Raw genomic sequence first — 114,455 nt, 5'->3', positions numbered from 1 at the left:
CGACGCCCGCGATGTGACCCGACTGCTCGCCGCCGAGGAGGTTGCCCGCGCCGCGGATCTCCAGGTCCTTCATGGCGACGTACATGCCCGCGCCCATCTCGGTGTGCTGGGCGATCGTGGCGAGGCGCTCGTGCGCGGTCTCGGTGAGGGGCTTCTCCGGCGGGTAGAGGAAGTACGCGTAACCGCGCTCCCGCCCACGGCCGACCCGGCCCCGCAGCTGGTGCAGCTGCGAGAGGCCGAAGTTGTCGCCGCGTTCCACGATGAGGGTGTTGGCGTTGGAGATGTCGATGCCCGACTCGACGATCGTCGTGGAGACCAGCACGTCGAACTTCTTCTCCCAGAAGTCGACGACCACCTGCTCCAGCGCCGCCTCCGACATCTGGCCGTGGGCCGTGGCGATCCGCGCCTCGGGCACGATGTGCCGCAGCCGTGCCGCCGCGCGGTCGATCGACTCCACGCGGTTGTGGATGTAGAAGACCTGGCCCTCGCGCAGCAGTTCGCGCCGGACGGCCGCGCCGATCTGCTTCTCCTCGTACGGGCCGACGAAGGTCAGCACCGGGTGCCGCTCCTCCGGCGGGGTGGTGATCGTCGACATCTCGCGGATGCCGGTCACCGCCATCTCCAGCGTCCTCGGAATGGGCGTCGCGGACATGGTCAGCACGTCCACATTGGCCCGCAGCTTCTTCAGCTGCTCCTTGTGCTCGACGCCGAAGCGCTGCTCCTCGTCGACGATGACCAGACCCAGGTCCTTGAACTTGGTCTCGGACGAGAACAGCCGGTGCGTGCCGATCACGATGTCGACCGAGCCGTCCCGCAGCCCCTCCAGCGTCGCCTTCGCGTCGGTGTCCGACTGGAAACGGGACAGGGCGCGGGTGACGACGGGGAACTGCGAGTACCGCTCGGTGAACGTGCCGAAGTGCTGCTGGACGAGAAGGGTCGTCGGGACGAGGACGGCGACCTGCTTGCCGTCCTGGACCGCCTTGAAGGCCGCCCGGACCGCGATCTCCGTCTTGCCGTAGCCGACGTCACCGCAGATCAGCCGGTCCATCGGGACCGTCTTCTCCATGTCCTCCTTGACCTCGGCGATCGTGGACAACTGGTCGGGCGTCTCGACGTACACGAACGCGTCCTCCAGCTCCCGCTGCCACGGGGTGTCCGGACCGAAGGCGTGGCCCGGGGCGGCCATCCGCGCCGAGTACAGCTTGATCAGGTCCGCGGCGATCTCCTTGACCGCCTTCTTCGCGCGCGCCTTGGTCTTCGTCCAGTCCGCGCCGCCGAGCCGGTGCAGCGTCGGTGCCTCACCGCCCACGTACTTGGTGACCTGCTCCAGCTGGTCGGTGGGGATGTACAGGCGGTCGCCGGGCTGGCCGCGCTTGGCGGGGGCGTACTCCACCAGCAGGTACTCGCGGGTCGCCCCCTGGACGGTGCGCTGCACCATCTCGACGTAGCGGCCCACGCCGTGCTGCTCGTGGACGATGTAGTCACCGGCCTCGAGGGTCAGCGGGTCGATGGTCTTGCGGCGCCGGGTCGGCATCCGCCGGCCGTCCTTGCCGGCCGCCTTCTGGCCGGTCAGGTCGGTCTCCGTGAGCACCGCCAGCCCCAGCGCCGGGTCGATGAAGCCGTAGTCGATCGAACCGCAGGCGACATGGACGACGGACGGCGAGATCTCCGCAAGGTCCGCGTCCAGACGCGCCGCGATGCCCTCGCCGCCGAGCACCTCGACCGTACGGGACGCGGGGCCGTGCGCCTCGGTCACGAACACGGTCCGCCAGCCGTCGGCCAGCCACCCCTTGGTGTCGGCGAGCGCCCGCGCCGTGTCACCGCGGTAGGCGTCCGGGGCGTGCATGCCCAGCTTGAGCGTGTCCTCCTCCTGGTCGGAGGCGTCCGCGGCGAACGGGGACACGGACCACCACATCATGCCGAGCTCGCGCGCCCGGTCCCGTACCTCCGCGATGCCCCGCAGCGACGCCGCGCCGACGTCGATCGGCGCCTCCCCTCCGCCCGCGGTCGCCGCCCATGACGCCTGGAGGAACTCCTGGCTGGTGGCGACGAGGTCCGCCGCCCGCGTACGCACCCGCTCCGGGTCGCACACCACGGCCATCGAGCCGGCGGGCAGCACGTCCAGCAGCAGCTCCATCTCGTCGACGAGGACCGGTGCCAGCGACTCCATGCCTTCGACCGCGATGCCCTCGGCGATCCTGCCGAGCAGTTCGCCCAGCTCGGGGTGGGCCTCCGCGAGGGCGGCGGCCCGCTGCCGCACCTCGTCCGTCAGCAGCAGCTCACGGCACGGCGGTGCCCACAGGCCGTGCTCCGCGACCTCCAGGGAGCGCTGGTCGGCGACCTTGAAGTAACGGATCTCCTCGACGTCGTCGCCCCAGAACTCCACCCGAAGGGGGTGCTCCTCGGTGGGCGGGAAGACGTCCAGGATGCCGCCGCGCACGGCGAACTCACCGCGCTTCTCGACCAGTTCCACCCGCGTGTAGGCGGCGGCCGCCAGCCCTGCGACGACCTCTTCGAGGTCGGCCTGCCGCCCGGTGCGCAGCGCGACGGGCTCCAGGTCGCCCAACCCCTTGACCTGCGGCTGGAGCACCGACCGTACGGGCGCGACCACGACCTGCACCGGGCCCGCGGACGGGTCGTCGGGCGACGGGTGCGCAAGGCGGCGCAGCACGGCGAGGCGTCGGCCGACGGTGTCGGAGCGGGGGGAGAGCCGCTCGTGCGGCAGCGTCTCCCACGACGGGTACTCGACGACGCCCTCGCCGGGCAGCAGCGACCGCAGCGCCGCGGCCAGGTCCTCGGCCTCCCGTCCCGTGGCGGTGACGGCCAGCACGGTGCGGCGGGCCTCGCGAGCCAGCGCCGCCACGGCGAAGGGCCGCGCGGCGGGCGGGCCGACCAGGTCGACATGCATCCGGCGGCCGTCGCCGGCCGCCCCGACCGCTTCGGCGAGCGCCGGGTCACGTACGACGGCATCGAGCAGACCGTGCAGGCTCATGAAGGGCTTCCGTCCAGGAGGAGCGAGGGGGGTGGCACCGCGATGCGCCCGGCAGGGCGGGACAACGCGAAGGACCCGACACGTCGAACGGGCCGGGGGTCTCCCAGCCTACGACGTGGGTGTGTCACTCGCGCGAGGGATCGAGGTTCCTCCGGAGAGTGAACGCGCTGGCTCCGATGCCAAGCAGGCCGGTAGGCTAAGTCCACCACTTAGTCCACTATGTGATCTGTGAGGCCGCGATGGAAGCAGCCCGGCAGTACAACGTCCACGAAGCGAAGACCCACTTCTCGAAGATCCTCGAAGCGGTCGCCACCGGCGAGGAAGTGATCATCAGCAAGTCGGGGTCGCCCGTGGCGAAAGTGATCCCCTTGTCCTCGAAGGTTCGCAGGACCGCCCGTGGCTCTCTCACCGAGCCCGTCGCTTTCCACGACGACTTCGACGACCTCTCCGACGACGAAGGTTTCGCGGAAGCCTTCGGACTCACCACGGAGTCCGAACAATGAAGATCCTCGCTGACACCCACGTCGTGGTGTGGTGGCTTCTGGACTCTCCTCAGCTGTCCGACGAGACGAAAGACCTCCTCGACACCGAGGCTCTGGCCTACGTCAGCGCCGTCACACCCTGGGAACTCGCAGTGAAGCAGGCTCTCGGAATGCTGGACGGCCCGGAGGATCTTCCCGAGCGGGCACGGGACTGCCAGCTGAAAGCCCTCCCCGTCACCGGACTGCACGGCATCCGCGCCGGACAGCTCCCTTTCCACCACCGCGACCCGTTCGACCGGATGCTCGTCGCCCAGGCCCAGACCGAGGGCCTGACGCTCGTCACCCGTGACAAGTACATCCCCCTCTACGACGTGCCGGTGCTCCAGGTCTGAGGCCCGCGCACAAGCGACGGCCCCGGGTGTCCGCCGTGGACACCCGGGGCAGTGGCTCGCCTGCGGGCGGGACCGGACCCCCGTACCGGGTCCGCCCGTGAGCGCTACTCGGTCGCGATCGCGTTCAGGACGTTCATCCGGCCCGCCCGGAACGCCGGCACCAGGGCCGCGAACAAGCCCACGAACGCCGACCCCACGAAGACGGTGATGATCGTCGGCCACGGGATCTCCAGGACGTTCAGGCCCTCCAGCGCCAGCAGCTGCTGGGCCGAGGTCCCCCAGCCCATGCCCAGACCGAGGCCGAGCAGCGCGCCGAAGAGGGCGATGACCACCGACTCCAGGCGGATCATGCGGCGCAGCTGGCGGCGCGAGAGGCCGATGGCCCGCATCAGACCGATCTCACGAGTCCGCTCGACCACCGACAGCGCGAGAGTGTTCACCACGCCCAGGATCGCGACGATGATCGCGAGAGCCAGCAGACCGTAGACGATGTTGAGCAGCTGCCCGATCTGGTCCCTCAGGTCCTGCTTGAAGTCGGTCTGGTTCTGCACCTTGTACTGCGGATACTCGGCGAGCGACTTCTTCAGCGCCGCGTACGCCTCCTTCTCCTGGCCGTCGACCGCCTTGGCGAACATGATCATGTTCTCGGGCATCTTCTCGGCGGGGACGTACCTCTCGGCGGTCGTGATGTTCATGTACATCGCGCCCTTGTCGACGTTCGAGGCGTCGGAGGTGATCGCGGCGACCTTCAGCTCGGCCGGCCGGCCGTTCGTGAAGTCGACCTTGATCGTGTCGCCGACCTTCACGCCGTGCCGGTCCGCGTAGTCGCTGCCGACGGACATCGCGTCCTTGCCGTACGCGGCCGACAGCTCGCCCGCCACCGTCTCGCGGCGCAGGTCCTGGGCGTACGTCGGGTCGGCGGCGACCAGTTGCTCGTCCTCGGGCGTGCCGTTCGGCGCGGTGATCTTCGCCTCGATGCCCTTGTACTCGGTGACGTGCTCGATACCCCGGGCCTTCTCCAGCGCCTCCTGGGCCTGCGGCACGATCGGGCGGCCGTCGTTGCCCGCGGACTGCACGATGAAATCGGCGCCCACCGACTTGTCGAGCTCCTCCGTCGCGGAGGCCACCATCGAGGAGCCGACCACCGACAGGCAGGCCACCAGGGCGAGGCCGATCATCAGCGCGGCACCGGTCGCTCCCGTACGGCGCGGGTTGCGCAGCGCGTTGCGCTCCGCCATCCGGCCGACGGGGCCGAACATCCGCAGCACCAGAGCGCTGATCACCCGCACCACACCGCCCGCCAGCAGCGGGCCGACCACGACGAAGCCGACCAGGGTCAGCACCACACCGAGGCCGAGGAACATCGACCCCTCGCTCGCCTTGTCCGCCTGCGTGGCGACCAGCAGGGCCGCCGCGCCGCCGCCGGTGAGGACGAGACCGATGCCGCCGCGGATCCAGCCGGCCCTGCCGTCGGCCGGCATGCCCGAGTCGCGCAGGGCCGCCATGGGCGAGACCTTGCTGGCGCGACGGGCGGGGACATAGGCGGCGAGAACGGTCACGACGATGCCGAGCGCCAGGCCGACGACCGGCGTCGTCCACTTCACGGTCAGGTCGTCGGTGGAGAGGTTCATACCGACGGCCGTCATCATCTTCATCAGCCCGACGGCCAGCCCCACGCCGGCGGCCACACCCGCGACCGAGCCGACGAGCCCCAGCAGCAGCGCCTCCAGGAGCACGGAGCGGTTGACCTGCTCACGGCTCGACCCGATGGCGCGCATCAGGCCGATCTCCCGCGTGCGCTGGGCGACGAGCATCGAAAAGGTGTTGACGATCAGGAAGATGCCGACGAGGAAGGCGATCCCGGCGAATCCGAGCATCGCGTACTTCATCACATCGAGGAAGGAACCGACCTCCTCACGGCCGGAGTCCGCCGCCTCCTTCGCGGTCTGCAGCGTGTACGGCTGCTCCAGCGCGGCAGCCAGGTTCTGCTTCAGCGCCTCGTCGCTGACGCCCGCGTCGGCGACGACCAGGACGTGGGTGAACAGCCCTTCCCGGCCGAGCAGTTCACGCTGGGCGGTGGCGGTGTCGTAGTAGACGACCGTCGCCCCCGGGTTGGTGACCTTGAAGGCGGCGATGCCGGAGATCTTCGCGGTGAAGTCACCGGTGACCGCGATGGTCCGCAGCTCGTCGCCCAGCTTCAGGCCGTGCTTGTCGGCCGTGTCGGCGTCGACCATGACCTCGGTGGGGCCGCGCGGGGCGTGGCCCGACGCGATCTCCATGGACTTGAGTTCGTTCTCCGTCCAGTTGGCCGCGATCGTCGGGGCGCCGGACGTGGAGCCCATGTTCTTGTTCTCGGAGTCGACGACCGTGACACTCATGCTGAACACGGCGCCCTCGGCGGACGCCGCGCCCTCGACCGTGCCGGCCTCGTCGACGAGCGACGCCGGCAGCGTCTCGGGCTTCCCCGTCCCCGGGAGTTCCTCGCCCTCCTGAGCGCCCTCGGGACTGACGGTCACGTCCGCGGACGATGTGGCGAACAGCTTGTCGAACGTGGTGTTCATGGTGTCGGTGAACACGAGCGTGCCCGACACGAAGGCCACGGACAGCAGCACCGCGACGGCCGAGAGGGCCATCCTGCCCTTGTGCGCGAGAAAGTTGCGCAGCGAGGTCCTGAACATGGTCATGACGTCCGCCCGCGCGCGTCGAAGTCCTTCATCCGGTCGAGGACGGCCTCGGCGGTGGGCCGCAGCATCTCGTCGACGATCCGCCCGTCGGCGAGATACAGGACGCGGTCCGCGTAGGAGGCGGCGACCGGGTCGTGCGTGACCATGACGATGGTCTGGCCCAGTTCGTCGACCGAGGTACGGAGGAAGCCGAGCACTTCGGCACCGGCCCGCGAGTCGAGGTTCCCGGTCGGCTCGTCACCGAAGATGATCTCCGGACGGGCGGCGAGGGCGCGTGCCACGGCCACCCGCTGCTGCTGACCGCCCGAAAGCTGGGTCGGGCGGTGCCGCAGGCGGTCCGCCAGGCCCACGGTCTCGACGACCCGGTTCAGCCATGCGGCGTCCGGCTTGCGGCCGGCGATGTCCATGGGGAGCGTGATGTTCTCCAGCGCGTTCAGCGTCGGCAGCAGGTTGAACGCCTGGAAGATGAAGCCGATCCGGTCCCGGCGCAGCCGCGTGAGCTTCTTGTCCTTCAGGCCGGTGATCTCCGTGTCGTCGAGGAAGATCTGCCCCGAGGTGACGGTGTCCAGGCCGGCCAGGCAGTGCATCAGGGTCGACTTGCCGGAGCCGGACGGCCCCATGATCGCCGTGAACTGCCCGCGGGCGATGTCCACGTCGACGTGATCGAGTGCGACGACACGCGTCTCGCCGGTGCCGTACGCCTTGACGACCTGCCGCCCCCGTGCGGCGACGGCCGTGCGCCCTCCGGTCTCCCCGGATGCGGGGGTGGTTACAGCCGTAGTCACGGTAGGTCTCCTAGCTCTGGGAATTCTGTGGACAGCGGTGCTCTGGGAATCTGTGGGAACAGCGGTCCGGAGCGGCGCTCCTGAACCAGTGCGTGTGCGTCGCCGGGGGTACGGGTCGAGTCTCGCGGCGGAGGCGGTCCGGCGCGCTGGTGCGCAGCGCAGTCCTGGTGCGGGGGTTTTCCCCACCCCCGTCCGGTGACCGCCGTTGCCGCTTGTCCGCCGGCCTCGGCTGCGGCCGTAAGTACAAGCTAAGGAACGGCACCCGGCCTTCTCGTCGTCCGCCGGGACGAGCGCCCCCTGGACACAAGTAAGGAGGAGCCCCTAGGGGACTCCGCCCGAAGGCGGACGCGCCCAGGACGAGCCTGCACCCTCCCCCTGCGTCAGGCGCAAGTGAGAAGGTGTCCCCCGCAATTGGATGCATGACGAGACGAAAGGACCGGGGAAGGCATGGGGAGTACCGGCCGCACGGAACGCCTGCCCGGCTCCGCCGCGCACCCGGCGGCTCCCCGCGGCCGGGGCCCGGTCGTCGCCGCGCTCATGCTGGGCATGGCGCTCGCCGCGCTCGACGGGACGATCGTCTCGACCGCCGTGCCCCAGATCGTCGGCGACCTCGGCGGCTTCGCCGTCTTCTCCTGGCTGTTCTCTGGCTACCTCCTCGCCGTGACCGTCACCCTCCCCGTGTACGGCAAGCTGTCCGACACCTTCGGCCGCAAGCCCGTCCTCGTAGCCGGGATCGTCCTGTTCCTGGTCGGCTCGCTGCTGTGCGCGCTCGCCTGGAACATGGCCGCGCTCATCGCCTTCCGGGTGGTGCAGGGCCTCGGCGGCGGGGCGCTCCAGGGCACGGTGCAGACCATCGCCGCCGACCTCTATCCGCTGGCCGAGCGTCCCCGGATCCAGGCGAAGCTCTCCACGGTGTGGGCGACTTCGGCGGTCGCGGGTCCCGCGGTCGGCGGGCTGCTCGCCGGGTACGCGGACTGGCGCTGGATCTTCCTCATCAACCTGCCCGTCGGCGCGGTCGCGCTCTTCCTGATCCTGCGCTACTTCACGGAACCGGCCCGCCCCGCACGCGCCACCCGGCCCCGGGTCGACTGGGCCGGCGCCCTGTGCGTCTTCGCGGCCGGTGCCCTGCTGCTCACCGCCCTCGTCCAGGGCGGCATCGCCTGGCCGTGGCTGTCGGCCCCGTCCCTGGCCCTGCTCGGCGGCAGCGCGGTCCTCGTCGCCGCCACCGTCGCCGTCGAGCGCCGCGCCGCCGAGCCGATCATCCCCGGCTGGGTCTGGCGCCGCCGCACGATCGCGGCGGTCAACCTGGCGCTGGGCGCGCTGGGCCTGCTGATAGTCGCCCCGACCGTCTTCCTGCCCACCTACGCCCAGTCCGTCCTCGGCCTCGGCCCGATCGCCGCGGGCTTCGTCCTGTCCGTGATGACCCTCAGCTGGCCGGTCAGCGCCGCCCTGTCCGACCGCGTCTACACCCGCATCGGCTTCCGGCGGTGCGCGATGCTCGGGTCCGGGTTCGCGATGCTGATCCTGCTGGCCTTCCCGCTGCTGCCCTTCCCCGGCGAACCGTGGCAGCCGGCCCTGATCATGCTGCTGCTCGGCGCGGCGCTCGGCCTCTTCCAACTGCCCCTGATCGTCGGAGTGCAGTCCACCGTCGGCTGGTCGGAGCGCGGCACCACCACCGCGTCGGTCCTCTTCTGCCGCCAGGTCGGCCAGTCCCTGGGCGCGGCCCTCTTCGGCGCCGTCGCCAACGCCGTCCTGGTCTCCCGCCTCGGCGGCGGCAGCCTCGACTCGGTCTCCCACGCCCTGGCGGACCCGGCCTCGCTGACGGCCTCCGCCGCCGACGGCCTGCGCCGCGCCGTCGACGCGGCCGTCGACCACGTCTACGTGGGCGCGGCGGCCGCGGCGGGCTTGGCCCTGCTGGTGCTGCTGTTCGTGGCACCGAAGCGCTTCCCGGTCCGGACGGACGCCGACTGACGCGCCCGCGGGTCGGCGCCGGCTCCGCCCGGCCGACACCCGCCGCCCGACCACGCTCCCCGTGCGCCCCGCTCGTGCCGACCACCACCGAAGCCGCCCACCGACAGACGGACGGACCCTTTCCCCGACAGCACGAGCAGAAGATCAGCGTCTCACGCCAACACCGATGAACTGCGGTCTCACAGTTGGACAATGCTCAATCCTGTACTCGTTTATCCTCCACCCTGGCAATCAGCGTCGGGGAGCGATCTTCAGCGGCGGGTCGAACGAGATCCAGACGTCGGGCGGCAGATCTGGCCGATGACTCACCGGCCTGCGCTCCTCAGTCCATGCGTCACCGGCAATCTCCCTTGCGACACGGCGCCAGAAGTGGACTGCTCCCACGTTGGCGTCCTGAAAAGCGATCTCCCAGGGGCCCTTGTGCCTGGCGATCACCTGCTGGACAGCCTTCAGGCCGGTTCCGGCCCTGCGTGCCCCACGAACGACGAAGAAGCTGTTCAGTACGCGCTTTGGACCGGTCAGACCCCGAACGAAGGCAAGACCGGCTGGGCGTGTGTCGACCGTCACGAGGTAGGCCGCCCAGTCGACGTCCGTGAGAGCGACGTTGGGCCGATCGGCATAGAAGGTCCCATCGGCATCAGGGAGGACTCCATCGAATTCTGACAAGTCGTGGCGGAACAGCAGCCATAGCCGCTCCATCACGGGATGGTCGGCGGCATCGGTCAAGCGCACGGAGATCTCCGGCATGGGGCTCCTCTTGATGTCCTCTTGATGCGGCCCGGGCAGTTTGATGCGGCCCGGGCAGTCTGGACCGGAGCATGAAAGGAGCCCTTCCGATGCCTTCCGGTCCGGCCGGACCTGCACCTGACCCCGGCAGCCTGCTCCAGGGGCCTGTCGTCCAGCTGGTCGAATACCGGTATCCCGGGGCTGCGGAGTCCTGGGGTACCGGTATGCAAGAGCGCGGCTCGGTCTCCGACGCACCAGCGGTGATCGGATGGCTCCGGGCGCGCGGGCGGGGAGGACAGCGGCCCCCGCCCCGGGGTTTTGCCCGACCCCCGCCCGAGTTCTTGCCCGACCCGTGGGCAGCCTGGCCCCGCATCGCGGCTGGCGTCAGTCACGAGGCCGCTTCCCCGGACGGTCTCACGTCAGGAGGTCTCGAACCGCCCGTCGGCGGCCGCGCGTATGAAGCGGCCCAGTACCTCTGGACGTGTGGCCAGAAGGACATCCGGCACCTTGCTGTCCCGGAGGCGGACGGTGCCGTCGGGGGCAACGGCGACGCAGACGCAGTTGGCCCCTTCCGCGCTGTAGGAGGACTTGTGCCAAGCAAGCTTCTGCACGGGCCCGGACCTTTCAGATCTCTTTGACGATGCGCTCGATGAACGCGCGGGACTTCTCCTCGGACAGCGCCTGGGACTCCATCCGGTCCAGCACCGATCGATAGCGCGCCAATTGAGCCTCGGCATCCAAGAAATCGCATCCGTGATCGGTGTCCAGCACCACGGTGTCGAGCTGCGGCACATTCCCGGAGGCGTAGGTGATCGGCTGCCCGGACGCGGGGAAGGACGCCTCACCGAAGGGCAGGACCAGAACCCTCACATTCTCGTGGCCAGAGGCGTCAAGCAGTGCCCTGAGCTGCTCACGAGCAACATCCGGCCCTCCGTACCCCATGCGCAGGGCCGCCTCGTGAACAAGGGCGGTGTACGGGGTCGGCCTGCCCTCGAAGAGCACGGCTTGCCGCTTGATGCGGTACGAGACCCGGTGCTCGATCTCGTACGGTCGCAGACGCGGCACGCTCTCGGCCATCACGGCGCGGGCGTGACCGGCGGTCTGGAGCAGCCCCGGCACATGGATCACCACAGCGACCCGCAAGCTGTCGGCGTGGTGCTCCATCTCGGCCAGATCGAGCAGTCCGGGTGCGAGGAGATCCGCGTACTCGTCCCACCAGCCCCTGGCCCGGCTGCCGGTCATGGCTGCGAGCGCTTCGACGTAACCCTCGTCATCGCACGCGTAGTTGTGTGCCAGCGCGCGTACGCGTTCGGCGCTCACCGCATAGCGCCCCGCTTCGATGTTGCTGATGCGGGACTGCGGTCCGCCCAGCAGCCCTGCCGCCTCGGTCGACGTGAGTCCTGCCCGTTCCCGCAGCTTCCGCAGCTCGGCACCCAGCCGCTGCTGGCGCAGGGTAAGGGACGTACGGGCCGCCATCGCACCCTCTTTCCAGGTATCACCCACACGGATGGAAATGTAAGGTCTTACCGATTTTCGATATAAGACCTTACAAGTCTCACGCTACGGTGTTGCTCACGCCACTCGGACCGCCACGCCGACAAGCCGGAAGCGCACCGCACCCGCGGCACTGCCACCGCACGGCCACGTCACCGAGAGACCGAACTCCACCTCCCCGCAGGAGACTTCCGTGGACACCGTATCCCCGCCCACCCCTTGGTCGTACGTCCTCCAGGTCCCCCACCACCCCCTCGCATCGCGCGTCGCCCGTCACACCCTCCGCACCGTGCTGGGCGGCCACGGCATGGCCCGGTTACTCGACACCGCCGAGCTGCTGACCTCCGAGCTGGTCACCAACGCGTACCGCTACTCCGACGGACCGGCGACGCTCCGTCTGCGGCACATGGACGGCGGGCGGCTCCGCATCAGCGTCTGGGACTGCAACCCGGAGATCCCCGCCCCCTTCGACCGGCCGCCGGGAACACTCCCACCCCACGCCCCGCCCTGGACCGACGGCGGTCGCGGCCTGCGGATCGTCACCCACATCGCCGTCAACTGGGGCGGCTACCCGCTCGGGGACGACCTCTTCGGCCGGAGCGGCAAGCTGCTGTGGTGCGAACTCGACGCCACGCCTGGGCGACTGCCCCAAGAAGGCGGCTCAGTCGGACAACGCCACGGTGAGATCCACCTCGACGAGCTGTCCCGGGTACCCGAGCTGCGCGACACCCAAGAGCGTGCTGGCCGTGGTGAACGCCGGACCGAGCGCTGATTCGGTGAGCCGACGCCACGCGATCCCCAGGACCTCCCGGTCGTCACTGCGCACGTAGATCACGGAACGAACCACCTGCCGCGGCTCGGCGCCCACCGCCGTCAGGGCCGCGATGGAGTTCACGACCACCTGGTCCACCTGCGCCTCAACGGATCGGGAGCCGACGAGCGAACCGCTGCGATCAAGTGGGCACTGCCCCGCCAAGTAGGCCGTACGACCGGTCTCCACCACGGTGATGTGGTGATAGCCGGGCGTCGCATGCAGTTGTTCGGGGTTGATACGAGTGATCTTCGCAGCCATGCACCCGAGTCTGACCGACGGGCCGCCGACACGCCTCACCATTTCTCCGCTTCTCCGCGGGACTCCCCCTGCCCCATTTCCCCGCGGGCACCCCCGCCCTCCCCACAGGGAGACAGGAGACCCCGACGGGGGGAAGTCGACCGGGGCTCGATCCTGCCGGCAGTCGCCGCGACGAGGAGCGCCCCGCGGCGCGGCCGAGGAGCCCCGCACAGCCCGGCCCGGGCGCCGGGCGGTTCCCGACGATCCAGGACAACAGCAACGTTTCGCCCCGGGTTACCGCCGGTCCGTTCGCTCCTGCACAGGATCGTCACCGAACTGACATACCAGTTGGTCGGGAAGGTCTTACGCCATCGCTCTACCCGTGAGTAACGTACGCGGACCACCAGCGCCACCCGCCCACCCTCGGGGCGGCAAGGAGCAAGACGATGTCGTACCACCACCAGCTCTTCCCTGATCCGCCACCGCAGCCGCACGTCCCCGGCCGGCACCGCCAGGAGCCGTCGGACCCGACGTGGGGCTTCGAACCGCAGCCCTGGGACCGTCCGCAGGCCGCGCACCACGACCAGGGCGACAGCGGGCACGACCGCGAAGTGCAAAGCCTCGGCTCGGCCTACCGCAGGCTGCGGCGCGTCTCGACGCTCACCGCCCTCGGCTACTTCGTCCTCTTCCTGCTTCTCTCCGCCTACGCCCCCGGGGCCATGACCGGCCAGGTCAGCGGCGGCCTCACGACCGGGCTGGTGCTGGGGCTCGTCCAACTGCCCGTGGCGCTCGGCGCCATCGCCGTGTACGAGCGCATCGCGCGCAGACGCGTCGACCCGCTCGCCTCCTCCGTCAGGGAGCGCATCGAGCGGACGGCCCCGTACGGCGGAGGTGCGCGCGCATGAACGGCTTCAGCTCCGACGCGCAGACCATGTCCCTCATGGCGTTCATCGCCGTCATCACCGTCACGCTGCTGCTGTGCGTGATGACCGGACCCGACCGGGACGACCTCGGCGAGTTCTACACCGGATACCGCTCTCTGTCCCCCATGCAGAGCGGGCTCGCCATCGCGGGCGACTACATCTCCGCCGGTACCGTCCTCGGCACCATCGGCATCATCGCGCTCCTCGGGTACGACGGGCTGACGCTCACCCTGAGCACCGTGCTGTCCCTGGTCCTGATGATGTTCCTGCTCGCCGAACCCCTGCGCAACGCGGGCCGGTTCACCATGGGAGACGTCTTCGGCCGCCGCGCCCACGGGCCCGCCGTACGGATCACCGCGGCCGCCGTCACACTGACCGCACTGCTGCCGCTGGTGATCTTCCAGCTGGCGGGCGCGGGCGACCTGCTCGCCGTCGTCCTCGGCTTCCACGCCGACGGGTTCAAGACCGGGGCGATCGTGTTCCTCGGACTGCTGATGATCACGTACGCGGCGATCGGCGGCATGAAGGGCACCGCGTTCATCCAGATCGTCAAGACCGTCGTGCTGCTCGGCGCGGCCGGCGCCATCGCCGCACTGATCCTCGAGCGCTTCGACTTCAGCGCGCCCGCGCTGATCGACGCCGCCCAGCAGGGCAGCGGACTGGGAGACGCCTACCTCACCCCCGGACTGCAGTTCGCCGGCGACGAACTCGACATGATCAGTACCCAGTTGACCGTCGTGCTCGGTGCGGCCGTACTGCCCCACATCACCATGCGTATGTTCACCGCCCGCAACGCGAAGGCCGTACGGCGCTCCATGTCCTGGGCCGTGTCGATCGTCGTCGTCACCTGCCTGCTGATCGCCGTGATCGGCTTCGGCGCCGCCGCTCTCGTCGGCCACAAGGAACTCGCCGCCGGCGACCCGCAGGGCAAGACCGCGTTCCTGCTGGTCAGCCAGGCCGTCATGGGTCCCGACCCGAACACCGTCGAGACGCTCCTGTTCACCGCCGTGGCCACCGCGATCTTCCTCACCCTGCTGGCGTCCGTCGCCGGTATCACCCTGGCCTGCGCCAACACCCTGGCCCACGACCTGATCGCACACGGGCTGCGCGACAACAGGCTCACCGACCGCACCGAGATGGCCATCGCCAGGAGCGCCGCCGCGGGCGTCGGCCTGACCGCCATCGCGATCGCCGCCGGCGCCCGGCACCTGAACCTCCAGGCGCTGCTGACCCTGTCCTTCTGCATCGGCGCGTCCGCCGTCGCACCCGCCCTCGTCTACACCCTCTTCTGGCGCCGCTACACCCGTACGGGACTGCTCGCCACGCTCATCGTCGGGACCGTCTCCGCGCTCGTTCTGACCGCCGGAAGCAACCTGGTCTCCGGCTCCCCCCAGTCGATCTTCCCCGACCAGGACTTCAACTGGTTCCCGTACACCACGGCCGGCCTCGTCTCCGTGCCCCTCGGCTTCCTGGCCGGCTGGCTCGCATCCATCCTGTACGACAACGACAGGGCCGTGCAGCGCCGCCACTACGAGGAGCTGGAGCCGACGATCCTCGCCGGGGCGCCGACGAGTTCCTGAGACGACGAAAGGGCGCCCGGTCCGTGATCCACGGACCGGGCGCCCTCGTCCGTGAGCACGGCGTCGAAGCCGAAGAGACCGCACGGCCGGGCCGTCGGACAGCAGCGGCACGGGGCCCGGCTTCATGAAATGCACCTCTCTCATGGACCTTTGTGTCGCACAGCGGTGAGCAGACTTTGCGCAGGTGCAAGCCGATGTGAGGTCCGCGACACAGGTGTGCCCCGGCCTGTACGGCCGGGGCACACCGCAAAGGAAACGGGCTACAGCAGGCCGTCCCACATCTGCTCGAGGAGCACCGACCACCAGCTTTCCGGCGACGACAGTGCCGCCGGGTCCAGGGCCGACAGCTGGGCCTGGAAGTCGACCGTCCAGCGGCCCGCCTGTTCCGGGTTGAGGCCCAGACGCAGCCGCCACATCCGGCCGAGCAGGGCCAGGCAGCGCACGAACTCGGGCAGGCCCGTGTTCACGAACTGCGGGGCCACGGGCCGGCCGCCCGGACCGGACTCCACCGGGACCGCGACGATGTGCGCCGTGCCGTACTGGACGCAGATCGCACGGCCGAAGTCGCTGCCGATCACCAGGTACGAACCGGCGTCCGACGCCGGCTGCACCTGACGCTGGGCGGCCAGTTCCGCCAGCGTCGGCACCACCGGCTGAGCCGGCTGCGCCCAGAAGAACGGGTTGAAGTCGCCCGGCAGACCCGCCCACACCAGGGTCGCCGCCACGATCTCCGGCACGCCCTGGCGCGACACGGCCCGCTGGTCGAACCGGCACAGACCCTGCGGCCCGAACGCCCCCGCCAGCTCCTGCGCCACGCCCTCCGGCGGGATCGGCGGCACCGGCGGCACGTGCGGCAGCGGGGCGCGCACCGGCGCCGGGCGGGCGGGCCCGTCCGCGACCTGGTGCAACTCGCCCTGATGGGCGAGGAGTTGCCGCATGCCCTGCTGACGCGACGCGTGGTCCCTGCCGTACGGGGCGATCGACGTGATCCGCGCCTGCGGCCACGTCTCCCGGATCATCCGCGCGCAGTACGCACCGGGCAGCTCGCACGACTCCAGCTCCGTGTGCAGCTCCAGCACCTGCTGCGGCGGCACGTTCATCGCGCGCAGCTCGTGCAGGATCTGCCACTCCGGATGCGGCGTGCCCGGGGCGGAGCGGCGGATCAGCTGGGCCTCGGAACCGTCGGCCGCGCGGTAGCGCAGCACCGCCTGGTAACCGGGCCCCACCGTCGGCACCCCGGTGGGCTGCTGCGGATACCCGTACGGCGGGCTACCGCCGCCCACCGGAGGCTGCGGCGCGTTCGGAACCGGGCCCGGGGCGCCGGGGGCACCGGGCGGGCCGGGAGGCTGCGGAGCCCCCGGACCCATCTGCCCGGGCCCCGCAAGCATCGTCGCCGCATGATGCACCCCACCACCCGAAGGCGGCGTCGAACCCGGAGCAGGCGGCGGACCGGGCGGACCGGGAGGCTGCGGAGCCCCCGGACCCATCTGCGCAGGCCCCGCAAGCATCGTCGCCGCATGATGCACCCCACCACCCGAAGGCGGCGTTGAACCCGGAGCAGGCGGCGGACCGGGCGGCGGCGGCGTCGAACCCGGAGGCGGCGGGCCCTCCGGGCCGAGCTGCGAGACGAGTTGGGTGGGCAGGTAGCCGCCCGCCGGAGCTCCGGGAGCACCCGGACCCGCCGGCGGAGGCGTCGCCCCGGCGCCCGGACGGGCACCCGGGGTGCCGGGAGCGCCGGGAGGCAGTGGAGGCGGTGGAGGCGTCGCCCCCGTACCACCGCGGGCGCCACGTGGCGGCAGGACCGCCTTGCTCGTCGCCGCGTCCGCGATGTCGGCCGCATCGGTGCCCGGACCGGGCGGCGCGGTCGCCCCGGACGGCGCGAAGGACGACCCCGGCTGCGACCCCGGCTCCGGCTGCGGCTCCGGCTGCGGGCTCAGGCCCGGCACGATCGCGGTCTTCGGCAGCCGGCTGCCGCCGGACATCAGTGCCGTGGGTGCGTCCGCGGACACCGGTGGCGGAGTGCGGTCGGCATCCGCCGGGACCGGCGGCGCGAACACGGTGGCCGGCAGCGGCACGGACGCGTCGTCCCCGCCCATGGAGCTGGTGTCCGTCCAGCCGGTGCCCCCGGATGACGGCGTGGCGGGCACCCCGTCCGACGCCGTCGGCTCGTGGTCGGCCGCCCCCGGGCTCGGCCACGCGGTCCCGCCCTGCGACCCGCCCGCTCCGGACGCCGCGCCGGGCTCCGGCCAGGCGGAACCGGAGGCCGAAGAGCCCGAGGACGAACCGGACGACGAGCTCGACCACGAGCCCGCGTCCGACGCGGGATCCGGCGAAGCGGACGAGGAAGAGGAGGACGACGTGGACGACGACGAAGGAGACGACAACGACGAGTAGGAAGAACTCCCCGTCGCCTGCGAGGCGTTGCCACCGATCGAACCCGACGCGTCCGGCTCACCCGCACCCGCCGACCTGTCGGCACCCGTCGGCGGAGCCGCAGCATCCGGCTCGGCCGGGCCCGACAGACCCGACGGCTGCGAGGACTTTGACGGCGAGACGGACCCCGACCCCGAAGAGGCCCCGGAAGACGACACGGACCCCGACCCCGACGGCCCCGGCGACGACGCCCGCCGGTCCGGGATCCCCAGCTTGTCCGCCGCGTCCTGGAGCCACTCCGGCGGGCTCAACAGGAACGACGTCTGATTCAGGTCCACCCGCTGCGGCGCCTCGCCGGCCGGCGCCGCCTGCGCTTCGTCCGAGACCCCGTACTCCTCCTCGTACCGGCGGATCACCTCACCCACCGGCAGCCCCGGCCACAGCGTCGCCTCACCACTGTCCCTGGCGATCACCAGCCGCTGTCGGCCGCCGTCGGAACGAGCACCCTGCTCACGGTCCTCCGCCCACGCGACGAATCCCAGATCGAACTCACGGACCCGCACCTCACGCTGCTGGTAGGCGGGCACATCGCCGTTGACCCACTCCTCGGCGCGCTCCTGTGCCTGCGCGAAAGTCACCACCGGACCATCACCCCTCGCCCGAAACGGGAACGGCACGCGCGAAGCCGCCGTCCACCATCAGATTCGCCACGGTCTCCAGCTCCGGCGGATTACCCGCGAGCCGCTGCAGAAAAGCGTCGAAGTCCTCGCCACAGGGCAGCAGCAGCCTCTCCACACGCTCCTGCACATTCCACCCGTCCTGGTCCCGGGCGTCGTCGTACGCGCAGAACCACACCGAACCGATGTCCGACCCCCGCACCTTCAGCGCGAGAATCCCGCCCTGGACGAACGCCACACCCAGATAGTCCTTGGTCAGATGGTCCCGCAGACACTTGTTCACATACACCAGGTCGTTGACCGCGGCCTCGTCCCGCACCGTGAAGAACGGCTGGTCGACCAGCAGCCCCAACTCCGCGTCCAGCGCCGCGCCGACCGGCGCCGAACCACCCGCCGCCTTCAGGAACGAGCGGTACGCACCCGGCAGCCGGTAGCCGAGGTCCTCCTCGACACCGAGCAACTGCTGCTCCGTCACCGACACGGCGCCCCTCGGCAGACCGAAGTGGGCGGGCCGCGTCTCCTGCAGCGGCCGCGTCCCCCGCTTGCCCTGATCCACGGCCGCCGTCGCCAGCCCGCCGTGGTGCCGCAGCAGCGCCTTCACCTCGACGGGTACGAGCTCCAGCCGCCGCGAACCACGCACGTGATGCCAGGTCCAGCCGTGCGGGGTCGCCACCGCCGGGATCGTCTCCCACAGGGCGTGCCCGCCCGCGGCCAGCGCCGCGTTGGCGGAGACGTAGTCCGTCAGCCGCAGCTCGTCCACCCCGAAGCCCTCCGGGGGCTCGGCGATCTCCGCCGCCGCGCGCGCGTACGGCGAGAAGTCCGGGTAGCCGGCCTCGTCCATCCGCACCCCTCTGGGATGGCGGGAGGCCCGGACCGGGTCCGGGAAGTGCACGACCTGCCCGGCGTAGGCCGCATTCGGTGGCGCCGTACCCGCGCCGGCCCCGGAGCCCATGGCTGCCCCCAGGCCCTGCCGACCTGTCGTCATGCGTTCTGCTCCCTGCTGGCTTCTGGCTGGTTCAGCACAGCCTAAGCGGTGCGGCAAGAGCCGCCCCCGGGCCTCCGGTTCCATGACGAAGAGTCACTTTGGAGTGACGCGAAGACCAGGCGCGACACCCGCGCGACACGTTTCAGCTACCCAGCTTCCTTACCGGCCACTGCATTTGGCAGGCTGTCTATCCGCACCACGGGGGAGTGCACGGGAGGGACGGCAGCACCATGCACGCAGCGCAACCAAGTACATCGGGTGATCCACGCCTCAGCTGGAGCACCGAGGAGTCCAGGCAACCGCCCGCACTCCGGCACCGCCGCGACGGAATCCTGCCCGCCGTCGCCGCCGCACTCTCCGTACGCGGCGAGACCCTCACCTGCACCGCCGGCAAGGGCGACCAGCCACCGTCCCTCCATCCGCTCGTACAGGATTTCCTCGACACCCTCACGAGCGGCCAACGGGAACGCTTCACCGGACGCTGCCCCGAGGCGATCCTGCTCTCCCGGCACCTCACCGCCGCCGAGACCGGGCGCTCCAAACGCGCCCAGCGCAAACCCCTCACCCACGGCGAGGCCCGCAGGTCGCTCAAGCACTCCAAACTCACCGCACGCCGCATCCGCGAGGACGGCGACCCGCTGCACGGCAGCTACGCCCCGCCCTGCCGGTCCTGCACCGCCATGCTCGACCACTTCGGCGTACGCCCCGTCGTCCCGACCCAGAACGGCTGACCCCCGACCGATGCCCGACCACCACCTGAGCACCACCCGGTTCCCCGTCGCCGTCGACGCCGCACTGCAGGCAGCGGGCTGGCGGCCGGGCCGCTGGGACATCAAGCAGGCCGAGCACTGGGCGGACACCCTGCGCGCCCACGTCTCCCCCGCCGGCCACCGGCACACCGTCTTCCCGGCCGCCGTCGAAGCCTGGGCCGAGTTCGGCGGGCTGACCGTCACCGCGCCCGGACCCGGACGGCAGTACGCCCCCGCCCCGCTCCGCTTCGACCCGCTCGCCGGCCTCCACCATGCCCGCACGCTCGCCGACCTCGGCAGGGCACTCGCCACCGAGATCTCCCCGCTCGGCATGGAAGGCGACCAGCAGGCCGTACTCGCCATGGACGCCGAAGGCCGCGTCTACAGCATCGACCACACCGGCGACTGGTACCTCGGCCACGACATCGACCAGGCCCTCACCACCCTGGTCACCGGCGTCCAGCCGACCCGCCTCACCGCCGGCTGACACCCGCCGCGGGCCGCCGTACCAGCGCCGCCCCACCGCTCGGGCGGACGTCACCGCACGCCCCTCGGGCGGACGTCACCGCAAGCTGGCCTCCGCCCGGTCGGGCAGCACCGCCGACACCCGGAAACCCCCGACCTCCGTCGGCCCCGACACGAACACCCCGCCGAGCGCCGTCACCCGCTCCCGCATACCCACCAGACCGTTGCCACCGCTCGGCAGCCCCGCGTCGCCCGCGCCTCCGGCCGCGTCCGGGGCGCCGTTCTCCACCTGCATCGCGACCTCGTCCGCACGGTGCGCCAGCCGCACCATCACCTTCGCGCCCGCCGCATGCTTGTGGACGTTCGTCAACGCCTCCTGCACCACCCGGTACGCCGTCTGCTCCACCTCCGGCGGGTACAGCCGGACGTCCCCCTGCACCACCAGCTCCACCACCATGCCCGCCTGCCGCGACTGCCCCACCAGCACCTCGATGTCCTCGATGCACGGCCCGTCCTCCGCGGCCGCGGCCACCGCCGCCGCGGCGGCCGCCGCACCCACCGCCGCCAACGGCGTCTCCGCCCGCGCCGGCACCCGGTCCTCACCGGACCGCAGCACCCCGAGCATCTCCCGCAGCTCCGTCAACGCCTGCCGACCCATGTCCCCCACCAGCGCCGCGTTCTTCACCGCCTTCTGCGGATCCTTCAACGCCACCGCCTGCAACGCCGCCGCATGGACCACCATCAGACTCACCCGGTGCGCCACCACGTCGTGCATCTCCCGCGCGATCCTGGTCCGCTCCTCCTGCCGCGCCCACTGCGCCCGCTGCTCCGCCCGGTCGGCCAGCAGCGACAACTCCTGCTCCAGGCTGTCCGCCCGCTCCCGCAAGCTCTCCATCAGCCGCCGCCGCGCCCCGACGTAGAGCCCCAGCAGCACCGGCGGAGCCGTCAGCCCGAGCGACATGAACACCGCCATCAGTGGCACGTACCAGGCGCTGTAGTCCGCCGCCTCCACGTCCTGCCGCACCCGGACGAACGTCACTATGAACGTCGCCGACAGGGCCATCCCCGCCAGCGTCGCCGTGATGCGCCGGGGCACGTCGGAGGCCGCGAGCGTGTACAGCCCGACGATCCCCAGCAGATAGCCCATCTCGGCCGGCGTCGTCGCGATCGACACCAGCACCACGGCGATCGGCCACCGCCGCCTCAGCGCCAGCACCGACCCGACGACCAGCCCGAACAGCACACCGAACGGCACCGGCAGGGCGGCTCTCTCCGCGAAGCCGATCCCCTCCAACGCACATTCGAAAGCGGAGACGACGCCGAGCCCCACGTCCAGCACGGCACTGCGCCGCCGCCCCCACCACAGCGGCCCCCGGGCGGTCGAACCCGTGGCCTCCTCCAGCTCCCCCGTTGTGGTCATGCATCCCAGCCTACGGGCGGGTGCGAGTCATTTTCACGGGAGCGCGGCGGCACCGGGCGGGCTCGTTTCCGGGCGGGAATGCTCCAGATCCGCTCGAACTGGTGAATCGACCAGAGTTTCGACACGGAGGTCCGCATTCCGGACGACGATCGCCAGGTGAACCGCAGCCACGGCAAATACGCCGACTTCGACGGCCTCCGCGAGCAAGCCGTCGCCCTGCGCCGTCAGGGCCTCAGCCTCCGCCAGATCCGCGACCGCCTCCGCATCGACAACAACGACCTCCTCCACCGCCTCGTGAAGGGAGAGCCGCCCCCCGAGTGGACAAAGCGACCCAACGCCAAGGACGACCTGCGGGAGAAGGCCCGCGAGCTGCGCCTCCAGGGCATGACCTACGACCAGATTCAGGTCGAGCCGGGCTGCTCCAAGAGCTCGATCTCGCTGTGGGTACGGGACCTGCCGAAGCCGGAGCGCAAGCGTTCCCGCGAGGAGTCGGCAGCGATCGCCCGGCGCGGCTGGGAGCCGATCCTTCGGCGACGTGAAGCCGAACGCGCCGAGACCAAGGCGCGGGCGTCTGCCGAGGTAGGAGCTTTGAGCGACCGCGAACTACTCCTGCTCGGAGCTGCCCTGTACTGGGCAGAGGGAGCCAAGGGCAAGCAGCACGCCCGCCGCGAGCGCGTCTCGTTCGTCAACAGCGATCCGGGGATGATCAGACTGTTCCTCGCCTGGCTCGACATGCTCGGCGTCGAGCGCGAACGCCTGACGTTTCACGTGATGATTCACGAGTCGGCCGATATCGCCTGCGCCGAGCACTACTGGGCCGATCTCGTCGGGGCTCAGGTCGGAGCGTTCGGCAAGACAACAGTGAAGCGACACAACCCGAGAACCGTCCGCAAGAACGTCGGTTCCACGTACAAGGGGTGCCTGGTGATCCATGTGCGCCGGAGCGCTGAACTCTACCGTCGCATCGAAGGCACTTGGTACGGCATAGTAGGGGCTGCCTTCGCGCCCGAGCAGAAAACTCGGACATAGGAGGCGAACCATCCCGGGTCGTCTAATGGCAGGACAAATGGTTTTGGTCCATTGAATGAGGGTTCGATTCCTTCCCCGGGAGCAGCCCACCTGGTTCGGGTCCTGACCTGCACGGTCGGGACCCGCGCTCGTTTCCGGCCCGAAACCCCCCGGTATCCTTCGGTTGTCCCACCACCCGAAGCCGAAGGGCATTCCCGTGAGCGCCATCCGCCCGGCAGCCGTCGTCGTTCTCGCAGCGGGTGAGGGCACCCGCATGAAGTCGAAGACGCCCAAGGTCCTGCACGAAATCGCCGGGCGGTCGCTCGTCGGACATGTGGTCTGTGCCGCACGTGAGCTCGGGCCCGAGCAGCTCGTGGTCGTCGTCGGGCATGCGCGGGAGCAGGTCGAGGCCCATCTCGGAGAGCAGTACGCCGGGACGCGGACCGCTTTCCAGGCCGAGCAGAACGGCACCGGGCACGCCGTGCGCATGGGGCTGGCGGAGCTCGGCGGCGGGCCGGAGGGGACCGTGGTCGTCGTGTGCGGCGACACCCCGCTGCTGTCGGGCGCGACGCTGTCCGAGCTGACACGGACGCACGCCGACGACGGCAACGCGGTGACCGTGCTGACGGCCGTGGTGCCGGACTCCACCGGGTACGGGCGGATCGTGCGGGACGAGGCGACCGGCGCGGTGACGGCGATCGTGGAGCACAAGGACGCCACCGCGGAGCAGCGCGCGATCCGTGAGATCAACTCGGGTGTGTTCGCGTTCGACGGGGCGCTGCTCGCCGACGCCCTGACGAAGGTGCGGACGGACAACAGCCAGGGCGAGGAGTACCTCACCGACGTGCTCGGCATCCTGCGCGAGGCGGGGCACCGGGTGGGTGCGGCGGTGGCCGGTGACCATCGGGAGATCCTCGGTATCAACAACCGGGTGCAGCTGGCGGAGGCCCGCAGGCTGATGAACGAACGCCTGCTGGAGCAGGCCATGATGGCCGGTGTCACGGTCGTGGATCCGGCGTCGGTGGTCGTGGACGTGACGGTGACGTTCGAGCCGGACTCGGTGGTGCACCCGGGCACGCAGCTGCTGGGTGCCACGCACCTCGCGGAGGGCGCGGAGGTGGGTCCGAACACGCGGTTGACGGACACGGTGGTACGCGCGGGCGGCCGGGTGGACAACTCGGTGGCGGAGGGTGCCACGGTGGGCGAGGGCGCGTCGGTGGGTCCGTTCGCGTATCTGCGGCCGGGCACGCGGCTGGGCGTCAAGGCCAAGGCGGGCACGTTCGTCGAGATGAAGAACTCCTCGATCGGCGAGGGAACGAAGGTTCCGCATCTGTCGTACGTGGGTGACGCGACGATCGGTCAGTACACGAACATCGGCGCGGCCAGCGTGTTCGTGAACTACGACGGGGAGTCGAAGCACCACACGACGATCGGTTCGCACTGCAAGACGGGCTCCGACAACATGTTTGTGGCTCCCGTCACCGTCGGGGACGGTGCCTACACCGCCGCCGGATCCGTGATCACGAAGGATGTGCCGGCGGGTTCGCTGGCCGTCGCGCGGGGCCAGCAGCGGAATATCGAGGGTTGGGTGGCTCGCAAGCGGCCCGGGAGCGCGGCCGCGCAGGCGGCCGCGGCGGCAACGGAACGGGTCGTCGAGGAGAACTGACCGGAAACAGGTGCGTCGAACTCGGCGTACCGTGATACGTGCACACAAATTCGGCTGGCTCGCGCCCGGGACGTTTGCGCCTTGGACCGTCGCGGCCAGAGAACACGTCTGAGGAGACAGTGCTGTGACCGGGATCAAGACGACCGGCGAGAAGAAGCTGATGCTCTTCTCCGGCCGCGCCCACCCCGAGCTGGCCGAGGAGGTTGCGCACCGGTTGGGTGTCAACCTCGTCCCGACGAAGGCTTTCGACTTCGCCAACGGCGAGATCTACGTCCGGTTCCAGGAGTCCGCGCGGGGCGCGGACTGCTTCTTGATGCAGAGCCACACGGCTCCGATCAACAAGTGGATCATGGAGCAGCTGATCATGATCGACGCGCTGAAGCGGGCTTCCGCGCGGAGCATCACCGTGATCATCCCGTCGTACGGCTACGCCCGTCAGGACAAGAAGCACCGCGGCCGTGAGCCGATCTCGGCCCGTCTGATCGCGGACATGCTGAAGACGGCGGGTGCGCACCGCATCCTCACCGTCGACCTGCACACGGATCAGATCCAGGGCTTCTTCGACGGCCCGGTGGATCATCTGTCGGCGCTGCCGGTGCTGGCCGACTACGTGGGCGCCAAGGTGGACCGCGACAAGCTGACGATCGTCTCCCCGGACGCCGGGCGTGTGCGGGTGGCGGACCGCTGGTGCGACCGGCTGGACGCGCCGCTGGCGATCGTGCACAAGCGCCGTGACAAGGACGTCGCCAACCAGGTGACGGTGCACGAGGTCGTCGGTGAGGTCGAGGGCCGGGTGTGTGTCCTGGTCGACGACATGATCGACACGGGTGGCACGATCTGCGCCGCGGCGGACGCGCTGTTCGCGCACGGTGCGGAGGATGTGATCGTGACGGCGACGCACGGCATCCTGTCGGGTCCGGCCGCGGACCGGCTGAAGAATTCGAAGGTGAGCGAGTTCGTGCTGACGAACACGCTGCCGACGCCGGGTGAGCTGGAGCTCGACAAGATCAAGGTGCTGTCGATCGCGCCGACGATCGCCCGTGCGGTGCGTGAGGTGTTCGAGGACGGTTCGGTGACGAGCCTCTTCGAGGAGCAGGCGTAACGTTCCGGACAGGGCCGCCCCGCGTCGCGCGGGGCGGCCCTTTCTTGTGTCCGGCTTGTCTCCGGTCTTGTGTCCGGCCGCGGGCTCGGGGGTGCCTTGAGCCCCGCCCTGGCGCCGGGTGATCCATTTGGGGCGGCGGGGCGCGCTGGGTACACTGTGGAAGTTGCTCGGCGAGGGAGGCCGCACCCGGTGAGGTTGCGGCGGTCCGTTATCGACGCGCTCTTCGTAGCAGGCTGTCGTGGCCGGGTGACCGCCACCGGTTTTCTGTTCCATACGAGGAGTGCACATGTCCGAGGTGAAGCTCGCCGCCGAGCGCCGTTCCGAGTTCGGCAAGGGCGCCGCCCGCCGTATCCGCCGCGCCAGCAAGGTCCCCGCCGTTCTGTACGGTCACGGTGACGACCCGGTCCACCTGACGCTGCCGGGCCACGAGCTGCTGCTCGCCCTGCGTACGCCGAACGTCCTGATCGCCCTGGAGCTCGAGGGCACGAAGTCGCTGGCCATCCCGAAGGCCGTGCAGCGCGACCCGCTGAAGGGCTTCCTGGAGCACGTCGACCTGCTGGTCGTGCAGAGCGGCGAGAAGGTCAACGTCGAGATCCCGGTGCACACCGAGGGCGACCTCGCCCCGGGTGGGTTCCTGCTCGAGCACGTGATGAACGCCCTGCCGGTCGAGGCCGAGGCCACCCACATCCCCGAGTCCGTCTCGGTCTCCATCGAGGGCCTGTCGGCCGGTGACGCGGTCCTCGCGAAGGACATCACCCTGCCGGAAGGCACCACGCTGGCCGTCGAGGACGACGCGGTCGTCCTGCAGGTGCTGTCCTCGCAGGCGGAGGAGCCGGCCGCCGAGAGCGAGGGCGAGGGCTCCGAGGCCGCACAGGTCTGAGCCGTAAGCTCTGTGTGACCGGGGTGGCGGGCTGCGGCCCGCCACCCCGTCTTTCTGTTCGGGCCGGTGACGAGGAGACGCGGCGCAGATGTCGGACGTGAATGCCCCTTGGCTGGTCGCGGGGCTCGGCAATCCGGGGCCGGGGTACGCGGCCAACCGCCACAATGTCGGTTTCATGGTGGCCGACCTGCTGGCGGAGCGGATCGGCGGTTCGTTCAAGCGTGCGCAGAAGGCGCAGGCGCAGGTGCTGGAGGGCCGGATCGGTTCTCCGGGGCCGTCGAGCCGGCGGGTGGTACTCGTGAAGCCGATGTCGTACATGAATCTGTCGGGTGGTCCCGTGACGGCGCTGCGGGATTTCTACAAGGTGCCGACGGAGAACATCGTCGCCGTCCATGACGAGTTGGACATCGACTACGGGGTGCTGCGGCTGAAGCTGGGCGGCGGAGACAACGGGCACAACGGTCTGAAGTCGATGACGAAGGCGATGGGTCCGGACTACCACCGGGTGCGGTTCGGTATCGGTCGGCCGCCGGGGCGGATGCAGGTCGCGGACTTCGTGCTGAAGGACTTCTCGTCAGCGGAGCGCAAGGAGCTGGACTACTTCGTGGACCGGGCGGCGGACGCGGTGGAGGCTCTGGTGATCGACGGTCTGGAGCGGGCGCAGGGGACGTACAACTCCTGAGGTGTGCGGGGTCGGCGGGGTGGGCGGGCCCTGAGACTCCGGTCTCCTCAAGCCGATCGGAGTTGACCGCGCGTAGCCCTATGGCCAAGGATCGCGGGCCATGAAACGGAACTCCTCCGGCCGGATACTCGTCCTCGCGCGCAACGCGGCGATGGCGCTCGTCGCTCTTCTGCTGCTGGTCGCGGGCTTCTGGTCGTCGTGGAGCACCGCGCAGCACATTCTGCTCTCCAAAGGCCGGGAGCACGGCACGCTCGCCGTCTCCCGCTGCGCGGACGACGTCTGCACCGGCGCGTACACACCGCGGGCGCCGGCACCCGACCGCGCGAAGGTGACGATCCGGGAGTCGGTCGCGGTGAAGAAGGGCGCGACGCTGGACGTCGTGCTCAAGCCGGGTACCGCCGAGGCCGTACGTACGGGGCCGGCGGGCGGGCTGTACGCCTGGGTGCCGCTGGGCGGGGCGCTGCTGCTGGCGGCCCCGGTGCTCGGCGGCGGGCTGCGGCTTACGCGGGCCGCCTGGGGTGCGGCAGGCGCGGGCGGGGCGCTGCTGCTGGCGTCGTTCCTTGTGCTGTGAGCAGCCGGGGCCTGGTGGCGATGGCGGATTGACCTGATCGTTATCAGAACTATAGGGACGAAGAGTGCCCCTCGGTGCAGATGGGGAGGAAGAGAGCTTGACCGGGCCGTGAGTTCGCAAGATGCTGAGCCGCCACCTCCCACGGCTTCCTCTTGCTCCTCCGTCCCCGAGGTCACACATGCCCATTTCCAGGAACCGTTGGGCCGTCGCCGCGCCCGCCGTGGCTTCTCTGCTGCTCGCCGCGAGTGCCGCTCCCGCGTTCGCCACTGACGGCACCTCCAGCCCTGTGCTCCGTCAGGAGCTGCCGCGTACCGCGATGGACAAGGGCGCCCCGCAGCAGGGGTTCGGCAACTGCGCCGACATCCCGGCGGACAAGGACGGCTGGCACTTCGTACTGCCCGGCAACAAGGCGCACTTCGTCAAGCTGACGGCGACCTTCGAGCCCGGTGGCACGCAGGTACTCACCTCCTTCGGCCCGCCTTCCGACATGCACGCCTACGTGGCCTCGGAGCCGGGGGCGACGCTCACCTCCGTCACCGCCGAGATCGAGGGCAGCGTCCCGAAGAACAAGTTCAACCTCTCGCACACCTGCCCGGCCGGCGAGGGCACACCGGAAAACCCCGGCGACAAGCCGGGCGAGAAGCCGGGCGAGAAGCCTGGTGACAAGCCGGACGAGAAGCCGGACGAGCAGCCGGACGAGCAGCCCGGCGACAAGCCGGACGAGAAGCCCGGTGAGGACGACGACAAGCCGGACGAGAAGCCCGGTGAGGACGACGGCAGCACGCCGTCCACCCCGGCGGAGTCGGGCGACGCCACGGAGCCGGCGGCTTCCGAGAGCCCCGCGGCAGGCGCCTCCGGCGACCTGGCGGAGACCGGCAACGGCGCGCCGGTCGGCGTGCTCGCCGCGGTCGCTGCCGCGCTCGTCGCCGGTGGCGGCTACCTGCTGGCGCGGCGCCGTACGGCCCGTCAGCACTGACGTACCGATGAACGGCGGTGCCCCCCACCTTCAGTCCGGGTGGGGGGCACCGCCGTGTCGCCGTGGGTGTCAGCCGGTGTTGCGCAGACCGGCGGCGACTCCGTTGACGGTGAGCAGCAGGGCGCGGGACAGCAGGGGGTCCGGCTCCTCGCCGCGTGCGGCCGTGTCGCGCTGGCGCTTGAGCAGTGCGACCTGGAGGTAGGAGATCGGGTCCAGGTAGGCGTCGCGGATGGCGAACGTCTGCTGCAGCACCGGGTTGGAGCCGAGCAGTTCGTCGTTGCCGGTCACCTTCAGCACCTCGCTGACGGTGAGGGCGTGCTCGGCCTCGATCGTCTCGAAGACGTGCTTCAGGTGGTCGGGCACGAGGGTGTCGACGTAGTGCCGGGCGATCCGCAGGTCCGTCTTGGCCAGCGTCATCTCGACGTTGTCCAGGAAGTTGCGGAAGAAGTGCCACCGCTCGTGCATCTCGGTCAGGACGGTGTCGAGCCCCGCTTCGCGCAGTGCCTTGAGACCGGAGCCGACACCGAACCAGCCGGGCACGATCTGACGTGACTGCGTCCACCCGAAGACCCACGGGATGGCCCGCAGCCCGTCGAGGCCCGCACCGGAGTCGGGGCGGCGGGAGGGCCGCGAGCCGAGGTGGAGCTCGGCGAGCTGGTCGACGGGGGTGGCGGCGAAGAAGTACGCGGGCAGGTCCGGGTCCTCGACGAGCCTGCGGTAGGCGGCGTGGGCGGCGTCGGAGACGGTGTCCATGGCCGCGTCCCAGCGCGCGAGCGACTCGTCGGACTGGCGCGGCGCGGTGTGCAGGGCGGATGCCTGGAGCGTGGCGGCGACCGTCAGCTCGAGGTTCTCCCTGGCCAGGGACGGGATCAGATACTTGTCGGAGATGACCTCGCCCTGCTCGGTGACCTTGATCTCGCCCTCGAGGGTCCCCCAGGGCTGGGCGAGGATCGCGTCGTGCGAGGGGCCGCCGCCCCGGCCGACGGTTCCGCCGCGGCCGTGGAAGAGCCTCAGACGGACCCCGTAGCGGTGGGCGACGTCCCGCAGTCTGCGCTGGGCGCGGTGGATCTCCCACTGGCTGGTGGTGATGCCGCCGAACTTGGAGGAGTCGGAGTAGCCGAGCATGACCTCCTGGACGTCACCGCGGAGCGAGACGAGCCGGCGGTAGGAGGGGTCGGCGAGCATGTCGTCGAGGATGACGTCGGCGGCCCTGAGCTCGTCGGTGGTCTCCAGCAGCGGCACGATGCCGATCTTGGCCCAGCCGGCGTGCAGGTCGACCAGTCCGGCCTCGCGGGCGAGGACCGCGGCGGCGAAGACGTCGTCGGCGCCCTGGCACATCGAGATGATGTACGACTCGATGACCTCGGGCCCGAACCTTTCGAAGGCTTCCTTGACGGTGTGGAAGACCCCGAGGGTCTTCTCACCGGCGGCGTCCAGCGGGGCCGGGGTCGGGGCGAGCGGGCGGCGGGAGCGGAGCTCCTTGGCGAGCAGCTTCTGCCGGTACTCGCGCGGCATGTCGGCGTACCGCCAGGACTCCTCGCCGAGCCTGTCGAAGAGCTGGCCCAGGGCGTGGTGGTGGGCGTCGGCGTGCTCGCGTACGTCCATGGTGGCGAGCTGGAGCCCGAACGCGGACAGGGTGCGGATGACCCGGTCCATCCGGCCGTCGGCGAACAGGCCGCCGCGGTGTTCGCGCAGCGAGGTCTGGATGACGGTGAGGTCGGCGATGAGCTCGGCGGTGCCGAGGTAGTCGCGGCCTTCCTCGTGCGGGGTGCCCTTGGCGAGGCGTTCGCGGGTGTTGACCAGCTTCTGGCGGATGCAGGTGGCCTTGAGCCGGTAGGGCTCCTCGGCGTTGAGGCGCTTGTAGCGGGGGCTGATCTCGGGCAGCCGCTCCAGGTCGGTCTGGAGGGAGGCGAGCAGTTGCTCGGTGGCTCCGGCGTAGCGGATGGAGTTCGACAGCAGGCCGCGGAGGTAGTCGATGACCTCGATGGCGTCGGTGATGCCGTGCTCGTGCTGGAGGATCAGCACGTCCCAGGTGACGGCCGGGGTGACGTTCGGGTTGCCGTCCCGGTCGCCGCCGATCCAGGTGCCGAAGGTGAGCGGCCTGGTGCCCGGGGGAAGCTCGACGCCGACGCGCTCGAGTTCGGCGGCGAGGTCCTCCAGGACGTCGCCGACGGCGCCGGCGTGCAGCTCGTCGAGGTAGTAGATGGCGTTGCGGGCCTCGTCGGCGGGCTCCGGGCGGACGACGCGCAGTTCGTCGGTCTGCCAGATGAGGTCGATGTGCTCGGCGAGCCGCAGGTCGTGGCGGCGCCGGTCGGCCGCGATGCCCGGGTTCTCCAGCAGCTCGGCGATGCGGCGCAGCTTGTTGAGCACGGAGCGGCGGGCCGCCTCCGTGGGGTGGGCGGTGAAAACGGGCCGTACGTTCAGGTTCTTCACGGTCTCGCGCAGGTGCTGCGGGTCCGCGTCCTTGAGCCGGTCGGCGGTACGGGCCAGCAGGCCGCCCTCGGCGGCCCGCCTCTCGCGCATCTCGTGGCCGCGGTGCACCTGCTCGGTGACGTTGGCGAGGTGGAAGTAGGTGGAGAAGGCGCGGACCAGCTTGGCCGCGGTCTCCAGGTCGGTGTCGCCCAGCAGCTCTGCTGCGGCCTCACCGTCCGTGCGTGTCAGCGCCCGGACCCGCTCGACGAGGTCGAGGAGTTCGGGGCCCTCCTGGCGGACGAGGGTCTCGCCCAGAAGATCGCCCAGTCGGCGGATGTCGGCGCGCAGTTCTGCACTGGCGGTGGGTGTCTGGTCGGCACTGCTCACAGGTGCGGCTCCTTGCAGTGTTTGAGCACGTCTGGAGGGGTACTGGAGGCTTGCGGACCGCGCTGTCCGACGCACCCAGGATAGGTGTCCGTTTCCACGGCGTTGTCCGCAGGTCTCTTGCCGTGCCGCTCGGCGCTGTCATACTTACGTCGCCGTAGGTTACGGAACCGTAGCCGGGCGCCCGTCCCCTTCTCCCGACCCCAGGGAACCCACATGACCACAAGCCCCGATCTGCTGGACGATGCCCCGAAGAGCCCTGATCCGGCCACCCCCTACGCGACCAGAAGTGGTGACCGCAAGCGGTCGATCGAGCAGATCGCCCTGCTGCTGTTCATCACGGTCCCGTTCCTGGCCCTTCTCGCGGCCGTGCCGCTGGCCTGGGGATGGGGGGTGAGCTGGCTCGACCTCGGACTGCTCGTGGCGATGTACTACATCGGCTGCCACGGCATCACGATCGGTTTCCACCGCTACTTCACGCACGGTTCCTTCAAGGCCAAGCGGCCGCTGCGCATCGCACTGGCGATCATGGGCTCCCTCGCGGTCGAGGGGCCGCTGGTGCGCTGGGTGGCCGACCATCGCAAGCACCACAAGTACTCCGACGCGGAGGGCGACCCGCACTCGCCGTGGCGGTTCGGCGAGACGGTGCCGGCACTGATGAAGGGCCTGTGGTGGGCGCACATCGGATGGATGTTCGACGAGGAGCGGACGCCGCAGCACAAGTACGCGCCGGATCTGATCAAGGACCCGGCGCTCCACCGGATCTCGCGGGACTTCATCTACTGGACGGCGCTCTCGCTGGCGATCCCGCCGCTGGTCGGCGGCCTGGTGACCATGTCGTGGTGGGGCGCGTTCACGGCGTTCTTCTGGGGCTCGCTGGTCCGCGTGGCGCTGCTGCACCATGTGACCTGGTCGATCAACTCGATCTGCCACGCCGTGGGCAAGCGCCCCTTCAAGTCGCGCGACCGCTCGGGGAACGTGTGGTGGCTGGCGGTGCTGTCGTGCGGCGAGTCGTGGCACAACCTGCACCACGCCGACCCGACGAGCGCCCGGCACGGTGTGCTGCGCGGGCAGCTCGACTCCAGCGCGCGGCTGATCCGCTGGTTCGAGATGGCCGGCTGGGCGTACGACGTGCGCTGGCCGCAGCGGTCCCGTATCGACGCACGGCGCACCGGCTCCGAGGCCGGTGAAAGCCGCGGCGAGAGTGATGCCGCGAAGGCGGCATGATTGACATCGTGGCGAGTGACGGAAGTATCGGCAGGCCGGACAAGACCGGGACGCCCGGCAGCAGGCGGGTACGCCGCGTCCGCATGACCGGCGCCGAGCGTCGCGAGCAGCTGTTGGACATCGGCCGTGCGCTGTTCGCGGAGAAGGGCTTCGAGGGCACCTCCGTCGAGGAGATCGCGGCCAAGGCGGGGGTCTCCAAGCCTGTCGTGTACGAGCACTTCGGCGGCAAGGAGGGGCTCTACGCCGTCGTCGTGGACCGCGAGATGCGCCAACTCCTCGACATGGTGACGGGGGCGCTGACCGCCGGGCATCCACGGGAGCTGCTGGAGCAGGCGGCGTTCGCCCTGCTGGACTACATCGAGACGGACACGGACGGTTTCCGCATCCTGGTGCGCGATTCGCCGGTCGCCCAGTCGACGGGCACGTTCGCGTCCCTGATCAGTGACATCGCCACCCAGGTCGAGGACATCCTGGGCATGGAGTTCAAGAACCGGGGCTTCGATCCGGGGCTCGCCCCGCTGTACGCGCAGGCGCTGGTCGGCATGGTGGCCCTGACGGGCCAGTGGTGGCTGGACGCGCGCCGCCCCCCGAAGGCGGAGGTGGCGGCCCATCTGGTGAATCTGGCCTGGCACGGGCTCGACGGCCTGGAGCAGAAGCCGCGGCTCATAGGGCACCGCAAGAACTAGCGCTCCTGCCGGTACCCGGACACGCAAGGGCGCCCCGCGGGCCGCGGGGCGCCCTTCCGTCGCCACCGGTACGCCGTCACCGTGCGGCACCACCGGTGCGGCGTCACCGTGCGGCACCACCGGTACGCCGTCACCGCGCGGCACCACCGGTACGCCGTCACGACACCTTGCGGGCGACGGCGAAGATCCGCCGGAAGGGGAACACCGTGCCGTGCGGGCCGGGCGGATACGCCTTGCGGAGCAGGTCCCGGTACTGGCCGAGAAACTCCGCCCCGGCCGCCGGGTCGTCGGCGAGCTCGGTGAGCACGGGCCGCAGGGCAGTGCCCTTGACCCATTCCAGTACCGGGTCCTCGCCGCCGAGCAGCTGGAGATAGGTGGTCTCCCAGGCGTCGGCGTCGCAGCCGAGGTCGGCGAGGCGGACGAGGTAGTCGGCGGGCTCCAGTATGTGGACGTAGCGCCGGCCGTGGTCGCCGAGGCGGCCGCGCCACCGGGGGGTCTCGCACAGCTCGCCGAGGAGGGCGTGGCTGGGCGAGGTGAAGTTGCCCGGGACCTGGAAGGCGAGGGTGCCGCCGGGGACGAGTCCGTCGATCCAGACGGCGAAGGACTCGGGGTGGTTCGGCACCCATTGCAGGGCGGCGTTGGACACGATGAGGTCGTACGGCTCGTCCGGTGTCCAGTGCGCCGCGTCGGCGGGCCGGAAGTCGAGCAGGCCACCGCCCGCGGTGGTTCCGGCGTGGTCCTTCTCGGCCTGGGCGAGCATCTCCGGTGAGAGGTCGAAGCCGGTGATGTGGGCGTCGGGCCAGCGGTCGGCGAGCAGAGCGGTGACATTCCCGGGGCCGCAGCCGAGGTCGGCGATCCGGGCGGGGCGACTGCCCGAGGGCAGCGTGGGTATACGGGCGAGCATGTCGAGGAAGGGACGGGCGCGGTGCCCGGCATGGCGGAGGTACTGCTCTGGGTCCCAGGTGGGCGCGGTGTGCATGGTCAAGTCCCCCTCGCAGGAACGTCATTGGCCGAAACGGAACGGTGCTCCGGGCCGACCATGCCCAATAGTCCAGCAGACTATATCTTGACGTCAAGAGACTTCACATCGACAGACCCTCTACACTGATCGACATGGAGGACGAGGTCGATCGACTGGTCGGAGCATGGCGCCGTGAGCGCCCGGACCTCGACGTGGAACCGCTCGAGGTGCTCAGCCGCGTCTCCAGGCTCGCCCGCCATCTCGACCGTGCCCGCCGCATCGCCTTCTCCGAGCACCAGCTCGAGCCGTGGGAGTTCGACGTGCTCACCTCGCTGCGCCGCGCCGGGGCGCCGTACCAGCTCTCCCCCGGCCAGCTCCTCACCCAGACGCTGGTCACTTCCGGCACGATGACCAACCGCATCGACCGCCTGGCCAAGAAGAACCTGGTGGAGCGGCTGCCCGACCCCAGTGACCGGCGCGGGGTCCTGGTCCGGCTGACCCCCGAGGGCCGCGACCGGGCGGACCAGGCGCTGGCCGGGCTGCTCGCGCAGGAGCGCGCGATCCTCTCCGAGCTGTCCCGCGCCCAGCGCGCGGAGCTGGCCGCGCTGCTACGCCGGCTGACCGCCCCGTTCGACAACATCCCCGGTTAGATCGGCGGGCCCCACACCCGCCCGGCGGGCCAGGGCGACGGCGGCGAGGGTGGAATGGACGCCCAGCTTCCCCAGCACGTTCTGCATATGGGTCCGAACGGTGTGCGGGGACAGGAAGAGGCGCTCGGCGACGGCTTTGCGCCCCAGGCCCGCGACCATGCAGCGCAGCACCTCCTGCTCACGCGGCGTCAGCGACTCCACCAGCCGCTCGCTCTCCGTGCGGTGCTTGCGGGCCGTCGTCATCTCCCGCAACACGCCGGTGAGCAGGGCCGGCGCCAGATGCGTCTCGTCGCGCAGCACCCCGCGCACCACCGCGAGCAGGCGCTGCAGCGAGCAGTCCTTGGCCACCCAGCCGCAGGCACCGGCCTGCAGCGCGAGAGCCGCCCGGTGGGCGTCGTCCTTCTGGGCGAGCACCACCGAGCGCACCGCGGGCTGCACCGAGCGGACGCCCGCGACCAGCGAGATGCCGTCGACCACGCCGTCCGCCACGCCGTCGGCCACCGCGCGGGCGACCGCGAAGGACGCGGGCGCGGGCACCGCGGCGGCGGCCCCCAGGTCGGCGTCGACGAGCATCACGTCGAATCTGCGGCCCTCTGCCGCGGCACGCTCGAGGCAGCGCAGCGCGGCAGGGCCGCTGCCGGCCGCGGCGACCTCGACATCGGGCTCCGCCGTGAGGGCCGCGGCGAGCGATTCGGCGAAGATCCGGTGGTCGTCGACGACCAGGACCCGGATACGGACCACAAAGCACCCCCAGTCTCGGAGGCAGACCGGCACGGGCACGCCGCCCGGGAGACGGAGGATCCAGCACCGGCCGCCGCCGTGCTGTGACTGATACCCCCGCCCCGGGCGCCGTACCCGGCTGTTTCGCCCCCTGATCAACACCGGCCCCCACCGGTGCCGAGGTTCAGCGTACGGACGCGGGGCGGCGTCGGAAGGCGATTTGCAGAACTGATCGGCCGACGTGTTCACGGTGTGGCCCCTGTGCCTGCCGGGGCGTGAGCGGCGTCTCAGGACAGGCGGCGCGCCCCCTGGGAGGGGGTCGCGGTGAAGACGCGCGGCGCCCGGAACGAGGACGCCTCGAACGCCGCCGTGACCGACTTGGTCACGGTCGGCGACGCGGACGTCTCCGTCAGCACGATCGCCGAGCCGCCGAAGCCGCCGCCCGTCATCCGCGCCCCCAGCGCGCCGGCCGCCAGCGCCGTGTCGACGACGAGGTCCAGCTCCGGGCAGGAGATCGCGAAGTCGTCCCGCAGGGAGGCGTGCCCCTCGGTCAGTACGGGGCCGATCGCCCGGACCTCGCCCGCCTCCAGATGGTCGATCACCCGCTCGACCCGGTGGTTCTCCGTCACGATGTGCCGCACCAGGGGCCGCACCCCGGGGTCGTCGATCCGGGCGAGGGCCTCGTCCAGCGCGTCGTACGGCACGTCCCGCAGCGCGTCCACGCCGAGCACCGCCGCACCCGCCTCGCAGCCCGCGCGCCGCTTGCCGTACTCGCCGTCGCTGTGGGCGTGCTTGACGCGGGTGTCGACGACGAGGAGTTCGAGGCCGTGGGCGGCCAGGTCGAAGGGGATCTGCCGCTGGGAGAGGTCACGGGTGTCCAGGTGCAGGGCGTGGCCTTCGGTGCAGCAGGCGGCGGCCGTCTGGTCCATGATCCCGGTCGGGGCGCCGACGTAGACGTTCTCCGCCCGCTGGCACAGGCGGGCCGTACGCCACCGCTCCAGCCCCAGTCCGTACAGGTCGTTGAAGGCGAGGGCGGTGACGACCTCGATCGCCGCGGACGAGGAGAGGCCGGCGCCGGTGGGCACGGTCGACTCGTAGTGGATGTCCGCGCCGCCGACCGCGTGGCCCGCGTCGCGCAGCGCCCAGACCACGCCCGCCGGGTAGTCGGTCCAGCCGCCGGGGCCACCGGGGGCGAGATCGTCGACGCGCAGTTCGACCGGGTCGCCGTCCATGTCCGCGGAGGACAGCCGCAGGACGCCGTCGTCGCGCCGGGCGACGGTCGCCACCGTGGTGTGCGGCAGCGCGAAGGGCATCACGAAACCGTCGTTGTAGTCGGTGTGTTCACCGATCAGATTCACCCTGCCGGGTGCCGCCCACACACCCTCGCCCGTGAAGCTCATGAACCGTTCTCCCTCCTGCGGGCGAATGCCCAGGCGTCCGACACGATGCCGGCCAGGTCGGCGCGGCTCGGCTTCCAGCCCAGGCGCTCCCGGGCCGTGGCCGCGGAGGCGACCAGTACGGCGGGGTCGCCGCCCCGGCGTTCCGCGACCACCTCGGGCACCGGGTGGCCGGTGACCTCACGGACCGTCTGGACGACCTCGCGCACCGAGAAGCCGTTGCCGTTGCCGAGGTTGCAGATCAGGTGCTCCCCCGCGGTCGCCGCCTCCAGCGCGAGGAGATGGGCCTCCGCCAGGTCGGCGACGTGGATGTAGTCGCGCACGCAGGTGCCGTCCGGCGTCGGGTAGTCGTCGCCGTAGACGGAGATCGACTCGCGCCGGCCGAGAGCGACCTGGAGGACCAGGGGAATGAGGTGCGACTCGGGGTCGTGGCGCTCGCCGCATTCGCCGTAGGCGCCCGCGACGTTGAAGTAGCGCAGGGAGACCGCCGCGAGCCCGTGGGCCGCCGCCTCGCCGGAGATCATGTGGTCGACGGCGAGCTTGGAGGCGCCGTAGGGGCTGGTGGGCGCGGTGGGGTCCAACTCCGTGATGGGGGTGGAGACGGGCTCGCCGTAAGTGGCCGCGGTGGAGGAGAAGACCAGCGTGCGCACACCGGCGGAGCGCATGGCGGCGAGCAGCTCCATGGTGCCGCCGACGTTGTTCGCCCAGTACTTCTCCGGCTTCGCGACCGACTCGCCGACCTGCGAGAAGGCCGCGAAGTGCAGCACCCCGTCGTACGAGGCGTCCAGCCACTCGGCGGCGTCCTGGACACGGCCCTCGACGAACTCGGCGCCCGCCGGGACTCCTTCGCGGAAACCGGTGGAGAGGTCGTCCAGGACGGTCACCCGGTGTCCGGCCTCCAGCAGATGCTGCGCCACCACACTGCCGACATATCCCGCACCGCCGGTGACCAGGTACTTGTCGCTCACTTAGCTCGCTACCTCTCGCAGTCGCCGCGCCGCGGCCTCCGGCGGCACGTCGTTGATGAACACGCTCATACCGGATTCGGAACCCGCGAGGAACTTCAGCTTGCCGGAAGTGCGGCGGATGGTGAAAAGCTCGAGATGGAGGCCGAAGGCGTCCCTGCCCTCGGCGCGGAACGGCGCCTGGTGCCAGGCGGCGATGTAGGGCGTGGGCGGTTCGCCGGGGCCGAAGATCCGGTCGAAGCGCCGGAGCAGCTCCAGATAGACCCGCGGGAACTCCGCGCGCGCCGCGTCGTCGAGCGCCCTCAGGTCCGCGACCCGCCGCCGGGGGTGGAGGTGCACCTCGTACGGCCAGTGCGCCGCGTACGGCACGAAGGCGATCCAGTGCTCGCCCTCCAGGACCACCCGCACGCCGTCCTCGCGCTCGCGGGCGACGACGTCGTCGAAGAGGTTGCGGCCGGTCTGCTCGTGGTGGGAGGCGAGGGAGCGGAGCATCAGCTCGGTGCGCGGGGTCACGAACGGGTAGCCGTAGATCTGCCCGTGCGGGTGGCCGAGGGTGACGCCTATCTCCGCGCCGCGGTTCTCGAAGCAGAAGACCTGCTCGACCTGGGGCAGTTCGGCGAGGTCCGCCGTGCGGTCCGTCCACGCGTCGAGGACCAGACCGGCCTGCTCCTCGGTGAGGTCGGCGAAGGACGCGTCGTGGCCGGAGGTGAAGCAGACGACCTCGCAGCGGCCCGCGTCGCCGGCGAGGGAGGGGAAGCGGTTCTCGAAGACGGCGACATCGTAGTCGGCGGCCGGGACTTCGCTGAGACGGCCGTCGCGCGAGGGGCAGAGGGGGCACTCGTCGGCCGGCGGGTGGTAGGTGCGGGCCTGGCGGTGCGAGGCGATCGCGACGGAGTCGCCGAGCAGCGGGTCACGCCTGATCTCGGCGGTGGTGGCGACGGTGTCGAGGGGGCGGCGGTCCACCGTGGCACGCACGGCGTCGTCACGCGAGTCGTAGTAGATCAGCTCACGGCCGTCGGCGAGGCTGATCGACGTCTTCTTCACACGGAGCTCCCTCAACCACTCCCAATCCAACAGAATCGAACACAAGAAAGCATAACTCAACAGCCCGAGTCAATGTGAGAGCCGCGGAACCGCCGCTACGCCGGACCGGCCCGCCGCGTCCGGTACGCCGCCCGGTCCAGCAGACCGGTCCGGGCGGCAAGCGCCGCCGCCTCCAGCCGGGAGCCCACTCCCAGCTTCATCAGCACGCGCTGTACATGCGTACGGGCGGTGCTCGGCGCGATCCCCATACCCACGGCGATCAGCCGGGTGTCCTCGCCCTCCGCGACCCGCACCAGCACCTCGACCTCGCGCGGCGTCAGCAGGCGCAGCAGCCGCCGACCCTCGTCGTCCGGCTGGGCGGCCGGGTTGAGCAGCTCCGCGAACGCGCCCTGCAACAGCTGCGGCGCCACAGCCGCCTCGCCCGCCCGCGCCTTCACCAGCGCCCGCTCGACCCCTTCGATGCGCTCGTCGTGCCGCACATAGCCGGACGCGCCGGCGGCGAACGCCGCGGCTATCCCGCGGGGACTCGGCACCGGGCCGAGCACCACCACCGCCACCTGCGGCCGCTCCCGCTTGATCCGTACGACCGGGTCGAACACACCCGGCTCCGCGGGCGCCGCCGTGCCCAGCAGGCACACCTCGGGCGCTCTGGCGATCACCAGCTCGGCCGCTCCGGCCGCGGGCGCCGCCGCCGCGAGCACCCGGTGCCCGCGCAGTTTCAGCGCGGAGGCGAGCGCCTCCGCGAGCAGTCTGTGGTCGTCGACCACCATGAGCCGCACGCCCATTGACCCATCCCCGTCCCGCTGGACCCGGCCCCCCGGCCCTCCCCGCTACCGTCAGTCCCGGCAAGTTACACGCTTGTTCGACGGTGCGCGCCCCTATCTCCGCAGAAGCCCCCCAGAATGCCGAATTCCTCACCAAACAGGTTCACTTGCTGTACTCATGGGGCGAACGTGCTGTACGGCGAGGGGGCGAGCGACCACGACGCGGCACGGGGACGGGGACACGACATCGGCCTGGCACGGAGAACGACACCGGCCCCGGCACGGGGACGGGGACGGGGACGGGGACACGACACCGGCACGGGGGCACGGCAACGGCCCGGCACGGGGCACGGAAACGGCCCGGCCCCTCGCCGAAGCGATGGACCGGGCCGCGGTGCGGTGTGTGCTGCCGGCGGGCTCTCAGCCCTTGGGGCCGAAGGAGATCGCCAGGTACTTCGACGAGCTGCTGCCGCTGGGATCGCTCAGGGTGTCGTCCGCGATGAACAGGCGCCCGTTCCTGAAGCGGTACTCGGAGCCGGTCTCGACGAAGCTCGTCTCCGCGTCCCGCACCGTCTTGTCGGCCGGATTCACCAGCAGGACGGTCTCCTTGAGCGTGGTGCCGTTGATGCTGACGACCTGGCCACCCTTGTCGTACGGGGGCCACTTGTAGGCGATCACGTTGCCGCCGTCCATGCGCAGCGGCAGCGAGTGGTAGCCCTCCCCGGCGTCCGCACGGCCGCTGACCGCCTTTCCGGTGGCGAGGTCGAAGGCGACGATCTCGTTGGTCCGCGAGTACGACTCACCCGTCCCCTCGTGCTCCTCCGTCGGCAGGTAGAGCCGGTCGTTGCCGACGACCACGAACTGGCACCCCTCGACACCGTCGCTGGCCGGGCACCTCGCGAGGTACTTGTCGCCCGGCGCGGCGATCCTGGCCCGCAGCTTCCCGGTCTTGCCGTCGATCGAGAAGAAGTCCGAGATGCCGAACATCCCCGTGTCACCGACGTCGGCCGCGACGACCAGCGGATCGGAGGAGACGACCCGTGCGTCCTTGACGCCCGCGGGCATCTTGTACGAGGAAAGCGGGGTGCCGTCCTCGGGGCTGAGCGCCTGGATGACGACCTGCGGGTCGTTGTACGAACCGCATTGGCGCACCGCGATGAGCGCCTTGCCGCCGCCGTAGCCGATGTCCTTGCACTGCTCGGCGTCGACGGTGGGCTTCCAGCGGACGGCGCCGTTGGCCAGGTCGAAGGCGGCGCTGCCGCCGAGGTAGCCCGCGGCCACCGTGTTGCCGCTGATGGTGACCTGGTCGAAGCGGGCCTTGCCGTCACCGCTCGAGCCGCCGGTGACGGACTTGCTCCACAGCAGCTTGCCGGTGGTCAGGTCGACGACACCGACCTCGGAGCACCGCGGATAGCCCTTGTCGCTCTTGGTCCGCTTCTTCTCCTCGAAGACGACCGCCGTCTTGTCGTCGTCCGTCACCTGTCGCGAGGCGGCACAGACCTGACCGGGCATCGGCAGGCTCCAGAGCTTCGAACCCTTGGCGACGTCGTACGCGTCGATCGAGTTCACACCCGTCTTGACGTACGCCTTGTCGGTGACCCAGGAGCCGGGCACGCCGGTCACGTCGAGGCGCGGCGGGAGCGGCAGCTGGAAGGAGACCTTGGAGGCGGGGTCGGCCGGGGCCTTCTCCGTGCCCGGGCCGTCGGGGGCGGCCTGCTCCTCGCCCTTGCCGTCCTTGTCGCCGTCCTCGCCGCCCGTGCCGTCCGAGCTGTTCTTGGCCTGGTCCTGCTTGCCGCCGTCGTCCTTGGTCGTGGAGTACCAGAAGCCCCCGCCGATGATCAGGACGATGGCGAGGCACGCGGCGACGACGATCTGCAGCTGCGTCTTGTTCAGGAACCCGCCGCCGCCCTCCGGACGGGCCGGCTGCGCCTGCATCGGCCGGGTCGGCGCACCGTAGGCCGGCTGGCCGGGTGCGCCCTGCTGCGGGTATCCGTAGGGCGCACCCGCAGGCGGGGCCTGCGGGTGCGTCTGCGGGTAGCCGTAGCCGGGCTCGGCCGGCGGCGGGTCCTGCGGGGGCGTCTGGGGGTAGCCCGGGGGCCGGCTCTGCGGTGGCGGCGGAGTGCCGTACCCGCCGGCCGGCTGCTGCGGCTGCTGCGGCTGCTCCTTCGAGAGCCCGAAGCCGCCCGGAGGCTGATCCTGCGGCTGCCCCGGCGGCTGGTTCGGCGGCGGGCCGGGAGATTGGTTCGGCGGCTGATTGGGCGGCGGGCCGGGAGGTTGGTTCGGTGGTGGCGGCGGCTGCGTCATGGCGTGGTTACCCCTGGAGAGCGGAAGGCGGGTCCTGCGGAGGCGAAGGAGGCGGTCACTGACCGAAGCCCATCATGGTCTTCTTCTCCTTCTCCTCCTTGTCGTTGGCGGCGCTCACGCGACCGCTGGCGATGAAGAACCGCCCCTCGGCGAACGCCATCTGCGGCGAGTAGAAGGAGTTCTCGATCTGCGCGGTCGAGGCCGGGTGCTGGAGCAGCGTCTTCGGCGCCCCGCCGGTCGGTTCGACGACGGCCACACCGCCGCCCGTGTCGTACGACGGCTGCATGTAGACGAGGACCTTGCCGCCCTCCATGCGCAGCGGGGTCATCTTGCGCTCACCACCCGCGGGCGCGCGCCATGCCTCCTTGCCGGAGTCGAGGTCGAAGGCGACGAGCTCGTTGGCCTTGCCGTACTCGGTCTCCGTGGCCATGTAGAAGTGCTTCGCGTCGGCGGCGACACCCGTGCAGCCCTCGAGGTTCGACCCGAAGACCACGAAGGCCCCGCCGCAGCGCGGCTGGAACTTGTCGTTCTTGCCGCCCGAGATCTGCGAACGCAGCTTGCCGTTGTCGGTCAGCGCGATGATCGACCACTTCTTCTCCGGCTTGCGCTGGGTGATGGAGACGACCAGCGGGCTGACCGAGTAGACCTTGCTGACCTCCCAGCCCTCCGGCGTGCTGTACGTCCACTGGGGCTTGCCGGTGGACGGGTCGATCTGCTGGATCTGGTGCTTGGGCTTGTCCGGGTCGGAGTCGCAGCGGGCACCGGCGATCAGCTTGGGTCCCCCGGCGAACGCGTACGGCTTGCAGCCGCTCGTGGGCTTGCCGAAGAGCTGCTTGCCACTGGCCAGGTCGAAGCCGTACGAGTTGCTGCCGCCGCCCACCGCGAGGGTCTTGCCGGAGATGGACAGGGTGTAGTCGGCGAGCGAGGCGAAGAGGCCGGAAGGCTTGGGGATCGGCTTCTTCCAGCCCGCCTTGCCCGCCTTCGTGTCGATCATCTGAAGGTCGTTGCACTTGGCCTTGTCGGTGAGACCGTCCATCACACCGACGACGATCTTGCCGTCGGCGGAGGACTGCACCGTCGCCGAGCACACCTCCGCAGGGAGCGAAACACTCCACTTCTTGCTGCCGTCGGCCACCGAGTAGCCGGCCACTTCCCGGTACATGGCCTTGACGACCGTGTCGCCGGTCACCCACGGGCCGAAGACGTCGGCGCCGCCGCGGGGCAGGTCGGTGTCGTTCTTCGTCAGGAAGAGGACCTTGGCCTCGCCGTCCTTGCGCCCGGCGTTGAGGTCGTCGTCGCCCTCGCGGCCGGTGCCCTCGCCGTCGCCCTGGTCGACGGAGGCGGAGCCGGTGGGCTTCGGGTCGTCGCTGGACTTGCTGACGCTCGGCTTGTCGTCCTTCTTGTCGTCGCCGCTCAGTGCGTACCAGGTGCCGCCGCCGACGACGAGCAGCGCCGCGGCCGACGCCGCCACGACGATCCCCGTCCTGCCCTTGAAGAAACCGCCCGCGCCACCGCCCCCGGGGGCCGGCGCGCCCGGATACTGCGGCTGCGCCGGGTAACCCCCATAGGGGCCGGGCTGGTTGTACGGGCCGGCCGGCTGGCTGTACGGCCCGGGCGCCTGGCTGTACGGGCCCGGCTGGCCCGGAGGCTGCTGGGGATAGCCGTAACCGGGCTGGGCCGGAGGCTGCTGCGGGTAGCCGTAGCCGGGGGCCGGAGGCTGCTGGGGGTCCCCGTAGCCGGGTGCTGGGGCGCCGGGGGGTGCCTCCGGCGGCGGCGTCTGCGGCGGGCCCTGCGGGGCGGGCGGCATCTGCGGCGGCTGGGCGGGCTGCTGGGGCTGCTGCGGAGTCCCCTGCTGAGGATCCTGTGGGGCTCCGAAGCCTCCCTGCGGGGGCTGGTTCGGCGGCTGCGTCATGGCGTACTACCTCATGGGTGGGAGATGCGAGTGGGAGTCTTGGGGTGTCCGGATGCCCCGGACCGCGTTCATCCGCCGGACGTCCGGTTCCGCGGCGGGCACGGCGGCTGCGGGTACCCCCGCCGGACGGCGTGCGGATACGCGGGCGGCTGCGGGACGGCGTGCGGCTGCGGGTACCCCCGCCGGACGGCGTGCGGATACGCGGGCGGCTGCGGAAGTCCCTGCCACTGGCGCTTCGGCCGTGGCGGAACGGACGGCGGCTGCCCCATCTGCGCTTCCCCCTTCGTACGGCTGCCCGGACGAACTCCCCCGCTCCTCCGGCAAGCGCATCGACCGGAAGAAGTGAATCGGACATGAACCCCGTTGTTGTACGTCAGTCGAGCGGGCCTTCTTTGTATCACCCGTGACGAACGCCCAGCGGGCTCGGTCCGCCCCTGTTCCCAAGGGAGGACCGGCCCGTGATGGGGTTGTTACGCGCTCTGCACGGCTTCTCTACGGCTCGGCCGGAGGCACCGGTCAGGCGTCCTCCGCCAGTTCCAGCCAGCGCATCTCCAACTCCTCGCGCTCGCCGACCAGTTCGCGGAGCTCGGCGTCCAGTTTGGCCACCTTCTCGAAGTCCGTTGCGTTTTCGGCGATTTGCGCGTGCAGCCTGGTCTCCTTGTCGGAGACCTTGTCGAGCTGCCGCTCGACCCGCTGCAGTTCCTTCTTCGCCGCCCGCGAGTCGGCCGCCGACTTCTCCTTGCCCGCCCCGGCCGGGGCGGGCGGCGGGGTCGCCGGTACGGCGGCTTCGACGAGCCTGGCCCTGCGCTCGAGGTACTCGTCGATACCGCGCGGCAGCATCCGCAGCGTGCCGTCGCCCAGCAGTGCGAACGTGCGGTCCGTGGTCCGCTCCAGGAAGAACCGGTCGTGCGAGATGACCACCAGCGAGCCCGGCCAGCCGTCGAGGACGTCCTCCAGCTGCGTCAGCGTCTCGATGTCGAGGTCGTTGGTGGGCTCGTCGAGGAACAGCACGTTCGGCTCGTCCATCAGCAGGCGCAGCAGTTGCAGCCGGCGCCGCTCACCACCGGACAGGTCGCCCACCGGTGTCCACTGCTTCTCCTTGCCGAAGCCGAACTGCTCGCACAGCTGGCCCGCGGTCATCTCCCGGCCCTTGCCGAGATCGACCCGGTCGCGGATCTGCTGGACCGCCTCCAGCACCCGCATCGCGGGCGGCAGTTCGGTGACGTCCTGCGACAGGTACGCGAGCCGTACGGTCCTGCCGACGACGACCCGTCCCGCCACCGGCTGCTCCTCGCCCTGGGAGAAGGCGGCGGCGGCGAGCGTACGCAGCAGCGACGTCTTGCCCGCGCCGTTGACACCGACCAGACCGATGCGGTCACCGGGGCCGACCTGCCAGGTCAGATGCTTCAACAGCACCTTGGGCCCGGCCTGGACCGTCACGTCCTCCAGGTCGAAGACCGTCTTGCCGAGACGCGCCGAGGCGAACTTCATCAGCTCGGACGTGTCGCGCGGCGGCGGCACGTCGGCGATCAGCTCGTTCGCCGCCTCGATGCGGTAGCGGGGCTTGGACGTACGGGCGGGGGCGCCGCGCCGCAGCCAGGCCAGCTCCTTGCGCATCAGGTTCTGCCGCTTGCTCTCCTCGGTCGCGGCGATGCGCTCGCGCTCGGCCCGGGCGAAGACGTAGTCGGAGTAGCCGCCCTCGTACTCGTACACGTCGCCGCGCTGCACGTCCCACATCCGGGTGCAGACCTGGTCGAGAAACCAGCGGTCGTGGGTGACGCAGACGAGGGCGGAGCGCCGCGAACGGAGGTGCTTCGCCAGCCAGGCGATGCCCTCCACGTCGAGGTGGTTGGTCGGCTCGTCGAGGACGATCAGGTCCTGCTCGGCGATCAGCAGCTTGGCCAGCGCGATACGGCGGCGCTCGCCGCCGGACAGCGGCCCGATGACGGTGTCGAGCCCCTGCGGGAAGCCGGACAGGTCCAGCCCGTCGAACAGCCCCGTCAGCACGTCGCGGATCTCGGCGTTGCCCGCCCACTCGTGGTCCGCGAGGTCGCCGATGACCTCGTGCCGGATCGTCGCCTCCGGGTCCAGCGAGTCGTGCTGCGTGAGCACACCGAGCCGCAGCCCGCCGCTCTGGGTGACCCGCCCGGTGTCGGGCTCCTCCAGCTTGGCGAGCAGCCGGACGAGGGTGGTCTTCCCGTCGCCGTTGCGGCCGACGACGCCGATACGGTCGCCCTCCGAGACGCCGAGGGAGACTCCGTCGAGCAGGGCGCGTGTTCCGTACACCTTGCTGACTGCCTCGACATTGACCAGGTTGACGGCCATTTCTCTCCTGACAGGGGGAACGATCGACCTCCCAGCCTACTTGTCAGGTACGGCTGCCCCGTCCGGCGCGTTCCACCAGCAGCCAGCCGCCGAACGCCATGGCCACGGCGGCGGGCGCGCTGACGTGCACCGCGACCAGCACCGCCGTCCTGCCTTCGAGCAGCCCGCCGAAGCCCACCATGGACAGACCGAGGACGCCGAACAGACAGAGCGCGATCCCCGCGGCGGCGACCGGCCCGGTACCGGGGACCGGGGCGGCGGCCCGCCGGGCGGGGCGTTCGAACCGCCTGAACGCGGCGACGAGCAGCGCGGTCGCCCCGGCCGCCGCGGCGACGCGCAGCGGCACCTGCGTCCACCAGGCGGCCGTCGCCGGCTCCGGCAGCGCGAGGCCGGCGGCGAGCATCACCCCGTAGACGCCCAGCATCGCGGTGAGGTGCCACAAGAACGCGGTCATGGCTATGCCGTTGGCGACCACGACACCCCGCCAGACCCGGGCCCGCCGCACGAACCGCGTGCCCGGGCCCTTCAGCAGTTCCACCGCGCCGACCAGCCACAGGCCGTGGAACAGCAGGGCGAGGGTCGGCGGCGCCATGTTCGAGACCTTCTCCCCGGGCATCCCGACCATGGAGAGCGGATACGGCCCGAAGGCGACCAGCACGGCGGCCCCGGCGAGCCCGGCCGCCGCGAGGGCGGAGGGCATCGTGATGCGCCCGTCGGCACGGAGGAAGCCCAGCTGGTGGACGGCGAGCCAGACGAAGGCGAAGTTCAGGAACTCGACGAAGGGGACACCGGCGGCGAACCTCAGCACGTCCACGGCGGCGGCCGCCGCGACGAGCCCGCCGAAGGCGCCCCACCCGAAGCGCTCGTGCAGCCTGAGCAGCGGCGGGGTGAACGCGACCATCGCGAGATAGATCCCGATGAACCACAGCGGCTGCGCCACGAGCCGCAGCGCGACACCGGTCATCCCGCCGCCGCCACCCAGCAGCTGCACGACGAGCGCGGCGGCGCCCCAGACGAGGACGAACGCCATCGTGGGCCGCAGCAGCCGCTGCAACCGGCCGCGCAGAAAGACGGAGTACACGCTCCGGTCCGGGTGCAGCCGGCGCAGCGACCGGTAGGAGAGGGCGTGCGAGAACCCGCCGACGAAGAAGAAGACGGGCATGACCTGCAGAACCCAGGTGAGCGGTTGCAGCTCCGGCACGACGGCGAGCAGGTTCCCCACGCCGTCGCCGGTGACGGCGGCCATCAGCCAGTGCCCGCCGACGACGGCCCCGAGCGACGCGACCCGCAGCAAGTCGACGTACCGGTCGCGGGTGTCCGGTGTTGCGGCGGCGAGCTCACGAGCGCTTGTTCCCATGGGGGTACGGTGCCGGGCCGCGGGGCGGGCGCGCGAGAGCGCTCGTACTCAGGTCTGCGCCTGAGTACGCGACCGGGTGGCGCCTGCGGCGGGCTTGTTCCCCTGCGTCTGGCGTAGGGGAAGGGGACGCGCCCCGCGAAGCGGGAGGCGTCAGTCCGCGAGGACCCTCGCGCCCGCCGCCGGCGCCCCCGCCACCCGCGCCGTCCGGCACGTGCCCGACGACGTCAGCGCCGACGCCACCGCCTGAGCCGCGTCCGCGTCCTTCGCGAGGAACGCCGTCGTCGGGCCCGAGCCCGAGACCAGCGAGGCGAGCGCCCCCGCTTCCGCGCCCACGGCTAGCGTGTCCGCGAGCGACGGGCGCAGGGACAGGGCCGCGGGCTGGAGGTCATTCGAGACGGCGTCCGCCAGCGCGAGGACGTCGCCCGTGCGCAGCGCGTCCAGCAGCTGCGGGGAGGCGACCGGTTCCGGCACGTTCACGCCCTCGTTGAGCCGGTCGAACTCGCCGTACACGGCGGGTGTGGACAGCCCGCCGTCCGCGACCGCGAACACCCAGGAGAAGCCTCCACCGACCTCGAGCTCGGTCAGCCGCTCGCCGCGCCCGGTGCCGAGCGCCGCTCCACCGACCAGGCTGAACGGCACGTCGGACCCCAACTGCGCGCAGAGCGACAGCAGTTCGTCCCGCGTCGACCCGAGGCCCCACAGGGTGTCGCACGCGAGCAGCGCGCCCGCGCCGTCCGCGCTGCCGCCCGCCATGCCGCCGGCGACGGGGATGTCCTTGGCGATGTGGATGTGGACGTCGGGCGCGATGCCGTGGCGGGCGGCGAGCAGTTCTGCGGCGCGGGCGGCCAGGTTCGTACGGTCCAGGGGCACCTGGTCCGCGTCCGGCCCGGCGCAGGTGATCGTCAGCGACGGGGCGGGGCGTACCGTCACCTCGTCGTAGAGGCCCACCGCCAGGAAGACGTTGGCCAGGTCGTGGAAGCCGTCGGGGCGGGCCCCGCCGACCGCGAGCCGGACGTTGACCTTGGCCGGCACCCGTACCGTGACGCTCACTGCTTCGCCTCCGCGATCCGTGCGAACTCCTCCACCGTCAGGGCCTCGCCCCGCGCCTGCGGCGACACACCGGCCGCGACCAGCGCCGCCTCTGCCGCGGCGGGCGATCCCGCCCATCCGGCGAGCGCGGCGCGCAGGGTCTTGCGCCGCTGCGCGAAGGCCGCGTCGACGACCGCGAAGACCTCGGCCTTCGTCGCGGTCGTCGCCACCGGGGCGGCCCGCCGCACCAGGGACACCAGCCCGGAGTCCACGTTCGGCGCGGGCCAGAAGACGTTGCGGCCGATCGCGCCGGCCCGCTTGACCTCGGTGTACCAGTTGGCCTTCACGGACGGCACGCCGTACACCTTGTTCCCGGGCCGCGCGGCCAGCCGGTCGGCGACCTCGGCCTGGACCATGACGAGGGTGCGCTCGATCGTCGGGAAGCGGTCGAGCATGTGCAGCAGCACCGGGACGGCGACGTTGTACGGAAGGTTCGCGACGAGTGCGGTCGGCGGCGGTCCCGGCAGCTCCCGCACGTGCATCGCGTCCGAGTGCACCAGGGAGAAGCGCGGGGCCCGTTCCGGCAGGCGCGCCGCGACCGTCGACGGCAGCGCGCCGGCGAGCACGTCGTCGATCTCGACGGCGACGACCCGGTCGGCCGCCTCCAGCAGGCCGAGGGTCAGCGAGCCGAGTCCCGGCCCGATCTCGACGACGACGTCGTCGGGCTTCACCTCGGCCGTGCGGACGATCCGGCGGACGGTGTTGGCGTCGATGACGAAGTTCTGGCCGCGCTGTTTGGTGGGGCGTACGCCCAGCGCGGCGGCCAGCTCGCGGATGTCGGCGGGGCCGAGGAGTGCGTCGGGATCAGTGGTGCTCACCGATACAGCCTACGGCCGCAGTGCGGCCACGGACTCGCCCCCCGCTGCACATAGAGCTTCTTCGCCCGGTACGTCTGCTCCTCAGCGGTGGCGTCCTGCGGGCGCCCGGTGCCGCCCAGGGAGCGCCAGGTCGCCGTGTCGAACTGGTACAGCCCGCCGTAGGTGCCGGACGGATCGACGGCGCCGGGCCGCCCGCCCGACTCGCAGGCGGCGAGCGCACCCCAGTCGAGGCCGTCCGCTCCTTCTACGGAGGAGGGCGGTCGCCGGGTGCCGACCCGCACCTGCTCGGCGACGGGGCGGCGTACGACCTCCTCGTCGATCCGCCGCGGCTTCCCGCGTACGCCGTTGACGGTCCGCAGGGCGTAGGTGACCCGGCGGACGCCCGGCTCGCCCTGCCGTACGACGACCTCGGTGCCCGCGAACAGCTCCGGGTCCCTGGTCCTGACGACGGCGAAGGGGATGGGTTCCTCCCGCGCCTTCCGCCCGTCGCTGATCCGCATGACCGTGACGGTCTGGCCGTCGCGCGGGAAGCCGGCGGCTGCCACGGACGTGGTGTCCCGGCCGCGCAGCACGATCCCCGACTCGGCGAGCGCCTGGCCCACCGTGGCGGCGTTGGTGCGGATGGTGCGTTCCCGTCCGTCGGCCATGAAGGTCACGGCCCGCTCGGTGCGCACGTCCAGGACGAGGCCGGTTGGCGGGATGCGGGTGGAGCGGGGTACGGAGAGGTACGCGCCTTCCGCGCGCACCCCGAACTCGCGCAGGGCGCCGTCCACGGTGCCGGCCGTCGTCCACACGCGGACCCGGCGGCCGTCCAGCGTGAGCGTGAGGGGCCTGGCGTGGCGGACGGTGATCTCGTCACCGTTGTCGAGCGCCGTGCCGGGGCCGGGGGTGACGAGGTCGTGCGCACCCGGGTCCAGGCCCTGCTCCTCGAGGAGTTCGCGTACGTCGTCGGCGAAGGTGTGCGTGGTTCGCGGGACACCGTCGACGGTGAGGCGGACGGCCTTGTCGTCGGCGACGAACGCGGATGTCCCGCCGGCGAGGAAGGCGACGACGAGGGCCTGCGGGAGAAGCCGGCGCAGCGCCTCCGAGCGCTCCGCGGACCGGCGGCGCCGCGCCCTGCGCCGTGCCGCCCGGGGGCCGGGACCGCCGGGCGGGTACGCGTCGTCCGGGTCCGTCACGACCGCGTCGGCGGCGTACGCGTACGCGCCGTCCGTGTCACCGTCGCGCCGACGGGTCCCGGCCGCCGCGGACGTCTGCAACGGCAGCGGGGCGGGGCCGGTCTCCGTGAGATCCAGGTACGGCAGGGTCGGCGCCTGGGCCACGGCGTGCCGGCGGCGGCACACCCCGGTGGTGTCGGCGTTCTCGCCACGGAGGTCCACGTACGGAACGGTGGGCGTGTAGGCCGCCGTGAGCCGGGTGTCGACGACGGTGGGCGGCGGCACCGTCGCCTCGTACGGCGGTGCGGGGACGTCACCGGCCGACCGCGTACCCGGGCGTCGCGCGCCGCGCGACGCCCGGTGACTGCCCTGCGAATTACTCACGCTCACGACGCTCCGTAAGGTCCGGTCAGCCAAGTGGCAACGGACAGTAGCGGAGCGGTCGTCACTCTCCAAAGCGCCACGGACACCCGGCGTGACGAACACCGGAACCGTGCTCCGATCCGGTCAGTAGCCGAACGCGCGCGCGGTATTGGCCGCGATCGCGCCTGCCAGGGCGTCCTCGTCCATGCCCTTGACCGCCGCCATGGCGCGGAGCGTGATCGGAATCAGATACGGGGCGTTGGGCCGTCCGCGGTACGGCGCCGGGGTGAGGAAGGGCGCGTCCGTCTCGACGAGTACGAGTTCCGCCGGCGCCACCGCGAGCGCGTCGCGCAGCGGCTGTGCGTTCTTGAAGGTCACATTGCCGGCGAAGGACATGAAGTAGCCCTTGGCCGCGCAGATGTCCGCCATTTCGGCGTCGCCGGAATAGCAGTGGAAAACCGTGCGCTCCGGTGCGCCTTCCTCCGTCAGGATCCGCAGCACGTCCGCGTGTGCGTCGCGATCGTGGATGACGAGTGCTTTGCCGTGCCGTTTCGCGATCTCGATATGCGCGCGGAACGAGCGTTCCTGTGCGGCGATGCCCTCGGGGCCGGTGCGGAAATGATCGAGGCCGGTTTCACCGACGGCCTTCACCTCGTCGAGCGCGGCGAGCCGGTCGATCTCGGCGAGCGCGTCGTCGAGTGCGGCGTCGCCGCCCGCGTCCCGGGCCCCCTGCCGCGACCAGCCGTCCGTGTCCCCCAGCACGATGCGCGGCGCCTCGTTGGGGTGCAGGGCGACCGCGGCGTGCACACCCGGGTGGGTGGCGGCGGTCTCCGCCGCCCAGCGGGAACCCTTGATGTCGCAGCCCACCTGGACGACGGTTTCCACACCGACCGCGGCGGCCCTCGCAAGGGCCTCCTCGACGGTGCCTTCCTGCATGTCCAGGTGGGTGTGCGAATCGGCGACCGCGACCCCGAGCGGCTCGGGCAGCGGCGGCGGGGCGGATTTCGAACTCATGGGCGCGATCCTACGGAAGTCGCGCCCGGCGGCTCATTTGCGGTGGTGGAAGAGGTGCAGCAGGTCGGAGAGGTGCCAGTGGCGGTCCTCGTGTGCGGCTTCCGCCTCGGCCCCCCGGTCCATGGTCGACCCGCCCGGGGCGGGTCCGTCCGCGGTCGAGCCGCGCCCGGGCGATCCGCGCTCCGGCGTTCCCGACGACGGCGGCGCGGACGCCGGGGAATGCCCATCCGGTGCCACCGCGTCCACCGGGGAGACGGCCGGCACCGGAGAGCCGCCGTCCCGCTCCCCCAGCCCCATCAGGTTCCGGACCGTGGACACCCGCCCGGGCCGCATGATCCTTACGACGTGCCCGCCGCAGTTGACGCAGGTCGGGCTGGACAGGGGCGACGGAACCCGCCGCCCGTCCGCCTTGTAGACGACGAAGTCCCCGCCCGCCGGGTCGGTGTGGTGCTCGATCTCGTAGGACTGCTCCCATCCGTGCCCGCAACGCATGCAGGCGAACGAATACGCCTCGTGGACCTTGGCGGTGCCTGTCGTTTCACTCATGCCGGCTCCTCTCCACCTGGGTCCAGTGGACGCCTTTTCGGGCGGGAGCGCATCAGCGCCTGTCGATTGATTGTGCGCTCTTGGGTTTTTCCATACACAAGAGGGCAGGACACGGTCTGCGCTTTGCCTTTTACGATAGACCTTTACCCTCGCCCGACGCGGAACGAGCCGCGTTCTTTGCCACCACGACCGCATCGAACACCTCGCGTTTGGGAAGCCCCGCCTCCGCGGCGACGGCCGCGATGGCCTCCTTGCGCCGTTCCCCGGCCTCCTCCCGCACCCGCACTCTGCGCACCAGTTCCTCGGCGTCCAGCTCCTCCGGTCCGGTCTCCGGCGCGCCCTCGACGACGACGGTGATCTCACCGCGTACGCCCTGGGCCGCCCAGGCCGCCAGTTCGCCGAGGCCGCCGCGCTTCACTTCCTCGTACGTCTTGGTCAGCTCCCGGCACACGGCGGCCCTGCGGTCGGGCCCGAAGACCTCGGCCATGGCGGCGAGCGTGTCGTCGAGCCGGTGGGGCGCCTCGAAGTAGACGAGGGTGCGGCGCTCGCGCTCGACTTCCCGGAGTTTGCCGAGCCGCTCGCCCGCCTTGCGCGGCAGGAAGCCCTCGAAGCAGAAGCGGTCCACCGGCAGACCGGACAGGGCGAGCGCGGTCAGCACGGCCGACGGGCCGGGCACCGCGGTGACCTTGATGTCCTGCTCCACCGCGGCGGCGACCAGCCGGTAGCCGGGGTCGGACACGGAGGGCATGCCCGCGTCGGTCACCAGCAGCACCCGGGCCCCGCCGGTCAGCGCCTCCACCAGCTCCGGAGTGCGGGCGGCCTCGTTGCCCTCGAAGTAGGAGACGATCCTCCCCGTGGTGTGCACCCCCAGCGCCTGAGTGAGCCGGCGCAGCCGCCGGGTGTCCTCGGCGGCGACGATGTCGGCGCCCTCCAACTCGGCGGCGAGCCGGGGCGGCGCGTCCGCCACATCACCGATGGGTGTCCCTGCGAGTACCAGCGTTCCTGTCACACACGCCATCCTCCCAGGGCGGGGAGCACCGATCGCACAGCCGTGTTCCTTACGATGGCGCGGTGACCAGTACCGCGCCACAGCCCCTGCGGGGCAAGGACGACGCCGATCAGCAGCCGCCCGGCCGGCAGAGGCGGCTGCGCCGCTTCGGCTACACGCCCCGGCCGGTGATCGGGCTGCGGGACCGCCTGGTGCCGCCCTACACCCGGCCGTCCCGGCAGGTGTGGCAGGTGTTCGGTATCCCGCCGCGGGCCGTGGGGCCGCTGCTGCGCGCCGCCGCGTGGGGCGGTCCGCTGCTGGTCGCCCTGGTCGCGGGGGTGCTGCGGTTCTGGAACCTGGGCCGGCCCCACGCGGTGATATTCGACGAGACGTACTACGCCAAGGACGCCTGGGCGCTGATCAACCAGGGGTACGAGGGCAGCTGGCCCAAGGACATCGACAAGTCGATCCTCGACGACCCCTCGGCCGTCGCGATCCCCACCGACCCCGGGTACGTGGTGCACCCGCCGGTCGGCAAGTGGGTCATCGGCCTCGGCGAGAAGCTGTTCGACTTCACACCCTTCGGCTGGCGGTTCATGGTCGCCGTGCTCGGCACACTGTCCGTGCTGATGCTCTGCCGTATCGGCCGCCGGCTGTTCCGCTCGACGTTCCTCGGCTGCCTCGCGGGTCTGCTGCTGGCGGTGGACGGTCTGCACTTCGTGATGAGCCGCACCGCGCTGCTCGACCTGGTGCTGATGTTCTTCGTACTGGCGGCCTTCGGGGCGCTGGTCGTCGACCGCGACCGAGCCCGTTCACGGCTCGCGGCGGCACTGCCCGTGGACGGCGAGGGCACGCTGCGGCCGGACGCGCGGGTCGCGGAGACGTTGCGCCTCGGCTGGCGGCCGTGGCGTCTGACGGCGGGCGTGATGCTGGGGCTGGCGGCCGGCACCAAGTGGAACGGCCTGTTCATCCTGGCGGCGTTCGGCCTGATGACCGTGTTGTGGGACGTGGGCTCGCGCCGCACGGCGGGCGCGGTCCGGCCGTACGCGGCCGTCCTGAAGAAGGACCTCGTCCCGGCGTTCGTCTCCACCGTCCCGGTCGCCTTCGTGACGTACATGGCCTCCTGGACCGGCTGGCTGGTCACGGACAAGGGCTACTACCGGAACTGGGCGTCCACCGGGGCCGGCAAGGACAGCAGCTGGAGCTGGCTCTTCCCCGACTGGTGGCGCAGCTTCTGGCACTACGAGAACCAGGTGTTCGACTTCCATGTGGGCCTGACCTCCGGCCACACCTACGAGTCGAACGCCTGGAGCTGGCTGGTCCTCGGCCGCCCCGTCTCGTACTACTACGAGGACCCGAAGCCCGGCGACGACGGCTGCCCCGCGGACGCCGTCGACAAGTGCGCCTCCGAGGTCCTGGCCCTCGGCACCCCGCTCCTGTGGTGGGCCGCCTGCTTCGCGATCTGCTACATCGCCTGGCGCTGGCTGTTCCGGCGCGACTGGCGGGCGGGCGCGATCCTGTGCGGCATCCTGGCGGGCTGGCTGCCCTGGCTGCACTACCAGGAGCGCACGATCTTCCTCTTCTACGCGGTCGTGTTCGTCCCGTTCCTGTGCCTGGCCGTGGCCATGATGATCGGCGCCATCCTCGGTCCGCCCGGCTCCGACGAACGCCGCCGCGCGATCGGCGCGATCGGGGCGGGTGTGCTGGTGCTGCTGATCGTCTGGAACTTCATCTACTTCTGGCCCATCTACACGGGCACCCCGATCCCGCTCGACGAGTGGCGCAACCGGATGTGGCTGGACACCTGGGTGTAGCCGTGGCCGAGGCGGGCCCGACACTTGCGGTGCCGGGCCCGCCTCGGTCGTTGTCGGTGGTAGCCGGTCGCCGTGAGTCGCCCTTCGACGGCCCACAGACGGCCCGCAGCCGAACGCGGGCGGCTGCGGGCGGCGCTGTGGGATGGTGGTCGGGTGACGTTGGACGACCTCGTCCGGCTCCGCCGGGCCCGTGACCTGATGGACCGCGACTACGCGAAGCCGCTCGACGTTCCGGCGCTGGCGCGTTTCGCGCTCATGTCGCCGGGCCACTTCTCGCGCAGCTTCCGCGCCGCGTTCGGGGAGACGCCGTACAGCTATCTGATGACGCGCCGGATCGAGCGGGCCAAGGCGCTGCTGCGGCGCGGTGACATGTCGGTGACGGACGTCTGCTTCGCGGTCGGCTGCACGTCGCTGGGGTCCTTCAGCTCGCGGTTCACCGAACTGGTCGGCGAGAGCCCGAGCTCGTACCGGGCCCGCGAGCATGACGACGGCGCGGCCGTCCCGGCCTGCATTGCGAAGATCCACACGCGACCGGTCAGGAACAAGGAAGCGGGACCGGGCCCCCGGCGCCTGGCGTGAACGCATGGACATCGAGCATTCACCGTGCTTCATCGCCGTGACGACCACGACAAGGCGCTGACCTTCTACCGGGACGTACTCGTCCTGGAGCTGCGCAACGACGTCGGGTTCGAGGGAATGCGCTGAGTGACCGTCGGGTCGCCCTCGCAGCCGGACGTGAACACCGTCCTGGAGCCGCCGGTTGCGGACCCGAACGCCTCGCAGGCCGACCGGCAGGCCATGTATCCAGGAGCAGAGGGTTCCCATGGGTGGGACGCCCCGGTGGCACCCCCGGTTCGGACCGCCGGCCGGCGCGGCTTCCGGTGGCGGCCCCGCCGGAGCCGCCACCGGGCCCCGGCGCCTCCCGGCACCGGGGCGGCATCGCGGTGCGTCCCGGTCCGATAACGACCGCAGACTCTGACACTCCTGTCACGTAAAGTTCGGAATGACTCATGCCCTTGAACATGTTCAAGGGCATGCAACTCTGGGGAGGGGGCTGCGTTCATGCGCAGTGGAGCAAAGGTCGCCATCGTCGGCGGCGTCTTCGCGGTCGTCGCGACCGGCGTCGGCTACGGGGGCTACAACCTGTACAGCGGTCTGACAGGATCCGGTGGGAGCGGTACCAGCACCAAGGCCGAGTCGACGGAGAAGAGAACCGGACCGCCGAGCGCGGACGAGATCGAGCAGACCGCCAACGACTTTCTGACCGCCTGGGCCGAGGGCAGGGGCCTCGAAGCGGCGCAGCTGACGAACAACCGGGCCGAGGCGGAACCGCTGCTGACCGGGTTCAGCCAGCAGGCCCACGTCACCGAGGCCGTCATCAAGCCCGGCCCGGCGGCGGGCGCGAACGTGCCGTTCACGGTCGAGGCGACCGTGACCTACAAGGGGGAGAGCAGGCCCTGGTCCTACGCCTCCTCGCTGACCGTGGTCCGTGGGCTGACGACGGGTAAGGCGCTGGTGGACTGGCAGCCGTCCGTGGTCCACCCGAAGCTCACGAAGGGCACGTCGCTGGTGACGTCGGAGGCGTCGGCACCGCAGATCAAGGCGGTCGACGACAACGGTGTCGAGGTGACGCGCGGGAAGTACCCCTCGCTCGGGCCGGTCCTCGACCAGCTGCGCCAGAAGTACGGCAACGACGTGGGCGGCACGCCCGGCATCGAGCTTTCGATCACCTCCGCGTCGGAGGGCGTGCCGGACCAAACTCTGCTCACGCTGACCGAGGGCAAGGCGGGCACCCTGCGCACGACCCTCGACGCGGGGGTCCAGGCCGCCGCGGAGAAGGCCGTGAAGAACTACTCCGCCGCGTCCGTCGTGGCGATCCAGCCCAGCACCGGTGAGATCAAGGCGGTCGCCAACACCAAGGCCGGCGAGTTCAACCCGGCGCTGCAGGGCGCCCAGGCGCCCGGCTCGACGATGAAGATCGTGACGGCGGCGATGATGCTGGACAAGGGTCTGGTGAGGGGGCCGAACTCGCCGGTCGAGTGCCCGTCGACGATCACCTGGGAGCGCGTCTTCCACAACCTCGACGACTTCTCGATCTCCGGGGCGACCTTCCAGCGGGCCTTCGCACGCTCCTGCAACACCACCTTCATCAAGCCGGTCAAGCCGCTCGGCACCGGCGCGGGCACCGCACTCGGTGAGACCGCCCGCACGTACTTCGGTATAGGTCTCAACTGGCAGTCGGGGGTCATCACCTTCGACGGCAAGGTGCCGGAGTCGACGGGCTCCGAGACCGCCGCCTCGTACATCGGCCAGGGCCGGATCCAGATGAACGCGCTGAATGTGGCATCCATCGCGGCGACCGCGAAGAACGGCGCCTTCAAGCAGCCTGTCATCGTCCCGCAGAGCCTGGACGATCGTGAGCTGGCCACCGCCACGCCGCTGCCCGGCAACATCGCCGCGTCGCTGCGGCAGATGATGAACGCCACCGCCACCGGCGGCACCGCCGCCGAGGCCATGGCCTCGGTCCGCGGGACCAAGGGCGCGAAGACCGGCTCGGCCGAGGTGGACGGGCAGGGCGACTCCAACAGCTGGTTCACCGGGTACGCCGACGACCTGGCCGCGGCCGCCGTCGTGCAGTCCGGCGGTCACGGCGGCGACACGGCCGGCACGACGGTCGCACAGGTGCTGAACGCACGCTGACCATTTCCCGCCCGTGACCGGTGCGCCGCAGCCTCGAAACGTGTCACAGTGCCGAACGTACCGCCCGGATCAGGGCCTGGGCACGCGGATCGGCGGTAACACCCTTGCGCATGCCGTTCGTTGTGTAGCCGAGCGCGACGCCCGACTCCGGGTCGGCGAAGCCGAGGGAGCCGCCGCGGCCGGGGTGTCCGAAGGAGCCGGGGCCGAGCAGCGGCGACGCGGGGCCGTGCAGCATGAAGCCGAGTCCGAAGCGGGTGGGCACGACCAGGACCCGGTCGGGTCCTGCGGATTCCTCCGTGCGGGCGAGGGTGAGCGTGGCCGGTGCGAGAAGACGGGGCCCGCCGTCGACCCCGCCGATGGTCGCGGCGTAGAAACGGGCGAGCGCGCGGGCCGTGGACATCCCGCCGGACGCGGGGAGTTCGGCGGCCCGGTAGGCCGGGTCGTTCTCGTCGGGGAGCGGGTGGATGGCCTCGAAGGCGCGGCGGGTCAGCGAAGCGGGGTCGCGGTACGCCTCCACCACGGCACGCTTGGGCCGCAGTGTGAGGCCGCCGCCCTCGGCGGTCGGCGGCTCCGCGATCGGCCCGAGCCGCCCCACCCGGTGGGCCTCGTCCGCGGGCAGCCCTATCCACAGGTCGAGGCCGAGGGGCCGGGCGATCTCCTCCGCGACCCAGCGGCCCAGGGTGCGGCCGGTGACACGGCGCACCAGCTCGCCGAGGAGCCAGCTGTACGTCTGCGCGTGGTAGCCGTGTTCGGTGCCGGGCTCCCACGCGAGTGCCTGCGCGGCCAGCGCGGCCGGTCCGCTGACGCCGTCCTGCGCCTCGGCCGGTGTGAGCGGACGGTCAAGCACCGGCAGGCCGGCACGGTGGGAGAGCAGGTGGCGGACGAGGACCCGCTCCTTGCCGGCCGCCTTGAACTCGGGCCAGTACGTGCCGACCGGCGCGTCCAGGTCGATCTGGCCGCGCTGGTGGAGCAGCAGGACGACGGCCGCGGCAACACCCTTGGTGGCCGAACGGACGACCTGCGCGGTGTCGAGCACCCACGGTTCGTGCCCGTCGACGTTCCGTGTGCCGGCCCACAGGTCGACCACCTTGCGCCCGTCGCGGTAGACGGCGACGGCCGCACCGCGCTCGCCGCGCTGTTCGAAGTTGCGCGCGAAGGCGTCCGCGACCGCCTCGAAGCCGTCCGCCACGGTGCCCCGGACGTCCACCACGTCTGCTCCTTCGCTGCGATCCATCCCCCCATGGTGCAACGTGGTGCGGACCTCCCCGCGCCCGGGGCGGCCGGGGGCGGTCAGCTGAGCACGATGGAGACGTCGATGTTGTCGCGGGTGGCGTTGGAGTACGGGCAGACCTGGTGGGCGGCGCCCACCAGGCGCGAGGCGAGGTCCTGGTCGACGAGCGGCAGCGAGACGTTCAGGGCGACCGCGAGGCCGTAACCTCGCGCCCTGTTGGGGCCGATGCCGACCTTTGCGGCGACGGTGGAGCCGGTGAGGTCGAGGCCGGCCCGGCGGCCGACGAGCACCAGGGCGTTGTGGAAGCAGGCGCTGTAGCCGGCGGCGAAGAGCTGTTCCGGGTTGGTGCCGCGGCCGTCGCCGCCGAGGGCGGGCGGCATGGCGACGCGTAGCTCGATCTGCCCGTCGTGACTGGTCACATAGCCGTCGCGGCCACCGTGGGCGGTGGCTTCCGCCACATACGTGATCTTGGTCGGGCGGGTGTCCACCGAGTCGTTGGTGTCGGCGGCCTGTTCGCTCATGCTGCGTCCCCGAGGTGCGTGCGCCGGCGGATCCGCGTCGCGCGGTCCGGCGCGTGGTTTCTCCGCGGAATACCGGAATGTACATCGCGCACAATGTATCGGAGGGTGGAGCCCTTTATTACTCCGGGGTAGCCTTCGCCGCCGTCACTCCCCGGTGGCCTTCGCGGCCGTGTTCCGGGGTGGCCTTCGCGGCCGTCTCCGCCAGACGGTGCAGGTCGGCGCGGAGCCGGGCGATCTCCGGCCCCTCCAGACCGGTGCTCACCAGCAGCTGCTCGGGCACCTTCCCGGCCCGTTTCCGCAGCGCCTCCCCCTCGTCCGTGAGCACCAGCCGCACCGAGCGCTCGTCGGCGGCGGAGCGCTCCCGGCGCACCAGGCCCGCCGCCTCCAACCGCTTGAGCAGGGGCGAGACCGTGCCGTAGTCCAGCCGCAGCGCCGAGCCCAGTTCCTTGACCGGGATCTCGCCGCGCTCCCACAGCACGAGCATCGTGAGGTACTGCGGATAGGTCAGGCCGAGTTCGGCGAGCAGCGGCCGGTAAGCCGCCGTGACCGCCCGCTGCGCCGCGTACAGCGCGAAGCACAGCTGATCGTCGAGCAGCAGGGACGCCGTCGCCGCCCCGCTCCGGTCCTCATGTCCGCGCTCCGTGTTCACGCGCCTATTGTCACGGACCTCGGGTCGAAGCCGAAGGGCAGCTCCAGCCGGTGCGCGCGCACCAGCTCGTCGTCGCTCAGCAGCTCCCGGGTGGTGCCGTCGGCGGCGATCACGCCGCCGCTGAGGATCACCGAACGCGGGCACAGCTCCAGGGCGTACGGCAGGTCGTGCGTGACCATCAGTACGGTGACGTCCAGCGCGCGCAGGATGTCGGCCAGTTCACGGCGCGAGGCCGGGTCCAGGTTGGACGAGGGCTCGTCGAGCACCAGGATCTCCGGCTCCATCGCGAGCACGGTCGCGACGGCGACCCGGCGGCGCTGCCCGAAGGACAGGTGGTGCGGGGGCCGGTCGGCGAAGTCGGCCATGCCGACGCGGTTCAGCGCGGTCAGCACGCGGGCCTCCAGCTCGGCGCCGCGCATCCCGGCCGACGCGGGCCCGAAGGCCACGTCCTCCCGGACCGTCGGCATGAACAGCTGGTCGTCCGGGTCCTGGAAGACGATGCCGACCCGGCGGCGGATCTCCGCGAGATCCTTGCGGCCGACCGGCAGCCCGGCCACGGCGACGGAACCGGCGCCGCCGGTCAGGATGCCGTTGAGATGCAGGACGAGCGTGGTCTTGCCGGCGCCGTTGGGGCCGAGGAGGGCGACCCGCTCACCGCGCCCGACGGTCAGGTCGACGCCGAACAGGGCCTGGTGGCCGTCGGGGTAGGCGTACGCGAGCCCGCGCACGTCGAGGGAGGGGGGCGGTGTGCGCTTCACGGCGTCGGTACCGGCAGTCATAGCGTCCATCCCAGCAGACAGACCGCGAGCGCGGTCACGGGCAGTGCGGCGGCGGACGACCACTGGGCCCGGGTGGCCCGTACCTCGTCGAGGACCGGCATGGTCCCGGTGTAGCCCCGGCTGACCATCGCGAGGTGCACCCGCTCGCCGCGCTCGTAGGAGCGGATGAACAAGGCGCCCGCCGGCTTGGCGAGCACGCTCCAGTGGCGCACACCGCGCGCCTCGAAGCCGCGCGAGCGGCGGGCGATCGACATCCGCCGCATCTCGTCGGCGACGACGTCGCCGTAGCGGATCATGAAGGAGGCGATCTGGACCAGCAACGACGGCAGCCGCAGCCGCTGCAGGCCCAGGAGCAGCGAGCGCAGCTCGGTGGTCGAGGCGAGGATCACTGAAGCGGCGACGCCGAGCGTCCCCTTGGCGAGGATGTTCCAGGCGCCCCACAGCCCGGGGACGGAGAGGGAGACCCCCAGCACCTCGGTCCGCTCACCGGGCACCACGAAGGGCATCAGCAGCGCGAACGCCACGAACGGGATCTCGATGAGCAGTCGCTTCAGCAGGAAGCCCGCCGGGATGCGCGCCACGGCCGCGACCGCGCCGAGCAGCACCGCGTACAGCCCGAATGCCCAGACGGCCTCCCGCGGGGTGGAGACGACGACCAGGACGAAGCAGAGGACGGCGATCAGCTTGCAGTGCGCGGGCAGCGCGTGCACCGCCGACTGACCGGGGCGGTAGAGCTTGTGCGCGTGTCCGGCGCCCATGTCGGCGGCCGTCCCTATCCGGCGGAGGTCTGTACGGATTCGTTCCCGGCGCCGTCGCCGCGACGGCGGCGCACCACGTAGAAGACGCCGCTGCCGACGGCCACGGTCAGGCCGACACCGATCACGCCGGCGAGGCCGCCGGAGAGCCGGTCGTCCTCGATGTCCTTGACGCCGTAGTCGGCGAGCGGGGAATCGGCAGCCCCGTGCTCCCGGACCGACGTGTCGAAGCCCTTGTCGGAGGCGACCTTCTCCAGGCCGTCGGGGCTGGCCGAGGCGTAGAAGGAGACGCATCCCGCGAGGACGAGACTGGTGACCAGACCGCCCGTCCACAGCCGGCGCGTCGAGCGGGCGGCGACCGGCGCGGGCTCCGCGGCGGGCGCGTCCACCAGCTCGCCGTCGACGCGGAGCTTGAGCGGCGCGGCCAGACCTCGGGCCCCGTACACGAGGTCGGGCCGTACGGCGACGACGGCGCCGACGGTCACCATGGTGATGAGGGCCTCGCCGATGCCGATGAGGACATGGACGCCGACCATCGCCGTGAGGACCGAGCCCACGGGGACTTCGGTGACCCCGCCGACCGCGTAGACGAGGGTGAAGGCGGCGGCCGAGGCGGGCACCGAGACCAGCGCGGCGACGAAGGACGCGCCGGTCACCGAGCGGCGGGTGCGCGGCAGCACCTTGACCAGGCCGCGGAAGAGCCCGTACGCGACGAGGACGGTGACGACGCCCATGACGGTGATGTTGACGCCGAGCGCGGTGAGGCCGCCGTCGGCGAAGAGGATGCCCTGCATCAGCAGCACGACGGCTATGCAGAGCACACCGGTGAACGGCCCGACGAGGATGGCCGCCAGCGCGCCGCCGAGCAGATGCCCGCTGGTGCCGGCCGCGACGGGGAAGTTGAGCATCTGAACGGCGAAGACGAACGCGGCCACCAGGCCGGCGAGGGGCGCCGTACGGTCGGCGCCGGGCAGTTCTGCCGGTGATCCGCCGAGCTCACGGCGGGCTCCGCGGAGACTGACGGCGACCGCTCCGGCGGCGACGACTCCGGCGGCCACCGAGACGGGCGCATTGATGAATCCGTCGGGAACATGCATGGAGAGCTCCGCTTCGGACAGACGAACAACTGCTCAATGATAGTGACCAACTGCAAACGCTTTGCAAGAGCGCATCGGTCACATATCGGAGTCGCGGACGAGAGTCACGGACGAGGCCGACAGCTGAAGACGGGGCACCCTTCCCGAAACATGGGACATTAGAGAGATAGCGGACGAGTGTGAGGAGCTTCCTATGTCGCACGCCGTCAAAGAGCAGGCAAGTGGCCGGATCGTCACCGACGCTCCTCAGCACCGGCCGGTGCGCGTCTTCCTGACCTACGACCCGGCACTGGACCCCGGAACCGTCAGCTTCGCCTTCCCCAGCGGCAGGGAGTGGATCTTCCCGCGTGAGCTCCTCGAGTCGGGGCTGCGGGCGCCGGCCCGCGACGGGGACATCGGCATCTGGCCGTGCGGCCGGGTCCAGGCCGTCATCGAGTTCCACACCTCGGACGGCGTCGCCGTCGTCCAGTTCGACGCGAAGACACTCACCCGGTTCCTCCGCCACACCTACGCGGTGGCGACCCCGGCGCTCTGAGGTTCGCGGGCCGGCCGGTGCGCCGGCGCCCGGGCGCACACAAAGGTGGCCGTGTCCGCCGGCCCCATGCCGGCGGACACGGCCACCGTCCCGCTCCGGCCCCCGTCCCCACGGTGCCGTCACGGAAGCCGGGGGTCCGCTCTCCCGGTGACGCGGCAGTACCGCGCCACCGGGGACCCCCGGGGTCTGCGGGGCCTCAGACGCGGACCAGTTCGCGGTCCTCGTCCGGGCCGCCCGGGCCCTGGGCCAGCTCCTTCTGGAGCTTCTCGCCCTCCACGTCGACGTCGGGCAGCGCCCGGTCGAGCCAGCGCGGCAGCCACCATGCCTTGTGGCCCAGCAGTGCGAGCACGGCGGGCACGATCGCCATACGGACCACGAACGCGTCGAAGAAGACGGCGATCGCGAGGCCGAAACCGATCATCTTCACCATCTGCTCGCTGGACCCGATGAAGCCGGCGAAGACGGCGATCATGATCACGGCCGCGGCGGTGACCACCCGGGCCCCGTGCCGGAAGCCGGTGACGATCGCCTCGCCGGGCCGCTCGCCGTGGACGTACGCCTCCCGCATCCGGGTGACCAGGAAGACCTCGTAGTCCATGGCGAGACCGAAGACGACACCCACCATGAAGATCGGCATCATCGACATGATCGGACCGGTCTGCTCGACTCCGAACAGCGAGCCCAGCCAGCCCCACTGGAAGACGGCCACGACCGCGCCGAGCGCCGCGACGACCGACAGCAGGAAGCCGAGCGCGGCCTTGAGCGGCACCAGGACCGACCGGAAGACCAGCATCAGCAGCAGGAAGGCGAGACCGACGACGAGCGCGAGATAGGGCAGCAGCGCGTCGTTCATCTTCTGCGAGAAGTCGATGTTCATGGCGGTGGCACCCGTGACGAGCACCTCGTCGCCGCTCCGGTCACGGATGTCGTGGACCAGGTCCTCGGTCTCGACCGAGGACGGCCGGTCCTCGGGGATCACCGTGATCATCGCGGCGTCGCCGGCCTTGTTGAGCGTCGGCGGGGTGACGGCTGCGGCGCCGTCGAGACCCTTGATCACCTCGGCCGTGCGGTCCGCGTCGCCCTTGCCGCCGTCGACGACCACCAGCAGCGGACCGTTGAACCCGGGCCCGAAGCCGTCGGACAGCAGGTCGTACGCCTTGCGTTCGGTGGTGCTCGTGGGCTTGGCGCCGTCGTCGGGCAGCCCCATCTCCAGCGAGGCCGCGGGCACGGCGATGGCACCGAGGCCCAGCACACCGGCGAGCAGCACGGTCACCGGGCGGCGCAGCACGAAGCGCGCCCAGCGGGTTCCGGCGTTCGGCTTGTCGGAGACCGCCTCGCCCTTGCGGACCTTGCGGCCGAGGACCCGCCTGCCGGCGAAGCCGAGCAGCGCCGGGATCAGCGTGAGGGCGATCAGGACGGCGATGACGACGGTGCCGGCCGCGGCGAAGCCCATCTTGGTGAGCATCGGGATGTTGACGACGGCGAGGCCGACGAGTGCGATGACGACGGTCAGACCGGCGAAGACGACCGCGGAGCCGGCGGTGCCGACGGCCCGTCCGGCCGCTTCCTCGTGCTCCCGGCCCTCCGCCAGCTCGGCCCGGTAGCGGGAGACGATGAAGAGCGCGTAGTCGATGCCGACGGCGAGGCCGATCATCATCGCGAGGGTCGAGGTGGTGGATCCGAGGTCGAGGACGTTCGCGAGCGCGGTGATCGTGGAGATGCCGATGCCGACGCCGATGATCGCGGTGAGCAGCGGCAGTCCCGCGGCGACCAGCGAACCGAAGGTGATCACCAGGACGATGCCCGCGACGACCACACCGATGACCTCGCCGACTCCCTGCTCCGGCATCGTCTGGAGGGCGTCACCGCCGATCTCGACCGTCAGCCCCGCTTCGCGCGCCTCGGTGCCGGTCCCCTTGAGCGCCTCGCGCGTCTCGTGGGTGACCTCCATCGCGTTGACCTTGTACGCGACCGAGATGTACGCGGTCGAGCCGTCTTGCGAAACGGCCTGGGCGGTGTACGGGTCGGTGACGGAGGCGATCTGGTCGGAGCCGTCCTTCAGCTCGGCGACGGCCTTCTCCACCTCGGCCTTGTTGCCCGCGTCGGTCATCTTCCCGCCCTCGGGGGCCTTGAAGACGACCCGGGCGGTGGCACCGTCGGCAGCGCCGCCGGGGAAGCGCTCCTCCAGCAGGTCGAACGCCTTCTGGGCCTCCGTCCCGGGGATGGAGAAGGACGAGGAGGTGGCGGTGGAGGCGGTGGCGGCACCGACCCCGGCTATCGCGAGCAGCGCCACCCACAGCAGGGCGACGAGACGGCGTCGCCTGAAGGCGGACCGTCCGAGTTTGTAGAGAAACGTGGCCACGAGGGCTACTCCCGTTTATGAGGATGTACAGGGCATGGGGAGCAGGCCCGACGACGAGAGCGGCGCGCGTCAGGTGCTGTGCTGTGGTGCTGCGGGGAGAGGGTGACCCGGGGAGGTCAGACGCCGAGGGCGGGGAGGACCACGGCGTCGAGATAGTCGGTGAGGAAGGCTTGGTCGGGTGTGCGGTCCTCGATCAGATGCCGGACGACGAACGCGCCGACCAGCATGTGCGGTACGTACCCCAGCGCAGGGTGGTCCGCGCCGATCTCGCCCCGGTCCACGGCCCGCCTCAGCAGCGCCTCGAGGCCGGTGATCTCCGGCTCGATCAGCAGCTCACGCAGGGCCGCGTGGAGATCCGGATGGGCGTGGATCGCCTGGGCCAGACCCCGCATCAGCGCGGAGTCCTTCTCCATCTGGCAGTCGTCGGTCCGTTCGATCATGGCGTGGAAGTCGCCGCGCAGGGTGCCGGTGTCGATGTCGCCGACCTGCACGGGCTTGCTGTGCTTGAGCGCCGTCGCGACCAGCTCGGGCTTGCTCTTCCACTGGCGGTAGAGCGTGGCCTTGCTGGAGCGCGTGCGGGCCGCCACGGCGTCCATGGTCAGGGCGTCGTAGCCGACCTCGCGGAGCAGGTCGAGCACTGCTTCGTACAGCTGCGCCTCGCGCTCCGGGGTGAGCCGGCTGCGTGTCACGACGGCCTCCCGGTCGCAGTCGATCGAACGAAACTGTTTCGTACACAACGAGGCTACCCCGGACCGTCGGCGAAACGAAACCGTTTCGCTTGTGGTCCCGGTCACGGCCGCCCCCGGCCGGATGCCGTTACGGCCGGGGGGCGGCATCCGGCCGGCCCTAGGGCGTGTTCCGAAAGTCCCACCTGGCCCGCGACGCCTGGCACGCACACTCGCCGCGTTGTCGGAGTCATCCGAGTACGTCCAGTACGAGGATGACCCTCCGCCTTGCGATTGCACGCACCAGACGCCGCGGGCCCCGCCCTGCGGGCGGACGGCGCTACTTTCGAAACACGCCCTAACGGCATCCCGCAGGAATTCACCCGGGCCCACAAGTTGCCGCACCCCCCGCGCGCGGAAAGCATTGGGGGGTGAGTGACGACGTCGCGTATCTCCGTTTCCCGCACCTGCACGACGACTTGCTGTGCTTCGCCGCCGAGGACGACCTGTGGGTCGCACCGCTGGCGCCGGAGGGGCACCGGCCGGGCCGGGCATGGCGCCTGACCGTGGACCGCACCAGAGTCGGCCACCCGCGCTTCTCCCCCGACGGCCGCCACATCGCGTACACGAACTGGCGGAGTCTCGACCCCGAGATCCATCTGGCGCCCGTCGAGGGCGGACCGGCGCGCAGACTCAGCTACTGGGGCTCCACCGACACCCGCGTCTGCGGCTGGACACCCGACGGCCAGATCCTCGCCGTCTCCTCCCACGGCCAGCCGTTCTCCTACTTCTCCTGGGCCTACAGCGTCCCGACCGACGGTTCCCCCGGCGGCCGGCTCCCCTGGGGACCGGTCTCGGACATCGCCGTCACCGACGAGTCGGAGGGCCCCTCCCAGGCCGGCGGCACCGGCTGCGAGCGGCGCACCCTTCTGCTCACCGGCAAGCCGCCGCACGAGCCCGCCGCGTGGAAGCGCTACCGCGGCGGGGCCACGGGCCGGCTGTGGCTGCACGGCGAACGGCTGCTCCCCGATCTGAACGGCCACCTCGACTGCCCGATGTTCATCCGCGGCAGCGGCTCGGAAAGATGGTCGGAGGACGACGGACGGATCGCCTTCCTCTCCGACCACGAGGGCGTCGGGAACCTCTACTCCTGCCGCCCCGACGGCACCGGCCTGCGCCGCCACACCGACCACGACGCCTTCTACGCCCGGCACGCCTCGAGCGACGGCCGCCGGGTCGTCTACCAGTGCGCGGGCGACCTGTGGATCGTCGAGGACATGACCTCGCCGGACTCGGCACCGCGCAAGCTGGAGGTACGGCTCGGCGGGCCGCGCGCCGGGCGCCGTACGTACCAGGTGCCGGCCGCCGGTAACGTGAACGCCATCTCGGTCGACGAGACCGGGCGGGCCAGCGCCGTCAACGTACGCGGCAGCCTGTACTGGCTCACCCACCGCGACGGGCCCGCCCGCACCATCGCCGACACCCCCGGCGTACGGGTGCGGCTGCCGGAGATGCTCGGCAGCGGGGGCCAGGTGGCCTACGTGACGGACGCGGACGGCGAGGACGCGATCGAGGTCGCGTACCTGCCGCGCGCGACCGGGCCGCGCGAACCGCGTCGCCTGGCTTCGGGCAGGCTGGGGCGGGTGCTGGAACTGGTCGCCGACAACGAGGGCGAACGGATCGCCGTCGCTTCGCACGACGGCCGGCTGCTGCTCGTCGACACGGCCGAGGTGACGGACACGCCTGCGGGGGCCACGATGTGGCAGGAGTCCGACGAGTCGGCGGAGCCGGCGGAGACCGAGGAGCCGGCGGAGACCGAGGACGGGGCGAAGAACGAGGACACTGCGGGGCCCACCGAGGGCGCGGCGGAGCCCACCGCGCCGTCGGACGAGGTCACCGAACTGGTCCGCTCGCCCAACGGACCCGTCCGCGACCTGTCGTTCTCACCCGACGGAAACTGGCTGACGTGGTCCCAGCCCGGCATCGGACGCTCGCTGCGGCAGATCCGGATGGCCAGGATCTCCGACCGTACGATCGTGGACGTCACCGACGGCCGTTTCGAGGACGAGAACCCGGTCTTCACGAGCGACGGCCGCTATCTCGCCTTCCTCTCCTGGCGCGGCTTCGACCCCGTCTACGACGTGCACACCGGCGATCTGTCCTTCCCGCTCGGCTGCCGCCCCTATCTGGTGCCGCTGTCCTCCGCGACACCCTCGCCGTTCGCACTCACGCCGGAAGGCCGACCGGCCGCCGGGGGTCTCGACCCGCTGGCGGAGTCGCCCGACAGCACGGTCCTCGTGGAGACGGAGGGCCTGGAGAGCCGGGTGACGCCGTTCCCGGTCGCCGCGTCCAAGTACTCGGCGCTGCACCCGGTCGCCGGCGGCGGTCTCGTCTGGCTGCGCTGGCCCATCTCCGGCGCCCTGGGCGAGACGTTCGTCAATCCGGCCGACACCTCCGGCCGGCCGACGCTGGAGCACTTCGACATCTCGAAGGCGCGCAGGACCGAACTGGTCGGCCATCTCGACTGGTTCGCGGTCAGCGGCGACGGCACCCGTCTCGTCGTCGTCGACGAAGGCGATCTCCGGGCCGTGCCCGCCACGGAGTCCGGCGACGGCGACACCACCGTCTACGTGGACATGCGCCGCATCCTGCACGAGGTGGACCCCGTCTCCGAATGGCGGCAGGCGTACGGGGAGGCCGGCCGCATCATCCGGGACTACTTCTGGGAGCCGGACATGTGCGGCATCGACTGGGACGGGGTGCTGGAGCAGTACCGTCCGCTGGTCGAACGCGTCGCCTCCCCCGACGAGTTCGCGGACCTGCTGCGCGAGGTCCTCGGCGAACTGGGCACGTCCCACGCGTACGTCACCGGGGCGCGCAGAAACGAAGGGCCGCCGCACTACCAGCGGGCCATCGGGCTGCTCGGCGCCAACCTGGTGTGCCGGGACGGGAAATGGGTGGTCAAACGCATCCTCCCGGGTGAGTCCTCCGACTCCAGGGCCCGGTCCCCGCTGGCCGGTGCGGGCATCAGGGAGGGCGCGGTCCTCACCCACGTCGACGGCCGTCCGGTCGACCCGGTGACGGGCCCCTACCCGATGCTCGCCGCGGCGGGCGGTACGACGGTCGAGCTGACGTTCCTGCCCGCGGAAGGAGAGAGCCACCGGCGCCGGGTCGCCGTCGTCCCGCTGATCGACGAGCGGCCGCTGCGCTACCAGGACTGGGTCGCCAAACGGCGGGCGGTCGTACGGGAGACGAGCGACGGCAAGTGCGGCTATCTGCACATCCCCGACATGGGCGGCTCCGGCTGGGCGCAGTTCAACCGCGATCTGCGCATGGAGGTCTCACGGCCCGCGCTCATCGTCGACGTACGCGGCAACGCGGGCGGCCACATCAGCGAACTGGTCATCGAGAAGCTCACCCGGAAGATCCTCGGCTGGGACCTGACGCGCAACGCCGAGCCGGTCTCGTACACCTCCAACGCCCCGCGCGGGCCGGTCGTCGCGATCACCGACGAGGCGACCTCGTCGGACGGGGACATGATCACGGCGGCGTTCAAGCTGCTGGGCCTCGGCCCGGTCGTGGGCACCCGGACCTGGGGCGGCGTGGTCGGCATGACGGGCCGCCACCGCCTGGGCGACGGCACGGTGATCACGGTCCCGATGAACGCGGCCTGGTTCGACGCGTACGGCTGGTCGATCGAGAACCACGGCGTCGAGCCGGATCTGGACGCCCTGCGCACCCCGCTGGACTGGGCGGAGGGGCGCCATGTGGGCCTCGACGACGCGATCCGGCTGGCGCTGGACCTGCTGAAGGCGGCGCCCGCCGCGCTGCCACCGGACTACTCCGGAGCCCCCGACCTGCGTCGCCCCCCACTGCCGCCACGCTGACCGGGCACCGCTGCCGGGGCTGGGGGCCGGACGCGGGGACTGGGAGACCGGGCGCGGGGGGTGCGGAAACTGGGACCGGGCGCGGTGCGGGCCCGGGCAGGTGCGGGCCCGGGCGCGGTGCGGGCCCGGTGGGCCGGTGCGGGCCCGGGTGCGGGGACTGGGACCGGGCCGGACGCGGCCCGGAGCGGCGCGCGGCCCGGGCGAGGCGCGGGGGCGGACCGGCTCGGGTCCGACAGCGGGGCCGGGCGCGGCCCGGGTGCCGTGAGGGGCCGGGCACCCGGTGCGGTCCGGGGACCCGGTGCGGGTCAGGGCTGGGAGGGTCTGCGCAGGCGGCGGTCCATCGCCATGGACAGCTCGGCGTCGACGACGCTCTTCGCGAGCGGGCGCAGCCTCTCCAACTGCTCGTCGGCACTGTGCTCGGACAGGACGTCGATGAACAACTCGGCGAGGGCGTCCGCGTGCGCCCGCACCCGGCGGCCCGCCTCCAGTACGGCCGCGAGCGGGACGCCCTCGCGGACCAGCGCGGCCGAGACGTCCAGCAGCCGGCGGCTGATGTGGACGATCTCGTCGCCGTCGGTCGCGAGGTAGCCCAGTTCGAGGGCGGTGGCCAGGTTCTCCGCGGTGACCTCGCCCTCGAAGTAGTCGGCGAGCGCCTCGGGGGTCAGCCGGACCGGAGTCTCCTCGGTCGGTTCGCCGAGGCCCAGGACCTCGCCGACGTCCCGGCCCGTCTCGAAGGCGGTGGCCAGGTCGGCGATGCCGTTGAGGGTGTGTCCGCGCTCCAGGAGGGCGGCGATGGTCCGCAGCCTGGCCAGGTGGTGCTCGTCGTACCAGGCGATCCTGCCCTCCCGGCGGGGCGGTGGTATCAGCCCGCGCTCCCGGTAGAAGCGCAGGGTGCGCACCGTGATCCCGGCCTCCTCGGCCAATTCCTCCATGCGGTACTCACGCGCTTCCTTCACAGCAGAAGCCTATGTTGTACCGCCGGTAACTTGTCGCGCTCCACCCCTACCGCTCGGTATGCGACTGCTCTACCCTCCCAACCATGCCAGTGATTGCTGGCAGTGTTTTCGGGTTCGGCACAGGACGTTCCAGCGGGAGGCGGCGGCATGGGCCAGCAGCAGCACGAACACGTACGGGTGGCGGTGATCGGATCCGGATTCGGCGGCCTCGGGGCAGCCGTCCGGCTGCGCCGCGAGGGGATCACCGACTTCGTCGTCCTCGAGCGCGCGGACTCGGTCGGCGGCACCTGGCGGGACAACAGCTACCCGGGTTGCGCCTGTGACGTGCCCTCACACCTGTACTCGTTCTCCTTCGCGCCCAACCCCGACTGGCCCCGGACCTTCTCCGGCCAGGAGCACATCCGCGCGTACCTGGAACATGTGACGGACACCTTCCGGCTCCGCCCGCACCTGCGCCTCGGGCACGAGGTGCTGATGATGCGCTGGGACACAGAGGAACTGCGCTGGGAGATCGAGACCTCGCAGGGAACGCTCACGGCCGATGTCGTCGTCTCCGCGACCGGGCCGCTGTCCGACCCGAAGACGCCCGACGTCCCGGGGCTCGCCGGCTTCCCCGGCAAGGTCTTCCACTCGGCGCGCTGGGACCACGACTACGACCTGACCGGCAAGCGCGTCGCGATGATCGGAACCGGCGCGTCCGCGATCCAGATCGTGCCCTCGATCCAACCGAAGGTCGCCGGCCTCACGCTCTTCCAGCGCACACCCCCGTGGGTCGTGCCGCGGATGGACCGGAAGATCTCCGGGGCCGAGCGCTGGCTGCACCGGCAACTGCCGTTCACCAGCGCCGCCCGGCGCGGACTGCTGTGGGGCATCAGGGAGCTGCAGGTCCAGGCATTCACCAAGCGGCCGAACGAGCTGGGCCTCGTCGAGCAGCTCGCCAAGGCCAACATGCGCAAGGCGATCAAGGATCCCGAGCTGCTGGCCAAGCTGACGCCCTCGTACCGCATCGGCTGCAAGCGCATCCTGCTCTCCAGCACCTACTACCCGGCGCTGGCGCAGCCCAACGTGGACGTCGTCGCCTCCGGGCTCAAGGAGGTACGCGGTTCCACACTGGTCGCGGCGGACGGTACGGAGACCGAGGCCGACGTGATCGTCTTCGGCACCGGCTTCCACGTCACCGACATGCCCATCGCCGAACGGGTCGTCGGCGCGGAGGGGATCACGCTCGCCGAGGCGTGGAAGGACGGCATGGAGTCGCTGCGCGGCGCGACCGCGGCCGGCTTCCCCAACTGGATGACGATCATCGGCCCGAACACCGGGCTCGGGAACTCCTCCATGATCCTGATGATCGAGTCGCAGCTGAACTACCTGGCCGACTACATGCGGCAGTTGAACCTCCTCGGCGAGGGCTTTGCGCTGGCCGCCCGCCCGTCCTCCGTCCACGCGTGGAACCGCCGTGTGCAGGAGCGGATGAAGCGGACGGTGTGGAACACCGGTGGCTGCACGAGCTGGTACCTGGACGCGAGCGGCCGCAACACCACCATCTGGCCCGGCACCACGACCGAGTTCCGCAGCGCGACGCGGCACGTGGACCTCGCAGAGTACGAGGTGATCAGGGCGGCCGCCCGCAGGAAGCCGGTCGGGACGGCGGCCGGCACCGAGGGACGGAAGAGTGCCAAGGGCACGAAGGGCGCGGAGGCCGTCGCATGAGCCGGCTCCTTCGCCGCGGCCACGCCGCGCCCGTCGCCGACCGCGAACTGACCGCCGTGTCCGCCGACGGATCGCGCGTCCATGTCGAGGTGCACGGCCCCGACGGGGCACCCACGGTCGTCCTGGCCCACGGCTGGACCTGCTCCACCCTCTTCTGGGCCGCGCAGATACGGGACCTGGCGGCGGACCACCGCGTCGTCGTCTACGACCAGCGCGGCCACGGCCGCACACCGGCCGGGCCCGTCGGCACCGACCGCCTCGCCGACGACCTGGAGGCCGTGCTCGCGGCCGTCCTGGCACCGGGCGAGAAGGCCGTGCTCGCCGGCCACTCCATGGGCGGCATGACGATGATGGCCGCCTCCGGCCGGGCCGGCTTCCGTGAGCACGCCGCCGCCGTACTGCTGTGCAGCACGGGCAGCGCACGCCTCGTCGACGAGTCCCTGGTGCTGCCGATGCGGGCGGGGCGGCTGCGGACCCGCCTGACGCATCTGATCCTCGGGGCCCGCGCCCCGCTCGGCCCGGTCACGCCCGTCTCCCGCCGCATCCTCAAGTACGCGACCATGGGCCCCGGTTCGGCGCCGGAACGGGTCGACGAGTGCGCCCGTATCGTCCACGCCTGCCCGCGCGCCGCGCGGGTGGCCTGGTCGCGCGTCCTCGGTGAACTCGACCTCGACCAGGGCGTGCGGGGGCTGGACGTCCCCGCGATCGTGATCGGCGGCACGGCCGACCGGCTCACGCCGTTCGCCCACGCCGAGCGGCTGGCCGACGCCCTCCCCCGGTGCCTCGAACTGGTGAAGCTCGCCGGGACGGGCCACATGACACCGGTGGAGGCCCCGGAGGCCGTCACCGCCAAGATCCGCGAGCTGGCCGGTACGTACCTGGACGTGAAGGAGGAGGCCGTATGAGCAAGGTGAGCCTGGAGGGGCAGGTCGCGGTCGTCACCGGCGCGGCGCGGGGCGTCGGCGAACTGCTGGCACGCAAACTCTCCGCGCGGGGTGCAAAGGTGGCGCTTGTCGGTCTCGAACCCGACGAGTTGAAGAAGGTCGCCGCCCGGCTGCACACCGAGGCCGACCACTGGCACGCGGACGTCACCGACCACGAGGCGATGGCGCGGGTGGCACAGGAGGTCAAGGAACGCTTCGGCAAGGTGGACATCGTCGTCGCCAACGCGGGCGTGGCGTCCGGCGGTCCGTTCCTCCACTCCGACCCGGTCTCCTGGCGGCGCGTGATCGAGGTCAATCTGATCGGAAGTGCCGTGACGGCACGGGCGTTTCTGCCCGTACTGGTGGAGAGCCGGGGCTACCTGCTCCAGATCGCGTCACTCGCCGCGATCACCCCCGCCCCCATGATGTCCGCGTACTGCGCGTCCAAGTCGGGTGTGGAGGCGTTCGCGCACAGTCTGCGGGCTGAGGTCGGCCACCGGGGCGTGCGGGTCGGCGTCGGCTATCTCTCCTGGACCGACACCGACATGGTGCGCGGCGCCGACCAGAACGACGTGATGCGGGAACTGCGGCAGCGGCTGCCGTGGCCGTCGAACCGGACGTACCCGCTGGGCCCGGCGGTGGACCGGCTCGTGGCGGGTGTCGAACGCCGCTCCGCACATGTCTACGGCCAGTGGTGGCTGCGCGGGATGCAGTCGATCCGCGGCTGCCTCCCTGCGCTCATCGGCACGGTGGGGCAGCGCGAGATGCGCCGCTTCGAGCCTCGCCTCGGCTCGGTCTCGACCGGGCTCGTGGGGGCCGGCGGGGCCGCTGACGAGGCCGTACGTACGGAGAGCCACTGAGCGTAACTGATCGAAATGCGCGCTTTGTCGGCGCGTGCCAGGCTGGTCGCAGCCCCGGGGGCATGATCGCCCCCGACCCCCCACACGCCTTAAGAGGAGTGACATTCCATGGGCATCTCGGACCAGTTCAAGGACAAGGCCAACGATCTCGCGGACCAGGCGAAGCGGAAGTCCGGCAAGGGAGACCAGTCGCAGCGCGCACGCCGCGGCAAGGAAGAGGTCTCGGAACGGATGCGGGACCGCGAGCAGCAGGGCGGCCGGTCCAAGGAGTCCATGCAGGAGCGCGGCGAGGGCGCGATGCGCGAGCGCCGCGACCGGCTCGAGGACCACGACGCCTGACGAGGCGGCGTAGGCCCTGCGGCCCTGCGGACAGGGGGCGCACCCGCACACAGCGGGTGCGTCCCTTCCGTGCGTCAAGCCACTGCCGGCGGCGTCGGTTCGCGTGCCCACCGACTTTCCCCTGTGGGCCTCAGGGGTAGTCGACACGCAAGCCCATCGAGACGGATCGCCGTACGTCCCTGAGCCATGACCCCCTACTGCGGTCAGTGTGCGGGTCGCCGCGCCATCTGGCGTGCCGAGTGCTGTGGCTTCACCTTCGAGTCCTGCAGGCGACACGTCCGGGCCGGCTGCGCGCCGCGCCCCGTGCGCATCGGCGGGGACACTGAGCCCGTCCGCTGGTGACGCCCCATCCGCTGGTGACACCCCACTGCCTCGGGCACGCCGAGCGACGGCAGGAAGAATGGCTCCGCGAGTCGGACGGCCGCTGGCTTCGGCCGGGGCCTTTTGTGTCCCAAGTCACTCACGCACGCTAGCGGTCGAAGACGACCGTGACCGGCGCATGGTCCGACCACCGCTCTTCGTGCGAGGCGGGCCGCTCCACGTACCCCTTGACGGCACGGGCAGCAAGGCCCGGCGTTGCACAAACAAGGTCGATGCGCCAGCCGGTGTCGTTGTCGAAGGCGCGACCGCGGTAGGACCACCAGCTGTACGGGCCCTCCTGGTCGGGGTGGAGGGCGCGGACCACGTCCACGTACTCGGCCTCGTCGAAGACGCGGCCGAGCCATTCCCGCTCTTCCGGCAGGAAGCCGGAGTTCTTCCTGTTGCCCTTCCAGTTCTTGAGGTCGGCCTCGCGGTGCGCGATGTTCCAGTCACCGCAGACGACGACCTCGCGGCCGTCGGCCGCCGCACGGGCCCGCAACTCCTTCAGGTAGGGCAGGAACTCGCCCATGAAGCGCATCTTCTCGTCCTGCCGCTCCGTGCCGACCTCACCGGACGGCAGGTAGAGGCTGGCGACCGTGACCCCCGGCAGGTCGGCCTCGACGTACCGGCCGCTGCCGTCGAACTCGCTCGAGCCGAAGCCGATCCGCACCGCCTCGGGTTCGCGCCGCGTGTAGAGGGAGACGCCCGCGCGGCCCTTCGCCGCGGCCGGGGCGTGCGCCGTGAACCAGCCGTCGGGGTCGCGGACCTCGGCCGGCAGCTGGTCGGCGGTGGCGCGGACCTCCTGGAGGCAGATCGCGTCGGCGGCGGTCGTCGCGAGCCACTCGACGAAGCCCTTCTTCGCGGCGGCCCGGAGACCGTTGACATTCACGGAGGTCACGGTGAGCATCCCGGCACCTTACCGGCAGACGCGATTCGCATACACGTACGCTTTCCGGCATGCATGTCAGAACTGTGGGCTTCGACCACCCGGACGCGGTGAAGCTCAACGACGAGGTCCAGCTCGAGTACGTCCGGCGCTACGGGGACGACGGTGACGCCACGCCGCTCGACCCCTCGATGTTCGTACCACCGCGTGGCCTTTATCTCATCGCCTACGACGACCAGGACCGCCCCCTGGCCACCGGCGGCTGGCGCAGGCAGGACGCGAACACGGAGGGGTACTCGGACGGCGACGCCGAACTCAAGCGCATGTACGTGATCCCCGAAGCGCGCGGCCTGGGCCTGGCCCGCCGCATCCTCGCCGCACTGGAGGACGACGCCCGGGCGGCCGGCCGGATACGCATGGTGCTGGAGACCGGTGACATGCAGCCGGAGGCACTCGCCCTCTACGCCTCGAGCGGCTACGAGCCGTGCGCCAAGTTCGGCTACTACCGGGAGTACGAAAGCAGCCGCTGTATGGCCAAGTTCTTGACGCGCCCCTGACATAATTTCGGGATTCGTGGCACCCTGCCTCACGCACGCCGATCCGCACCGCCTCACCCCCTCCCCGCCCGAGCACGTCCGCGGGCGGGCACGGCAGAAGGAGACATGCGTGAGACGCCACCGCTTTGCCGCCTCGGTCCTGACCGCCGTCGGCACCCTGCTCGCCGGGGCGCTGTCCGCCACCTCCGCGGACGCCGCCCCGCCCCCGTCCCCCGCACCCTCGTCGTTCAGTCCGCAGCAGGCGGCCGAGGGCTTCTGGACCGCCGAGCGGATGCGCGGCGCCACCCCGCTCGACCTGATCAACGTCACTCCGGGTTCCCTCCGGACGTCCGTGCCGACCGCCTCCGGAGAGGAGACGGTCATCGGCCCGACCTCCTTCCCGCAGGCCGGGGGTCCGTGGACCGGCGGCGGCGCGGTGGTGAAGACCTCCGGCCGAGTGTTCTTCACCTTCCAGGGCCGTACGGCCTCCTGCTCCGGCAACTCGGTCACCAGCGGGAACGGCAGCACGGTCATGACCGCCGGCCACTGCGTGAAGTACCAGGGCTCCTGGCACACCGACTGGGTCTTCGTCCCCGGCTACGACGACGGCCAGGCGCCGTACGGGCGGTGGAACGCGACGAAGACGTTCGCCACACAGCAGTGGGCGGCGAGCGAGAACATCAACTACGACGTCGGCGCCGCCGTCGTCGCCCCGCAGAACGGCAGGACGCTCGCCGAGACGGTCGGGGCACAGGGCCTGAAGTTCAACGGCGGCTACAACAAGGCGATGTACGCCTTCGGCTTCCCGGCGGCCGACCCGTACGACGGCAGCAAACTGATCCACTGCAGCGGCAACAGCTCGAAGGACTTCCTCTTCTCCCAGGACCACAGCCTCGGCTGCAACATGACGGGCGGCTCCAGCGGCGGCCCCTGGTTCGAGTCCTTCGACGAGTCCACCGGCACCGGCCTGCAGGTCTCGGTCAACAGCTTCGGCTACACGTTCCTTCCGAACCGCATGTTCGGCCCGTACTTCGGCCCCGAGGCGAAGGCGGTCTACGACCAGGCCCAGGCGTCCTGAGCCCTGACCACCCCGCCCCGGCTGCACAGCCCTGACCGGTCAGCGGCGAAACCACGCGCCCTGACCGGTCAGTCAGCCAACCGTCAGCCGGCCGGTCAGTCAACCGGTCAGCCGGCCGGCCGGTCGCCTGACCGGTCACTCAGCCAACCGTCAGCCGGCCGGTCGGTCGCGGGGTCCGCCACGGCCAGGCCGCCCGAAGAGCAGCTTGCCCTCCTGCGAACCGGACACCCGCGCCACGGCGCCCTCGCCGGCGTCCCGGGAAGGGACCCAGGCCGCGACGGGGGCCGGGGCATTGAGAGTTCCACGTTTACGGGGAAGGCACTGCGCAGTTCGAGCGGGCGACGCGGTACGGGGCCCACTCGGCGCCGGCCACCGGTCCTCCCGGACAGCGGGTCGTACGCGGCATGGCCTCCATGCCCAACCGCTACGCCGAACCCGACTCCCCCTACCGGATCACCGCGGAGCCGCTCGCGGCCGAGGGCGCACGGCGTGGCGGACCGGAGCGCACAGGGCGACCGCGGCACGAAACGGATGCGCTGGGCCGCGGCGCAGAACGGCCGGAAGATCTTCTCCTCCGAGGCGACGCTCGCTCCGCTGCACCCCGCGCCCCCACGCCTGACACACCGAACCGGGTGCTCCTGCCCGCCGGTACGGCCGCCCGGCCACCGGCGGCGGCCCGAACCGTGGCAACGACGCGGGCGCCAACCGGCCCGGCGGGCGCCCCGTTCGGACGCCGATGCCACAACCGTCACGGCCGGGGCCAGTTGCCTCTCGCTGCCGCACAATCAAGAGAGAGCCCCTGCCGGATGACTCCGACAGGGGCTCTCAGCTGCGGTGGACCTGTGGGGATTTGAACCCCAGACCCCCTCGATGCGAACGAGGTGCGCTACCAGACTGCGCCACAGGCCCTTGCAACGAGTGAAACTCTAGCATCCCGATCGGGGTGCTTGGAAATCCGTTCCCCGAGGGTCGCCGTGCAGGTCACGGGCACCGCCGGGAGGCGGTTCACTCGTTGGCAGCGCGCGGTCGGTCCTCGTCCGCGTACTGGTCGAAGAGCGGCGTGCGGCCGCGGTCGCGGGCGCGGCGGGGCTGCGAGGTGCGGGGGCCCGAGGGCGCATCGGCGGCCGGGTCCGGGGACTCGCGCCGGGCCGGCGTGGGCTCGGCCGTGGAAGAGCGGGCCGCGCTCCACGTCTCCGGGTCGCTGAGGTCCACGCCGCTCGACGCGCGCGGCGCCACGGGAGCGGTGACGTACGTCGGCAGCGGGACCGGCACCGGCTCCCAGCTGTCGCCGGTCACGGGGCCGCGCTGACGTTGCTGGTCCACCCACTCCGCGTGGTCGGTCTGCTCGACGAGCGCGCGGCGGCCGGCCTCCTGCGGGGAGACCTTCGGCGCCGGCTCGGGCTCGGCGCGCGCCGCGGGCTCCTCGTCGGGCAGGGGCGCCTCCACGGCCGCCTGGTGGCGGCAGGGGCGGTTCTCGCGAAGCCGCTGAGCCGCGGCCTCGGCCCGTCGGCGGTCCATCGTGAAGGCGAAGCGCCGGCGCTCCTGGGCGCGCATCTGGATGATGTAGGCGCTGAGGAGTACCGCGGGCACGGCAGGTGCCCACAGGAATCCGAGCCCGCCGACCGCCGCGACCACCGCGCCGAGGGTGAACCCGAGGAAGAGGACCGTGGTCGTACGTCTCCGCCGGGCGAGGACCTTGCTGCGCCGCGCCCGCTCGGCGGCCGCGGCGCGGTCGGAGCGCCGGGACGGGCCGGGGCGGCGGGCGGGGGCCTGGCCGGCGGGCCGGTCGGTCTCCTGCGCGGCGCCGTCGGCGGTGTCCCGGCGGACTTCGGTGCGGGGCGCGGCGAAGGCCCGGACGTCCACGGAACTCAAACGGTCCGTGGCGGCATCCGGGTCCACGTCGTGCTCGGGCTGCTCGGCGATGCGTTCCCGCAGCTCCTTGGCGTACCGGCGCTCCATCGCCGCTCGTCCGGACAGCAGCCGGATGGCGGTGGAGAAGCGTTCCGTCGGACGGGCTTCGTTCAGCTCGTCCTGCCTGCGGAGCCACATCGGCACCAAGTAGGCGGCCCAGGCCCCGACGATGACTGCGTAGATGAGGCCGCTGCTGCTCACGCAACACACCGTAGAGGGATTCGCACCAGGGCATCCGCCAATTGGCCCGGTGTGTCGCACGATCCGGCTGATATCACGGAACTTTCTTGTGATTGTTCGGATCGAATCATGGTCGCGGACGACAGATTTCGAACACTTATTTTATTCCTCTGGCCGTTCCGGGCCGCGCCCGGTGCCAGCGATTGACCATGCCCTCCGGCACCTCCTCGGCCGTCAGCGCGAAGACGAGGTGGTCCCGCCAGGCGCCGTCGATGTGGAGATATCGGGGGCGCAGACCCTCTTCACGAAATCCGAGTTTCTCCACGACCCGGCGGCTGGGCCCGTTCTCCGGGCGAATGCAGACCTCGATCCGGTGCAGACCGATCGAACGGAAGCAGTGGTCCACTGCGAGGGCGACGGCCGTCGGCATGACTCCGCGGCCGGCGACGCTCCGGTCGACCCAGTACCCCACATGGCCGGAGCACATCGAGCCCCAGGTGATCCCCGCCACCGTCAGCTGCCCCACGAGACTGCCCTGGTAGTCGATCACGAAGGGCAGCATCCGGCCGGCGTTGGCCTCCGCGCGCAGATGGCGGACCATCTGCCGGTACGTCGGGCGCTGGACCAGCGGGCCGCCGGGTGCGGGCGGCGGGATCGTCGCCTCCCAGGGACGCAGCCAGTCGCGGTTGCGCCGGTTGACCTCACGCCAGGTCCGCTGATCGCGCAACTTTATGGGGCGGAGGGCGACGTCTCCGTCCACGAGGACGACCGGCCAGCTGACGCTCATGACTCGCCGGTATGGTCGCCGCCGCGCAGCTGGTCGACGGCATGGCGCAGGATCCGCTCCAGCACCGCGAGCCCGTCCCGTACTCCGCCGGTGGAGCCCGGGAGGTTGACGATCAGCGTGCGGCCGGCGACGCCTGCGACGCCGCGCGACAGTACGGCGGTCGGCACCTTCTCGCGGCCGTGGGCGCGGATCGCCTCCTGGATGCCGGGGACCTCGTGGTCGAGGAGGGCTCGGGTGACGTCCGGGGTGCGGTCGGTGGGCGAGATACCCGTGCCGCCGGTGGTGACGATGACGTCGTACCGGTCGGCCACGCCCCCGCGCAGCGCCTGGCCGACCGGATCGCCGTCGGGGACGACCCGGGGGCCGTCGACGGCGAAGCCCAGCGAGGTGAGCTTCTCCGCGATGAGCGGCCCGCCCCTGTCCTCGTAGACGCCGGCGGACGCCCGGTTGGACGCGGTGACCACGAGTGCCCGGTAGGGGGCGGTGGCGTGCGCGGCGGTCATGCGTGCGCCCCCTGGGTCCCCGGCGCTCCCTCTGAGCCCTGCGCGGCCGCGGAGCCCTGTGATGTCTGCGATGCCTGCGATGTCTGTGGCGCCTGTGATGTCTGTGGCGCCTGTGACGACGGCGGCGCCTCACGGGTCCAGTCGCCGGACTTGCCCCCCGACTTCTCCTCGACGCGGATGTCGGTGATGACCGCCGCCTTGTCGACGGCCTTGACCATGTCCACGACGGTGAGTGCCGCGACGGAGACCGCCGTGAGCGCCTCCATCTCCACGCCTGTGCGGTCCGTCGTCTTCACGGTCGCGGCGATCTCGACCGCGTCGTCGGCGACGGAGAGGTCGAGCTTCACGCCGGAGACGGCGAGCGGGTGGCAGAGCGGGATCAGGTCGGGCGTGCGCTTCGCCCCCATGATCCCGGCGATCCGAGCGGTGGCGAGGGCGTCCCCCTTGGGGACCCCCTCGCCACGCAGCAACTCGACCACGTGCGACGAGACCAGGACGCGGCCGGTGGCACGCGCGGTCCGGGCGGTGACGTCCTTCCCGGATACGTCGACCATGCGGGCCGCCCCCGCCTCGTCGATGTGCGTCAGCCTGCCTTGCGTACTCATGTGCGCCTGTGCTCCCGGTCCGGGCCCTTAGGGGGCCTGTGTGGTGTGCCACACGGTACCGCCACAGGGGGCCGGTCAGCCCAGGAGGACCACGCCGACCTCCGTGCCCGGCTCCACCGACGTCTCCGTCTCGGGGACGACGATCAGACAGTCGGCGTGGGCGAGCGCCGCGACCAGATGGGAGCCGGCGCCGCCGACCGGCGTGACGCTGCCGGACTCCGCGTCGTACGTGCCGCGGAGGAACTGGCGCTTGCCGGCCGGGGAGCCGAGCGCCTCGTCCGCCTTGAGCACGGCGCGCGCGGTCGGGCGGTGCACGTCCGGCAGGCCCATGAGCGTACGGATCACCGGGCGGACGAACAGCTCGAACGAGACGTACGAGGAAACCGGGTTGCCGGGCAGGGCCAGCAGCGGTGTGTGCTCCGGACCGATGGAGCCGAAGCCCTGGGGCTTGCCCGGCTGCATGGCGAGCTTGCGGAAGTCGATCCCGCTCCCCGGCTCGTCCTCGTCGCCGACCGAGGACAGCGCCTCCTTCACCACGTCGTACGCGCCGACGCTCACGCCGCCCGTGGTGACCAGCAGGTCGGCGCGGACCAGCTGGTCCTCGATGGTGGCGCGCAGGATCTCCGCGTCGTCGGTGACCGCGCCGACCCGGTAGGCGATCGCGCCCGCGTCCCGCGCGGCGGCGGCGAGCGCGAAGCTGTTGGAGTCGTAGATCCTGCCCTCGGTCAACTCCGCGCCGGGCTGGACGAGTTCGCTTCCGGTCGACAGGACCACCACTCGGGGGCGGGGGCGGACACGCACCGTGCCGCGGCCGATCGCGGCGAGCAGCCCGATCTGAGGCGGCCCGAGGACCGTGCCTGCCTCGAGGGCGAGGTCGCCCGCCTGTACGTCGCTGCCGCGGGCGCGCACATGGGCGCGCTCCTCGACGGGCCGGTGGACGCGGACCTCGCCGCTCGCGCCGTGGGGCGCCTCACCGGCCGGAAGCATGGTCAGGGCAGCTCCACCGCCGGTACCGCCGTCGGTCCACTCGACCGGGACGACGGCCTGCGCGCCGGGCGGCAGAGGGGCTCCGGTCATGATGCGGGCGGCCTGCCCCGGGCCGACGGTGGGCAGACCGCCGCTGCCCGCGGCCACGTCGCCGATGACGGTCAGGACGGAGGGGAACTCCTCCGTGGCACCCGCGACATCGGCGACCCGGACCGCGTACCCGTCCATGGAACTGTTGTCGAACGGCGGCAGCGCGACCGGGACGGTGACGTCCTCGACGAGGACACAGCCCTGCGCGTCCGGCAGTTGCAACTCGATCGGGTCGAGCGGGCGGATCGCGGCGAGAATGTCCTCGAGGTGGTCGTCGACAGACCAGGTCGTGCTGCTCACGGTCCTACATCTCCTCGGTCACAAAACTGCGAAGCCAGTCCCGGAACTCGGGTCCCAGGTCTTCACGTTCGCACGCGAGTCTGACAATGGCACGCAGATAGTCGCCGCGATCGCCTGTGTCATAGCGGCGGCCCTTGAAGATCACGCCGTGGACGGGCCCGCCGCTCCCCGCGGCGTCCGTGGCCGACTGTTCGGCCTCCGCGAGCTTCTGGAGGGCGTCCGTGAGCTGGATCTCTCCGCCGCGGCCCGGCTCCGTCTCACGCAGTATGGCGAAGACGGCGGGGTCGAGGACATAGCGGCCGATGATCGCCAGATTGCTGGGCGCGTCGGCCGGGTCCGGCTTCTCCACCAGATCGGTGACCTTGACGACATCGTCCTCGCCGGTGGGCTTCACGGCGGCACAGCCGTAGAGGTGGATCTGGGCCGGGTCGACCTCCATCAGCGCGATGACGCTGCCGCCCTCACGCTCCTGCACCTCCACCATGCGCGCCAGGAGCGGGTCGCGCGGGTCGATCAGGTCGTCGCCGAGGAGGACCGCGAAGGGCTGGTCGCCGACGTGCGGTTCGGCGCACAGCACGGCGTGGCCGAGGCCGCGCGGGTCACCCTGGCGCACGTAGTGCATGGTGGCGAGGTCACTGGACTCCTGGACCCTGGCGAGCCTCCCGGCGTCACCCTTGCGGGAAAGCGCCTCCTCGAGCTCGTAGTTGCGGTCGAAGTGGTCCTCGAGGGGGCGCTTGTTGCGCCCTGTGATCATGAGCACGTCGGAGAGTCCGGCCGCGACGGCCTCCTCGACGACGTACTGGATCGCGGGCTTGTCGACCACAGGCAGCATCTCTTTGGGAGTGGCTTTCGTGGCAGGCAGGAACCGGGTACCGAGACCTGCGGCAGGGATGACAGCCTTGCTGATCCTGGGGTGCGACTGAGTCATGCGCAGACAATAACCGCTGAGCACGGGTGGAAGATGATGCTCCAGTTAACTTTGTCCACATAAAGACGTGTACATGATATTTACGGGTGGCCAATGAAAGGCGACATGTCGGAAAAGGGCGAGCTGCGGGCCGAACTTCTGGGGGCTCGAAGGCTCTTGTCGGCGGAAGACGTCCGGGAGACCGCCGCGGTTCTCGCGCGACACGCCCTGGAGCTGCCCGAGCTGACGGACGCAGGCACCGTCGCGGCCTATGTCTCGGTGGGGCGTGAGCCGGGCACGCGCCCGCTGCTCGACGCGCTGCGCGCCAGGGGCGTACGCGTCCTGCTGCCGGTACTGCTGGCCGACAACGACCTCGACTGGGGGACGTACCAGGGGCCCGGCCGCCTGAAGCCCGCCGGACGCGGCCTGCTGGAGCCGGCCGGCGAGCGGCTCGGTCCGGACGCCGTCGTCACGGCGGACACAGTGCTGCTGCCCGGCCTCGCGGTGGACGCCCGCGGTATGCGGCTCGGGCGCGGCGGGGGCTCGTACGACCGTGTCCTGGCGCGCCTGGCCGCCGCCGGGGCGCACCCGGCGCTCGTGGTGCTCCTCCACGCGAACGAGGTGGTCGCACGGGTCCCGGCGGAACCGCACGACCACCCCGTGCACGCGGTGGTGACGCCGGACGGCGTCAGCCGGTTCACGGGGCCGAGTGGCCCGGCGGGTGGAGAGTGAGCGTGTCCACGGCGCCGGCGGACACCGCGTTCGCACTGTAGGCCCAGTCCAGCAGTTCGCCCTCGGCCCACTTGCCGGTCTGGTCGGTGTAGTGCGCGTTGTACGCGTGGCCGGACGCGCCGGTGAGGTTGATCCACCGGGACCCGTCCCAGTCTCCGACGTTGACGACCATCCGCATCGAGGGCACCCACACGACCTCGTAGCCGCCGGCCGCGTTCCAGCCCGTGGCGTTCACCGCGGCTTCGCCGCCGCCCAGGTTCCACGGGCCGCGATTGAGCATGTACTGCAGGAGCTCGGGGCCCCCGGTGCCCAGCGTCTGGTTCTTCAGCGTGAGCTGGTGCAGACGGCCCCAGCTCCAACTGGAGGCATCCTTGCCGAGCTTGGCGGTCAGCTCCCAGCGGGCGTCGACCATGGCGCGGCCGAGCAGCTCGTCACGCTGGTCGGTCGCCTCCTCCGTACGGGTGCGCGGCGACTGCCACCAGGCGTTGTCCTCGTCCTTCAGCAGCCGGCGCACCACCTCGAACCAGCGGTCGCCGCCGTCCGGCTGGGCCGAGTCCGCGTCGCGCTGGCCGCACTCGCGCACCCGCTCCTCGAGGTCGTCGTCCGGGGCGGTGCTGTCGGCGGGCCGGACACTGAGGCACTCGCCTTCGACACGCAGCTCCTTGGGGAGCTTGTTGCCGAACGACAGCTTCAGGACGTTGCGCCACACGGCGTTGAAGTAGGCGGCGGCCCCGGAGTCCGGTTCCTGGGTGTAGTCCCAGCCCTCCAGCAGCTTCTGCGCCTCGCGGACGTACGGGTCGGAGATGTCGATCTTCAGCAGATAGGGGGTCAGCAGCTTCGCGATCTCGCTGCTGTTGTCCATCTGCATCGTGCGCATGTCTTCGGTCGAGATCTTGCCGCCGTCCTGGATCTTCGACTCGATCAGGTCGTTGATGCGCTGACTGCGGGCGCCGTAGCCGTAGTCCTTGGTGATCAGATACGGGTACTTGTCGGCGTCGACGACGGCCTGGTTGGCGGTGACGATGTAACCGCGCTCCGGGTCGTACTCGTACGGCAGCTCGTCGAAGGGGATGTAGCCGGTCCACTTGTACGCCGGGTCCCAGCCGGGCGCGGGCATCGAGCCGTCGCCGCTGGCGCGGACCGGGATCTTGCCGGGCGCCTGGTAGCCGATGTGGCCCTCGGCGTCGGCATAGATCAGGTTCTGCGAGGGCACCTCGAACTTCTGCGCGGCCTTGCGGAAGCTCTGGAAGTCGCTCGCCCGGTTGAGCTCGAAGACGGCGTCCATGGTGTTGCCGGGCTGGAGGGCGGTCCACTGCAGGGCGACGCCGTAGCCGGAGCCTCGGTCGGGCGCGGCATTGGACACGGGGGCCTTCTTGCCGACCTTCTCCAGCTCGTCGCTGCGGTCGGAGACCAGGGGGCCGTGGCCGGTGGAGCGGACGGTGATCGTCTTGCTGGTGCCGCCGGCGACCTTGATGACCTCCGTGCGGGTGGTCAGCTGCTTCTCCTCGTCACCGACCAGATAGCTGTCGCCGCTGAGCTTCTCGAGGTAGAGGTCGGTGACGTCGGCGCCGAGGTTGGTGAAGCCCCAGGCGATGTCCTGGTTGTGGCCGATTATCACGCCCGGCGTGCCGGAGAAGGTGTAGCCCGCGACGTCGTAGCGGCACTTCGCGGAGGTCTCACGGCAGTGCAGACCCATCTGGTACCACAGCGAAGGCAGCTGCGGCGCGAGGTGCGGGTCGTTGGCGAGGAGCGGCTTGCCGGTGGTCGTGTAGTCGCCCGAGACCACCCAGGAGTTGGATCCGATGCCGTTGCCGCTGGGGCCGAGGAGTGCCGGGATGGCGTCGAGGGTCTCGGAGAGTGCGGACAGCTGTGAGTTCAGGCCGGAGGCCGCGTCCGCCGCGCTGCCGGTTCCGGTGTCGCCGGCGGTGCCGGTGCCCGTGCCATCGGCGTTGCCGGTGCCGGTGCTCGCGCCCGTGGAGCCGTCATTCAGGTCGGAGGGCTTGGCCGCCGGGTCGAACTCACCGGTGACCTGGCTGATGCCGCCTTCCTCGACGATCGGCTTGTTGCGGTCGAACGGATAGGGCGGATAGAGGTCCTTGATCTGCTTCTCGCTCAGCCTGCTGGTCAGCAGGGAGCGGTCGATCTCGTCCTCCATGTTCCCGCGCAGGTCCCAGGCCATCGCCTTGAGCCAGGCCACCGAGTCGACCGGCGACCACGGCTCGGGCTTGTAGTTGTTCGTGAAGGACAGCGCCGCGTACTCCACCGAGATCTCCTCGGCCGAGCGCCCCTCGAGATAGGCGTTCACACCGTCCGCGTAGGCCCGGAGGAACTTCTTCGTCTCGGCCGAGAGCTTGGTGTCGTACTCCTGCTGCGCGACACGGCGCCAGCCGAGTGTGCGGAGGAAGGCGTCCGTCTCGACCTGTTCGGAGCCGAACATCTCGGAGAGCCGGCCGGACGTCATGTGCCGGCGGACGTCCATCTCCCAGAAGCGGTCCTGCGCCTGGACGAACCCCTGCGCGCGGAACAGGTCCTCGTCGCTGTCGGCGTAGATCTGCGGAATGCCGTAGCCGTCCCGTTTGACCTCGACCTGACCGCTCAGCCCTTCCAGTTGGATCGACCCGGTGGTCTGCGGGAAAGAGGCACGCACGGTGCTGATGCTCCAGTACGCCCCGTAGCCGACGCCCGCGACGAGGGCCAGCACCAGGACGAGCACGAGCAGTCGGGCGCGTCGCCCCTTCTTCTTCTTGGGGGAAGAGGCTGTTGTGTTGGCGGGCATCGCTGTCCTTCGAGGGGCAGGGTGGTCCTGGGAATGCTGAGGCAACTCTAGGCGCAGCTCCCGACCGGCCCGGACGCGGTATCCACAAGGCACTCCACACCCTCGGACAAACAGATCATCACACCATCAAGGACTCGCAAAAGATTAGGTAAGGTAACGAAGTGTCGCCCGCCGGTCCGAAGATCCGGCCGCATGGCGCAAAGGGAAGGATCGGCCACTGACTGTCCACCAGCTCAACGAACTCCTGCTCGTCTGCTCGCTCGTCCTGCTCGTCGCCGTGGCGGCCGTGCGCATCTCGTCGCGCAGCGGCCTGCCCAGCCTGCTGCTGTACCTCGGCATCGGCATCGCGATGGGCCAGGACGGCCTGCTCGACCTCCAGTTCGACGACGCCGAACTGACGCAGGTGATCGGTTACGCCGCGCTCGTGGTGATCCTGGCCGAAGGTGGACTCGGCACGAAGTGGAAGGAGATCCGGCCCGCGCTGCCCGCGGCCGCCGCCCTGGCGACCGTCGGGGTCGCGGTGAGCGTCGGGGTGACGGCCGCCGCCGCCCACTACCTGGTGGGGCTCGGATGGCAGCAGGCCCTGATCGTCGGCGCGGTCGTCTCGTCGACCGACGCCGCCGCGGTCTTCTCCGTACTGCGCAAGGTACCGCTGCCGTCCCGGGTGACGGGAGCCCTCGAGGCCGAGTCCGGCTTCAACGACGCCCCCGTCGTGATCCTCGTGGTGGCCTTCTCGTCCACCGGACCGATCGACGCCTGGTACCTGCTCGTCGGAGAGATCGCCCTGGAACTGGCGATCGGCGCGGTCATCGGCCTGGCCACGGGCTGGCTGGGCGCCTACGGCCTGCGGCACGTGGCGCTGCCCGCTTCCGGCCTCTATCCCATCGCCGTCATGGCCATCGCCGTGATGGCGTACGCCGCCGGCGCCTTGGCGCACGGCAGCGGCTTCCTCGCCGTCTACCTCGCCTCAATGGTCCTCGGGAACGCCAGGCTGCCGCACTCCCCGGCCAACCGGGGCTTCGCCGAGGGCCTGGGCTGGATCGCCCAGATCGGCATGTTCGTCCTCCTCGGCCTGCTGGTCACACCGCATGAACTGCTCCGCGACTTCTGGCCGGCGGTGGTCGTCGGACTGATACTGACCGCGGTCGCGCGCCCGGTCGGGGTGTTCATCAGCCTGCTGCCCTTCCCCATTCCCTGGCAGGAGCAGGTACTCATGTCCTGGGCGGGTCTTCGCGGCGCCGTGCCCATCGTCTTCGCGACGATCCCGATGGTCTCCGGCGTCGAGGGCAACGACCGGATCTTCAACATCGTCTTCCTCCTGGTGGTCGTCTACACCCTGGTGCAGGGTCCGACGCTGCCCTGGCTGGCGAAGCGGCTGCGACTCGGCGACTCGGCGGAAGCCGCCGACCTGGGCATCGAGTCCGCGCCCCTGGAGCGGCTGCGCGGCCACCTGCTGTCGGTCGCGATCCCCGAAGCGTCGAAGATGCACGGGGTGGAGGTCGGGGAGCTGCGCCTCCCGGCCGGTTCCGCGGTCACCCTGGTGGTGCGCGACGGCAAGAGTTTCGTACCGCTGCCCATGACGGTGCTGCGCCACGGTGACGAACTCCTCGTGGTGGCGACCGATCCCGTACGGGACGCGGCGGAGCGGCGGCTTCGCGCGGTCGGCCAAGGCGGCAAGCTGGCCGGCTGGCTCGGCACGGGAGGCTCCACGCGCCGCAGATCCCGTTGACCCACGGGCTGCGGAGCCCTCGCGGCCCCCTCACCGAGGCTCGAATCACAGGGCCAGGCCCAGTGATTTCTGTCATTTCCCAGGACAGGGCCGGGAAAACCCCTGTACCATGAAGGCACACTGATCGACCAACTCTGCCTGACGCAGAGCTGGCGCGACCGTATGGCGGCCGCGGAGTTCCCCCGAGTGGACCCCGGTATCTACCGCAGTTCCGCGCAAGAGGACAGCTCTCGGCGGCTCCCGACACCCAGGGGAGCGCTACCAGGCGGCAGAAAGGCAAGGACCGTGGAGTCCACGGTCGCGTCTGGCAAGCGTCCTGGTTACGGGCAGCTGCTCCGTACCGCAGGCGCATGGACGTTCCTGCTACCCGGGTTCGCCGCACGCCAGCCCTTCGCCATGCTCACCATCGGCATCGTCCTGCTGGTGCAGCACACCACCGGCTCCTACGGCACCGCCGGCGCCGTGGCCGCCGTCACCGGCGTGTCCATGGCTCTGTTCGCACCGCAGAGCGGCAGGCTCGCCGACCGCTTCGGCCAGCGGGCCGTGCTGGTTCCCGGCGTACTCGTGCACACGGCCTCCGGTGCCGCCCTCACCGCGCTCGCCCTCACCGGCGCCCCCCTGTGGGCGCTGTTCGCCGCGGCCGTGCCCACCGGCGCCTCCGTCCCGCAGGTCGGCCCGATGGTGCGTGCGCGCTGGGCGGCACGGCTCCAGGGCTCGCCGCTGATGCCGACGGCCGCGGCCTTCGAGTCGGTGACGGACGAGTTCACCTTCGTGGTGGGCCCCGTCCTGGCCACCGCTCTGTGCACCGGTGTACACCCGGCGGCCGGCCTGATCGCCGAGTCCGCGCTCACCCTGGCCGGTGGACTGCTGTTCGCGGCCCAGCGCCGGACCCAGCCGGCCCACGGTCTCTCCCCGGCCGACGCAGACGTGAAGCGCGCGTCCGCGCTGCCCGTGCCCGGCGTAAGGGTCCTGGCGGTCGCCTTCCTCGGTATCGGCTCCGTCTTCGGTGGCATGCAGGTGTCCCTGACGGCGTTCACCGAGGAGATCGGGCAGCCCGGCATGAACGGTCTGCTGTACGGACTGTTCGCGGCGGGCAACATGCTCGCCGGTGTCGCGGTCGGCACCATCGTCTGGAAGACCGGACCGCGCCGCCGGCTGCTGCTGGGCTACGCGGGCCTCACCGCCGCCGCGTCCCTGCTGTGGACGGCGCACTCCGTGGTGCTGCTCGGGGCGCTGGGCCTGGTCGTCGGGCTCTTCATCGCCCCTGCCCTGATCACGGGGTACACGCTCGTCGACTCACTCGTGCCCCCCTCGGCCCGTACCGAGGCGTTCACCTGGCTGACCGGTGCGGTGGCCCTGGGCCAGGCAGCCGCCGTGACGGTGGCCGGACAGCTGGCCGACATGTACGGCCCGAGCGCCGGATTCGCCGTGCCGCTGGCGGGCACCGCACTCGCGCTGGCCACCCTTCTGGCACTGCGTTCCCGCCTGGCGCCGAAGGCCCCGGGACGGGTCGCGGCACGTGGGATCGGTCACCGAGTGCCGGTGACGGTGGACTGATCCGGCGGAATACGTCAGTATGGAGCGTCGTTAGCACTCATCGAGTGAGAGTGCCAGGAGGAAGACAGTGCCGACCTACCAGTACCAGTGCACCGAATGCGGCGAGGGCCTCGAGGCGGTGCAGAAGTTCACCGATGACGCCTTGACCGTGTGCCCCGGCTGCGACGGACGCCTGAAGAAGGTGTTCTCCGCCGTCGGCATCGTCTTCAAGGGTTCCGGCTTCTACCGCAACGACAGCCGTGGCTCGTCGTCGAGCAGCGCGCCCGCGACCTCGTCTTCGGCGACGGCCACGAAGCCGTCGGAGTCCAAGACGTCGGCCCCGGCCTCCTCGTCGACCGCCTCCTCCTCGTCTTCGAGCACGCCGAGCCCGTCCGGCTCCGCCGCCTGATTCTTACGTTCCGAGGACCCCGCCGCGGCAGCGAGCACGGTGGGGTCTTTGACGTGTCCGCGTGCGGCTACTGTGTGCGCCATGGCGACCAATTCGAACGCAAGCGGAGCGGCCGGACCGGCGGAGATCGGCGTGATCGGCGGCTCCGGCTTCTACTCCTTCCTGCAGGACGTCACCGAGATCCAGGTCGAGACCCCGTACGGCCCGCCCAGCGACTCGGTGTTCCTCGGTGACGTCGCGGGTCGGCGGGTCGCCTTCCTGCCGCGCCATGGACGGGGCCACCATCTGCCGCCGCACCGCATCAACTACCGCGCCAACCTCTGGGCGCTGAGGTCGGTCGGGGTCCGCCAGGTGCTCGGCCCCTGCGCGGTCGGCGGTTTGCGTCCCGAGTACGGCCCCGGCACGCTTCTCGTGCCTGACCAGTTCGTCGACCGTACGAAGTCGCGCGCGCAGACCTACTTCGACGGTCTGCCGCTGCCGGACCGGACCGTCCCCAACGTGGTGCACGTGTCCCCGGCCGACCCGTACTGCCCGAGCGGGCGCAGGACGGTGCTCGAAGCGGCACGGGGGCGCGACTGGGAGCCGGTCGACGGCGGGACGCTGGTGGTCGTCGAAGGCCCCCGCTTCTCCACCCGGGCCGAATCCCGGTGGCACGCGGCGATGGGATGGTCGGTGGTCGGCATGACCGGGCACCCGGAGGCCGTCCTCGCCCGTGAACTCGAGCTCTGCTACACGTCGATCACGCTGGTCACAGACCTCGACGCGGGCGCGGAAGCCGGCGAGGGCGTGTCGCACGAAGAGGTGCTCAAGGTGTTCGCGGCCAACGTCGACCGGCTGCGGACCGTCCTGTTCGACGCGGTGGCCGGGCTCCCGGAGACCGAGAAGCGCTCCTGCTCCTGCGGCGACGCGCTGGCGGGCATGGACCCCGGCATCCAACTGCCGTAGGCGGGTTCGGCAGGGAACCGGGTTCGGGATTTCGGGGCTCCGGGTTCCCGCTCCAGGCTTCCGGATCCCGGCATCCCGCCTCCGGCCTCCGGCCTCGCACCCGCCCGCTTCCGGCTCCCGACCTCCGGCCTCGCGCTTGGGCTGCGGGGCTGCGGGCTTCGGGGCCGCCCGCTTTCGGCTTTGCGCCCGCCGCTTTCGGCCTTGCGCCCGCCGCTTCCGGCTGCGGGCTGCGGGCTGCGGGCTGCGGGCTGCGGGCTGCGGGCTGCGGAGGAAATCGGGGGATGCCCGGAAAGGGTTTCGACGGGGCCCGGCCGTTCGCCATCACCCTCACCGGTGAGCGAGTTGTCCACATTCGGTGGCCTGTCCACAGGCCGCTGCAGGCCGACGGCGGAACGTGGATCGTGAGCAGCGGTCGGTCACGGGCACCGGGCTCGGGCCACTTCCGCAGAAGGCGGTGCGCGGCATGTCCTTCCTCCCTTCCTCCTCTCCTGCCCCCTCTTCCTCTCCCACTCCGGAACCCTTGGGCGTGCCGCCATTCGCCCCGCTGCGCGTCCGCGGCGGGGCACAGCGACTACGGCGCGCGCTGTGGCGGCAGCGGCGCACCATGGCGGCGGGTCTGGCGGTGACGGCCGCGGCGCTTGCCGCGTCCACGGCCCGCGGGGCGGACACCCCGGGCGCGTCCGCGGGGCAGGAGGCCAGAGGTGTGGCGGGCGCCGGTGCGCCGGCGGCCGCGGCTCCGGCGCGCAAGCACCGGTCCGCCAACGCCCTGGTATCCGCCCCTGTGCGCATCGCGGACGCCGCCACGGTCCGGTTGCTGCGGCCCGGTGACCGCGTCGACGTCATCGCGGCCGCGGACGCGCCCGCGGGCGAAACCCCCCAGGCGAAGGTCGTGGCCTCCGGCGTGCGCGTGGCCGAGGTACCCGGTACCGGTGACGACTCCATGGACGGCGGGGCGCTCGTCGTGCTCACCGTGCCCCGTGCCACGGCTACGGCGCTGGCCGGTGCGGCGGCGAACTCCCGTCTGGCGGTGACGCTGTGCTGACCCGTGCTGATGTGTCACCGAGTCCCCTGGGGGCGGGTGCGGATTGGACAAGCAGGTCGGGCCCTGCCGTAGGTTGCGGAGCTGTCCCCCTCCCCTGTGGCTGGTATGAAAAGAGGCTCATTCGTGAGCGAGAAGAAACCGAGCGTGCTCGAGGGCTTCAAAGCCTTCCTGCTCCGCGGCAACGTGATCGACCTCGCGGTCGCGGTCGTCATCGGTGCCGCCTTCACCAACATCGTGAACGCGGTGGTGAAGGGCATGATCAACCCGCTGGTCGGCGCGTTCGGCACCAAGGACCTGGACGCCTACAGCTCCTGCCTGAAAGCACCCTGCGACCCCGGCCCCGACGGCGAGATGCAGGGCATCCAGATCATGTGGGGCTCCGTGCTCGGTGTGACCCTTCAGTTCCTGATCACCGCCGCCGTCGTCTACTTCCTCATGGTGCTGCCCATGTCGAAGTACCTCGCCCGCCGGGTCGCCGCACAGAAGGCGAAGGAGGGCGTGCAGGAGACGCTCGAGGTCACCGAGCTGGAGGTGCTGAAGGAGATCCGCGACAGCCTCGTGGCACAGCGCGGTCCCGGCGACAACCTGGTGGCACAGCGTGGTTCCGGCGCTGCGGGCTCCGGGGGCGCCTCCAGCACGTCGGGGACACCCGGGGGCGACGAGGGCCGCTGAGGTGGCTGCCGCTTCGCCGGCACTCAGATGTGGTGGGGTGGCTTCTCATCGAGGAAGCGCGCAAGATCCGCGGCGCTGTCGCCGCTCGCGGGAGGCCGCTCACCCCACCCACGGTCCGTATCGTCCGCCGATTGCTGGTCCAGCGGATCGTCGAAGATCAGCCTTGGCTCGGGACGTTGCTGTCCGGGCTGCTTCGCATCTCGCGATCCGGGGGCGGGGGCGGTGCTCATGCTTCCAGGATACGGCGAAAGACCACCGAAATCTCAGCGTCCGCTGCCGTGACTCAGCCGTCCTCCGGGCCGATTCCACCACACACAGCGCACGGCGGGCCCGGCTGCGGGGCCACCGGATCACGGGCCTCCGAACCATCAAGCCCCGGCCGCCAACGCCGGGCCCTCGGGCCGCCCAACCTCGGGCCGCCGAGCCGCCGGGCCGCCACAGGACGGGGGCCGCCCGATTAACCTGGCGGACATGGTCGTTATGGAGAGGGTCGACGGGCCGGCCGGCGGACTCACGGACGTCACGGGCCTGCGGGTCGGTCATGCGCAGGTCACCGGGTCCGGCGCGCTCAGCGGCACCACTGTCGTCCTCGCACCCGCGGGCGGAGCGGTCGCGGCTGTGGACGTCAGAGGCGGAGGACCCGGCACCCGGGAGACGGACGCCCTGGATCCGCGCAACGTCGTCCAGCGCATCGAGGCGGTGGTACTGACCGGCGGCAGCGCGTTCGGCCTCGACTCGGCCGCAGGCGTGATGGCCTGGCTGGAGGAGCAGGGCCGGGGCGTACGTGTGGGTCCCGATCCCTCCCAGGTGGTGCCGGTGGTGCCGGCAGCGTGCGTCTTCGACCTGGGGCGCGGCGGGAACTGGCATGCGCGTCCGGATGCGTCGACGGGGCGCGCCGCCGTGGTCGCGGCTGCCGCCACCGCCGAGGGCGCGCCGGTCGAGGAGGGCTCCGTCGGCGCCGGGACGGGCGCGGTGATCGGGGGGCTCAAGGGCGGGATCGGCACGGCGAGCACCGTCCTCGACTCCGGGATCACCGTCGCGGCGCTGGTCGTGGCCAATGCGGTGGGTTCGGCCCTCGATCCACGGAACGGCGTGCTCTACGGCGAGTTGGTCGCCGAAGGCATGGACCGGGTGGCGATCCCCGCCTCGGCAGTGCACGCCGCAGCCCAGCTCCGGCTGGCCGAGGCGGGCGAGAAGAACGGGCCGCCGCCGCTGAACACGACGCTCGCCGTCGTCGCCACCGATGCCGATCTGACCCGCTCGCAGGCGCACAAGCTCGCGGGGACGGCGCACGACGGCATCGCGCGCGCCGTGCGGCCCGTGCACCTACTCAACGACGGCGACACCGTGTTCGCGCTGGCCACGGGCTCGGTCGCGCTGGACGCCGGCAGCCCGCTCGCGCTCAACGACGTGCTGGCCGCCGGCGCCGACGTGGTGACCCGGGCCATCGTGCGCGCCGTGATGTCGGCCGCGAGTGTCGACGGACCGGGCGGCAGCTTCCCTTCCTATACGGAGTTGTACGACATCGGCTGACGTATCGGACGCCTGAGTTGGGGGCGTGCGGGAACTTCTACCGGGCGCCCCTTCGTTTTACCCAACCCAGAAGCACACTGTCGGACGGAAGCGCTACTTTTAGCAATCACCAAGTGACTTGTGGCGACGGCCTGGAGACCCCTCTTGAACGATCCCATCGATCCGTACGATCCGTACGATCCGTACGATCCGTACGATCCGTACGAGGCAACCGAGACGCACATCGAGCGACTCCTGGGTCGGGCGCTCAACTCCTTCGATCTGCCCGACGCGACGGTCGAGCGACTCGACTCCGCGCTGGCGCACGCGAGTTCCCTGCACTCGTCGCACCACAATGCAGCGCTGCACCGTTCCACGTACCGCCATGCCTATCTGCTCGGTGACGGCAGCTCGCTCGTGCTGTGGGAGCTCGTCCACAACACCGGCCGTGGCGGCACGGATCAGCACGAGCTGTACGCGCACGAGTCCGAGGCGCGGCTGGCGGCATCCCGGCTGCCCGCCGGTTTTCCCGGGTTCGCCGGGTCGGGCGGCACGGCCGGGTCGAACAGCACGCTCGGCCAAGAGCTCGGCGTCGACCTGGACGACGAGTTGGACGCCGACCTGGAGCTGCTCGCCGCACTGATGGCACCGCCCCCGGCCCCACTGCCGCCGATGTACGTCCCCGACAACTCCGCCGACCACGCGCGCCGGCTGCTGCGCCGGGCCGAGAACGACGACCGGCCGGGAGAGGAGACGGCCCGTCTGCTGCGCGCCGCCTTCGCCCACCACATCACCCAGGTCTTCGGACGCCAGTTCCGGATCGCGGGAAAGGACGCGGGCTTCACGCTCTACGAGCACGCCTTCCTGCTGCTCGACGGCACGGAGCGGAGCCTGTGGGAGGTCGAGCACACGGCGACGCCGGACGGTCGCCACATGTGCGAGGTGTACGAGGCAGAGCACGACGCCCGCGAGGCCATGGAGCTCCGCGCCCGGGTCCGCTAGCCCGCCCGGCCGGTCGCGCCGGGCCCGGCGCGCGCATCCGGCAGTCCCCCGGGCGCACAGAGAGCGGTAACCCGCCTGTCCCGTCTCCCTCGTCTCCACCGCCTTCTCCATCGCCCCGGTCGCTCCCCGGTTGCCCCGGCCGTCCCGGTCGCCCCCAAGATCCGTCGGCCACCGTCTCCGGTAGCGCCCGGGTCCCGTGGTCCGCCCGGCAGGTGGCCTGCCGCGCTGCCGTCCCGGCGCACGACGGTGCCTGCGCCACGGCAAGTGGCACAGGCACCGAGTGCGTTCGGACATCCAGGCGTCCAGGCGTCCAGGCGTCCAGGCGTCCAGGCGTCCAGGCGTCCAGGCGTCCAGGCATTCAACGCGAGAGCGCGTGCTCCGGTTCGGCATCCTGCTTCGCGAGCGGCATCGCCTGTGCGTCCGGCGCACCGCCCTCGACATGCTGCTTCGGCCGTGCCGGCAGGGCGAACATCACCACGAAGATCACGAGCAGTACCCCGGCCACCCACCACAGGGAGTTCCCGAAGGCTTCCACGAAGGCCGAGCCCGTGGCATCCGGCCCGGACACGTGGTCACCGACCGGTCCGCCTGTCGATGCATCAGCCGACCCACCGCTCGACTCTCCGATCGACCCGCCCCCCGTCCCGCCCCTTGCGGCTTCGGCCGACGCGTCGATCGAGCCGAAGAAGACGAGAGACACCAGACCGAGGCCGAGCGCGGTACCCATCTGCGCGGTCGTGTTGATCAGTCCGCTCGCGGAGCCCGCGTGCTCGCGCGGGACTTCGGAGAGCACGGCGTCGGTCAGCGGCGCGACGATGAGCCCCATGCCCACGCCCATCACGACCAGCGGCGGGATCATCTGCCACGACTGGATGGCCGTGCCGTACCGGTCGGCCTCCCAGATGTAGATGACGAGTCCGGCGGCCATGGTGGCCGCACCCGCCTGCAGCACCTTGCGACCGAATCGCGGCACCAGCAGTTGCACGGACATCCCGGCCGCCGCCGAGACGGCGATCGAGAACGGCACCCCGGTCAGACCGGCCCTCAGGGGCGTCCAGCCGAGCCCTTGCTGCATGTAGAGCGTCCAGACGAGGAAGAAGATGCCCATCACGACACCGAAGGTGAGCTGCACGGCGATACCGGCGGCGAAGCTCTTGACCTTGAACAGCGACAGTTCGACGAGCGGTGAGCCGTCCTTGCGCGTCTTGTGCCGCTCGTACGCCACGAAGGCGGCGAAGACGAGCAGGCTGCCGGCCATGCACAGATGGCCGGAGAGCGGCCAGCCCAGTTCACGGCCCCGGGTCAGCGGGTAGATCAGCATGAGCAGGGCGGCTGTGATCATCACGACGCCGACGAGGTCGAGCCTCAGCGCCTTCGGCGCACGGGACTCGAGGATGAACTTGCGCCCGAGGACCAGTCCGGCGATGCCGACCGGCAGGTTGATCAGGAAGATCGGCCGCCACTCGAGGCCGAAGAGGTTCCACTGGGTCAGCAGCGCACCGAGCAGCGGGCCGGAGACCGCGCCGAGGCCGACGACGGCGCCGAACAGGCCGAAGACCTTTCCCCGTTCGTGCGCCGGGAAGGTGACATGGACGATCGACAGCACCTGCGGCACCATCAGCGCGGCGGTCGCGCCCTGCAGCAGTCGGGAGCCGACGAGCATCTCCGCGTTGGCGGCGAAGCCGCACAGCGCGGAGGCGAGGGTGAAGCCGGTGATGCCGACGAGGAACAGCCGCTTGCGGCCGTAGATGTCGCCGAGCCTGCCGCCCGTGATCAGACCGGCGGCGAAGGCGAGGGCGTATCCCGCGGTGATCCACTGGATGGCGCCGAACGAGGCACCGAGGTCTCGCTGGATGCTGGGTATCGCGATGTTGACGATCGTGACATCGACCAGATCCATGAAAGCCGCGGTCATGACGATCGCCAGGGCGATCCAGCGCCGGCGGTCCGTCGCCGCTTCCGGTCCGGCTGCCGTTTCTGCCACGGCGGGCTGCTGTGAACTCATATGAGGAAACTAGGCAGCGTATAGGTCAGAACATGTCCTAGATGGCAGGCATCCTGAAGAACATGACGGACACTCCGGCACGACTTCTGAATCTGCTGTCACTTCTCCAGACCCCGCGGGAATGGCCCGGCAGTGAGCTTGCCGAACGCCTCGACGTCAGCCCCCGCACCATCCGGCGGGACATCGACCGGCTGCGCGACCTCGGCTATCCGGTCGAGGCGACCAAGGGCGCCGTCGGCGGGTACCGGCTGGTCGCGGGCGCCGCCATGCCGCCTCTGCTGCTGGACGACGAGGAGGCCGTGGCGATCGCGGTCGGACTGCGGGCCGGCGCCGGGCACGCCATCGAGGGGATCGAGGAGGCGTCCGTACGGGCGCTGGCCAAGCTGGAGCAAGTGCTGCCGTCCCGCCTGAGATACCGGGTGGCCACGCTTCAGGAGGCCACGCTCCCGCTCACCAGGGGCGACGGAGCGACGATCGATCCGCAGACGCTCACGGTCATCGCGGGCTCGGTGACGGCACGCGAACGGCTCCGGTTCGCCTACCGGGCGGGGGACGGCGCCGAGTCACGGCGCCAGGTCGAGCCGTATCGTCTGGTGTCGACCGGGCGGCGGTGGTACCTCGTCGCGTACGACATCGGACGCGAGGACTGGCGCACGTTCCGGGTGGACCGGGTGGCGGAGCCGTTCGCGACGGGCGCGCGGTTCACGCCCCGCGAGGCGCCGGTCGGGGACGCGGCGGAGCTGCTGGGCCATTCGACATCGCACCGTCGACAGGAACTCGACGTCGATGTGAGTTTCGGAGCGCCGGCATCGTTTGTGGGGGCACGGCTGCCGGAACATCTTGGCGCACCGGCCCCGACGGGTGAGGAGAGCTGTCGGCTGCGGACGCGGTCAGCGGATTCGGTCGAGTGGCTGGCGCTGCGGCTGGCTCTGGTGGACTGCGAGTTCACCGTCCATGGGCCTGCGCCGCTGCGCACGTACATGACGGACCTGGCGACCCGGCTCGCCCGGGCCACGGCCGGATCCGCCGAAGCCACGCCCTGACCGGGCCGGCGAGGCACGGCGGCCCCGAGAGCACGGCCACTCCCGAGAGGCACGACAGCTCACGGCACAACGGCACGGCAGACACGCTCGCGGGCACGACACGTCGGACGCGCGATCCACGGCGCGACGCCCGCCAGGCGACGGCACCGGCCCGACTGCCGAACCCAGCCACACACAGCCCGACTGCGGGACACAGGCTGCGGAGGGCACAGACTGCGGCCGAGCACGCACGACGGCACGCCCCGCGGGGACCCGGGGCGTCCCGCGCCGCGATCCGACCGGAGGCGGAACTCCGGCCGGCGCAGCCCCGCGGGCTACGCAGCCGGCTCGAAGCCCGTGTCCCGGGCCATCCGCTTCAGTTCGAGCAGAGCGTGCTTCTCGATCTGGCGGATCCGCTCGCGCGTCAAGCCGTGCTCCTTGCCGACCTCGGTGAGCGTCCGCTCCCGGCCGTCCTCTATCCCGTACCGCATGCGGATGATCGACGCGGTGCGGTTGTCGAGCTTGCCGATCAGATCGCCGAGCTCCTCACTGCGCAGCAGGGTGAGCACGGACTGCTCCGGAGAGACCGCCGAGGTGTCCTCCAGCAGGTCACCGAACTGGGTCTCGCCCGCATCGTCCACGGCCATGTTGAGGCTGACCGGGTCACGGGCCCAGTCGAGGACGTCTATGACGCGCTCGGGCGTCGAGCCCAGCTCCGCGGCGATCTCCGACGGCTCGGGGTCCCGGCCGTTCTCCCGATTGAACTCGCGCTGGACACGACGGATACGGCCCAGCTCCTCCACCAGGTGGACGGGGAGCCGGATGGTGCGGGACTGGTCCGCTATCGAGCGGGTGATCGCCTGGCGGATCCACCACGTCGCGTACGTGGAGAACTTGAATCCCTTGGCGTAGTCGAACTTCTCGACCGCGCGGACCAGACCCGCGTTTCCTTCCTGGATCAGGTCGAGCAGCGGCAGTCCGCTGCGCGGATAACGCCGGGCGACGGCCACGACGAGTCGCAGATTCGAGCGGATGAACACGTCCTTGGCGCGCTCGGCCGCTTCGGCCAGAGCATCCAGCTCCTCCCGCGTGGCACCGCCCGCCTCGCTCTCCACTTCTCCGTCAAGGATCTGGCGGGCGTACACACCTGCCTCGATGGTCTGGGACAGCTCGACTTCCTTGGCGGCGTCGAGCAGCGGTGTACGCGCGATCTCGTCGAGGTACATGCCGACCAGGTCGCGGTCGGCGATCTCCCCGCCCACGGCGCGAACACTGCTTGCCCTGTCGGTCGCCCCACCGGAGTCGGACTGACGACGGGCGACGGCACGGGTTGCCATGCGAGCTCCCTTGCTGAGTAGGTCGCGACACCCTCCCGGGTGCCCTGCATCCGAAGGAAACAACGACTGGAATCCGGACAGAATTCCCACCGGGTGCATCGAATTCCGCGATCATGCAGTACCCTGTGCCGCCACCCAGGGAGGGAACGATGCTGCCGGAACACGCGGAGGTGCAGGTCAGGGCGGGGACCGACGCCGACCTCCAAGCCCTTACGGACATCTACAACCACTATGTCCGCGAGACCCCCATCACGTTCGACACCACGGTATTCACCCCTGAGCAGCGCCGCCCTTGGCTGCACTCCCACCTTGAAGACGGCCCGCACCGGCTTCTGGTTGCTCAGGATGTCCGATTTGTCGACAGCAATCCGCCGGTCGGCGTCCTCGGGTACGCCACCAGCAGCCCCTTCCGCCCCAAGCCTGCCTACTCGACCTCCGTCGAGGTCAGCGTCTACTGCGCCTCCGAGGCCGCCGGGCGCGGCATCGGCACCCTTCTTTACGAGGCGCTCTTCAAGGAGCTGGGCACCGAGGACGTGCACCGGGCCTACGCCGGGGTCGCCCTGCCGAACGAGCCCTCGGTCCGCCTGCACACCCGCTTCGGGTTCCGACACGTCGGCACATACGAAGAGGTGGGCCGCAAGTTCGGCCGGTACTGGGACGTGGCCTGGTTCGAGAAGCGCCTGGGCTGACGCGGGGTCGCCTTCACCCCGCCACCACCGCCGCCCCGCCCCTCCCGACCTCAGCCGAACTGCACCGACCGCTTCGCCAGCCCCATCCAGAAGCCGTCGATGACGCTGCGGCCGCTCCCGATCTCCGCCTCCGACGCGCCCAGGGTGACGAACAGCGGCGCGAAGTGCTCGGTACGCGGGTGGGCGAGCCGGCCCGCCGGAGCCTTGTTCTCGAAGTCGAGCAGGGCGTCCACATCGGCGGCCGCCAGTGCGCGCCGCCCCCAGTCGTCGAACTCGGCCGACCAGCCGGGCGTACCTGCGTGCCGTAGCGCCGCGAGGTTGTGCGTGAAGAATCCGCTGCCGACGATCAGCACGCCCTCGTCCCTGAGCGGGGCGAGCCGGCGCCCGATCTCGAGCAGCTTCTGCGGATCGAGCGTGGGCATGGAGATCTGCAGCACGGGGACGTCGGCGTCCGGATACATCTCCACCAGCGGCACATACGCGCCATGGTCGAGACCTCGGTCGGGGATGTCCTGCACCGGCGTACCGGCACGGCGCAGCAGCTTGCGCACGGAGTCGGCCAGTCCGGGGGCGCCGGGGGCGTCGTACCGAACGCGGTAGTAGTGCTCGGGGAAGCCCCAGAAGTCGTACACCAGCGGCGTCGTCCGGGTCGCGCCGAGCGCGAGGGGCGCCTCCTCCCAGTGGGCGGAGACCATCAGGATCGCTCTGGGGCGGGGCAGCGACCTGGACCAGCCGGCGAGTTCCCCCGGCCAGACGGGGTCGTCGGCCAGGGGCGGGGCGCCGTGGGAGAGGTAGAGGGCGGGCATGCGCCGCGCGGAGGAGGTGGCGTTCATGACGGTCGACTCCCGGTCTGCTGGACCCGGTCTGCTGCACTGAGCCCGAAAAGATTGATTGAACTTTCAAGCGCACCTCACTCTAAACACATTTAGTTCAATCTTCAAGTAGCGGGGTCGTAGAGTGGGATGCATGAACAGGGCACTCAAAGGTGCGGGCGGCCCCGGGCCACGCTGGCTGAGCGACGAGGAGCAGCGCGTATGGCGCGCGTACCTCCATGCCACCACCCTCCTGGAGGACCATCTCGACCGCCAGTTGCAGCGCGACGCGGGCATGCCGCACATCTACTACGGCCTGCTGGTCCAGCTCGCGCAGGCGCCGCGACGCCGCAAGCGGATGACCGAGCTGGCCATCGACGCCAAGATCACCCGCTCCCGCCTCTCGCACGCGATTGCCCGGCTCGAGAAGAACGGCTGGGTGCGCCGCGAGGACTGCCCGTCCGACAAGCGCGGGCAGAACGCCGTGCTGACGGACGAGGGCTTCGGTGTGCTGGAGCGGACCGCTCCAGGCCATGTCGAGGCCGTACGGCAGGCGGTGTTCGACCGCCTCACCCCCGAGCAGGTCGCGCAGCTGGGCGAGATCATGCGGGTCATGGCGGAGGGGCTGCAGCCCCAGGACACCGGTGCGGACCTGCCCTGGCTCAGATGACCGCGGCCCGGACGTCTGGGCATCCGGCTCGGTCGAGCCGGATGCGCCGTCGGGCCCCGCCCACCGACCGTCCCGCCCGCCCGCCCAGGCGCGCACCGCCCCGGCGACGCGGACAGGCCCCGCCCGGCCCACCCCCGCGACACGAGCAGGCCCCGCCCCGGGGTGCAGTACCCGGGGCGGGGCCCCTCTTCATCCGCGTACGACCTGCCGGTCCTGCCGCTCGGCCGCCGCGGCCCGGCCGCTCAGTGCGCGATCACGGGGATCTTGACCTCGTCCTCCGTACCGGCGCCGCTGCCCGGTCCGGCCGCGACCGGACCGGCCTGCGGACGCCCGGTGTTGATGAACGTGAACGCGATCGCCGCAGCGGCCGCCAGGATGCCGACCGCCCACCAGATGGCCGACGAGAAGCCGTGCACCATGCCCTGGAGCTCGAGCAGCTTCGGGTCGGTCGCACCGGCGGCGCGCGACGCGACGTACGAGGTCGTGGCGGAGGCCGCGATGGTGTTCAGCAGCGCCGTACCGATAGCGCCGCCCACCTGCTGCGAGGTGTTGACCATCGCGGAGGCGACCCCGGCGTCGGCCGGATTCACACCGTGGGTGGCCAGCGACATCGCGGGCATGAACGCCGTACCCATACCCAGGCCCAGCATCAGCTGCGCCGGCAGGATCAGACCGGCGTAGGAGCTGTCGATCTCCAGCCTGGTCAGCAGCAGCATGCCGAGCGCCGCGAGCACGAAGCCGGGGCCCATCAGCAGACGCGGTGCCATGCGGGTCATCAGCCGGGCGCCGATCTGGGTGGATCCCGCGATCATGCCGACGATCATCGGCAGGAAGGCGAAGCCCGTCATGACGGGCGAGTAGCCCTTCACGACCTGGAGATAGAACGTCAGGAAGAGGAACAACCCGAACATCGCGATGATGGCGAAGCCCAGCGAGAGGTAGACGCCACCGCGGTTGCGCTCGGTCAGGACCCGCAGCGGCAGCAGTGGCGACTTCACGTTCGCCTCGGTCACGACGAACGCGACGAGAAGCACCGCGGAGGCGATGAACATGCCCACGGTCAGCCCGTCGGACCACCCGGCGGACTCGGCGCGGGTGAAGCCGTAGACGAGGGCCACCAGACCGAGGGTGGACAGCACGACACCGGGGATGTCGAGCGAGGAGCGGTTGCGCGCACCCTCCGGCTCACGGATCACCAGGTAGGCACCGACGGCGGCGACGATCGCGAACGGGATGTTGACGTAGAAGGTCCAGCGCCAGTTCAGGTACTCGGTGAGGAAGCCACCGAGGATCAGACCCACGGCGCCACCGCCTCCGGCGATCGCACCGTAGATGCCGAATGCCTTGGCGCGTTCCTTCGCGTCGGTGAACATCACGGCGAGCAGTGACAGGGCGGCGGGCGCGAGCAGTGCGCCGAAGACTCCCTGCAGGGCTCGGGCACCGAGCATCATCGCCTCACCGGTGGCCGCACCGCCGAGCGCGGATGCCGCGGCGAAGCCGAGCAGGCCGACGACGAAAGTGCGCTTACGGCCCCACAGGTCGGCGATACGGCCCCCGAAGAGCAGCAGCCCGCCGAAAGCGAGGGCGTAGGCGGTGATGACCCATTGGCGGTTGGCGTCGGAGATGCCGAGGTCCTGCTGGGCGGTGGGGAGCGCGATGTTCACGATCGTCGCGTCGAGCACCACCATCAGCTGGGCGAGGGCTATGAAGACCAGGGCTTTCCAGCGGCTCGGGTCGGGGAGTGAGATGTCGGCTGTTTTCGGCATGGGTCTGGCCACCTAATCGGTCACGGGAGGTCACGGGAGGTCGCGGGAGGTCGCGGAAGGTCACGCGGGTACGTGGTAAGGGGTTCTGAGCGCTGAGTGTTCTGCGTCGAGTGTTCGGTGCGCCAAGGGTTTTCGCACCGAGGGTGTGCGCGCCAAGCGTTCTGTGGCGAAGGGCCCCGAGAGGGACCTGCGGAGTCAGGACTTCGGGGAAAGGGTTCTGAGAAGAAGGCCCCAAGGAGAGGCTTCGAGGAGAAGGGCCTGAGGAGAGCGCCGGAGACAAGCGGGAAAGCCCCGGGAAACCGGCGGGGCTACGGCGTCACGAAGTGTTGCGGAGGTCCTCCAGAGTCGCGGCATCGCCCGGGAGTTCGGAGCGCGCCGGCGCCTCGAGCCCGTCCAGGAACAGCTGCAGATGGCGATGGACGAACCGGTCCATGTTCGGGCAGGCGGTGCCCGGCAGCGGCCGGGTGAGCTGGGAGAGCGCCACCATCAGATCGCCCACGGCGACATCGGTGCGCATCCGGCCCGCCGACTGCGCCGCCTCGACGAGGCCGCGCACGGCATCCTCGAGTCGCTCGCGCCCGGCGTGCAGATCGGAGTGGTCGTGGTCGAAGGCGCCGGACAGCATCGGGCACAGGGCACCGATCCGCTCGTCGGCCGCCCGGTGGACGAAGCGGCGCAGCGCGGCGAAGGGGTCGGCCTCCTCGGCCGTCGCCTTGTCCGCCTGCTCGGTGGTGCGGGACATGACGCTGAGGACGACCTCGCGGACAAGGGTCACGCGGTCGGGAAAGTGCCGGTAGAGCGTGGCGTTGCCGACGCCTGCACGGCGGGCGATCTCGTCGAACGGGACGTCCGGCCCGAACTCGACGAACATCTCACGCGCGGCCGACACGATCCGCTCACGGTTGCGCAGGGCATCGGCCCTGGGGCGCGGTGCGCGGCGCGCCTCGGTGGCGGCGGTGCTCACGGCTCCACATCCTTCCGGTCCTCGACCCCAAGCGGGGACGGCTTCCCCGTTTCGCGGGACACCGGTTCAAACGGGGAAACGATCCCCGGTTATTTCCCCCACTCGCTGTGACCTGGGGCACATATGCGTCCCGCCGGAAAAACCCCACGATCGGACCACCCGGCGCGCGGCCTCCCGGCACCCGACACACGCTGATCGAACAGAGCGCAGCCAGGGCCCGGCCTGCTGCCGGGGACCGGAAGGCGATCGCATGGAGGAGGCTCGTCACCGGATACGCGGACGGGGCAGGCTCGGCGCACTCGCCGCTTCCGCGACCCTCGCGCTCGCCGTCCTGGCCACGGCCAGCTCGACGGACCCCGTCCCCGGCCGGGTCTCGGCCGGGCCGAGCGCCGCGCCGAACGCCGTGAGCCTCGGTCCCTGCCGGATCCCGACGGCCGTCGGCGTCCAGATGTCCGAGGGCCTGCCCACCCCGGCCGGCTACGTCCGTTCCACCGGCGTGGTCAACGCCCTCAACCTGATGATCGACTTCCCGGACGCCGAGGGCAGCGGCTCCGCCCTCGACCGGCTCGCGGAGTTCTTCCCGCAGACCGCGCAGTGGTTCGCGACCAGCTCGTACGGGCGCCTCAGCTACCGGCCGCACGCCCCCGTGAGCCACTGGCTGCGGATGCCGAAACCGTTCGCCGCCTACGGGATAGAGCGCGGTTCACCGTACGAACCGGGGTACCGGCACCTGGTCGAGGACCTGGTCGCGGTCGCCGACCCGAAAGTCGACTTCGACGCGTACGACTTCGTCAACGTCCTGGTCACGCCCAACGCGGGCCCGTCCGCGCTGGACACCGTGCTGTCGGTGACGTTCTCCGGCAACGAGCAGGCGCCCGTGGCCGACGGCGTGCCGCTCGCCAACACGTCCTTCGTCTACAGCCGCCAGGACGACGGTTCCGGCTCGTACGCGGATACCGGCTACCGCGTCCTGCCGCACGAGAACGGCCATGTCTTCGGCCTCCCCGACCTCTACACCGCGGAAGGCGGCGGCGCGGTGGGCCACTGGGACATCATGTCCGAGGACTGGGGAGCCAACAACGACCTGCTCGGCTGGCACAAGTGGAAGCTCGGCTGGCTCGACAACAGCCAGGTCAACTGCGCCGCGGCACCCGGCACCACGGAGTACACGCTCACCCCGCTGGCCACCCGGGGCGGCACCAAGATCGCGATCGTGCCGCTGACCGAGAGCACCGGCTACGCGGCGGAGGTACGCACCCGGGCCGGCAACGACGACCACGTGTGCGAATCCGGCGTACTCGTCTACCGGGTGAAGTCCGATGTCGACACGGGCCAGGGCCCCGTGACCGTCTCCGACAGCGACGGCGACAGCGGCGGCTGCACCCGGCAGCCCAACGTCCACGCGGAACTGTCCGACGCCCCCTACCGGCCGGGCCAGTCCTTCACGGACCGCGAGAACGGCGTACGCATCTTTGTCGTCGACGAGGACGAGGACGGCGGCTACCGGATACGCGTCACCCGTTCCTGAGCAGCGCAGAGCGATTCCCGCAGGACCCTTTTGAGGATCTTGCCCGTCGGATTGCGCGGCACCGGCTCGTCCCGCACCAGCACATGGGCGGGCACCTTGAAGGCGGCCAACGTCCGGCCGACATGCTCCCGCAACTGCTCCGCGGTGACCGTGGCACCCGGCACCAGCTGCACGACCGCCGCGACCTCCTCCCCGAGCACCGGGTGCGGCACACCCAGCACCGCGGCGTCGGCGACGTCGGGGTGGTCGTGCAGCACCGCCTCGACCTCGACGCAGTACACGTTCTCCCCGCCGCGGATCACCATGTCCTTGATCCGGTCGACGACGGTCACCCGGCCCTCGCACAGGGTCGCGAGGTCCCCGGTCCGCAGCCAGCCGTCCCGGAACGCCGCCGCCGTGGCCTGCTCGTCACGCCAGTAGCCGCGCATCAGCCCCTGGCCGCGCAGCCACAACTCCCCGACCGCCCCCTCGGGCAGCGCCCCGCCGCCCGCCCCGGCGATCCGCACCTCGACGGCGGGCGCGGGCCGTCCCACGCCGGCCGGGTTCTCGCGGCAGCCGTCCCCGAAGTTCGCCAGCACTCCGCCGCCGGTCTCGGTCAGACCGTATCCGTTGCGCGGCTCGATCCGGTGGCCGTAGGCCGCGGTGAGCCGTGCGACAAGGTCGGGTGGGGCCGCGGCCCCACCGGTGCCGAGGTTGGTGAGTGTCTCCAGCCCGGCCCCGGTCCGCTCGGCCGCCTCGACGAGCTGGAGCGCGGTCGTCGGCACACCCGAGTAGTGCGTGACCTTGTGCCGCTCGATGAGCGCGAGCGCCACCTCGGCGTCCCACTTGCGCATCAGGACGAGCGTGCCACCGACGGCCATCGTCGAGTACAGCGTGGTGAAGGCCGCCACATGGAAGAACGGGAACGTCATCAGCGCGACCGGCGCCGGCCCCTGCCCGGGCAGCACACCTCGCGCCAGTGCCGCCGCGGCGGCGTGGTAGCGGGGGTGCTGCGCCGCGCCGGCCTGGGCGAGCTGCGTGGCGACGGCGCCCTTGGGCCGGCCGGTGGTGCCCGACGTGTAGATGATGGTGGCGTCCGCCTCCGCCGCGACCTCGACGGCGGGCGGCGCGGCGAGCGGATCGGGGGCGCCGAAGTCCTCGTACCGCTCGGCGCCGGCGGGCATGTCCCCGTCGTGGTGGAAGACGACGGTACGCGCGCCGTGTGCCGCCGCCCACCGCGCCACCCGTGGCAGCCGCTCACCGTCGACCAGCAGGACGCGCGGGGTGCAGTCGTCCAGCGCGTACGCCAGCTCCTCCTCGGTCCACCAGGCGTTGAGCGGCACCGCCACGAGCCCCGCCAGCTGAGCGGCCCAGAAGGCGACCTGCCACTCCGGGTGGTTGCGCATCACGACCGCCGCCCGGTCCCCCGGCCGCAGCCCGTACGTGTCCACGAACCGGCACGCGAGCGCGGAGGCGGCGGCGAAGAACTCGCCGTACGTGTACGTCCCGCTCTCCGCCACGAGGAACGGCCGGCCCCCGTACGCCCACGTCGCCTCGACGAACTCCCGCAGCGTGCGCGGCCCGTTCTCGTACTGCAGCGCTCCGTCCTCGCCGCGTACGACGGCGAAAGGGGCGCCGGGCGCGGTGAGGGCGGCTTCGGGATACGCGGCGTGCGGCACGGTCGGCCCTCCAGGAGCTTGCTCGATCCGCCGCGACGCTATGCCGCCCCCAGAACCCCGTCAAGGCCGGGCCCACCTGCGGCGACTACCACGCCCGGGACAGCAGCCGGGTCAGCGCGACGGCCTCCGGCGGACGGGGATTCGGGTAGGGCCGGGCCGCGACCCGCTCGGCGACGGCCCGCAGGCCGTCGCGCGGCACACCCAGTGCGCGGAGGGTGGTCGGACCGTCGTGGCCGCGGGCGAGGCGGCCGACGACCGCTGCCGGATCGTCGCCGGCGATCCGCCCCAGGCGGGCGGCCGCCTTCGGCGCCGAGGGCAGGTTGAAGGCCATCACGTGCGCCAGCAGCACGGCGTGGAGCTCCGCGTGCGGCAGGTCGAAGGTCCCGCCGAGGACGTGCGCCAGTTGGTGGTGCAGCCCCATGCGGGTCTGCGCCAGACAGAGCCCGGCGAGCCAGGCACACTCCTGCAACCGCTCCCGGCCCGCCAGGTCGGACGGGTCGTCGAGCACCTTCGGAAGGGCGGTGAGGATGCCGTCGATCGCCTCGGTCGCGAGCCCGTCGGACACGGCGGTGGCGTTCGGCGCCCAGAGTGCCTCGACCGCGTGGGCGAGGGCGTTGAGCGCGCCGGCCCGCGTGAGTCCCGCCGGCATCGTCAGCGTCAGCTCCGGGTCGTAGACCACCGTCCCGGGCGCGAACGCGGGATCACGGCGCGTGGACGGTCACCCGGGCGGGAACGCTCTCGGGCATCGAACGTCGCCTCCGTCGTGTCGGCGCGGCCTGACCACGGGCCCCGCCTGCGCGCCCCTGCCGGCGCAGCCCGGCGAAAAGCCGCCGTACGACACGTTCCCCGGCCCTTGCCCACCCCGCCACGACGCCCCCGCGTCGCCCCCGGAATCCCCTCGCCACCCTCCGGCCCGACCACCCCGATGCGGCACCACCCGACCGACCCGCATCCGCTACGCTGTCCCTGGTCATGCCGTCGCCTTCGTAGCTCAGGGGATAGAGCACCGCTCTCCTAAAGCGGGTGTCGCAGGTTCGAATCCTGCCGGGGGCACGCAGGTCAGGGCCCCTCTGTGAATCGAACAGAGGGGCCCTGGTCATGATCGAAGTCCACGTAGAGTCCACATCCCCCAACGATCATGGAATCTACCCACCCATCCGGGGGACTTGCTTCGCTGCAAAGGCCACGTAAAGTGCTCCCTGGACGGGGCCGGCGCGTCTCCCCACGCGCGCCAGATGTACGCCGTCCACGTCCTGTGTAGTCCGGGCGGGGAGGCTCGGCGCACAGGGGACCCCCCGTCGCGAAAACCGACGGGGGGTCTTGGGCTTCACAGTAGACCGCCCCGCCCCGGAATGGGGCGGGGCGGCTTTGCTCTGACCGAATCAGAGCAGGGATGACACGACCACAGCGGATGTACGGACGCTGGTAGTCATCCCCTACCCGCCGATCAGCTTCCCGATCAGGCGGGCGTTCACGGCCCGGGTCTTCGTGGGGTATCCGCGGGCCACTAGATCACACACTGTAGGTTCACTCCTACATACTTTGGATCATGGTCTGGCGAGCGTGGACAAGTGCCGCGCTCCATCCCCGACTGGGTCATCACCGAACGCAGGCGGATCGGGGACCGCATCCGTGCCGCGCGGCTGTACGCCAACCTCACCCAAGAAGCAGTGGCCATGGCGACAGGCATCGACCGGGCGTCCGTGAACCGCATCGAGCAGGGGCACCAGTCCGCCACGCTCGACACCCTGCTGCTCATCGCCGACGCGATCGGCGTCCCGCTGGCTGACCTCGTACGCGAGTAGCCCCGGCCGGCCCCGGGCTGGGGACCGGCCGGGGAGCAGCGGACCCGATTCGCCGTCAGGGCCCGCTTACCGCCCCGGGGTGTCAGTACCAAAGGCCCCGGGACGGGGGTCATGGGCAGGCGTACACGTCGGTGTCGAGGACGTGCGCGCCGTCGCGGCCGACCGCGCGGCCGACCAGGATGGCGCCGACGGTGAGCTGCCGCCCGCAGGCATAGCAGGCCCGTCCCGCAGTGGCCTCCCACGACAGGTCGCGGGCCGGTGGGATCGGGGTATCTCGGCACGCCAGCGTTGCAGCCGTGGTCATGCCGTCCGCCCGGCGGCACGCGGTCGCTGAGGCAGCCAGCTCCGCTCAGCCTCGCGAGTGAGACCGGCCGCGACCGCCTCGGCCTTCTGCTCCTCGGTCGCGGGCACCACTTCGTGCCCGTGCACCGTGACCTCACGCGGCTTCGTACGGGCAGGCCCGTGGTGGAAGCTGACCCGGTACATGCCTGCGCCGAGGTCCATGGTGATCAGGCCGACGCGTCCGTCGTAGACGACGTAGTCCCACTGTGCCCGGCTCATGACGCGGCCGGCAGGGGCACGAGGTGGCGCTGCTCGCGGCACGGGGCGCAGGCGTGCAGCAGTACATCGGGCCCGCTGTTCCGGGCGACCGACTTCACGGGCAGCGCGGTCCCCGACTCGCCTCCGTGGAAGTGGCAGAACTGTCCCGCTTCGGCAGCCCCCGGGGGGCGGGTGTCTGAGTCCATGCCCCGCACCGTAGGGGCGCCAGTTGCAGCCCTGTCGGCCGATTGCGCGCGATTGCGCGAGACGGTCGGCGGATTCTGCGGGATTGCTCACGCAGTGTCGAGCGACGCCCTGACTCGGCTGATCAGCCGCTGAGCCTGATGCCCGTACACGGCAGACTCTGCGAGCCAGTCCCAAGCCCTCTCGTACAGGCAGATCGAGTCGTCGTCGTCCAGCCACATCTCCGTGCTGATGGTCTCCACGATGACGAGTCGCCGATCGTAGATCCAGAAGCCATGAGAGGGGGCGCGGCGCAGCTCGGCGCCGAGCGGGACGATGCCGAGTTCGACCGTGTCCAGACCGACAAGGCTCAAGAGCCTGTCCAACTGAGCAGCTTGGACAGACCGTGGACCCGTGCGGGCGTGCAAGGCGCTCTCCCAGATCAAGAACCGGAACAGCTTGCCCGGCTCGTAGAGCGCTTCCTGGCGGCGGATCCGGGCGCGTACCGCGTCGTCGGTGTCCTTGGTGATCTGCCGGAACTCGCTGTTCGCTTCGAAGGTATGCCGGGCGTAGTCAGCGGTCTGGAACAGGCCGGGGATCCGGGCGACCTCGACGCCGCGGATCGTTCGCGTGGCCGTGGTCTCCGCGATGCCTTGCTCCTGCCTTGGACGGTGGCCGTCGGACAGCTGGCGGCGCCACGACCGGTAGTGCGTTTCCAGACCGGACAGGCGGCCCTTCAGTTCGCCTGCCAGGTCCGGGCGGCCAGCCGCTGCCGCCCACGCGTCCAGGTCGCTGTGCGAGGGGGTCTGCTTACCGTTCTGGAGGCGGCTGACCTTTGAGCGTTGCCAGCCAAGTAGTGCTGCGAAGTCCTTGCCGTTGAGGCCGGTCTCGGCGCGGAGCTCGTTCAAGCGCGCGCCGAGGGCCTCCCTGCCGGTCTGGAAGTCCGTGCTCACACGGTGGAACGTACCTGCCGGGCAAAGTCGGCGGTACGGATTGCGTGATGCCACGCGGCATCCCGGGCTTGGCAGGCAGCTGCCACTTCGGCCGGGTCTTCGCTGACGATCACGCCGAGCGTGGTGTCCTCTGTGTCGAAGACGAAGCGCACCAGCGTGCGCGAGTCGAAGAGCCAGAAGTCCCAGTCAGGCAGGCCGAGTCGTTCAGCGGCACTACGGGATAGATTACGGATGTCTTCACCAGCAGCAACGTTTCCGAGTCCGCTCGCGAGCAGGAACTCCTGGCCCTCGGTGAGAGGCTCGTCGACGAGGCGGACGCGTTCGAACCTCTTGCCCTGCTCAGTTTGGCGGCGGACGTTCTCGCGCCACCCGTCGGCCGGCTCCGTGGCGATGTCTGCGCCGGCCTTCCAGCGGGCCCACTTCGGGCTGTTGCGGTCGGTGGCGTACCCGCGTCGGGTCTCCAGTCGCCAGGCGGTGTGCTTGAACTCGGTGAAGAGGTGGCTGATCTGGGTGAACGGCACCATCTCTTGGGCCTCGGCGCGTGGTGCAAAGCGGACGAGCAGGTCGCGCGGCACGATGACGAAGGTTTCGGACTCCTTTACGTCGCGGAGTTTGGCCAGGTGCTCGGGGTCGGAGACGCGGTCGCCCTGGACGAGGACGTTGCGGCTGCCTTCGACCTCGTACAGGGTGGGGCAGTCACCGGAGTCGCTGGTCGTTCCGATGAACCTGAGCGTCATGGGCCCTCCCGGGTAGCTGGTGAAGCACCAGCATGCTTCGAGTTGCGAGGCAGCGGGCGGAAGTTGCGCGAGATTGCGTCGGCGGCGGAGTGCAGGCAGGTTGCGAGCAACGGCGCCGAACGCAGAAGGCGCCCCCTGCCCAGGCCGAAGCCGGGGCAGGGGGCGTGCCGTTCAAGCAGTGTCCCGTGTTTCTGTAGACACGACTACAGTTCACGTGTAGTGTCGACTACAGAGAGGGCGAGGGTCGCTCTCGGAGGGGACCACCATGGGCATGCAGCAGTACGAGCTCGAGGCATGGCTCGGCGACGACCACAAGCTCACCGACGACCAGCTCACCGAACTCCTCGCCACCGCCGACGAGATCGCCGACCAGTACCCCGACCCCGACGACCAGCCCCTCGCAGAGCAGGCCCTCGTCGTCGCCTACCGACTGATGATCGAGCCCGCCGAAGACGTCGTCACCGACTTCGGCGAGCAGCGCGCACACGCCCGTGCCCTCGAGGCCGCGTCCGTCGCCGGACTTCAGCAGGCCGCACGCACCCTCATCCCGGCCCGCACCATGCCGGAGGCCACGTTCAGCCAGCGCGCCGGCATCGACCGCATGGCTGTCCGCCGCTGGCTCGGCAAGCGGCCGTAGCAGGGAACGCAGAAGGCGCCCCCTCCCGCCGTGGCGGAAGGGGGGCGTCGTGTTTCAAGGGGGTGGGGCCGGGGGTGGTCCGTTCAGGGCTACGTCGACGCGGTCGACAGCGTCCCGCAGCGACTGGCCCGAGTTCGGGTGCAGTTCGTGCTCGACGGAGGTCA

At 71.1% G+C, this 114,455-nt stretch carries 99 protein-coding genes, 3 tRNA genes and 3 pseudogenes (1 of these 105 running past the window's edge); 47 read left to right on the top strand and 58 right to left on the bottom strand.

Annotated features, from left to right (window positions below; all coding sequences use genetic code 11):
• Window positions 1-2,992, bottom strand: partial view of a transcription-repair coupling factor gene (gene mfd, locus AB0903_RS08825; RefSeq protein WP_366700444.1) — the 5' portion only. The gene continues 542 nt to the left of window position 1, outside the view; the window shows 2,992 of its 3,534 coding nt (coding positions 1-2,992); the start codon lies at window positions 2,990-2,992; the stop codon falls past the left edge of the window.
• 239 nt (window positions 2,993-3,231) lie between these two features.
• Here mfd and AB0903_RS08820 point away from each other — a divergent pair, with 239 nt between their 5' ends.
• A complete protein-coding gene (locus tag AB0903_RS08820; RefSeq protein ID WP_366700442.1) occupies window positions 3,232-3,495 on the top strand; it encodes a type II toxin-antitoxin system prevent-host-death family antitoxin in 264 nt (87 codons plus the stop codon).
• Complete coding sequence (locus AB0903_RS08815) at window positions 3,492-3,866, top strand: type II toxin-antitoxin system VapC family toxin (RefSeq protein ID WP_366700440.1); 375 nt, start codon at window positions 3,492-3,494, stop codon at window positions 3,864-3,866. Before AB0903_RS08820 ends, AB0903_RS08815 begins: the two co-directional genes overlap by 4 nt.
• Before the next feature lie 104 nt (window positions 3,867-3,970).
• Here AB0903_RS08815 and AB0903_RS08810 read toward each other — a convergent pair whose 3' ends face one another.
• Together AB0903_RS08810 and AB0903_RS08805 are read right to left on the bottom strand one after the other, a co-directional pair.
• Complete coding sequence (locus AB0903_RS08810; RefSeq protein WP_366700438.1) at window positions 3,971-6,550, bottom strand: FtsX-like permease family protein; 2,580 nt, start codon at window positions 6,548-6,550, stop codon at window positions 3,971-3,973.
• Window positions 6,547-7,335: an ABC transporter ATP-binding protein gene (locus tag AB0903_RS08805; RefSeq protein ID WP_366700436.1), complete on the bottom strand. Its 789-nt coding sequence runs from the start codon at window positions 7,333-7,335 to the stop codon at window positions 6,547-6,549. Before AB0903_RS08805 ends, AB0903_RS08810 begins: the two co-directional genes overlap by 4 nt.
• A 447-nt stretch (window positions 7,336-7,782) precedes the next feature.
• Between AB0903_RS08805 and AB0903_RS08800 the strand changes: the two genes are divergently transcribed.
• Window positions 7,783-9,306, top strand: a complete 1,524-nt coding sequence (locus AB0903_RS08800; RefSeq protein ID WP_366700434.1) for an MFS transporter — start codon at window positions 7,783-7,785, stop codon at window positions 9,304-9,306.
• 231 nt (window positions 9,307-9,537) lie between these two features.
• Here AB0903_RS08800 and AB0903_RS08795 read toward each other — a convergent pair whose 3' ends face one another.
• From AB0903_RS08795 to AB0903_RS08785, 3 genes are all read right to left on the bottom strand, one after another.
• On the bottom strand, window positions 9,538-10,053 hold the full coding sequence (locus tag AB0903_RS08795; protein WP_366700432.1) for a GNAT family N-acetyltransferase: 516 nt from the start codon (window positions 10,051-10,053) through the stop codon (window positions 9,538-9,540).
• Between the two features lie 398 nt (window positions 10,054-10,451).
• Complete coding sequence (locus AB0903_RS08790; RefSeq protein ID WP_366700430.1) at window positions 10,452-10,643, bottom strand: DUF397 domain-containing protein; 192 nt, start codon at window positions 10,641-10,643, stop codon at window positions 10,452-10,454.
• Between the two features lie 13 nt (window positions 10,644-10,656).
• Complete coding sequence (locus AB0903_RS08785; protein WP_366700428.1) at window positions 10,657-11,508, bottom strand: helix-turn-helix transcriptional regulator; 852 nt, start codon at window positions 11,506-11,508, stop codon at window positions 10,657-10,659.
• A gap of 211 nt (window positions 11,509-11,719) precedes the next feature.
• On the opposite strand from AB0903_RS08785, the gene AB0903_RS08780 reads away from it, so the two are divergent.
• Complete coding sequence (locus AB0903_RS08780) at window positions 11,720-12,298, top strand: ATP-binding protein (RefSeq protein WP_366700426.1); 579 nt, start codon at window positions 11,720-11,722, stop codon at window positions 12,296-12,298.
• On the opposite strand, the gene AB0903_RS08775 is transcribed toward AB0903_RS08780, so the two are convergent.
• The gene (locus tag AB0903_RS08775) at window positions 12,188-12,598 is read right to left on the bottom strand and encodes a RidA family protein (protein WP_366700424.1); all 411 of its coding nucleotides are present in this window, start codon (window positions 12,596-12,598) and stop codon (window positions 12,188-12,190) included. The genes AB0903_RS08780 and AB0903_RS08775 overlap by 111 nt on opposite strands.
• A 425-nt stretch (window positions 12,599-13,023) precedes the next feature.
• Between AB0903_RS08775 and AB0903_RS08770 the strand changes: the two genes are divergently transcribed.
• Together AB0903_RS08770 and AB0903_RS08765 are read left to right on the top strand one after the other, a co-directional pair.
• Window positions 13,024-13,482, top strand: coding sequence for a DUF485 domain-containing protein (locus tag AB0903_RS08770; protein WP_366700422.1), 459 nt, complete (start codon window positions 13,024-13,026; stop codon window positions 13,480-13,482).
• Window positions 13,479-15,080, top strand: coding sequence for a cation acetate symporter (locus tag AB0903_RS08765; RefSeq protein ID WP_366700420.1), 1,602 nt, complete (start codon window positions 13,479-13,481; stop codon window positions 15,078-15,080). Before AB0903_RS08770 ends, AB0903_RS08765 begins: the two co-directional genes overlap by 4 nt.
• Before the next feature lie 260 nt (window positions 15,081-15,340).
• Here AB0903_RS08765 and AB0903_RS08760 read toward each other — a convergent pair whose 3' ends face one another.
• Window positions 15,341-18,094 carry an SUKH-4 family immunity protein gene (locus AB0903_RS08760; protein ID WP_366700418.1) on the bottom strand — a complete coding sequence of 918 codons (2,754 nt, stop codon included), beginning with the start codon at window positions 18,092-18,094 and terminating at the stop codon, window positions 15,341-15,343.
• A gap of 7 nt (window positions 18,095-18,101) precedes the next feature.
• Window positions 18,102-19,115, bottom strand: a complete 1,014-nt coding sequence (locus tag AB0903_RS08755; RefSeq protein WP_366700416.1) for an SMI1/KNR4 family protein — start codon at window positions 19,113-19,115, stop codon at window positions 18,102-18,104.
• Window positions 19,116-19,345: 230 nt separating this feature from the next.
• Between AB0903_RS08755 and AB0903_RS08750 the strand changes: the two genes are divergently transcribed.
• On the top strand, window positions 19,346-19,846 hold the full coding sequence (locus AB0903_RS08750) for a YwqJ-related putative deaminase (protein ID WP_366700415.1): 501 nt from the start codon (window positions 19,346-19,348) through the stop codon (window positions 19,844-19,846).
• A 10-nt stretch (window positions 19,847-19,856) separates the two neighbouring features.
• Window positions 19,857-20,351: an SUKH-3 domain-containing protein gene (locus tag AB0903_RS08745; protein ID WP_366700413.1), complete on the top strand. Its 495-nt coding sequence runs from the start codon at window positions 19,857-19,859 to the stop codon at window positions 20,349-20,351.
• A 75-nt stretch (window positions 20,352-20,426) separates the two neighbouring features.
• Here the strand turns inward: AB0903_RS08745 and AB0903_RS08740 are convergent, their stop codons facing one another.
• Complete coding sequence (locus AB0903_RS08740; protein ID WP_366700411.1) at window positions 20,427-21,749, bottom strand: histidine kinase; 1,323 nt, start codon at window positions 21,747-21,749, stop codon at window positions 20,427-20,429.
• Window positions 21,750-21,905: 156 nt separating this feature from the next.
• On the opposite strand from AB0903_RS08740, the gene AB0903_RS08735 reads away from it, so the two are divergent.
• The 8 genes from AB0903_RS08735 (at window position 21,906) to AB0903_RS08700 (ending at window position 28,634) form a co-directional block, all read left to right on the top strand.
• The gene (locus tag AB0903_RS08735; protein ID WP_366700409.1) at window positions 21,906-22,778 is read left to right on the top strand and encodes a hypothetical protein; all 873 of its coding nucleotides are present in this window, start codon (window positions 21,906-21,908) and stop codon (window positions 22,776-22,778) included.
• A gap of 11 nt (window positions 22,779-22,789) precedes the next feature.
• A tRNA-Gln gene (locus AB0903_RS08730) sits at window positions 22,790-22,860 on the top strand.
• 114 nt (window positions 22,861-22,974) lie between these two features.
• Window positions 22,975-24,423, top strand: coding sequence for a bifunctional UDP-N-acetylglucosamine diphosphorylase/glucosamine-1-phosphate N-acetyltransferase GlmU (gene glmU, locus AB0903_RS08725; protein WP_366700407.1), 1,449 nt, complete (start codon window positions 22,975-22,977; stop codon window positions 24,421-24,423).
• Window positions 24,424-24,547: 124 nt separating this feature from the next.
• Window positions 24,548-25,525, top strand: a complete 978-nt coding sequence (locus AB0903_RS08720; protein ID WP_366700405.1) for a ribose-phosphate diphosphokinase — start codon at window positions 24,548-24,550, stop codon at window positions 25,523-25,525.
• A gap of 286 nt (window positions 25,526-25,811) precedes the next feature.
• Window positions 25,812-26,405: a 50S ribosomal protein L25/general stress protein Ctc gene (locus tag AB0903_RS08715; protein WP_366700403.1), complete on the top strand. Its 594-nt coding sequence runs from the start codon at window positions 25,812-25,814 to the stop codon at window positions 26,403-26,405.
• A gap of 88 nt (window positions 26,406-26,493) precedes the next feature.
• The gene (gene pth / locus AB0903_RS08710) at window positions 26,494-27,087 is read left to right on the top strand and encodes an aminoacyl-tRNA hydrolase (protein WP_366700401.1); all 594 of its coding nucleotides are present in this window, start codon (window positions 26,494-26,496) and stop codon (window positions 27,085-27,087) included.
• 100 nt (window positions 27,088-27,187) lie between these two features.
• Complete coding sequence (locus tag AB0903_RS08705; protein ID WP_366700399.1) at window positions 27,188-27,658, top strand: hypothetical protein; 471 nt, start codon at window positions 27,188-27,190, stop codon at window positions 27,656-27,658.
• A 178-nt stretch (window positions 27,659-27,836) separates the two neighbouring features.
• Window positions 27,837-28,634, top strand: coding sequence for an LPXTG cell wall anchor domain-containing protein (locus tag AB0903_RS08700; RefSeq protein WP_366700397.1), 798 nt, complete (start codon window positions 27,837-27,839; stop codon window positions 28,632-28,634).
• 69 nt (window positions 28,635-28,703) lie between these two features.
• Here AB0903_RS08700 and ppc read toward each other — a convergent pair whose 3' ends face one another.
• Window positions 28,704-31,433 (bottom strand): phosphoenolpyruvate carboxylase, encoded by a 2,730-nt coding sequence (gene ppc, locus AB0903_RS08695; RefSeq protein ID WP_366700396.1) that lies wholly within the window; start codon window positions 31,431-31,433, stop codon window positions 28,704-28,706.
• Window positions 31,434-31,646: 213 nt separating this feature from the next.
• On the opposite strand from ppc, the gene AB0903_RS08690 reads away from it, so the two are divergent.
• Together AB0903_RS08690 and AB0903_RS08685 are read left to right on the top strand one after the other, a co-directional pair.
• The gene (locus tag AB0903_RS08690) at window positions 31,647-32,657 is read left to right on the top strand and encodes a fatty acid desaturase (RefSeq protein ID WP_366700394.1); all 1,011 of its coding nucleotides are present in this window, start codon (window positions 31,647-31,649) and stop codon (window positions 32,655-32,657) included.
• A complete protein-coding gene (locus AB0903_RS08685; RefSeq protein ID WP_366700392.1) occupies window positions 32,654-33,343 on the top strand; it encodes a TetR/AcrR family transcriptional regulator in 690 nt (229 codons plus the stop codon). The genes AB0903_RS08690 and AB0903_RS08685 overlap by 4 nt, the downstream gene beginning before the upstream one ends.
• Before the next feature lie 157 nt (window positions 33,344-33,500).
• On the opposite strand, the gene AB0903_RS08680 is transcribed toward AB0903_RS08685, so the two are convergent.
• Complete coding sequence (locus AB0903_RS08680) at window positions 33,501-34,322, bottom strand: trans-aconitate 2-methyltransferase (protein WP_366700390.1); 822 nt, start codon at window positions 34,320-34,322, stop codon at window positions 33,501-33,503.
• A gap of 134 nt (window positions 34,323-34,456) precedes the next feature.
• Here AB0903_RS08680 and AB0903_RS08675 point away from each other — a divergent pair, with 134 nt between their 5' ends.
• A complete protein-coding gene (locus tag AB0903_RS08675; RefSeq protein ID WP_366700388.1) occupies window positions 34,457-34,954 on the top strand; it encodes a MarR family transcriptional regulator in 498 nt (165 codons plus the stop codon).
• Here the strand turns inward: AB0903_RS08675 and AB0903_RS08670 are convergent.
• From AB0903_RS08670 to rsmI, 15 genes are all read right to left on the bottom strand, one after another.
• Window positions 34,913-35,695, bottom strand: coding sequence for a response regulator transcription factor (locus AB0903_RS08670; RefSeq protein WP_366700386.1), 783 nt, complete (start codon window positions 35,693-35,695; stop codon window positions 34,913-34,915). The two genes, AB0903_RS08675 and AB0903_RS08670, sit on opposite strands and share 42 nt — an antisense overlap.
• A 266-nt stretch (window positions 35,696-35,961) precedes the next feature.
• Window positions 35,962-37,074 (bottom strand): galactokinase, encoded by a 1,113-nt coding sequence (gene galK / locus AB0903_RS08665; protein WP_366700384.1) that lies wholly within the window; start codon window positions 37,072-37,074, stop codon window positions 35,962-35,964.
• The gene (gene galE / locus AB0903_RS08660; RefSeq protein ID WP_366700382.1) at window positions 37,071-38,039 is read right to left on the bottom strand and encodes a UDP-glucose 4-epimerase GalE; all 969 of its coding nucleotides are present in this window, start codon (window positions 38,037-38,039) and stop codon (window positions 37,071-37,073) included. Before galE ends, galK begins: the two co-directional genes overlap by 4 nt.
• Complete coding sequence (gene galT / locus AB0903_RS08655; protein ID WP_366700380.1) at window positions 38,040-39,080, bottom strand: galactose-1-phosphate uridylyltransferase; 1,041 nt, start codon at window positions 39,078-39,080, stop codon at window positions 38,040-38,042.
• Window positions 39,081-39,175: 95 nt separating this feature from the next.
• Window positions 39,176-39,865, bottom strand: coding sequence for a LuxR C-terminal-related transcriptional regulator (locus AB0903_RS08650; protein WP_366700378.1), 690 nt, complete (start codon window positions 39,863-39,865; stop codon window positions 39,176-39,178).
• A 399-nt stretch (window positions 39,866-40,264) separates the two neighbouring features.
• Window positions 40,265-42,148: a PQQ-binding-like beta-propeller repeat protein gene (locus AB0903_RS08645; protein WP_366700376.1), complete on the bottom strand. Its 1,884-nt coding sequence runs from the start codon at window positions 42,146-42,148 to the stop codon at window positions 40,265-40,267.
• A gap of 55 nt (window positions 42,149-42,203) precedes the next feature.
• A complete protein-coding gene (locus AB0903_RS08640; protein WP_366700374.1) occupies window positions 42,204-44,060 on the bottom strand; it encodes a PQQ-binding-like beta-propeller repeat protein in 1,857 nt (618 codons plus the stop codon).
• Window positions 44,061-44,576: 516 nt separating this feature from the next.
• Window positions 44,577-46,385, bottom strand: coding sequence for an ABC-F family ATP-binding cassette domain-containing protein (locus AB0903_RS08635; RefSeq protein WP_366700372.1), 1,809 nt, complete (start codon window positions 46,383-46,385; stop codon window positions 44,577-44,579).
• A gap of 43 nt (window positions 46,386-46,428) precedes the next feature.
• The gene (locus AB0903_RS08630) at window positions 46,429-47,742 is read right to left on the bottom strand and encodes an acyltransferase (protein ID WP_366700370.1); all 1,314 of its coding nucleotides are present in this window, start codon (window positions 47,740-47,742) and stop codon (window positions 46,429-46,431) included.
• 150 nt (window positions 47,743-47,892) lie between these two features.
• On the bottom strand, window positions 47,893-48,792 hold the full coding sequence (locus AB0903_RS08625) for a 4-(cytidine 5'-diphospho)-2-C-methyl-D-erythritol kinase (RefSeq protein ID WP_366700368.1): 900 nt from the start codon (window positions 48,790-48,792) through the stop codon (window positions 47,893-47,895).
• Entirely contained in the window at window positions 48,789-49,649 is an 861-nt protein-coding gene (gene rsmA / locus AB0903_RS08620; protein ID WP_366700367.1) for a 16S rRNA (adenine(1518)-N(6)/adenine(1519)-N(6))-dimethyltransferase RsmA, read from the bottom strand. Before rsmA ends, AB0903_RS08625 begins: the two co-directional genes overlap by 4 nt.
• Window positions 49,646-50,827 carry a ubiquitin-like domain-containing protein gene (locus AB0903_RS08615; protein ID WP_366700602.1) on the bottom strand — a complete coding sequence of 394 codons (1,182 nt, stop codon included), beginning with the start codon at window positions 50,825-50,827 and terminating at the stop codon, window positions 49,646-49,648. Before AB0903_RS08615 ends, rsmA begins: the two co-directional genes overlap by 4 nt.
• Before the next feature lie 486 nt (window positions 50,828-51,313).
• Window positions 51,314-52,183 (bottom strand): TatD family hydrolase, encoded by an 870-nt coding sequence (locus AB0903_RS08610; RefSeq protein WP_366700365.1) that lies wholly within the window; start codon window positions 52,181-52,183, stop codon window positions 51,314-51,316.
• Window positions 52,184-52,216: 33 nt separating this feature from the next.
• Window positions 52,217-52,729 carry a hypothetical protein gene (locus tag AB0903_RS08605; protein WP_366700363.1) on the bottom strand — a complete coding sequence of 171 codons (513 nt, stop codon included), beginning with the start codon at window positions 52,727-52,729 and terminating at the stop codon, window positions 52,217-52,219.
• A gap of 130 nt (window positions 52,730-52,859) precedes the next feature.
• The gene (gene rsmI, locus AB0903_RS08600) at window positions 52,860-53,747 is read right to left on the bottom strand and encodes a 16S rRNA (cytidine(1402)-2'-O)-methyltransferase (protein WP_366700361.1); all 888 of its coding nucleotides are present in this window, start codon (window positions 53,745-53,747) and stop codon (window positions 52,860-52,862) included.
• 53 nt (window positions 53,748-53,800) lie between these two features.
• On the opposite strand from rsmI, the gene AB0903_RS08595 reads away from it, so the two are divergent.
• The 4 genes and pseudogenes from AB0903_RS08595 to AB0903_RS08580 all read left to right on the top strand — a co-directional run bounded on the left by AB0903_RS08595 (window position 53,801) and on the right by AB0903_RS08580 (window position 58,231).
• Window positions 53,801-55,531, top strand: a complete 1,731-nt coding sequence (locus tag AB0903_RS08595) for a phospholipid carrier-dependent glycosyltransferase (RefSeq protein WP_366700359.1) — start codon at window positions 53,801-53,803, stop codon at window positions 55,529-55,531.
• 153 nt (window positions 55,532-55,684) lie between these two features.
• Window positions 55,685-56,110 (top strand): helix-turn-helix transcriptional regulator, encoded by a 426-nt coding sequence (locus AB0903_RS08590; protein WP_366700358.1) that lies wholly within the window; start codon window positions 55,685-55,687, stop codon window positions 56,108-56,110.
• Window positions 56,111-56,114: 4 nt separating this feature from the next.
• Window positions 56,115-56,332: pseudogene (locus tag AB0903_RS08585) on the top strand (VOC family protein); the annotation flags it as partial.
• Between the two features lie 261 nt (window positions 56,333-56,593).
• Window positions 56,594-58,231 carry a penicillin-binding transpeptidase domain-containing protein gene (locus tag AB0903_RS08580; protein WP_366700357.1) on the top strand — a complete coding sequence of 546 codons (1,638 nt, stop codon included), beginning with the start codon at window positions 56,594-56,596 and terminating at the stop codon, window positions 58,229-58,231.
• A 43-nt stretch (window positions 58,232-58,274) separates the two neighbouring features.
• On the opposite strand, the gene AB0903_RS08575 is transcribed toward AB0903_RS08580, so the two are convergent.
• The 6 genes from AB0903_RS08575 to AB0903_RS08550 all read right to left on the bottom strand — a co-directional run bounded on the left by AB0903_RS08575 (window position 58,275) and on the right by AB0903_RS08550 (window position 63,263).
• On the bottom strand, window positions 58,275-59,465 hold the full coding sequence (locus tag AB0903_RS08575; protein ID WP_366700355.1) for a serine hydrolase domain-containing protein: 1,191 nt from the start codon (window positions 59,463-59,465) through the stop codon (window positions 58,275-58,277).
• A gap of 56 nt (window positions 59,466-59,521) precedes the next feature.
• Window positions 59,522-59,983, bottom strand: coding sequence for an organic hydroperoxide resistance protein (locus AB0903_RS08570; protein ID WP_366700353.1), 462 nt, complete (start codon window positions 59,981-59,983; stop codon window positions 59,522-59,524).
• A 118-nt stretch (window positions 59,984-60,101) separates the two neighbouring features.
• Complete coding sequence (locus AB0903_RS08565) at window positions 60,102-60,632, bottom strand: MarR family transcriptional regulator (RefSeq protein WP_366700351.1); 531 nt, start codon at window positions 60,630-60,632, stop codon at window positions 60,102-60,104.
• Window positions 60,629-61,411, bottom strand: a complete 783-nt coding sequence (locus AB0903_RS08560; RefSeq protein WP_366700349.1) for an ABC transporter ATP-binding protein — start codon at window positions 61,409-61,411, stop codon at window positions 60,629-60,631. Before AB0903_RS08560 ends, AB0903_RS08565 begins: the two co-directional genes overlap by 4 nt.
• Window positions 61,408-62,169, bottom strand: coding sequence for a cobalt ECF transporter T component CbiQ (gene cbiQ / locus AB0903_RS08555; protein WP_366700347.1), 762 nt, complete (start codon window positions 62,167-62,169; stop codon window positions 61,408-61,410). Before cbiQ ends, AB0903_RS08560 begins: the two co-directional genes overlap by 4 nt.
• 14 nt (window positions 62,170-62,183) lie before the next feature.
• Window positions 62,184-63,263 (bottom strand): energy-coupling factor ABC transporter permease, encoded by a 1,080-nt coding sequence (locus AB0903_RS08550; RefSeq protein ID WP_366700345.1) that lies wholly within the window; start codon window positions 63,261-63,263, stop codon window positions 62,184-62,186.
• A gap of 193 nt (window positions 63,264-63,456) precedes the next feature.
• Between AB0903_RS08550 and AB0903_RS08545 the strand changes: the two genes are divergently transcribed.
• On the top strand, window positions 63,457-63,798 hold the full coding sequence (locus AB0903_RS08545) for an SsgA family sporulation/cell division regulator (RefSeq protein ID WP_366700343.1): 342 nt from the start codon (window positions 63,457-63,459) through the stop codon (window positions 63,796-63,798).
• 196 nt (window positions 63,799-63,994) lie between these two features.
• Here the strand turns inward: AB0903_RS08545 and AB0903_RS08540 are convergent, their stop codons facing one another.
• Window positions 63,995-66,160: an MMPL family transporter gene (locus AB0903_RS08540; RefSeq protein WP_366700341.1), complete on the bottom strand. Its 2,166-nt coding sequence runs from the start codon at window positions 66,158-66,160 to the stop codon at window positions 63,995-63,997.
• 116 nt (window positions 66,161-66,276) lie between these two features.
• Complete coding sequence (locus AB0903_RS08535) at window positions 66,277-66,849, bottom strand: TetR/AcrR family transcriptional regulator (RefSeq protein WP_366700339.1); 573 nt, start codon at window positions 66,847-66,849, stop codon at window positions 66,277-66,279.
• A gap of 407 nt (window positions 66,850-67,256) precedes the next feature.
• Here AB0903_RS08535 and AB0903_RS08530 point away from each other — a divergent pair, with 407 nt between their 5' ends.
• On the top strand, window positions 67,257-70,712 hold the full coding sequence (locus AB0903_RS08530) for a S41 family peptidase (RefSeq protein WP_366700337.1): 3,456 nt from the start codon (window positions 67,257-67,259) through the stop codon (window positions 70,710-70,712).
• 305 nt (window positions 70,713-71,017) lie between these two features.
• Here the strand turns inward: AB0903_RS08530 and AB0903_RS08525 are convergent, their stop codons facing one another.
• Window positions 71,018-71,644: a MerR family transcriptional regulator gene (locus AB0903_RS08525; protein ID WP_366700600.1), complete on the bottom strand. Its 627-nt coding sequence runs from the start codon at window positions 71,642-71,644 to the stop codon at window positions 71,018-71,020.
• Window positions 71,645-71,815: 171 nt separating this feature from the next.
• Here AB0903_RS08525 and AB0903_RS08520 point away from each other — a divergent pair, with 171 nt between their 5' ends.
• From AB0903_RS08520 to AB0903_RS08505, 4 genes are all read left to right on the top strand, one after another.
• On the top strand, window positions 71,816-73,378 hold the full coding sequence (locus tag AB0903_RS08520) for an NAD(P)/FAD-dependent oxidoreductase (RefSeq protein WP_366700335.1): 1,563 nt from the start codon (window positions 71,816-71,818) through the stop codon (window positions 73,376-73,378).
• Complete coding sequence (locus AB0903_RS08515; protein ID WP_366700333.1) at window positions 73,375-74,283, top strand: alpha/beta hydrolase; 909 nt, start codon at window positions 73,375-73,377, stop codon at window positions 74,281-74,283. Before AB0903_RS08520 ends, AB0903_RS08515 begins: the two co-directional genes overlap by 4 nt.
• On the top strand, window positions 74,280-75,161 hold the full coding sequence (locus tag AB0903_RS08510; RefSeq protein WP_366700331.1) for an SDR family oxidoreductase: 882 nt from the start codon (window positions 74,280-74,282) through the stop codon (window positions 75,159-75,161). The genes AB0903_RS08515 and AB0903_RS08510 overlap by 4 nt, the downstream gene beginning before the upstream one ends.
• 108 nt (window positions 75,162-75,269) lie before the next feature.
• Window positions 75,270-75,500 (top strand): hypothetical protein, encoded by a 231-nt coding sequence (locus AB0903_RS08505; protein WP_366700329.1) that lies wholly within the window; start codon window positions 75,270-75,272, stop codon window positions 75,498-75,500.
• Window positions 75,501-75,969: 469 nt separating this feature from the next.
• Here the strand turns inward: AB0903_RS08505 and AB0903_RS08500 are convergent, their stop codons facing one another.
• Window positions 75,970-76,767: an exodeoxyribonuclease III gene (locus AB0903_RS08500; protein WP_366700327.1), complete on the bottom strand. Its 798-nt coding sequence runs from the start codon at window positions 76,765-76,767 to the stop codon at window positions 75,970-75,972.
• Window positions 76,768-76,817: 50 nt separating this feature from the next.
• Here AB0903_RS08500 and AB0903_RS08495 point away from each other — a divergent pair, with 50 nt between their 5' ends.
• On the top strand, window positions 76,818-77,303 hold the full coding sequence (locus AB0903_RS08495; RefSeq protein ID WP_366700325.1) for a GNAT family N-acetyltransferase: 486 nt from the start codon (window positions 76,818-76,820) through the stop codon (window positions 77,301-77,303).
• Between the two features lie 109 nt (window positions 77,304-77,412).
• Window positions 77,413-78,360 carry a peptidase gene (locus AB0903_RS08490; protein WP_366700323.1) on the top strand — a complete coding sequence of 316 codons (948 nt, stop codon included), beginning with the start codon at window positions 77,413-77,415 and terminating at the stop codon, window positions 78,358-78,360.
• Window positions 78,361-79,195: 835 nt separating this feature from the next.
• On the opposite strand, the gene AB0903_RS08485 is transcribed toward AB0903_RS08490, so the two are convergent.
• From AB0903_RS08485 to galU, 7 genes and pseudogenes are all read right to left on the bottom strand, one after another.
• Window positions 79,196-79,269 (bottom strand) — tRNA-Ala (locus AB0903_RS08485).
• Between the two features lie 96 nt (window positions 79,270-79,365).
• Window positions 79,366-80,472: a gephyrin-like molybdotransferase receptor GlpR gene (gene glpR, locus AB0903_RS08480; RefSeq protein ID WP_366700321.1), complete on the bottom strand. Its 1,107-nt coding sequence runs from the start codon at window positions 80,470-80,472 to the stop codon at window positions 79,366-79,368.
• 136 nt (window positions 80,473-80,608) lie between these two features.
• Window positions 80,609-81,238, bottom strand: a complete 630-nt coding sequence (locus AB0903_RS08475; RefSeq protein ID WP_366700319.1) for a GNAT family protein — start codon at window positions 81,236-81,238, stop codon at window positions 80,609-80,611.
• Complete coding sequence (locus AB0903_RS08470) at window positions 81,235-81,741, bottom strand: MogA/MoaB family molybdenum cofactor biosynthesis protein (RefSeq protein WP_366700317.1); 507 nt, start codon at window positions 81,739-81,741, stop codon at window positions 81,235-81,237. Before AB0903_RS08470 ends, AB0903_RS08475 begins: the two co-directional genes overlap by 4 nt.
• 131 nt (window positions 81,742-81,872) lie before the next feature.
• A pseudogene (gene moaC / locus AB0903_RS08465) lies at window positions 81,873-82,346 on the bottom strand (cyclic pyranopterin monophosphate synthase MoaC); the annotation flags it as partial.
• A gap of 75 nt (window positions 82,347-82,421) precedes the next feature.
• Window positions 82,422-83,723: a gephyrin-like molybdotransferase Glp gene (gene glp, locus AB0903_RS08460; protein ID WP_366700315.1), complete on the bottom strand. Its 1,302-nt coding sequence runs from the start codon at window positions 83,721-83,723 to the stop codon at window positions 82,422-82,424.
• Window positions 83,724-83,727: 4 nt separating this feature from the next.
• Complete coding sequence (galU, locus tag AB0903_RS08455) at window positions 83,728-84,651, bottom strand: UTP--glucose-1-phosphate uridylyltransferase GalU (RefSeq protein ID WP_366700313.1); 924 nt, start codon at window positions 84,649-84,651, stop codon at window positions 83,728-83,730.
• Window positions 84,652-84,744: 93 nt separating this feature from the next.
• Here galU and AB0903_RS08450 point away from each other — a divergent pair, with 93 nt between their 5' ends.
• The gene (locus AB0903_RS08450) at window positions 84,745-85,362 is read left to right on the top strand and encodes a 5-formyltetrahydrofolate cyclo-ligase (RefSeq protein WP_366700311.1); all 618 of its coding nucleotides are present in this window, start codon (window positions 84,745-84,747) and stop codon (window positions 85,360-85,362) included.
• On the opposite strand, the gene AB0903_RS08445 is transcribed toward AB0903_RS08450, so the two are convergent.
• Window positions 85,328-88,138, bottom strand: a complete 2,811-nt coding sequence (locus AB0903_RS08445; RefSeq protein WP_366700309.1) for a penicillin acylase family protein — start codon at window positions 88,136-88,138, stop codon at window positions 85,328-85,330. The genes AB0903_RS08450 and AB0903_RS08445 overlap by 35 nt on opposite strands.
• Window positions 88,139-88,355: 217 nt before the next feature.
• On the opposite strand from AB0903_RS08445, the gene AB0903_RS08440 reads away from it, so the two are divergent.
• From AB0903_RS08440 to AB0903_RS08415, 6 genes are all read left to right on the top strand, one after another.
• Window positions 88,356-89,867 (top strand): potassium/proton antiporter, encoded by a 1,512-nt coding sequence (locus AB0903_RS08440; protein WP_366700598.1) that lies wholly within the window; start codon window positions 88,356-88,358, stop codon window positions 89,865-89,867.
• A gap of 285 nt (window positions 89,868-90,152) precedes the next feature.
• Entirely contained in the window at window positions 90,153-91,424 is a 1,272-nt protein-coding gene (locus tag AB0903_RS08435) for an MFS transporter (RefSeq protein ID WP_366700307.1), read from the top strand.
• Between the two features lie 67 nt (window positions 91,425-91,491).
• Window positions 91,492-91,812 (top strand): FmdB family zinc ribbon protein, encoded by a 321-nt coding sequence (locus tag AB0903_RS08430; RefSeq protein WP_366700305.1) that lies wholly within the window; start codon window positions 91,492-91,494, stop codon window positions 91,810-91,812.
• 81 nt (window positions 91,813-91,893) lie between these two features.
• Window positions 91,894-92,757: an S-methyl-5'-thioadenosine phosphorylase gene (locus AB0903_RS08425; protein WP_366700303.1), complete on the top strand. Its 864-nt coding sequence runs from the start codon at window positions 91,894-91,896 to the stop codon at window positions 92,755-92,757.
• A 526-nt stretch (window positions 92,758-93,283) separates the two neighbouring features.
• The gene (locus tag AB0903_RS08420) at window positions 93,284-93,799 is read left to right on the top strand and encodes an RcpC/CpaB family pilus assembly protein (RefSeq protein ID WP_366700301.1); all 516 of its coding nucleotides are present in this window, start codon (window positions 93,284-93,286) and stop codon (window positions 93,797-93,799) included.
• 123 nt (window positions 93,800-93,922) lie between these two features.
• Complete coding sequence (locus AB0903_RS08415; RefSeq protein WP_366700299.1) at window positions 93,923-94,471, top strand: MscL family protein; 549 nt, start codon at window positions 93,923-93,925, stop codon at window positions 94,469-94,471.
• A 23-nt stretch (window positions 94,472-94,494) separates the two neighbouring features.
• Here AB0903_RS08415 and AB0903_RS08410 read toward each other — a convergent pair whose 3' ends face one another.
• Window positions 94,495-94,701, bottom strand: a complete 207-nt coding sequence (locus AB0903_RS08410; RefSeq protein ID WP_366700297.1) for a hypothetical protein — start codon at window positions 94,699-94,701, stop codon at window positions 94,495-94,497.
• A 250-nt stretch (window positions 94,702-94,951) separates the two neighbouring features.
• Here AB0903_RS08410 and AB0903_RS08405 point away from each other — a divergent pair, with 250 nt between their 5' ends.
• The gene (locus AB0903_RS08405; protein WP_366700596.1) at window positions 94,952-96,004 is read left to right on the top strand and encodes a P1 family peptidase; all 1,053 of its coding nucleotides are present in this window, start codon (window positions 94,952-94,954) and stop codon (window positions 96,002-96,004) included.
• Between the two features lie 144 nt (window positions 96,005-96,148).
• A complete protein-coding gene (locus AB0903_RS08400; RefSeq protein WP_366700295.1) occupies window positions 96,149-96,985 on the top strand; it encodes a DUF6227 family protein in 837 nt (278 codons plus the stop codon).
• Between the two features lie 358 nt (window positions 96,986-97,343).
• Here the strand turns inward: AB0903_RS08400 and AB0903_RS08395 are convergent, their stop codons facing one another.
• Entirely contained in the window at window positions 97,344-98,990 is a 1,647-nt protein-coding gene (locus AB0903_RS08395; RefSeq protein ID WP_366700293.1) for an MFS transporter, read from the bottom strand.
• Between the two features lie 62 nt (window positions 98,991-99,052).
• Here AB0903_RS08395 and AB0903_RS08390 point away from each other — a divergent pair, with 62 nt between their 5' ends.
• Window positions 99,053-100,033, top strand: coding sequence for a YafY family protein (locus AB0903_RS08390; protein ID WP_366700594.1), 981 nt, complete (start codon window positions 99,053-99,055; stop codon window positions 100,031-100,033).
• A gap of 314 nt (window positions 100,034-100,347) precedes the next feature.
• Here the strand turns inward: AB0903_RS08390 and AB0903_RS08385 are convergent, their stop codons facing one another.
• On the bottom strand, window positions 100,348-101,349 hold the full coding sequence (locus AB0903_RS08385) for a sigma-70 family RNA polymerase sigma factor (RefSeq protein WP_366700291.1): 1,002 nt from the start codon (window positions 101,347-101,349) through the stop codon (window positions 100,348-100,350).
• Between the two features lie 149 nt (window positions 101,350-101,498).
• Here AB0903_RS08385 and AB0903_RS08380 point away from each other — a divergent pair, with 149 nt between their 5' ends.
• Entirely contained in the window at window positions 101,499-102,038 is a 540-nt protein-coding gene (locus AB0903_RS08380; RefSeq protein WP_366700289.1) for an N-acetyltransferase family protein, read from the top strand.
• A gap of 50 nt (window positions 102,039-102,088) precedes the next feature.
• Here AB0903_RS08380 and AB0903_RS08375 read toward each other — a convergent pair whose 3' ends face one another.
• Entirely contained in the window at window positions 102,089-102,871 is a 783-nt protein-coding gene (locus tag AB0903_RS08375) for a class III extradiol ring-cleavage dioxygenase (RefSeq protein ID WP_366700287.1), read from the bottom strand.
• Window positions 102,872-103,004: 133 nt separating this feature from the next.
• Between AB0903_RS08375 and AB0903_RS08370 the strand changes: the two genes are divergently transcribed.
• Window positions 103,005-103,520: a MarR family transcriptional regulator gene (locus AB0903_RS08370; RefSeq protein WP_366700285.1), complete on the top strand. Its 516-nt coding sequence runs from the start codon at window positions 103,005-103,007 to the stop codon at window positions 103,518-103,520.
• 242 nt (window positions 103,521-103,762) lie between these two features.
• Here AB0903_RS08370 and AB0903_RS08365 read toward each other — a convergent pair whose 3' ends face one another.
• Together AB0903_RS08365 and AB0903_RS08360 are read right to left on the bottom strand one after the other, a co-directional pair.
• A complete protein-coding gene (locus tag AB0903_RS08365) occupies window positions 103,763-105,286 on the bottom strand; it encodes an MFS transporter (RefSeq protein WP_366700283.1) in 1,524 nt (507 codons plus the stop codon).
• A gap of 316 nt (window positions 105,287-105,602) precedes the next feature.
• Window positions 105,603-106,250 carry a helix-turn-helix domain-containing protein gene (locus AB0903_RS08360; protein ID WP_366700281.1) on the bottom strand — a complete coding sequence of 216 codons (648 nt, stop codon included), beginning with the start codon at window positions 106,248-106,250 and terminating at the stop codon, window positions 105,603-105,605.
• A 250-nt stretch (window positions 106,251-106,500) separates the two neighbouring features.
• Here AB0903_RS08360 and AB0903_RS08355 point away from each other — a divergent pair, with 250 nt between their 5' ends.
• Window positions 106,501-107,778, top strand: coding sequence for a M6 family metalloprotease domain-containing protein (locus tag AB0903_RS08355; RefSeq protein WP_366700279.1), 1,278 nt, complete (start codon window positions 106,501-106,503; stop codon window positions 107,776-107,778).
• Here AB0903_RS08355 and AB0903_RS08350 read toward each other — a convergent pair.
• Both AB0903_RS08350 and AB0903_RS08345 read right to left on the bottom strand, forming a co-directional pair.
• The gene (locus AB0903_RS08350; RefSeq protein WP_366700277.1) at window positions 107,751-109,436 is read right to left on the bottom strand and encodes a class I adenylate-forming enzyme family protein; all 1,686 of its coding nucleotides are present in this window, start codon (window positions 109,434-109,436) and stop codon (window positions 107,751-107,753) included. The genes AB0903_RS08355 and AB0903_RS08350 overlap by 28 nt on opposite strands.
• Window positions 109,437-109,521: 85 nt before the next feature.
• A pseudogene (locus tag AB0903_RS08345) lies at window positions 109,522-110,130 on the bottom strand (iron-containing alcohol dehydrogenase); the annotation flags it as partial.
• Between the two features lie 286 nt (window positions 110,131-110,416).
• Between AB0903_RS08345 and AB0903_RS08340 the strand changes: the two are divergent.
• A tRNA-Arg gene (locus tag AB0903_RS08340) sits at window positions 110,417-110,489 on the top strand.
• Window positions 110,490-111,007: 518 nt separating this feature from the next.
• Complete coding sequence (locus AB0903_RS08335) at window positions 111,008-111,241, top strand: helix-turn-helix transcriptional regulator (RefSeq protein WP_366700275.1); 234 nt, start codon at window positions 111,008-111,010, stop codon at window positions 111,239-111,241.
• Window positions 111,242-111,350: 109 nt separating this feature from the next.
• Here AB0903_RS08335 and AB0903_RS08330 read toward each other — a convergent pair whose 3' ends face one another.
• The 5 genes from AB0903_RS08330 to AB0903_RS08310 all read right to left on the bottom strand — a co-directional run bounded on the left by AB0903_RS08330 (window position 111,351) and on the right by AB0903_RS08310 (window position 113,654).
• The gene (locus AB0903_RS08330; protein WP_366700273.1) at window positions 111,351-111,545 is read right to left on the bottom strand and encodes a hypothetical protein; all 195 of its coding nucleotides are present in this window, start codon (window positions 111,543-111,545) and stop codon (window positions 111,351-111,353) included.
• Window positions 111,542-111,802, bottom strand: coding sequence for a hypothetical protein (locus tag AB0903_RS08325; protein WP_366700271.1), 261 nt, complete (start codon window positions 111,800-111,802; stop codon window positions 111,542-111,544). The genes AB0903_RS08330 and AB0903_RS08325 overlap by 4 nt, the downstream gene beginning before the upstream one ends.
• A complete protein-coding gene (locus AB0903_RS08320; protein WP_366700269.1) occupies window positions 111,799-111,987 on the bottom strand; it encodes a hypothetical protein in 189 nt (62 codons plus the stop codon). Before AB0903_RS08320 ends, AB0903_RS08325 begins: the two co-directional genes overlap by 4 nt.
• Window positions 111,988-112,074: 87 nt before the next feature.
• Window positions 112,075-112,917 carry a helix-turn-helix transcriptional regulator gene (locus AB0903_RS08315; protein WP_366700268.1) on the bottom strand — a complete coding sequence of 281 codons (843 nt, stop codon included), beginning with the start codon at window positions 112,915-112,917 and terminating at the stop codon, window positions 112,075-112,077.
• On the bottom strand, window positions 112,914-113,654 hold the full coding sequence (locus tag AB0903_RS08310; protein ID WP_366700266.1) for a DUF6879 family protein: 741 nt from the start codon (window positions 113,652-113,654) through the stop codon (window positions 112,914-112,916). Before AB0903_RS08310 ends, AB0903_RS08315 begins: the two co-directional genes overlap by 4 nt.
• A gap of 265 nt (window positions 113,655-113,919) precedes the next feature.
• Between AB0903_RS08310 and AB0903_RS08305 the strand changes: the two genes are divergently transcribed.
• A complete protein-coding gene (locus tag AB0903_RS08305; protein ID WP_366700264.1) occupies window positions 113,920-114,291 on the top strand; it encodes a hypothetical protein in 372 nt (123 codons plus the stop codon).
• The last annotated feature ends 164 nt before the right edge of the window (window positions 114,292-114,455 follow it).

Origin of the sequence: Streptomyces sp. NPDC048389 (genome assembly GCF_040706335.1) — a bacterium.
Classification (GTDB): domain Bacteria; phylum Actinomycetota; class Actinomycetes; order Streptomycetales; family Streptomycetaceae; genus Streptomyces.
Note: the sequence above shows the minus strand (reverse complement) of the source record. Positions and strands in the feature narration are given on the sequence as shown.

Bases quoted from the DNA above. Each gene is read 5' to 3' on its own strand.
- galK (WP_366700384.1), bottom strand. From the start codon at position 37,074: ATGAGCTTCACGGGCGAGGGTGTGTGGGCGGCACCCGGCAGGGTGAAT.
- AB0903_RS08745 (WP_366700413.1), top strand. From the start codon at position 19,857: ATGCCCGACCACCACCTGAGCACCACCCGGTTCCCCGTCGCCGTCGAC.
- AB0903_RS08685 (WP_366700392.1), top strand. From the start codon at position 32,654: ATGATTGACATCGTGGCGAGTGACGGAAGTATCGGCAGGCCGGACAAG.
- AB0903_RS08410 (WP_366700297.1), bottom strand. From the start codon at position 94,701: ATGAGCACCGCCCCCGCCCCCGGATCGCGAGATGCGAAGCAGCCCGGA.
- AB0903_RS08385 (WP_366700291.1), bottom strand. From the start codon at position 101,349: ATGGCAACCCGTGCCGTCGCCCGTCGTCAGTCCGACTCCGGTGGGGCG.
- AB0903_RS08700 (WP_366700397.1), top strand. From the start codon at position 27,837: ATGCCCATTTCCAGGAACCGTTGGGCCGTCGCCGCGCCCGCCGTGGCT.
- AB0903_RS08560 (WP_366700349.1), bottom strand. From the start codon at position 61,411: ATGACTGCCGGTACCGACGCCGTGAAGCGCACACCGCCCCCCTCCCTC.
- AB0903_RS08390 (WP_366700594.1), top strand. From the start codon at position 99,053: ATGACGGACACTCCGGCACGACTTCTGAATCTGCTGTCACTTCTCCAG.
- AB0903_RS08770 (WP_366700422.1), top strand. From the start codon at position 13,024: ATGTCGTACCACCACCAGCTCTTCCCTGATCCGCCACCGCAGCCGCAC.
- AB0903_RS08470 (WP_366700317.1), bottom strand. From the start codon at position 81,741: ATGACCGCCGCGCACGCCACCGCCCCCTACCGGGCACTCGTGGTCACC.
- AB0903_RS08515 (WP_366700333.1), top strand. From the start codon at position 73,375: ATGAGCCGGCTCCTTCGCCGCGGCCACGCCGCGCCCGTCGCCGACCGC.
- AB0903_RS08820 (WP_366700442.1), top strand. From the start codon at position 3,232: ATGGAAGCAGCCCGGCAGTACAACGTCCACGAAGCGAAGACCCACTTC.
- AB0903_RS08815 (WP_366700440.1), top strand. From the start codon at position 3,492: ATGAAGATCCTCGCTGACACCCACGTCGTGGTGTGGTGGCTTCTGGAC.
- AB0903_RS08705 (WP_366700399.1), top strand. From the start codon at position 27,188: ATGAAACGGAACTCCTCCGGCCGGATACTCGTCCTCGCGCGCAACGCG.
- AB0903_RS08755 (WP_366700416.1), bottom strand. From the start codon at position 19,115: ATGACGACAGGTCGGCAGGGCCTGGGGGCAGCCATGGGCTCCGGGGCC.
- AB0903_RS08365 (WP_366700283.1), bottom strand. From the start codon at position 105,286: ATGCCGAAAACAGCCGACATCTCACTCCCCGACCCGAGCCGCTGGAAA.
- AB0903_RS08505 (WP_366700329.1), top strand. From the start codon at position 75,270: ATGGGCATCTCGGACCAGTTCAAGGACAAGGCCAACGATCTCGCGGAC.
- AB0903_RS08310 (WP_366700266.1), bottom strand. From the start codon at position 113,654: ATGACGCTCAGGTTCATCGGAACGACCAGCGACTCCGGTGACTGCCCC.
- AB0903_RS08575 (WP_366700355.1), bottom strand. From the start codon at position 59,465: ATGGATCGCAGCGAAGGAGCAGACGTGGTGGACGTCCGGGGCACCGTG.
- AB0903_RS08775 (WP_366700424.1), bottom strand. From the start codon at position 12,598: ATGGCTGCGAAGATCACTCGTATCAACCCCGAACAACTGCATGCGACG.
- AB0903_RS08750 (WP_366700415.1), top strand. From the start codon at position 19,346: ATGCACGCAGCGCAACCAAGTACATCGGGTGATCCACGCCTCAGCTGG.
- AB0903_RS08375 (WP_366700287.1), bottom strand. From the start codon at position 102,871: ATGAACGCCACCTCCTCCGCGCGGCGCATGCCCGCCCTCTACCTCTCC.
- AB0903_RS08545 (WP_366700343.1), top strand. From the start codon at position 63,457: ATGTCGCACGCCGTCAAAGAGCAGGCAAGTGGCCGGATCGTCACCGAC.
- cbiQ (WP_366700347.1), bottom strand. From the start codon at position 62,169: ATGGGCGCCGGACACGCGCACAAGCTCTACCGCCCCGGTCAGTCGGCG.
- AB0903_RS08380 (WP_366700289.1), top strand. From the start codon at position 101,499: ATGCTGCCGGAACACGCGGAGGTGCAGGTCAGGGCGGGGACCGACGCC.
- AB0903_RS08570 (WP_366700353.1), bottom strand. From the start codon at position 59,983: ATGAGCGAACAGGCCGCCGACACCAACGACTCGGTGGACACCCGCCCG.
- AB0903_RS08675 (WP_366700388.1), top strand. From the start codon at position 34,457: ATGGAGGACGAGGTCGATCGACTGGTCGGAGCATGGCGCCGTGAGCGC.
- AB0903_RS08355 (WP_366700279.1), top strand. From the start codon at position 106,501: ATGGAGGAGGCTCGTCACCGGATACGCGGACGGGGCAGGCTCGGCGCA.
- AB0903_RS08320 (WP_366700269.1), bottom strand. From the start codon at position 111,987: ATGGACTCAGACACCCGCCCCCCGGGGGCTGCCGAAGCGGGACAGTTC.
- AB0903_RS08645 (WP_366700376.1), bottom strand. From the start codon at position 42,148: ATGACGCAGCCGCCGCCACCACCGAACCAACCTCCCGGCCCGCCGCCC.
- AB0903_RS08640 (WP_366700374.1), bottom strand. From the start codon at position 44,060: ATGACGCAGCCGCCGAACCAGCCCCCGCAGGGAGGCTTCGGAGCCCCA.
- AB0903_RS08330 (WP_366700273.1), bottom strand. From the start codon at position 111,545: ATGACCACGGCTGCAACGCTGGCGTGCCGAGATACCCCGATCCCACCG.
- AB0903_RS08785 (WP_366700428.1), bottom strand. From the start codon at position 11,508: ATGGCGGCCCGTACGTCCCTTACCCTGCGCCAGCAGCGGCTGGGTGCC.
- AB0903_RS08370 (WP_366700285.1), top strand. From the start codon at position 103,005: ATGAACAGGGCACTCAAAGGTGCGGGCGGCCCCGGGCCACGCTGGCTG.
- AB0903_RS08690 (WP_366700394.1), top strand. From the start codon at position 31,647: ATGACCACAAGCCCCGATCTGCTGGACGATGCCCCGAAGAGCCCTGAT.
- AB0903_RS08425 (WP_366700303.1), top strand. From the start codon at position 91,894: ATGGCGACCAATTCGAACGCAAGCGGAGCGGCCGGACCGGCGGAGATC.
- AB0903_RS08475 (WP_366700319.1), bottom strand. From the start codon at position 81,238: ATGAGCGTCAGCTGGCCGGTCGTCCTCGTGGACGGAGACGTCGCCCTC.
- AB0903_RS08495 (WP_366700325.1), top strand. From the start codon at position 76,818: ATGCATGTCAGAACTGTGGGCTTCGACCACCCGGACGCGGTGAAGCTC.
- AB0903_RS08525 (WP_366700600.1), bottom strand. From the start codon at position 71,644: ATGGAGGAATTGGCCGAGGAGGCCGGGATCACGGTGCGCACCCTGCGC.
- AB0903_RS08605 (WP_366700363.1), bottom strand. From the start codon at position 52,729: ATGAGTGAAACGACAGGCACCGCCAAGGTCCACGAGGCGTATTCGTTC.
- AB0903_RS08740 (WP_366700411.1), bottom strand. From the start codon at position 21,749: ATGACCACAACGGGGGAGCTGGAGGAGGCCACGGGTTCGACCGCCCGG.
- rsmI (WP_366700361.1), bottom strand. From the start codon at position 53,747: ATGGCGTGTGTGACAGGAACGCTGGTACTCGCAGGGACACCCATCGGT.
- AB0903_RS08450 (WP_366700311.1), top strand. From the start codon at position 84,745: ATGAAAGGCGACATGTCGGAAAAGGGCGAGCTGCGGGCCGAACTTCTG.
- pth (WP_366700401.1), top strand. From the start codon at position 26,494: ATGTCGGACGTGAATGCCCCTTGGCTGGTCGCGGGGCTCGGCAATCCG.
- AB0903_RS08325 (WP_366700271.1), bottom strand. From the start codon at position 111,802: ATGAGCCGGGCACAGTGGGACTACGTCGTCTACGACGGACGCGTCGGC.
- AB0903_RS08580 (WP_366700357.1), top strand. From the start codon at position 56,594: ATGCGCAGTGGAGCAAAGGTCGCCATCGTCGGCGGCGTCTTCGCGGTC.
- galU (WP_366700313.1), bottom strand. From the start codon at position 84,651: ATGACTCAGTCGCACCCCAGGATCAGCAAGGCTGTCATCCCTGCCGCA.
- AB0903_RS08305 (WP_366700264.1), top strand. From the start codon at position 113,920: ATGGGCATGCAGCAGTACGAGCTCGAGGCATGGCTCGGCGACGACCAC.
- AB0903_RS08520 (WP_366700335.1), top strand. From the start codon at position 71,816: ATGGGCCAGCAGCAGCACGAACACGTACGGGTGGCGGTGATCGGATCC.
- AB0903_RS08680 (WP_366700390.1), bottom strand. From the start codon at position 34,322: ATGCACACCGCGCCCACCTGGGACCCAGAGCAGTACCTCCGCCATGCC.
- AB0903_RS08445 (WP_366700309.1), bottom strand. From the start codon at position 88,138: ATGCCCGCCAACACAACAGCCTCTTCCCCCAAGAAGAAGAAGGGGCGA.
- AB0903_RS08650 (WP_366700378.1), bottom strand. From the start codon at position 39,865: ATGGGCGTGCGGCTCATGGTGGTCGACGACCACAGACTGCTCGCGGAG.
- AB0903_RS08550 (WP_366700345.1), bottom strand. From the start codon at position 63,263: ATGCATGTTCCCGACGGATTCATCAATGCGCCCGTCTCGGTGGCCGCC.
- AB0903_RS08395 (WP_366700293.1), bottom strand. From the start codon at position 98,990: ATGAGTTCACAGCAGCCCGCCGTGGCAGAAACGGCAGCCGGACCGGAA.
- AB0903_RS08630 (WP_366700370.1), bottom strand. From the start codon at position 47,742: ATGGGAACAAGCGCTCGTGAGCTCGCCGCCGCAACACCGGACACCCGC.
- AB0903_RS08635 (WP_366700372.1), bottom strand. From the start codon at position 46,385: ATGGCCGTCAACCTGGTCAATGTCGAGGCAGTCAGCAAGGTGTACGGA.
- AB0903_RS08715 (WP_366700403.1), top strand. From the start codon at position 25,812: ATGTCCGAGGTGAAGCTCGCCGCCGAGCGCCGTTCCGAGTTCGGCAAG.
- AB0903_RS08810 (WP_366700438.1), bottom strand. From the start codon at position 6,550: ATGACCATGTTCAGGACCTCGCTGCGCAACTTTCTCGCGCACAAGGGC.
- AB0903_RS08405 (WP_366700596.1), top strand. From the start codon at position 94,952: ATGGAGAGGGTCGACGGGCCGGCCGGCGGACTCACGGACGTCACGGGC.
- AB0903_RS08510 (WP_366700331.1), top strand. From the start codon at position 74,280: ATGAGCAAGGTGAGCCTGGAGGGGCAGGTCGCGGTCGTCACCGGCGCG.
- AB0903_RS08800 (WP_366700434.1), top strand. From the start codon at position 7,783: ATGGGGAGTACCGGCCGCACGGAACGCCTGCCCGGCTCCGCCGCGCAC.
- AB0903_RS08610 (WP_366700365.1), bottom strand. From the start codon at position 52,183: ATGAGTTCGAAATCCGCCCCGCCGCCGCTGCCCGAGCCGCTCGGGGTC.
- AB0903_RS08500 (WP_366700327.1), bottom strand. From the start codon at position 76,767: ATGCTCACCGTGACCTCCGTGAATGTCAACGGTCTCCGGGCCGCCGCG.
- AB0903_RS08795 (WP_366700432.1), bottom strand. From the start codon at position 10,053: ATGCCGGAGATCTCCGTGCGCTTGACCGATGCCGCCGACCATCCCGTG.
- AB0903_RS08765 (WP_366700420.1), top strand. From the start codon at position 13,479: ATGAACGGCTTCAGCTCCGACGCGCAGACCATGTCCCTCATGGCGTTC.